This window comes from Pantoea phytostimulans (assembly GCF_046118715.1).
Lineage (GTDB): Bacteria > Pseudomonadota > Gammaproteobacteria > Enterobacterales > Enterobacteriaceae > Pantoea > Pantoea phytostimulans.
The window spans coordinates 2591887-2704784 of sequence record NZ_CP173698.1 but is presented as its reverse complement, the minus strand read 5'-3'; the positions used below and the strand labels follow the sequence as shown (position 1 = coordinate 2704784).

General features: G+C 50.7%; 122 protein-coding genes, 5 tRNA genes and 4 rRNA genes (2 of these 131 only partly in view). 96 read left to right on the top strand and 35 right to left on the bottom strand.

From position 1 onward, the window contains the following. Nucleotides 1-925, bottom strand: partial view of a LacI family DNA-binding transcriptional regulator gene (locus tag ACF2G4_RS12695; RefSeq protein WP_215845409.1) — the 5' portion only. Its footprint begins 56 nt before the window's first position; 925 of the gene's 981 nt are visible here — the first part of the coding sequence; its start codon is at nucleotides 923-925; its stop codon lies beyond the left edge, outside the window. A 267-nt stretch (nucleotides 926-1192) separates the two neighbouring features. On the opposite strand from ACF2G4_RS12695, the gene tauA reads away from it, so the two are divergent. Genes tauA through tauD form a run of 4 tightly spaced genes read left to right on the top strand, consistent with a single transcriptional unit; the run spans nucleotide 1193 to nucleotide 4622 of the window. After that, nucleotides 1193-2173: a taurine ABC transporter substrate-binding protein gene (gene tauA / locus ACF2G4_RS12690; RefSeq protein WP_243079837.1), complete on the top strand. Its 981-nt coding sequence runs from the start codon at nucleotides 1193-1195 to the stop codon at nucleotides 2171-2173. A 21-nt stretch (nucleotides 2174-2194) separates the two neighbouring features. After that, nucleotides 2195-2962, top strand: coding sequence for a taurine ABC transporter ATP-binding subunit (gene tauB / locus ACF2G4_RS12685; protein ID WP_215845410.1), 768 nt, complete (start codon nucleotides 2195-2197; stop codon nucleotides 2960-2962). Continuing rightward, a complete protein-coding gene (gene tauC, locus ACF2G4_RS12680) occupies nucleotides 2959-3786 on the top strand; it encodes a taurine ABC transporter permease TauC (RefSeq protein ID WP_409074909.1) in 828 nt (275 codons plus the stop codon). The genes tauB and tauC overlap by 4 nt, the downstream gene beginning before the upstream one ends. Next, a complete protein-coding gene (gene tauD / locus ACF2G4_RS12675) occupies nucleotides 3783-4622 on the top strand; it encodes a taurine dioxygenase (RefSeq protein WP_243079835.1) in 840 nt (279 codons plus the stop codon). Before tauC ends, tauD begins: the two co-directional genes overlap by 4 nt. 276 nt (nucleotides 4623-4898) lie before the next feature. Here the strand turns inward: tauD and ACF2G4_RS12670 are convergent, their stop codons facing one another. Then, nucleotides 4899-6806: an ABC transporter ATP-binding protein gene (locus ACF2G4_RS12670; RefSeq protein ID WP_409074908.1), complete on the bottom strand. Its 1908-nt coding sequence runs from the start codon at nucleotides 6804-6806 to the stop codon at nucleotides 4899-4901. 109 nt (nucleotides 6807-6915) lie between these two features. Between ACF2G4_RS12670 and kefG the strand changes: the two genes are divergently transcribed. From kefG to slyD, 4 genes are all read left to right on the top strand, one after another. After that, nucleotides 6916-7467 carry a glutathione-regulated potassium-efflux system ancillary protein KefG gene (kefG, locus tag ACF2G4_RS12665; protein WP_243079833.1) on the top strand — a complete coding sequence of 184 codons (552 nt, stop codon included), beginning with the start codon at nucleotides 6916-6918 and terminating at the stop codon, nucleotides 7465-7467. Continuing rightward, nucleotides 7467-9272: a glutathione-regulated potassium-efflux system protein KefB gene (kefB, locus tag ACF2G4_RS12660; protein ID WP_215845412.1), complete on the top strand. Its 1806-nt coding sequence runs from the start codon at nucleotides 7467-7469 to the stop codon at nucleotides 9270-9272. The genes kefG and kefB overlap by 1 nt, the downstream gene beginning before the upstream one ends. 23 nt (nucleotides 9273-9295) lie before the next feature. Then, entirely contained in the window at nucleotides 9296-9490 is a 195-nt protein-coding gene (locus ACF2G4_RS12655) for a YheV family putative zinc ribbon protein (RefSeq protein ID WP_006120567.1), read from the top strand. Nucleotides 9491-9686: 196 nt separating this feature from the next. Further along, nucleotides 9687-10241 carry a peptidylprolyl isomerase gene (gene slyD, locus ACF2G4_RS12650; RefSeq protein WP_054632984.1) on the top strand — a complete coding sequence of 185 codons (555 nt, stop codon included), beginning with the start codon at nucleotides 9687-9689 and terminating at the stop codon, nucleotides 10239-10241. An 88-nt stretch (nucleotides 10242-10329) separates the two neighbouring features. Here the strand turns inward: slyD and ACF2G4_RS12645 are convergent, their stop codons facing one another. After that, on the bottom strand, nucleotides 10330-10548 hold the full coding sequence (locus ACF2G4_RS12645) for a SlyX family protein (protein WP_215845413.1): 219 nt from the start codon (nucleotides 10546-10548) through the stop codon (nucleotides 10330-10332). 277 nt (nucleotides 10549-10825) lie between these two features. On the opposite strand from ACF2G4_RS12645, the gene fkpA reads away from it, so the two are divergent. The 42 genes from fkpA (at nucleotide 10826) to ACF2G4_RS12435 (ending at nucleotide 34403) form a co-directional block, all read left to right on the top strand. After that, nucleotides 10826-11656 (top strand): FKBP-type peptidyl-prolyl cis-trans isomerase, encoded by an 831-nt coding sequence (fkpA, locus tag ACF2G4_RS12640; RefSeq protein ID WP_215845414.1) that lies wholly within the window; start codon nucleotides 10826-10828, stop codon nucleotides 11654-11656. Nucleotides 11657-11820: 164 nt separating this feature from the next. After that, nucleotides 11821-12543: a transcriptional regulator gene (locus ACF2G4_RS12635; RefSeq protein WP_193405631.1), complete on the top strand. Its 723-nt coding sequence runs from the start codon at nucleotides 11821-11823 to the stop codon at nucleotides 12541-12543. Further along, complete coding sequence (gene tusD, locus ACF2G4_RS12630) at nucleotides 12543-12929, top strand: sulfurtransferase complex subunit TusD (RefSeq protein ID WP_215845415.1); 387 nt, start codon at nucleotides 12543-12545, stop codon at nucleotides 12927-12929. The genes ACF2G4_RS12635 and tusD overlap by 1 nt, the downstream gene beginning before the upstream one ends. A gap of 15 nt (nucleotides 12930-12944) precedes the next feature. After that, nucleotides 12945-13304: a sulfurtransferase complex subunit TusC gene (gene tusC / locus ACF2G4_RS12625; RefSeq protein WP_215845416.1), complete on the top strand. Its 360-nt coding sequence runs from the start codon at nucleotides 12945-12947 to the stop codon at nucleotides 13302-13304. A gap of 9 nt (nucleotides 13305-13313) precedes the next feature. Then, complete coding sequence (tusB, locus tag ACF2G4_RS12620; RefSeq protein WP_243079830.1) at nucleotides 13314-13601, top strand: sulfurtransferase complex subunit TusB; 288 nt, start codon at nucleotides 13314-13316, stop codon at nucleotides 13599-13601. Between the two features lie 124 nt (nucleotides 13602-13725). Further along, a complete protein-coding gene (gene rpsL, locus ACF2G4_RS12615) occupies nucleotides 13726-14100 on the top strand; it encodes a 30S ribosomal protein S12 (protein ID WP_003852912.1) in 375 nt (124 codons plus the stop codon). Nucleotides 14101-14196: 96 nt separating this feature from the next. Beyond that, the gene (gene rpsG / locus ACF2G4_RS12610; protein ID WP_243079829.1) at nucleotides 14197-14667 is read left to right on the top strand and encodes a 30S ribosomal protein S7; all 471 of its coding nucleotides are present in this window, start codon (nucleotides 14197-14199) and stop codon (nucleotides 14665-14667) included. A gap of 93 nt (nucleotides 14668-14760) precedes the next feature. Next, the gene (fusA, locus tag ACF2G4_RS12605) at nucleotides 14761-16875 is read left to right on the top strand and encodes an elongation factor G (protein WP_003852908.1); all 2115 of its coding nucleotides are present in this window, start codon (nucleotides 14761-14763) and stop codon (nucleotides 16873-16875) included. A 69-nt stretch (nucleotides 16876-16944) separates the two neighbouring features. Further along, nucleotides 16945-18129 (top strand): elongation factor Tu, encoded by a 1185-nt coding sequence (gene tuf, locus ACF2G4_RS12600; RefSeq protein WP_215845418.1) that lies wholly within the window; start codon nucleotides 16945-16947, stop codon nucleotides 18127-18129. A gap of 164 nt (nucleotides 18130-18293) precedes the next feature. After that, entirely contained in the window at nucleotides 18294-18488 is a 195-nt protein-coding gene (gene bfd / locus ACF2G4_RS12595) for a bacterioferritin-associated ferredoxin (RefSeq protein WP_215845419.1), read from the top strand. 106 nt (nucleotides 18489-18594) lie between these two features. Next, nucleotides 18595-19068 carry a bacterioferritin gene (gene bfr / locus ACF2G4_RS12590; protein ID WP_332625958.1) on the top strand — a complete coding sequence of 158 codons (474 nt, stop codon included), beginning with the start codon at nucleotides 18595-18597 and terminating at the stop codon, nucleotides 19066-19068. Between the two features lie 486 nt (nucleotides 19069-19554). Beyond that, nucleotides 19555-19866, top strand: a complete 312-nt coding sequence (gene rpsJ / locus ACF2G4_RS12585) for a 30S ribosomal protein S10 (protein WP_001181005.1) — start codon at nucleotides 19555-19557, stop codon at nucleotides 19864-19866. A 32-nt stretch (nucleotides 19867-19898) separates the two neighbouring features. Further along, nucleotides 19899-20528: a 50S ribosomal protein L3 gene (rplC, locus tag ACF2G4_RS12580; protein WP_243080098.1), complete on the top strand. Its 630-nt coding sequence runs from the start codon at nucleotides 19899-19901 to the stop codon at nucleotides 20526-20528. Between the two features lie 10 nt (nucleotides 20529-20538). Continuing rightward, complete coding sequence (rplD, locus tag ACF2G4_RS12575) at nucleotides 20539-21144, top strand: 50S ribosomal protein L4 (protein ID WP_243080099.1); 606 nt, start codon at nucleotides 20539-20541, stop codon at nucleotides 21142-21144. Beyond that, nucleotides 21141-21443: a 50S ribosomal protein L23 gene (gene rplW / locus ACF2G4_RS12570; RefSeq protein ID WP_215845421.1), complete on the top strand. Its 303-nt coding sequence runs from the start codon at nucleotides 21141-21143 to the stop codon at nucleotides 21441-21443. The genes rplD and rplW overlap by 4 nt, the downstream gene beginning before the upstream one ends. Nucleotides 21444-21460: 17 nt before the next feature. Continuing rightward, nucleotides 21461-22282: a 50S ribosomal protein L2 gene (rplB, locus tag ACF2G4_RS12565; RefSeq protein ID WP_215845422.1), complete on the top strand. Its 822-nt coding sequence runs from the start codon at nucleotides 21461-21463 to the stop codon at nucleotides 22280-22282. A gap of 16 nt (nucleotides 22283-22298) precedes the next feature. After that, a complete protein-coding gene (gene rpsS / locus ACF2G4_RS12560) occupies nucleotides 22299-22577 on the top strand; it encodes a 30S ribosomal protein S19 (RefSeq protein WP_001138115.1) in 279 nt (92 codons plus the stop codon). A gap of 13 nt (nucleotides 22578-22590) precedes the next feature. Continuing rightward, nucleotides 22591-22923 (top strand): 50S ribosomal protein L22, encoded by a 333-nt coding sequence (gene rplV / locus ACF2G4_RS12555; protein WP_046289651.1) that lies wholly within the window; start codon nucleotides 22591-22593, stop codon nucleotides 22921-22923. Nucleotides 22924-22940: 17 nt separating this feature from the next. Further along, on the top strand, nucleotides 22941-23639 hold the full coding sequence (gene rpsC, locus ACF2G4_RS12550) for a 30S ribosomal protein S3 (protein ID WP_215845423.1): 699 nt from the start codon (nucleotides 22941-22943) through the stop codon (nucleotides 23637-23639). Nucleotides 23640-23651: 12 nt separating this feature from the next. Further along, entirely contained in the window at nucleotides 23652-24062 is a 411-nt protein-coding gene (rplP, locus tag ACF2G4_RS12545; RefSeq protein WP_008927134.1) for a 50S ribosomal protein L16, read from the top strand. Next, the gene (gene rpmC / locus ACF2G4_RS12540; RefSeq protein WP_003850146.1) at nucleotides 24062-24253 is read left to right on the top strand and encodes a 50S ribosomal protein L29; all 192 of its coding nucleotides are present in this window, start codon (nucleotides 24062-24064) and stop codon (nucleotides 24251-24253) included. Before rplP ends, rpmC begins: the two co-directional genes overlap by 1 nt. Next, on the top strand, nucleotides 24253-24507 hold the full coding sequence (rpsQ, locus tag ACF2G4_RS12535; protein WP_067427355.1) for a 30S ribosomal protein S17: 255 nt from the start codon (nucleotides 24253-24255) through the stop codon (nucleotides 24505-24507). The genes rpmC and rpsQ overlap by 1 nt, the downstream gene beginning before the upstream one ends. Nucleotides 24508-24675: 168 nt before the next feature. Next, nucleotides 24676-25047 (top strand): 50S ribosomal protein L14, encoded by a 372-nt coding sequence (rplN, locus tag ACF2G4_RS12530; protein WP_006120590.1) that lies wholly within the window; start codon nucleotides 24676-24678, stop codon nucleotides 25045-25047. A 10-nt stretch (nucleotides 25048-25057) separates the two neighbouring features. Next, entirely contained in the window at nucleotides 25058-25372 is a 315-nt protein-coding gene (gene rplX / locus ACF2G4_RS12525) for a 50S ribosomal protein L24 (protein ID WP_243080100.1), read from the top strand. A gap of 14 nt (nucleotides 25373-25386) precedes the next feature. Beyond that, nucleotides 25387-25926, top strand: a complete 540-nt coding sequence (gene rplE, locus ACF2G4_RS12520; protein WP_003850155.1) for a 50S ribosomal protein L5 — start codon at nucleotides 25387-25389, stop codon at nucleotides 25924-25926. A 14-nt stretch (nucleotides 25927-25940) separates the two neighbouring features. Further along, nucleotides 25941-26246 carry a 30S ribosomal protein S14 gene (gene rpsN / locus ACF2G4_RS12515; protein WP_215845425.1) on the top strand — a complete coding sequence of 102 codons (306 nt, stop codon included), beginning with the start codon at nucleotides 25941-25943 and terminating at the stop codon, nucleotides 26244-26246. A gap of 32 nt (nucleotides 26247-26278) precedes the next feature. Further along, nucleotides 26279-26671, top strand: coding sequence for a 30S ribosomal protein S8 (gene rpsH / locus ACF2G4_RS12510; RefSeq protein WP_243080101.1), 393 nt, complete (start codon nucleotides 26279-26281; stop codon nucleotides 26669-26671). Nucleotides 26672-26683: 12 nt separating this feature from the next. Then, on the top strand, nucleotides 26684-27217 hold the full coding sequence (rplF, locus tag ACF2G4_RS12505) for a 50S ribosomal protein L6 (protein WP_215845426.1): 534 nt from the start codon (nucleotides 26684-26686) through the stop codon (nucleotides 27215-27217). Nucleotides 27218-27226: 9 nt separating this feature from the next. After that, on the top strand, nucleotides 27227-27580 hold the full coding sequence (gene rplR, locus ACF2G4_RS12500) for a 50S ribosomal protein L18 (RefSeq protein WP_003850163.1): 354 nt from the start codon (nucleotides 27227-27229) through the stop codon (nucleotides 27578-27580). Between the two features lie 14 nt (nucleotides 27581-27594). Continuing rightward, nucleotides 27595-28095, top strand: a complete 501-nt coding sequence (gene rpsE / locus ACF2G4_RS12495; RefSeq protein WP_243080102.1) for a 30S ribosomal protein S5 — start codon at nucleotides 27595-27597, stop codon at nucleotides 28093-28095. Between the two features lie 5 nt (nucleotides 28096-28100). Beyond that, nucleotides 28101-28280, top strand: a complete 180-nt coding sequence (gene rpmD, locus ACF2G4_RS12490) for a 50S ribosomal protein L30 (RefSeq protein WP_193405648.1) — start codon at nucleotides 28101-28103, stop codon at nucleotides 28278-28280. 3 nt (nucleotides 28281-28283) lie between these two features. Then, nucleotides 28284-28718, top strand: a complete 435-nt coding sequence (gene rplO / locus ACF2G4_RS12485) for a 50S ribosomal protein L15 (protein ID WP_215845427.1) — start codon at nucleotides 28284-28286, stop codon at nucleotides 28716-28718. 7 nt (nucleotides 28719-28725) lie between these two features. Beyond that, complete coding sequence (gene secY / locus ACF2G4_RS12480; RefSeq protein ID WP_003850175.1) at nucleotides 28726-30057, top strand: preprotein translocase subunit SecY; 1332 nt, start codon at nucleotides 28726-28728, stop codon at nucleotides 30055-30057. Between the two features lie 32 nt (nucleotides 30058-30089). Beyond that, nucleotides 30090-30206: a 50S ribosomal protein L36 gene (gene rpmJ / locus ACF2G4_RS12475; RefSeq protein ID WP_004160566.1), complete on the top strand. Its 117-nt coding sequence runs from the start codon at nucleotides 30090-30092 to the stop codon at nucleotides 30204-30206. A 146-nt stretch (nucleotides 30207-30352) separates the two neighbouring features. Beyond that, nucleotides 30353-30709, top strand: a complete 357-nt coding sequence (gene rpsM, locus ACF2G4_RS12470) for a 30S ribosomal protein S13 (protein ID WP_003850176.1) — start codon at nucleotides 30353-30355, stop codon at nucleotides 30707-30709. A gap of 16 nt (nucleotides 30710-30725) precedes the next feature. Continuing rightward, a complete protein-coding gene (gene rpsK / locus ACF2G4_RS12465; protein ID WP_004160563.1) occupies nucleotides 30726-31115 on the top strand; it encodes a 30S ribosomal protein S11 in 390 nt (129 codons plus the stop codon). Between the two features lie 34 nt (nucleotides 31116-31149). Continuing rightward, a complete protein-coding gene (gene rpsD, locus ACF2G4_RS12460) occupies nucleotides 31150-31770 on the top strand; it encodes a 30S ribosomal protein S4 (RefSeq protein ID WP_215845429.1) in 621 nt (206 codons plus the stop codon). Nucleotides 31771-31795: 25 nt separating this feature from the next. Then, nucleotides 31796-32785: a DNA-directed RNA polymerase subunit alpha gene (locus ACF2G4_RS12455; RefSeq protein ID WP_007891688.1), complete on the top strand. Its 990-nt coding sequence runs from the start codon at nucleotides 31796-31798 to the stop codon at nucleotides 32783-32785. 40 nt (nucleotides 32786-32825) lie between these two features. Beyond that, nucleotides 32826-33212 carry a 50S ribosomal protein L17 gene (rplQ, locus tag ACF2G4_RS12450; RefSeq protein ID WP_215845430.1) on the top strand — a complete coding sequence of 129 codons (387 nt, stop codon included), beginning with the start codon at nucleotides 32826-32828 and terminating at the stop codon, nucleotides 33210-33212. Nucleotides 33213-33309: 97 nt separating this feature from the next. Further along, nucleotides 33310-33678 (top strand): DUF1992 domain-containing protein, encoded by a 369-nt coding sequence (locus ACF2G4_RS12445; RefSeq protein WP_409074907.1) that lies wholly within the window; start codon nucleotides 33310-33312, stop codon nucleotides 33676-33678. Continuing rightward, nucleotides 33679-34098: a Zn(2+)-responsive transcriptional regulator gene (gene zntR / locus ACF2G4_RS12440; RefSeq protein WP_409074906.1), complete on the top strand. Its 420-nt coding sequence runs from the start codon at nucleotides 33679-33681 to the stop codon at nucleotides 34096-34098. A 50-nt stretch (nucleotides 34099-34148) separates the two neighbouring features. Continuing rightward, on the top strand, nucleotides 34149-34403 hold the full coding sequence (locus tag ACF2G4_RS12435; RefSeq protein ID WP_409074905.1) for an alternative ribosome-rescue factor A: 255 nt from the start codon (nucleotides 34149-34151) through the stop codon (nucleotides 34401-34403). Here ACF2G4_RS12435 and mscL read toward each other — a convergent pair. The 5 genes from mscL to def form a co-directional block, all read right to left on the bottom strand. After that, complete coding sequence (mscL, locus tag ACF2G4_RS12430) at nucleotides 34378-34788, bottom strand: large-conductance mechanosensitive channel protein MscL (protein WP_409074904.1); 411 nt, start codon at nucleotides 34786-34788, stop codon at nucleotides 34378-34380. The genes ACF2G4_RS12435 and mscL overlap by 26 nt on opposite strands. A gap of 116 nt (nucleotides 34789-34904) precedes the next feature. Continuing rightward, nucleotides 34905-36281, bottom strand: a complete 1377-nt coding sequence (gene trkA / locus ACF2G4_RS12425) for a Trk system potassium transporter TrkA (protein WP_409074903.1) — start codon at nucleotides 36279-36281, stop codon at nucleotides 34905-34907. Between the two features lie 18 nt (nucleotides 36282-36299). Continuing rightward, nucleotides 36300-37601, bottom strand: coding sequence for a 16S rRNA (cytosine(967)-C(5))-methyltransferase RsmB (gene rsmB, locus ACF2G4_RS12420; RefSeq protein WP_243080107.1), 1302 nt, complete (start codon nucleotides 37599-37601; stop codon nucleotides 36300-36302). A 48-nt stretch (nucleotides 37602-37649) separates the two neighbouring features. Continuing rightward, on the bottom strand, nucleotides 37650-38594 hold the full coding sequence (fmt, locus tag ACF2G4_RS12415; RefSeq protein WP_243080108.1) for a methionyl-tRNA formyltransferase: 945 nt from the start codon (nucleotides 38592-38594) through the stop codon (nucleotides 37650-37652). Between the two features lie 20 nt (nucleotides 38595-38614). Further along, on the bottom strand, nucleotides 38615-39127 hold the full coding sequence (def, locus tag ACF2G4_RS12410) for a peptide deformylase (RefSeq protein ID WP_215845435.1): 513 nt from the start codon (nucleotides 39125-39127) through the stop codon (nucleotides 38615-38617). 117 nt (nucleotides 39128-39244) lie between these two features. Between def and dprA the strand changes: the two genes are divergently transcribed. From dprA to ACF2G4_RS12380, 6 genes are read left to right on the top strand one after another with little or no spacing between them, the layout of a single operon-like run. Further along, entirely contained in the window at nucleotides 39245-40369 is a 1125-nt protein-coding gene (gene dprA / locus ACF2G4_RS12405; RefSeq protein WP_215845436.1) for a DNA-protecting protein DprA, read from the top strand. Next, nucleotides 40341-40814 (top strand): DUF494 family protein Smg, encoded by a 474-nt coding sequence (gene smg, locus ACF2G4_RS12400; protein WP_215845437.1) that lies wholly within the window; start codon nucleotides 40341-40343, stop codon nucleotides 40812-40814. The genes dprA and smg overlap by 29 nt, the downstream gene beginning before the upstream one ends. Before the next feature lie 26 nt (nucleotides 40815-40840). Then, on the top strand, nucleotides 40841-41386 hold the full coding sequence (locus ACF2G4_RS12395; protein WP_243080110.1) for a type I DNA topoisomerase: 546 nt from the start codon (nucleotides 40841-40843) through the stop codon (nucleotides 41384-41386). Between the two features lie 9 nt (nucleotides 41387-41395). Continuing rightward, nucleotides 41396-41968 carry an L-threonylcarbamoyladenylate synthase type 1 TsaC gene (gene tsaC, locus ACF2G4_RS12390; protein WP_215845438.1) on the top strand — a complete coding sequence of 191 codons (573 nt, stop codon included), beginning with the start codon at nucleotides 41396-41398 and terminating at the stop codon, nucleotides 41966-41968. Between the two features lie 3 nt (nucleotides 41969-41971). Next, the gene (gene aroE / locus ACF2G4_RS12385; RefSeq protein WP_409074902.1) at nucleotides 41972-42790 is read left to right on the top strand and encodes a shikimate dehydrogenase; all 819 of its coding nucleotides are present in this window, start codon (nucleotides 41972-41974) and stop codon (nucleotides 42788-42790) included. Further along, complete coding sequence (locus ACF2G4_RS12380) at nucleotides 42787-43041, top strand: DUF1488 domain-containing protein (RefSeq protein ID WP_215845440.1); 255 nt, start codon at nucleotides 42787-42789, stop codon at nucleotides 43039-43041. Before aroE ends, ACF2G4_RS12380 begins: the two co-directional genes overlap by 4 nt. Here ACF2G4_RS12380 and ACF2G4_RS12375 read toward each other — a convergent pair. Then, nucleotides 43011-43562 carry a gamma carbonic anhydrase family protein gene (locus ACF2G4_RS12375; RefSeq protein ID WP_409074901.1) on the bottom strand — a complete coding sequence of 184 codons (552 nt, stop codon included), beginning with the start codon at nucleotides 43560-43562 and terminating at the stop codon, nucleotides 43011-43013. The two genes, ACF2G4_RS12380 and ACF2G4_RS12375, sit on opposite strands and share 31 nt — an antisense overlap. Nucleotides 43563-44052: 490 nt before the next feature. Between ACF2G4_RS12375 and ACF2G4_RS12370 the strand changes: the two genes are divergently transcribed. From ACF2G4_RS12370 to rrf (ACF2G4_RS12345), 6 genes are all read left to right on the top strand, one after another. Next, nucleotides 44053-45594, top strand: a 16S ribosomal RNA gene (locus ACF2G4_RS12370). A gap of 91 nt (nucleotides 45595-45685) precedes the next feature. Further along, nucleotides 45686-45760: transfer RNA gene (locus ACF2G4_RS12365), tRNA-Glu, on the top strand. A 214-nt stretch (nucleotides 45761-45974) separates the two neighbouring features. Further along, nucleotides 45975-48881, top strand: a 23S ribosomal RNA gene (locus tag ACF2G4_RS12360). A 96-nt stretch (nucleotides 48882-48977) separates the two neighbouring features. Next, nucleotides 48978-49093, top strand: a 5S ribosomal RNA gene (rrf, locus tag ACF2G4_RS12355). A 14-nt stretch (nucleotides 49094-49107) separates the two neighbouring features. Beyond that, nucleotides 49108-49183 (top strand) — tRNA-Thr (locus ACF2G4_RS12350). A 35-nt stretch (nucleotides 49184-49218) separates the two neighbouring features. Further along, nucleotides 49219-49334, top strand: a 5S ribosomal RNA gene (gene rrf / locus ACF2G4_RS12345). The 16S, 23S and 5S rRNA genes sit together here with 2 tRNA genes alongside, the layout of an rRNA operon. A 227-nt stretch (nucleotides 49335-49561) precedes the next feature. On the opposite strand, the gene ACF2G4_RS12340 is transcribed toward rrf (ACF2G4_RS12345), so the two are convergent. The 15 genes from ACF2G4_RS12340 to msrP form a co-directional block, all read right to left on the bottom strand. Then, nucleotides 49562-50323, bottom strand: coding sequence for an amino acid ABC transporter ATP-binding protein (locus tag ACF2G4_RS12340; protein ID WP_279234001.1), 762 nt, complete (start codon nucleotides 50321-50323; stop codon nucleotides 49562-49564). A 10-nt stretch (nucleotides 50324-50333) separates the two neighbouring features. Then, nucleotides 50334-51434: an amino acid ABC transporter permease gene (locus ACF2G4_RS12335; RefSeq protein ID WP_215845442.1), complete on the bottom strand. Its 1101-nt coding sequence runs from the start codon at nucleotides 51432-51434 to the stop codon at nucleotides 50334-50336. A gap of 15 nt (nucleotides 51435-51449) precedes the next feature. After that, complete coding sequence (locus ACF2G4_RS12330; protein WP_215845443.1) at nucleotides 51450-52628, bottom strand: amino acid ABC transporter permease; 1179 nt, start codon at nucleotides 52626-52628, stop codon at nucleotides 51450-51452. Between the two features lie 69 nt (nucleotides 52629-52697). Further along, the gene (locus tag ACF2G4_RS12325; RefSeq protein ID WP_215845444.1) at nucleotides 52698-53723 is read right to left on the bottom strand and encodes an amino acid ABC transporter substrate-binding protein; all 1026 of its coding nucleotides are present in this window, start codon (nucleotides 53721-53723) and stop codon (nucleotides 52698-52700) included. Nucleotides 53724-54258: 535 nt separating this feature from the next. After that, complete coding sequence (gene fis, locus ACF2G4_RS12320; protein WP_003855228.1) at nucleotides 54259-54555, bottom strand: DNA-binding transcriptional regulator Fis; 297 nt, start codon at nucleotides 54553-54555, stop codon at nucleotides 54259-54261. 23 nt (nucleotides 54556-54578) lie between these two features. Further along, nucleotides 54579-55544, bottom strand: a complete 966-nt coding sequence (gene dusB, locus ACF2G4_RS12315) for a tRNA dihydrouridine synthase DusB (RefSeq protein ID WP_215848212.1) — start codon at nucleotides 55542-55544, stop codon at nucleotides 54579-54581. Nucleotides 55545-55871: 327 nt separating this feature from the next. Next, nucleotides 55872-56102 carry a carbonic anhydrase family protein gene (locus tag ACF2G4_RS12310; RefSeq protein ID WP_409074900.1) on the bottom strand — a complete coding sequence of 77 codons (231 nt, stop codon included), beginning with the start codon at nucleotides 56100-56102 and terminating at the stop codon, nucleotides 55872-55874. A 668-nt stretch (nucleotides 56103-56770) separates the two neighbouring features. Further along, the gene (gene prmA / locus ACF2G4_RS12305) at nucleotides 56771-57658 is read right to left on the bottom strand and encodes a 50S ribosomal protein L11 methyltransferase (RefSeq protein ID WP_243078828.1); all 888 of its coding nucleotides are present in this window, start codon (nucleotides 57656-57658) and stop codon (nucleotides 56771-56773) included. Nucleotides 57659-57674: 16 nt separating this feature from the next. Then, nucleotides 57675-59120: a sodium/pantothenate symporter gene (panF, locus tag ACF2G4_RS12300; protein WP_409074899.1), complete on the bottom strand. Its 1446-nt coding sequence runs from the start codon at nucleotides 59118-59120 to the stop codon at nucleotides 57675-57677. After that, on the bottom strand, nucleotides 59110-59352 hold the full coding sequence (locus ACF2G4_RS12295; RefSeq protein WP_243079094.1) for a YhdT family protein: 243 nt from the start codon (nucleotides 59350-59352) through the stop codon (nucleotides 59110-59112). Before ACF2G4_RS12295 ends, panF begins: the two co-directional genes overlap by 11 nt. Nucleotides 59353-59423: 71 nt before the next feature. Next, nucleotides 59424-60773, bottom strand: coding sequence for an acetyl-CoA carboxylase biotin carboxylase subunit (gene accC / locus ACF2G4_RS12290; protein WP_243078830.1), 1350 nt, complete (start codon nucleotides 60771-60773; stop codon nucleotides 59424-59426). An 11-nt stretch (nucleotides 60774-60784) separates the two neighbouring features. Then, on the bottom strand, nucleotides 60785-61246 hold the full coding sequence (gene accB, locus ACF2G4_RS12285) for an acetyl-CoA carboxylase biotin carboxyl carrier protein (protein ID WP_215845449.1): 462 nt from the start codon (nucleotides 61244-61246) through the stop codon (nucleotides 60785-60787). Nucleotides 61247-61271: 25 nt separating this feature from the next. Continuing rightward, nucleotides 61272-61724 (bottom strand): type II 3-dehydroquinate dehydratase, encoded by a 453-nt coding sequence (gene aroQ / locus ACF2G4_RS12280; protein ID WP_215845450.1) that lies wholly within the window; start codon nucleotides 61722-61724, stop codon nucleotides 61272-61274. Nucleotides 61725-61956: 232 nt separating this feature from the next. Further along, nucleotides 61957-62559 (bottom strand): protein-methionine-sulfoxide reductase heme-binding subunit MsrQ, encoded by a 603-nt coding sequence (gene msrQ, locus ACF2G4_RS12275; protein ID WP_215845451.1) that lies wholly within the window; start codon nucleotides 62557-62559, stop codon nucleotides 61957-61959. Further along, nucleotides 62560-63564, bottom strand: coding sequence for a protein-methionine-sulfoxide reductase catalytic subunit MsrP (gene msrP, locus ACF2G4_RS12270; protein ID WP_409074898.1), 1005 nt, complete (start codon nucleotides 63562-63564; stop codon nucleotides 62560-62562). It lies immediately after the preceding gene. On the opposite strand from msrP, the gene ACF2G4_RS12265 reads away from it, so the two are divergent. The 9 genes from ACF2G4_RS12265 to tldD all read left to right on the top strand — a co-directional run bounded on the left by ACF2G4_RS12265 (nucleotide 63563) and on the right by tldD (nucleotide 76369). After that, on the top strand, nucleotides 63563-63862 hold the full coding sequence (locus tag ACF2G4_RS12265) for a hypothetical protein (protein ID WP_409074897.1): 300 nt from the start codon (nucleotides 63563-63565) through the stop codon (nucleotides 63860-63862). The two genes, msrP and ACF2G4_RS12265, sit on opposite strands and share 2 nt — an antisense overlap. Continuing rightward, on the top strand, nucleotides 63853-65802 hold the full coding sequence (csrD, locus tag ACF2G4_RS12260; RefSeq protein WP_243078833.1) for an RNase E specificity factor CsrD: 1950 nt from the start codon (nucleotides 63853-63855) through the stop codon (nucleotides 65800-65802). The genes ACF2G4_RS12265 and csrD overlap by 10 nt, the downstream gene beginning before the upstream one ends. A 310-nt stretch (nucleotides 65803-66112) precedes the next feature. Continuing rightward, entirely contained in the window at nucleotides 66113-67156 is a 1044-nt protein-coding gene (gene mreB / locus ACF2G4_RS12255; RefSeq protein WP_003855260.1) for a rod shape-determining protein MreB, read from the top strand. Between the two features lie 148 nt (nucleotides 67157-67304). Then, nucleotides 67305-68327, top strand: a complete 1023-nt coding sequence (gene mreC, locus ACF2G4_RS12250; RefSeq protein WP_243078834.1) for a rod shape-determining protein MreC — start codon at nucleotides 67305-67307, stop codon at nucleotides 68325-68327. Beyond that, on the top strand, nucleotides 68324-68812 hold the full coding sequence (gene mreD, locus ACF2G4_RS12245; protein ID WP_215845453.1) for a rod shape-determining protein MreD: 489 nt from the start codon (nucleotides 68324-68326) through the stop codon (nucleotides 68810-68812). Before mreC ends, mreD begins: the two co-directional genes overlap by 4 nt. A gap of 8 nt (nucleotides 68813-68820) precedes the next feature. Then, on the top strand, nucleotides 68821-69408 hold the full coding sequence (locus ACF2G4_RS12240; protein WP_215845454.1) for a nucleoside triphosphate pyrophosphatase: 588 nt from the start codon (nucleotides 68821-68823) through the stop codon (nucleotides 69406-69408). After that, complete coding sequence (rng, locus tag ACF2G4_RS12235) at nucleotides 69405-70874, top strand: ribonuclease G (RefSeq protein ID WP_409074896.1); 1470 nt, start codon at nucleotides 69405-69407, stop codon at nucleotides 70872-70874. The genes ACF2G4_RS12240 and rng overlap by 4 nt, the downstream gene beginning before the upstream one ends. 154 nt (nucleotides 70875-71028) lie before the next feature. After that, on the top strand, nucleotides 71029-74859 hold the full coding sequence (yhdP, locus tag ACF2G4_RS12230; protein ID WP_409074895.1) for an AsmA2 domain-containing protein YhdP: 3831 nt from the start codon (nucleotides 71029-71031) through the stop codon (nucleotides 74857-74859). Between the two features lie 64 nt (nucleotides 74860-74923). Next, nucleotides 74924-76369: a metalloprotease TldD gene (tldD, locus tag ACF2G4_RS12225; RefSeq protein WP_215845456.1), complete on the top strand. Its 1446-nt coding sequence runs from the start codon at nucleotides 74924-74926 to the stop codon at nucleotides 76367-76369. Nucleotides 76370-76402: 33 nt separating this feature from the next. On the opposite strand, the gene aaeR is transcribed toward tldD, so the two are convergent. Next, a complete protein-coding gene (gene aaeR / locus ACF2G4_RS12220; RefSeq protein WP_409074894.1) occupies nucleotides 76403-77320 on the bottom strand; it encodes an HTH-type transcriptional activator AaeR in 918 nt (305 codons plus the stop codon). 245 nt (nucleotides 77321-77565) lie between these two features. On the opposite strand from aaeR, the gene aaeX reads away from it, so the two are divergent. From aaeX to ACF2G4_RS12195, 5 genes are all read left to right on the top strand, one after another. Further along, nucleotides 77566-77769, top strand: a complete 204-nt coding sequence (aaeX, locus tag ACF2G4_RS12215; protein WP_031375118.1) for a p-hydroxybenzoic acid efflux pump operon protein AaeX — start codon at nucleotides 77566-77568, stop codon at nucleotides 77767-77769. 7 nt (nucleotides 77770-77776) lie between these two features. Further along, on the top strand, nucleotides 77777-78709 hold the full coding sequence (aaeA, locus tag ACF2G4_RS12210) for a p-hydroxybenzoic acid efflux pump subunit AaeA (protein ID WP_215845458.1): 933 nt from the start codon (nucleotides 77777-77779) through the stop codon (nucleotides 78707-78709). Between the two features lie 5 nt (nucleotides 78710-78714). Continuing rightward, on the top strand, nucleotides 78715-80667 hold the full coding sequence (gene aaeB / locus ACF2G4_RS12205; protein WP_243078836.1) for a p-hydroxybenzoic acid efflux pump subunit AaeB: 1953 nt from the start codon (nucleotides 78715-78717) through the stop codon (nucleotides 80665-80667). 112 nt (nucleotides 80668-80779) lie between these two features. After that, nucleotides 80780-82234, top strand: a complete 1455-nt coding sequence (locus ACF2G4_RS12200; protein WP_409074893.1) for an NAD-dependent succinate-semialdehyde dehydrogenase — start codon at nucleotides 80780-80782, stop codon at nucleotides 82232-82234. A gap of 59 nt (nucleotides 82235-82293) precedes the next feature. Next, the gene (locus ACF2G4_RS12195; protein WP_215845460.1) at nucleotides 82294-82563 is read left to right on the top strand and encodes a hypothetical protein; all 270 of its coding nucleotides are present in this window, start codon (nucleotides 82294-82296) and stop codon (nucleotides 82561-82563) included. Nucleotides 82564-82622: 59 nt separating this feature from the next. On the opposite strand, the gene yhcN (ACF2G4_RS12190) is transcribed toward ACF2G4_RS12195, so the two are convergent. The 4 genes from yhcN (ACF2G4_RS12190) to argR form a co-directional block, all read right to left on the bottom strand. Continuing rightward, the gene (gene yhcN, locus ACF2G4_RS12190; protein WP_215845461.1) at nucleotides 82623-82886 is read right to left on the bottom strand and encodes a peroxide/acid stress response protein YhcN; all 264 of its coding nucleotides are present in this window, start codon (nucleotides 82884-82886) and stop codon (nucleotides 82623-82625) included. 97 nt (nucleotides 82887-82983) lie between these two features. Next, nucleotides 82984-83250, bottom strand: coding sequence for a YdgH/BhsA/McbA-like domain containing protein (locus ACF2G4_RS12185; protein WP_215845462.1), 267 nt, complete (start codon nucleotides 83248-83250; stop codon nucleotides 82984-82986). A gap of 92 nt (nucleotides 83251-83342) precedes the next feature. Further along, nucleotides 83343-83606, bottom strand: a complete 264-nt coding sequence (gene yhcN / locus ACF2G4_RS12180; protein WP_215845463.1) for a peroxide/acid stress response protein YhcN — start codon at nucleotides 83604-83606, stop codon at nucleotides 83343-83345. Nucleotides 83607-84092: 486 nt separating this feature from the next. After that, nucleotides 84093-84563: a transcriptional regulator ArgR gene (gene argR, locus ACF2G4_RS12175; protein WP_215845464.1), complete on the bottom strand. Its 471-nt coding sequence runs from the start codon at nucleotides 84561-84563 to the stop codon at nucleotides 84093-84095. Nucleotides 84564-84993: 430 nt separating this feature from the next. On the opposite strand from argR, the gene mdh reads away from it, so the two are divergent. Further along, on the top strand, nucleotides 84994-85932 hold the full coding sequence (gene mdh / locus ACF2G4_RS12170; RefSeq protein WP_215845465.1) for a malate dehydrogenase: 939 nt from the start codon (nucleotides 84994-84996) through the stop codon (nucleotides 85930-85932). Between the two features lie 79 nt (nucleotides 85933-86011). Here mdh and mscM read toward each other — a convergent pair whose 3' ends face one another. The 3 genes from mscM to rsgA all read right to left on the bottom strand — a co-directional run bounded on the left by mscM (nucleotide 86012) and on the right by rsgA (nucleotide 91394). Continuing rightward, the gene (mscM, locus tag ACF2G4_RS12165) at nucleotides 86012-89347 is read right to left on the bottom strand and encodes a miniconductance mechanosensitive channel MscM (RefSeq protein WP_215845466.1); all 3336 of its coding nucleotides are present in this window, start codon (nucleotides 89345-89347) and stop codon (nucleotides 86012-86014) included. A gap of 14 nt (nucleotides 89348-89361) precedes the next feature. After that, nucleotides 89362-90261, bottom strand: coding sequence for an archaetidylserine decarboxylase (gene asd, locus ACF2G4_RS12160; RefSeq protein ID WP_215845467.1), 900 nt, complete (start codon nucleotides 90259-90261; stop codon nucleotides 89362-89364). Between the two features lie 86 nt (nucleotides 90262-90347). Then, nucleotides 90348-91394, bottom strand: a complete 1047-nt coding sequence (gene rsgA / locus ACF2G4_RS12155) for a small ribosomal subunit biogenesis GTPase RsgA (protein ID WP_409074892.1) — start codon at nucleotides 91392-91394, stop codon at nucleotides 90348-90350. 103 nt (nucleotides 91395-91497) lie between these two features. On the opposite strand from rsgA, the gene orn reads away from it, so the two are divergent. The 4 genes from orn to ACF2G4_RS12135 all read left to right on the top strand — a co-directional run bounded on the left by orn (nucleotide 91498) and on the right by ACF2G4_RS12135 (nucleotide 92490). After that, entirely contained in the window at nucleotides 91498-92046 is a 549-nt protein-coding gene (gene orn, locus ACF2G4_RS12150) for an oligoribonuclease (protein WP_215845469.1), read from the top strand. A gap of 154 nt (nucleotides 92047-92200) precedes the next feature. Then, nucleotides 92201-92276: transfer RNA gene (locus ACF2G4_RS12145), tRNA-Gly, on the top strand. Nucleotides 92277-92306: 30 nt separating this feature from the next. Next, nucleotides 92307-92382: transfer RNA gene (locus ACF2G4_RS12140), tRNA-Gly, on the top strand. Nucleotides 92383-92414: 32 nt separating this feature from the next. Then, nucleotides 92415-92490, top strand: a tRNA-Gly gene (locus tag ACF2G4_RS12135). Between the two features lie 352 nt (nucleotides 92491-92842). Here the strand turns inward: ACF2G4_RS12135 and queG are convergent. After that, nucleotides 92843-93982, bottom strand: coding sequence for a tRNA epoxyqueuosine(34) reductase QueG (queG, locus tag ACF2G4_RS12130; RefSeq protein WP_409074891.1), 1140 nt, complete (start codon nucleotides 93980-93982; stop codon nucleotides 92843-92845). Here queG and nnr point away from each other — a divergent pair. From nnr to ACF2G4_RS12055, 15 genes are all read left to right on the top strand, one after another. Then, entirely contained in the window at nucleotides 93981-95495 is a 1515-nt protein-coding gene (gene nnr / locus ACF2G4_RS12125) for a bifunctional ADP-dependent NAD(P)H-hydrate dehydratase/NAD(P)H-hydrate epimerase (RefSeq protein WP_409074890.1), read from the top strand. The two genes, queG and nnr, sit on opposite strands and share 2 nt — an antisense overlap. Nucleotides 95496-95501: 6 nt before the next feature. Continuing rightward, entirely contained in the window at nucleotides 95502-95978 is a 477-nt protein-coding gene (gene tsaE, locus ACF2G4_RS12120) for a tRNA (adenosine(37)-N6)-threonylcarbamoyltransferase complex ATPase subunit type 1 TsaE (protein WP_215845471.1), read from the top strand. After that, entirely contained in the window at nucleotides 95975-97636 is a 1662-nt protein-coding gene (gene amiB, locus ACF2G4_RS12115; RefSeq protein ID WP_409074889.1) for an N-acetylmuramoyl-L-alanine amidase AmiB, read from the top strand. The genes tsaE and amiB overlap by 4 nt, the downstream gene beginning before the upstream one ends. 49 nt (nucleotides 97637-97685) lie before the next feature. Then, on the top strand, nucleotides 97686-99521 hold the full coding sequence (gene mutL / locus ACF2G4_RS12110; protein WP_409074888.1) for a DNA mismatch repair endonuclease MutL: 1836 nt from the start codon (nucleotides 97686-97688) through the stop codon (nucleotides 99519-99521). Continuing rightward, on the top strand, nucleotides 99514-100464 hold the full coding sequence (gene miaA, locus ACF2G4_RS12105) for a tRNA (adenosine(37)-N6)-dimethylallyltransferase MiaA (protein ID WP_332625842.1): 951 nt from the start codon (nucleotides 99514-99516) through the stop codon (nucleotides 100462-100464). The genes mutL and miaA overlap by 8 nt, the downstream gene beginning before the upstream one ends. Nucleotides 100465-100567: 103 nt before the next feature. Further along, nucleotides 100568-100879 (top strand): RNA chaperone Hfq, encoded by a 312-nt coding sequence (hfq, locus tag ACF2G4_RS12100; protein WP_215845473.1) that lies wholly within the window; start codon nucleotides 100568-100570, stop codon nucleotides 100877-100879. A gap of 77 nt (nucleotides 100880-100956) precedes the next feature. Further along, nucleotides 100957-102237 (top strand): ribosome rescue GTPase HflX, encoded by a 1281-nt coding sequence (hflX, locus tag ACF2G4_RS12095; protein WP_215845474.1) that lies wholly within the window; start codon nucleotides 100957-100959, stop codon nucleotides 102235-102237. A 171-nt stretch (nucleotides 102238-102408) separates the two neighbouring features. Then, nucleotides 102409-103644 (top strand): FtsH protease activity modulator HflK, encoded by a 1236-nt coding sequence (gene hflK / locus ACF2G4_RS12090; protein ID WP_215845475.1) that lies wholly within the window; start codon nucleotides 102409-102411, stop codon nucleotides 103642-103644. A 3-nt stretch (nucleotides 103645-103647) separates the two neighbouring features. Continuing rightward, entirely contained in the window at nucleotides 103648-104652 is a 1005-nt protein-coding gene (gene hflC / locus ACF2G4_RS12085) for a protease modulator HflC (RefSeq protein WP_215845476.1), read from the top strand. A 57-nt stretch (nucleotides 104653-104709) separates the two neighbouring features. Next, the gene (locus tag ACF2G4_RS12080; protein ID WP_243078843.1) at nucleotides 104710-104910 is read left to right on the top strand and encodes a DUF2065 family protein; all 201 of its coding nucleotides are present in this window, start codon (nucleotides 104710-104712) and stop codon (nucleotides 104908-104910) included. A gap of 166 nt (nucleotides 104911-105076) precedes the next feature. Beyond that, the gene (locus tag ACF2G4_RS12075; protein WP_409074887.1) at nucleotides 105077-106375 is read left to right on the top strand and encodes an adenylosuccinate synthase; all 1299 of its coding nucleotides are present in this window, start codon (nucleotides 105077-105079) and stop codon (nucleotides 106373-106375) included. Nucleotides 106376-106599: 224 nt separating this feature from the next. Beyond that, nucleotides 106600-107043, top strand: a complete 444-nt coding sequence (nsrR, locus tag ACF2G4_RS12070; protein ID WP_215845479.1) for a nitric oxide-sensing transcriptional repressor NsrR — start codon at nucleotides 106600-106602, stop codon at nucleotides 107041-107043. Nucleotides 107044-107059: 16 nt separating this feature from the next. Beyond that, on the top strand, nucleotides 107060-109516 hold the full coding sequence (gene rnr / locus ACF2G4_RS12065) for a ribonuclease R (protein WP_409074886.1): 2457 nt from the start codon (nucleotides 107060-107062) through the stop codon (nucleotides 109514-109516). A 75-nt stretch (nucleotides 109517-109591) separates the two neighbouring features. Beyond that, the gene (rlmB, locus tag ACF2G4_RS12060; RefSeq protein ID WP_215845480.1) at nucleotides 109592-110326 is read left to right on the top strand and encodes a 23S rRNA (guanosine(2251)-2'-O)-methyltransferase RlmB; all 735 of its coding nucleotides are present in this window, start codon (nucleotides 109592-109594) and stop codon (nucleotides 110324-110326) included. A gap of 98 nt (nucleotides 110327-110424) precedes the next feature. After that, the gene (locus ACF2G4_RS12055) at nucleotides 110425-112053 is read left to right on the top strand and encodes an isovaleryl-CoA dehydrogenase (protein WP_409074885.1); all 1629 of its coding nucleotides are present in this window, start codon (nucleotides 110425-110427) and stop codon (nucleotides 112051-112053) included. Here ACF2G4_RS12055 and bsmA read toward each other — a convergent pair. After that, nucleotides 112030-112353: a biofilm peroxide resistance protein BsmA gene (gene bsmA, locus ACF2G4_RS12050; protein WP_215845482.1), complete on the bottom strand. Its 324-nt coding sequence runs from the start codon at nucleotides 112351-112353 to the stop codon at nucleotides 112030-112032. The two genes, ACF2G4_RS12055 and bsmA, sit on opposite strands and share 24 nt — an antisense overlap. 57 nt (nucleotides 112354-112410) lie before the next feature. Beyond that, nucleotides 112411-112898, bottom strand: the final stretch of a protein-coding gene (locus ACF2G4_RS12045) for a methyl-accepting chemotaxis protein (RefSeq protein ID WP_215845483.1). Its footprint extends 1444 nt past the window's final position; the window shows 488 of its 1932 coding nt (coding positions 1445-1932); its start codon lies beyond the right edge, outside the window — the gene reads right to left on this strand; it ends in the stop codon at nucleotides 112411-112413.

Here is a 112898-nt window from a genome sequence, read left to right as displayed (position 1 = left end):
CACGTGGATGGCGAATTTTTTCCAGCAGCAGCTGCACGCTGCGCGCGCCGAGCTGATACATCGGCTGTTCGATAGTGGTCAACGGCGGATTCAGGCTGCTGGTAAAAGGAATACCGTCAAAGCCCACAACGGCTAAATCTTCGGGTATCCGAAACCCGGCTTCCAGCGCGGTATGAATCACGCCAACCGCTAATACGTCAGAAACGGCAAACACCGCATCCGGTGGTTCCGGCTTCGTCATCAGTTCGCGTAACGCTTTGCTACCCGCTTCGCAGGAGATATTTTCGGCATAGGCCACGCCCATCCAATCCAAACCCAGTTCTTCAATCGCCTGGCGATACCCTTTTTCACGATGATGTGAGTAGAGATAGCGCATATCGCCGTTTACCAGCCCGATGCGTTTACGTCCTTTGCCTGCCAGATAATGCACGGTGTCACGTGCGGCACCAAGATGATCGATGGTGACAGAAGAAGCCTGAATCAGCGGATCGAATTCCGAACACTGCACCCAAGGCGCATTGCCGATGATGGTGTTGAGATCTTGTAAACCTGCCGCCGCATCCATAGTAATCACGCCATCCACTACTTTCCCGGTCAGCAAGGCCAGATAGGCCGCTTCGCGCTGCAGCTGTGAAGCCGAATGACAGAGCAAAATATGATAACCGTGGATTTCAGCCTCAGCTTCAATCCCCTGAACTACCCGTGAACAGAAGGGATTAGTGATGTCAGAAATTAACACCATTAACATATGGCTTTGTGACGTACGCAGTTGGCGCGCTAACAAATTTGGCTGATAAGCGCTGGCGGAAATAGCTGATAAGACCTTTTGGCGGGTAGCCGGTTTAACGCCGGGATGTTGGTTCAGAACCCTTGAAACGGTGGCTTTGGATACGCCAGCCAACTGAGCAACTTTCTCTATCGACATCGAACACAAAGCCCTTCATTCGCCAGCAAAAAAGAGGATATACCAATATCACAACCCGAATGTGAGCGCATAACCTATTTCCGCCTTTACGCTTTCTTAACGTTATCAACTGCAGTCTTGACTGCTTTTCTAATTGCATCCAGTGCATGAGTTTTGCGGATTTTGATCTAAGAACTTATTTCTATTAGGGATAATTTTTAATTCCTTCATGAAATTAAACGTCTCAGTGAAACTGCCTGCATCATAAAAACATCGGGGTGCAGCATCATGGTAGTAAAAGGACGATTGTCAATTTTAGCGGCGGCATTGGCGCTGCTGACTTTCCAGGCGGCAGCGGTAAACGTCACAGTGGCGTACCAGACTTCAGCGGAACCAGCCAAAGTTGCGCAGGCGGACAATACGTTTGCGAAAGAGAGCGGCGCAACGGTTGACTGGCGCAAATTCGACAGTGGTGCAGGCGTGTTGCGTGCACTCGCTTCGGGTGACGTACAAATCGGTAATATCGGTTCTAGCCCGCTAGCAGTTGCGGCGACGCAGCAGTTACCCATAGAAGCATTCCTGCTGGCCTCTCAGCTTGGAAATTCAGAAGCGTTCGTGGTGAAAAAAAGCATTACCAGCCCGAAAGACCTGATCGGTAAACGCATCGCTGTTCCTTTCATTTCAACGACGCATTACAGCTTGTTGGCCGCACTTAAGCATTGGGGCATCAAGCCTTCGCAGGTTCAGCTTGTTAACCTTCAACCGCCCGCCATTATTGCCGCCTGGCAGCGTGGTGATATTGATGGCGCTTACGTCTGGGCTCCCGCCGTTAACCAGCTGGAGAAAGAGGGCAAGGTGCTGACAGATTCTTCACAAGTGGGCAGCTGGGGCGCGCCAACCCTCGACGTTTGGGTGGTACGCAAAGACTTCGCCGAACAGCATCCCGATATCGTAACGGCTTTCGCCCGTAGTGCATTGGCAGCACAGAAACCTTACATCGATAACCCCGATGAATGGCTGAAACAGCCAGACAACCTGAGCAAGCTGTCTCGTCTGAGCGGCGTGCCGGAAGCGCAAGTTGCGGGATTGGTGAAAGGCAACACTTACCTCACAGCACAGCAGCAGGTTGAGCAGTTAGGCAAGCCGGTTAACAAGGCGATTGTCGATACCGCGCAGTTCCTGAAAGAGCAGGGCCGCGTGCCGCAGGCGGAGAGTGACTACAGCAGCTTCGTCACCACGCGTTTTGTTGCGCCGTTAGCTAAACCCTAAGTCACCTTGTAAGGAGTCACTATGCTACGCATCGCGCATCTTAATGCTCGTTACGCCGGACAACCCGCCTTGCAGGACATCAATCTGCAAGTGGATAAAAGCGAACTGCTGGTAGTGCTGGGCCCATCGGGTTGCGGCAAAACCACGCTGCTCAACCTGATTGCCGGTTTTCTTCCGGTTGAATCTGGCAGCATCACGTTGGAAGGCAAGACGATCAATGGCCCGGGCGCGGAGCGTGGCGTGGTATTCCAAAATGAAGGATTGCTGCCCTGGCGCAATGTTCTCGACAACGTTGCGTTTGGCTTACAGCTAGCCGGCATGGCGCGTCAGGAACGCGAAACTATTGCGCGCCGGTTGATCAAAAAAGTGGGACTGGAAGGCGCGGAAAAACGCCAGATTTGGCAGCTTTCCGGCGGACAGCGCCAGCGTGTAGGGATTGCGCGAGCCTTAGCTGCCGATCCACAACTGTTATTGCTGGACGAACCGTTTGGGGCACTTGACGCCTTTACCCGCGAACAGATGCAAACGTTGCTACTGACGCTGTGGCGCGACAGCGGCAAACAGATTCTGTTGATTACCCACGATATCGAAGAAGCCATTTTTCTCGCCAGCGAATTGATTCTGCTTTCACCGGGGCCGGGCCGCATTGTTGAGCGACTGCATCTTGATTTTGGACAGCGCTTTGCCAGCGGTGAAGCGTGCCGCAGTATCAAATCTGATCCAGCGTTCATTGCTCAACGCGAATATGTGCTGAGCCGCGTCTTTGCCCAGCGAGAGGCTTTTGTATGAGCGCCTTAATCAACGACAAAACCAGCGTGGCACGACGCCGCCTGCATTGGCCGCTCTCCATGCAACTCAGCCTGAGCTTGCTGAGTTTACTGACGCTGTTGCTGGTGTGGTGGGGCGTCACGGCGCTTGGCCTGATTGCGCCGCTGTTCTTGCCTTCACCGCAGCAGGTGCTGAGCAAGCTGTTCCTGATTGCCAGCGCCCAAGGATTTATGGACGCCACGCTGTGGCAGCATCTGGCCGCGAGCCTGACGCGCATGGTCATTGCTTTGCTGGCGGCGGCGGCAATCGGTATCCCGGTTGGCATTGCGATGGGGCTGAGTCCTGCAGTGCGTGGGTTACTCGATCCGCTAATAGAGCTTTATCGTCCGGTACCGCCGCTGGCGTATTTGCCGCTGATGGTGATCTGGTTTGGCATCGGCGAAACCTCGAAAATTTTGCTGATTTACCTGGCGATATTCGCGCCGGTTGCCCTGTCAACGCTGGCTGGCGTACGTAATGCGCAGCAGGTGCGTATTCGTGCCGCGCAAGCGCTCGGTGCCAGCCGTTGGCAAATCTTGCGCTGGGTTATTTTGCCTGGTGCGTTGCCAGAAATTCTTACCGGTCTGCGTATTGGCTTGGGTGTGGGCTGGTCAACGCTGGTGGCTGCTGAATTGATCGCTGCAACGCGTGGACTTGGTTTTATGGTGCAGTCAGCCGGAGAATTCCTCGCTACCGATGTGGTGCTGGCCGGAATTGCCGTGATTGCCGTGATTGCTTTTAGCTTAGAACTCGGGCTGCGTGCATTGCAGCGCCGCCTGACGCCCTGGAATGGAGAACAACAATGAACGAACGTCTGAATATCACTGCACTGGGCCCGAACATTGGTGCGCAGGTTGCTAACCTTGATTTAGCGCGTCCCTTAAGCGATGCGCAGTTTGAGCAGCTTTATCATGGCTTGCTGCGCCATCAGGTGCTTTTTTTACGCGATCAGGTGATTACCCCGGAGCAGCAGCGGGCACTGGCAATACGATTCGGCGATTTACATATTCATCCGGTTTATCCGCATGCTGAAGGCGTGGAAGAGATTATCGTGCTGGATACGCATCAGGATAATCCACCAGACAACGATAACTGGCATACCGACGTCACGTTTATCGATACGCCACCCGCGATTGCGATTTTAGCGTCAAAGGTGTTGCCGGAGTCTGGCGGCGATACGTTGTGGACCAGCGGCATTGCCGCCTATGAAGCGCTTTCTACGCCGCTTAAAACATTGCTGGCGGAATTGCATGCCGAACACGATTTCAAAAAATCGTTTCAGGAATTTAAATACCGCAAGAGTGAAGAAGAGCATCAGCGCTGGCAGCAAGCGGTGGCGAAGCATCCGCCGGTACAACACCCGGTGATTCGTACCCATCCGGTCAGCGGTAAAAAAGCGTTGTTCGTTAATGAAGGCTTTACTACGCGGATTGTTGATTTGAGTGAGAAAGAGAGCGAGGCGCTGTTAGGCTTTTTGTTTGCCCATGCGACTAAACCTGAGTTTCAGGTGCGCTGGCGCTGGCAGCCGAACGATGTCGCTATTTGGGATAATCGCGTAACACAGCATTATGCCAATGCGGATTATTATCCGGCGCGGCGGGTGATGCATCGGGCGACAGTGTTAGGCGATAAACCGGTTTGATTTTGCGGGCTGGATTCGAAGTTTGTGCCTCAGACAGTGCTGGCTGTCCCTCACCTCGGTCCTCTGCGCGCTGTCCCCCATCCCGGCCTTCCCCCGCTAAGCGGGGGAAGGAGACGCTGCCACATGCTGGTAAAGTGCTGCCGCATGCTGACACCGAATTCGCATGTTGCAGCATCTTCCTCCCCCATGTATGGGGGAGGACTGAGGCGGGGGACAAACGACCTCGCACTTGAGAGGATTGAGGTGGGGGACAAACGACCTCGCACGCAAAGCGTCTTAAATTGACGCCATCATCTGCTCTAACTTCTCTTGCGCATCAAGCCACGCCATTTCGACCTCTTCCAGCGCCGATTTACTCTCTGCCTGCTGCTGCAGCGCGGCGGTTAAATCGGCTTTGCGGCTTTGATCGTAAATAGCGCTGTCGGAAAGCTGCGCTTCAGCGTCAGCCAACTGGCTTTGCCATTTGCTCATCTGCTTTTCCAGCTTCTCGATCTCTTTACGCAGCGGCTGAGTTTGGCTACGCAATTCGGCATCACGGCGCTTTTGATCTTTACGCGACTGCGCGCTGTTGACGTTATCCTGCTTGGGCGCGCTATCTTGTTGCGCCTGCTGCTTCTGCAAATCACTCAACCATTGCTGGTAATCTTCCAGATCGCCCGGGAAAACATCAACTTTACCGTCATGAACTAAATAGAGATCGTCGGTGGTGGCGCGGAGCAGGTGACGATCGTGCGACACCACCACCAGCGCGCCTTCAAAGTCGATCAATGCTTCAGTCAGCGCTTGACGCATGTCTAAATCAAGGTGGTTGGTCGGTTCATCAAGCAACAGCAGGTTAGGGCGCTGCCAGACAATCAGTGCCAACACCAGACGCGCTTTTTCACCGCCAGAAAAGCGTTCAGTAATTTCACTGACTTTATCGCCCTGGAAACCAAAGCCGCCTAAATAATCACGCAACTGCTGTTCCAATACCTTGGGCGCAATGCGGGCGAGATGTTGCAATGGTGATTCATCGGCGCGCAAAAATTCCAACTGATGCTGAGCGAAGTAGCCCAGTTTGATGCCTTTTGCTAAACCAATCTGACCTTGAAGCGCATCCAGTTCGCCTGCCAATAGCTTAATCAGCGTTGATTTACCCGCGCCATTACGGCCCAGTAAACCGATGCGCGAACCCGGCACCAGGTTCAGTTTGATGGCGTCAAGAATGATGCGATCACCATAGCCGGCGGTGACTTTCTCCATTTTGAGTAATGGATTTGGCAAGCTTTCCGGTGGACGGAAACTGAAGGTGAACGGGTTATCCACGTGTGCAGGCGCAATCATCTCCATGCGTTCCAGCATTTTGATGCGGCTTTGCGCCTGTTTAGCTTTAGATGCTTTGGCGCGGAAGCGATCAATGTAGCTGTGTAAATGCGCCACCTTTTCTTGCTGGCTTTCATACAGCGACTGCTGCTGTGCCAGTTTGGCGACGCGCTGACGCTCAAACGACGTGTAATTGCCGGTATATTCAAACAGCGATTGCTGTTCAATATGGATGATCTTGTCCACAACGGGATCGAGGAAATCACGGTCATGGGAAATCAGGATCAGCGTGCCTTCATAGCTTTTAAGCCAGCGCTCCAGCCAAATCACCGCGTCAAGATCGAGGTGGTTTGTTGGTTCATCCAGCAGCAGCAAATCGGAGCGGCAAATCAGCGCTTGTGCCAGGTTGAGGCGCATACGCCAGCCACCGGAGAAGTCGCTTACCGGACGTTGCAATTGTTCCTGACTAAAGCCCAAACCGTGCAGCAGACTTGAGGCGCGAGCCGGTATGCTCCACGCCTGAACCGCATCCAGTTTGCCGTGCAAAAGCGCAATGGCGTTGCCATCGTTGCGTGCATTCGCGTCAGCTAATTCAGATTCAAGCTGGCGGAATTCGCGATCGCCATCAATAACGTAGTCAAGAGCCGGTTTGCTCAAGGCAGGTGTTTCCTGATTAACCCAAGCCAATGCCCAGTTACCAGGAAAGGTCATGCTGCCGGCATCGCTGGTGATCTCACCTTTTAGCAGCGACAGCAGTGTGGATTTACCACAGCCGTTTTTCCCCACTAATCCGACTTTCTGGCCAGGATTGATGGTGGCGGTGGCATTGTCGAGCAAGACGCGGATGCCGCGGCGTATTTGTAAGGCTGAAAAGACAATCATAAGCGCCGTATCGTCAGAATATGTTAATTTACAGGCAACATAATAAGATTTTGCTGGTCGTGCATGGTAGCGGAAAAGCGCACCAATGACGACGATTTGGAGGGTAACGATGTCGCAGCCACCGAAGATTTTGCTGCTTTACGCCCACCCGGAATCACAGGATTCGGTTGCTAATCGGATTTTGCTGCAACCGGCTCAGGCAATGGAACATGTCACGGTTCGCGATCTCTACGCGATCTATCCGGACTTTTTTATTGATATTCACCGCGAGCAAGAACTCTTGCGTGAACATCAGGTCATTGTTTTTCAACACCCACTTTATACTTATAGCTGTCCATCGCTGCTGAAAGAGTGGCTGGATCGCGTATTGTCGCGCGGGTTTGCCAATGGTATCGATGGCAATGCGCTGGAAGGGAAATATTGGCGCAGCGTGGTGACGACCGGGGAACCTGAAGGCGCTTTTCAAAGCCAGGGCCTGAATCGCTATCGCATGAATGACATCATGCTGCCGTTTGAGCTGACCGCGCAGATGTGCAGTATGCACTGGATGCCACCGATGATTATCTATTGGGCGCGCCGCCAGAATCCCGAGTTGATGAAAAATTATGCCCGCGCCTATGGCGATTGGCTGGCAGCACCGCTGTCGAATGGAGGGTTGTAATGGGAGGACAAACGCTGCTGACCGCAGGAGTGATTTATCTGGTTGCGGCGGTGCTGATTGTACCCGTGGCGGCTCGCCTCGGTATTGGTGCAGTTTTGGGGTATTTGGTGGCGGGCATCGCTATCGGCCCGTGGGGATTAGGATTTATTAGCGACGTCGAAGAAATTCTGCATTTCTCCGAACTTGGCGTTGTTTTCCTGATGTTTATCATTGGGCTGGAACTGAACCCTTCAAAGCTTTGGTCACTTCGTCGATCAATCTTTGGCGTAGGTGCCGCTCAGGTTATCTTCTCAGCCGCGATTCTTGGCACGCTGCTCTGGTTGAGTCATTTTGACTGGCAAGCTGCAGTGATTGGCGGGATTGGTTTAGCCATGTCCTCCACCGCAATGGCATTGCAGTTGATGCGTGACAAAGGCATGAACCGCAGCGAGTCAGGGCAGCTGGGCTTTTCTGTGCTGCTATTTCAGGACATCGCGGTTATTCCAGCGCTGGCATTGATTCCTCTTTTAGCCGGAACCGACAGCGGACACATCGACTGGCTAAAACTTGGCATGAAAGTGCTGGCGTTTGCGGGCATGTTGATTGGTGGCCGCTATTTGCTGCGCCCGATATTCCGTTACATCGCCGCTTCGGGCGTGCGTGAGGTGTTTACTGCCGCGTCGCTGCTGTTGGTGCTGGGATCGGCGCTGTTTATGGACGCGCTGGGTTTGTCTATGGCGCTTGGCACATTCATCGCCGGGATTCTGCTGGCGGAAAGCGAATATCGTCATGAGCTGGAAGTGGCTATTGATCCCTTCAAGGGCTTGCTGCTGGGCTTGTTCTTTATTTCCGTGGGCATGGCGTTAAACCTTGGCGTGCTTTATACCCATATCTTTACCATCTTACTCGGCGTGCTGATTCTGGTAGTGGTTAAAACGCTGGTGCTGTATGTGTTGGGCAGAATGTTCGGCTTGCGCAGTTCAGAGCGTCAGCAGTTTGCCGGTGTGTTAAGTCAAGGCGGTGAATTCGCCTTCGTGCTCTTTTCCGCCGCTTCATCGGCAAAATTGTTCTCTGGCGATCAGCTGCCGTTGCTGCTGGTGACAGTAACCTTATCAATGATGACCACGCCGCTGCTGATGAAAGGAATTGATCGGCTACTGGCGCGCCGTTTCAACGAAACGGATGAGAATGCAGAGAAGCATTTTGTTGAAGACGACCAGCCGCAGGTGATTGTGGTCGGTTTTGGACGTTTTGGTCAGGTTATCGGACGCTTGTTGATGGCTAATAACAAGCGGATTACCGTTTTGGAACGTGACATCAGCGCGGTCAGCCTGATGCGCAAATATGGTTACAAGGTTTATTACGGTGATGCAACTGAGCTGGAGTTGCTGCGTGCAGCAGGTGCAGCCAGCGCCCAATCCATTGTGATTACCTGTAATGAACCCGAAGACACTATGACTATTGTTCATCTTTGCCAACAGCATTTTCCGCAGTTGCAGATTTTGGCGCGCGCGCGTGGACGTGTTGAAGCTCACGAACTGCTACTGTCGGGCGTGACACAATTCTCACGTGAGACATTCTCCAGTGCGCTGGAGCTGGGCCGTAAGGCATTAATGTCGTTAGGCATGCATCCACATCAGGCACAGCGCGCGCAGCTGCACTTCCGTCGTTTGGATATGCGCATGTTACGTGAGCTTATGCCTAACCATGCGGACAGCGCGCAGGTTTCTCGTGTTCGTGAGGCGCGTCGTGAACTGGAAGATATCTTCCGCCGTGAGATGCAACAGGAGAAGCGTCAGCTGGATGGTTGGGATGATGACGAGTAAAAAGACAACACAGGCAGGACACAATGCGTAAACGATTTATTGCTGGTGCGGTCTGTCCGCACTGTCAGGAAAAAGACACGCTAGCGATGTGGCGTGAAAATAATGTTGATGTGGTTGAGTGTGTAAAATGCGGCCATCAGATGCGTGAGGCTGATAAGCAGGCTCGCGATCAGGTTCGCAGCAATGAACAAGTTATTGGAATTTTCCATCCTGAGTAGCGGAATGGCGCAGCTTTTTTTAAGCTTGAACTTACAGCGGGATTGAATTCCGTTACAATTGGCGCCATTAACGCTGAGGTCGCGAGAGAAAGTAAAACCCTCTCGTACCCAGCCCCGAACCTTTCTGGTTGGTGTTATTGCACGCAAAAATAGACCAATGAGACGGGATCTCAGCTCTCAACGGTTAGGAGATATCATGAAAGTAGCAAAAGACCTGGTGGTAAGCCTGGCCTATCAGGTACGTACAGAAGACGGCGTGTTGGTTGACGAGTCACCGGTGAGTGCACCGTTGGACTATCTGCACGGTCATGGTTCCCTGATTTCTGGTCTGGAAAACGCATTGGAAAATCACGTAGCAGGCGATAAGTTTGACGTGCATATTCCCGCTAACGATGCGTATGGTCAGTACGATGACAACCTGGTTCAGCGTGTACCAAAAGATGTATTTATGGGCGTTGACGAACTGCAGGTTGGCATGCGCTTCCTGGCAGAAACCGATCAAGGTCCCGTTCCGGTTGAAATCACCGAAGTGGAAGACGATCACGTCGTGGTCGACGGTAACCACATGCTGGCGGGTCAGAACCTGAACTTCAATGTTGAAGTGGTAGCGATTCGTGAAGCAACGCCGGAAGAATTGGCTCATGGCCACGTTCACGGTGCTGATGGTCATCACCACGACCATGATCACGACCATGACCATGACCACGGTAAAGGTGGTTGCGGTACGGGCGGTTGTGGCTGCAGCCACTAAGTAAAGCGTGATAAAAAGGCCACCTTCGGGTGGCCTTTCTTTTGGTATCGTAAGGGCTTGTCTCGTGACTGCGCGGGCCGCGCCAGACTTAATAATGAGGTGGCGGTGTTTCTTCCGATTGCGAAGCAATCATTGATGGCGCGCTGGCTTTCAGTTTATCCAGTAATATGCGCATCTGTTCGCGCATTTTTACCATTTCCAATTCGTGTTGCACCACGGTGGTGTTCAGTTGATCAATGGTCATTTCCTGAAAGGCCAGTTTGCTTTCCAGCGTTTCGAGACGTTGTTCCCACTCTGATTGTTGCATGACCCCTCCTCATAATATGGGTGATGTGATTGGCTAAGGGCGTGATTCTACGGCCTGACGGCACAGAATTACCCGATTTTTTACCATTCTCTGGCGTTACGCTTGAAAAAGCACATTACGGCATCATCTCTGATGAAACTTCCTGTCGCAAAAAAGGTCGGAGGTTAACCGGGTAATTACGTTGTGGGAGTGTTCGCCACTGCCACGTACAGTTATAGTGTGGGCCCTCAAGTCTGCAATGATTCCCGAGGTTAGAGGCTTCGGTTTTGGAGAAAGGATGAAATCACTGTTAAAAGTCACATTGTTAGCTACCACCATGGCCGTCGCGCTGAATGCTCCGCTGGCAATGGCTGCAGAAACTGCCGCTGCACCAGCAGCAGCAGCGACGTCTGCACCTCAGGCTCCAAAAAATGCGGCCTTCAAAAATGAAGATCAGCAATCCGCTTACGCGCTGGGCGCCTCGTTGGGTCGCTACATGGACAACTCCCTGAAGGAGCAGGAAAAACTGGGCATCAAACTGGATAAAGATCAGCTGATTTCTGGTGTTCAGGATGCGTTTGGTGGCAAAAGCAAACTGTCCGATGAAGAAATTGAGCAGACTCTGCAAGCATTCGAAGGCCGCGTGAAAGGCGCAGCCCAAGCGAAGATGGAAAAAGACGCAAAAGAAAATGCCGACAAAGGCGACGCTTATGCGACCAAATTTGCTAAAGAAAGCGGTGTGAAGAAGACTGAAAGTGGTCTGCTGTATAAAGTCGAGAAAGAAGGTACCGGTGACGCACCGAAAGACAGCGACACTGTGGTTGTGAACTACAAAGGTACATTGACTGACGGTACTGAGTTCGACAACTCGTATACACGTGGCGAGCCGCTGTCATTCCGTTTAGACGGCGTGATTCCTGGCTGGACCGAAGGTCTGAAGCACGTGAAAAAAGGTGGCAAGATCAAACTGGTTATCCCACCGCAGTTGGCTTACGGTAAAAACGGCGTTCCGGGTATTCCGGCAAACTCCACGCTGGTATTTGATGTAGAACTGCTCGACATCAAACCTGCACCTAAAGCAGATGAAAAAGCGCAGGCTCCTGCGGCTGACGCGAAAAAATCGCAGTAATCTGTTCACCGCCGCCTTCGGGCGGCGGTTTCATTTCCGCATCACCACAAACCTCTGGCATAAGCGGGCGACATTTGCCAGACTAGCGCCTGCATAACTATCCCAATATTGAGTCTGCCCTGCAGCGCTGTGACAGGCTCCAGCCACTTAGGGTGATGTCTTCAATGTCTAATCCATTCAATCCCGGCGAACTAAGCGACTTCGATCTTCTGGAGCAGCGTCCGTTCGAACAAAGCGATTACGATATCTTAAAGTCGTACGAGGCCGTTGTTGATGGTCTGGCGATGTTAATTGGCTCGCATTGCGAAATTGTCCTGCATTCTCTGGAAGACCTGAAATGTTCCGCCGTGCGCATCGCAAATGGTGAGCACACGGGACGTAAAGTGGGATCGCCGATTACCGATCTGGCGCTGCGCATGCTGCACGATATGCATGGCGCAGACAGCAACGTTTCCCGTGCCTATTTCACACGCGCCAAGAGTGGCGTGCTAATGAAATCGGTGACTATTGCCATTCGCAATCGCCAGCAACGTGTCATTGGTTTGCTGTGTATCAACATGAATCTGGATGTGCCGTTCTCGCAAATCATGTCGACGTTTATGCCACCCGAAATGCAGCAGGTTGATTCGAATGTTAACTTTGCCAGCTCAGTGGACGATTTGGTAATGCAAACGCTGGAGTTCACTATTGAAGAAGTGAGCGCCGATCGTAACGTTTCAAACAATGCTAAGAATCGCCAGATAGTGTTGAATCTGTACGAGAAAGGTATTTTTGACATTAAAGATGCCATCAACCAAGTCGCCGATCGCCTTAATATCTCAAAGCATACGGTTTACCTTTATATTCGCCAGTTCAAGAATGGCGATTTTCAGGGACAGGATCGTTGATGCGCTACACCTTGTTGGTGACAGGTCCTGCCTATGGTACGCAGCAAGCCAGCAGTGCGCTGCTGTTTGCCCGGGCGTTATTAGCGGCAGGGCATCACCTGGAAAGCGTCTTCTTTTATCGCGAAGGTGTGTTGAACGCTAATCAGCTCACTGCACCGGCAAATGATGAATATGATCTGGTGCGGGCCTGGCAGAAGCTAAGTAATGAAGAGGGCGTGGCATTGAACATTTGTGTGGCGGCGGCATTGCGACGCGGTGTAGCCGATGCGCAAGAGGCGGAGCGTTTACAGCTTTCAGGAAATAATCTGCAGCCCGGTTTTGAGTTAAGTGGTTTGGGTGCGCTGGCAGAAGCTGCATTGAGCTGCGACCGTCTGGTGCAATTTTAACAAGGTGCTTCTTTAATGAATCGCGTGGCTTTTGTTTTTACTCGCGGCCCACATGGTAGCAGTGCAGGGCGAGAAGGTTTAGATGCGGCATTGGCCACCGCTGCGCTCAGCGATCAGGTCGGCCTGTTTTTTATAGGTGATGGCGTGCTGCAATTAATGATGAACCAGCAACCTGATGCGATTCTTAGTCGTCACTATGCTGCAACGTTCGGCGTGCTAGCACTCTATGATATTGAACACTGCTATCTTTGCCTGGATTCCCTCAAGACGCGGGGACTGGCTGCTGAGCAATCGCGCATATTGGATGTAGAACTCGTTGCCGCTGCTGCGCTGCGTCAAAAGCTGGCACAGTATGATCGCATTCTGACTTTTTAAGAGAGACTCATGCTGCACACCTTGATGCATTCTCCTGCTTATAGCGATCTTGATACCTTACTTTTGCTCCTTAACGCTGAAGATGATGTCTTGCTCATGCAGGATGGCGTTTTCGCTGCATTGAATGGAAGTCGGGCGCTGGCACGGCTGTTAAGCACACCAGCAACCTTGTGGGTATTGGAAGAAGACCTGATGGCGCGCGGCCTGGCTGAACAAACTTCAACCAAAATACAGCCAGTGAACTATAATGGTTTCGTCGCGCTGACAGAAAAGCATTCACAACAAATGACCTGGTAATGAGGTAAAACCTGGTTATTTCTTGACACCCCTTTGACTCAGCCCTAAAATTCTGCCTCCTCGTAATTCTACGAGGCGATTTATTACGTGTTTACGAAGCAAAAGCAAATCCAGGAGCTATTTAATGGCAACAGTTAACCAGCTGGTTCGCAAACCACGCGTCCGCAAAGTTGCAAAGAGCAACGTGCCGGCGCTGGAAGCTTGCCCGCAAAAACGTGGCGTTTGTACTCGTGTGTACACCACCACTCCTAAGAAACCAAACTCCGCACTGCGTAAAGTTTGCCGTGTGCGTTTGACCAACGGTTTTGAAGTTACCTCCTACATTGGTGGTGAAGGTCATAACCTGCAGGAACACTCCGTGATCCTGATCCGTGGCGGTCGTGTAAAAGACCTGCCAGGTGTGCGTTACCACACCGTTCGTGGCGCGCTTGACTGCTCAGGTGTTAAAGACCGTAAGCAGGCTCGCTCCAAGTACGGCGTGAAGAAGCCAAAGGCTTAATGGTTCTCCGTTAAGTAAGGCCAAACGTTTTAAATTAAATGTCAAAATAAACTCATAGAGTTTTGGACAATCCTGAATTAACAACGGAGTATTTCCATGCCACGTCGTCGCGTCATTGGTCAGCGTAAAATTCTGCCAGATCCTAAGTTCGGATCAGAGCTGCTGGCCAAATTTGTAAATATCCTGATGGTAGATGGTAAAAAATCTACTGCAGAAACAATCGTTTATACCGCTCTTGAGACCCTGGCTCAACGTTCTGGTAAAAACTCCCTGGAAGCTTTTGAAGTAGCCCTCGAAAACGTGCGTCCGACTGTCGAAGTTAAGTCACGTCGCGTTGGTGGTTCTACTTACCAAGTACCAGTAGAAGTCCGTCCGGTTCGTCGTAATGCTCTGGCAATGCGTTGGATCGTAGATGCTGCTCGTAAACGCGGTGATAAATCTATGGCTCTCCGCCTGGCGAACGAACTTTCTGATGCTGCAGAGAACAAAGGTACTGCAGTTAAGAAACGTGAAGACGTTCACCGCATGGCAGAAGCCAACAAGGCGTTCGCTCACTACCGCTGGTAATAGCCACGTAGTTGTTGTTAAACCAGCGGGCGCTCAAAAAGCTAACCCGCTGGGTTCAACTTACTTTGAACGTCCGAGAATCAGAGGAATCAAATGGCTCGTAAAACACCCATTGCTCGCTACCGTAATATCGGTATCAGTGCGCACATCGACGCCGGTAAGACTACCACTACCGAACGCGTTCTGTTCTACACCGGTGTAAACCACAAAATCGGTGAAGTACATGACGGCGCAGCAACCATGGACTGGATGGAGCAGGAACAGGAACGTGGTATTACCATCACTTCCGCTGCGACCACCTGTTACTGGTCTGGTATGGCCAAGCAGTTTGAACCACACCACATCAACATCATCGACACCCCAGGACACGTTGACTTCACCATCGAAGTTGAACGTTCTATGCGTGTGCTTGATGGCGCGGTAATGGTTTACTGTGCAGTTGGTGGCGTTCAGCCACAGTCTGAGACCGTATGGCGTCAGGCTAACAAATATAAAGTTCCACGCATTGCGTTCGTTAACAAAATGGACCGCATGGGTGCTAACTTCCTGAAAGTTGTTAAGCAGATGGAAGTTCGTCTGGGCGCAACTCCAGTTCCTCTGCAGCTGGCTATCGGCGCAGAAGAGAAATTCACCGGTGTTGTTGACCTGGTGAAAATGAAAGCAATCAACTGGAACGACGCAGACCAGGGTGTAACCTTCGACTACGAAGATATTCCAGCTGATATGCAGGAACTGGCTGAAGAATGGCATGCGAAGCTGGTTGAAGCCGCTGCTGAAGGCTCTGATGAGCTGATGGAGAAATTCTTCGGTGGTGAAGAACTGACTGAAGAAGAGATCAAAACATCTCTGCGTAAGCGTGTTCTGAACAACGAAATTATCCTGGTAACCTGTGGTTCTGCATTTAAGAACAAAGGTGTTCAGGCGATGCTGGATGCAGTTGTTGAATATCTGCCAGCACCGACTGACGTTACCGCGATCAACGGTATGCTGGACGACGGTAAAGACACGCCGGCTGTTCGTCACTCTGATGACAACGAGCCGTTTGCTGCACTGGCGTTCAAAATCGCTACCGACCCGTTCGTGGGTAACTTAACCTTCTTCCGCGTTTACTCTGGTGTTGTTAACACGGGTGACACCGTCTTCAACCCGGTTAAGTCAAACCGTGAGCGTCTGGGCCGTATCGTTCAGATGCACGCTAACAAGCGTGAAGAGATTAAAGAAGTTCGTGCGGGTGATATCGCAGCTGCGATCGGCCTGAAAGATGTGACCACTGGTGACACCCTGTGTGACCCAGATAACGTCATCATCCTTGAGCGCATGGAGTTCCCGGAGCCGGTAATCTCTATCGCCGTTGAGCCAAAAACCAAAGCTGACCAGGAAAAAATGGGTCTGGCTCTGGGCCGTCTGGCAAAAGAAGACCCATCATTCCGCGTATGGACTGATGAAGAATCTAACCAGACCATCATCGCCGGTATGGGTGAATTGCACCTCGACATCATCGTTGACCGTATGAAGCGTGAGTTCAACGTTGAAGCAAACGTGGGTAAACCACAGGTTGCTTACCGTGAAGCGATTCGCAACAAAGTTACCGATGTTGAAGGTAAACACGCCAAGCAGTCTGGTGGTCGTGGTCAGTATGGTCATGTTGTTATCGACATGTACCCACTGGAGCCAGGTTCGAACCCGAAAGGCTACGAATTTGTCAACGACATCAAAGGTGGTGTGATTCCTGGTGAATACATCCCTGCGGTTGACAAAGGTATCCAGGAGCAGCTGAAATCAGGCCCTCTGGCTGGTTACCCGGTTGTGGATCTGGGCGTGCGTCTGCACTTCGGTTCTTACCACGATGTCGACTCCTCAGAGCTGGCGTTTAAACTGGCCGCGTCTATTGCCTTCAAACAAGGCTTTAAACAAGCGACACCTGTTCTGCTTGAACCTATCATGAAGGTTGAAGTTGAAACGCCAGAAGAGAACACGGGTGATGTCATCGGTGACCTTAGCCGTCGTCGTGGTATGCTCAAAGGGCAGGAATCTAACGCTACTGGCGTTCAGATTCACGCTGAAGTTCCGTTGTCTGAGATGTTCGGATACGCAACTCAGCTGCGTTCTCTGACCAAAGGTCGTGCTTCTTACTCCATGGAGTTCTTGAAGTATGACGATGCGCCGAACAACGTAGCGCAGGCCGTTATTGAAGCTCGTAGCAAATAAGGCTACGGTTTAAATTTGAACTGATGCCTTCATCCAAATGATGAAGGCATAACGTAAGGAATTATCGCCATGGCGAAAGAGCAATTTCAGCGTAACAAACTGCACGTAAACGTGGGCACCATCGGTCACGTCGACCACGGTAAAACCACCCTGACTGCAGCAATCACTACCGTTCTGTCTAAAACTTACGGCGGCCAGGCTCGCGCGTTTGATCAGATCGATAACGCGCCAGAAGAGAAGGCTCGTGGTATCACCATCAACACTTCTCACGTTGAGTATGAAACCCCGACTCGTCACTACGCACACGTTGACTGCCCAGGCCACGCCGACTATGTGAAAAACATGATCACCGGTGCTGCGCAGATGGACGGCGCGATCCTGGTTGTTGCTGCGACTGACGGCCCAATGCCTCAGACCCGTGAGCACATCCTGCTGGGTCGTCAGGTTGGCGTTCCTTACATCATCGTGTTCCTGAACAAGTGCGACATGGTTGATGATGAAGAGCTGCTGGAACTGGTTGAGATGGAAGTCCGTGATCTGCTGACTCAGTATGATTTCCCAGGCGACGATACTCCAATCGTTCGTGGTTCTGCTCTGAAAGCGCTGCAAGGCGAAGCTGAGTGGGAAGAGAAAATCATCGAACTGGCTGGATTCCTGGATACCTACATCCCAGAGCCAGAGCGTGCAATTGACAAGCCGTTCCTGCTGCCAATCGAAGACGTATTCTCAATCTCTGGCCGTGGTACTGTTGTTACCGGTCGTGTTGAGCGCGGCATCGTTAAAGTCGGCGACGAAGTTGAAATCGTTGGTATCAAAGATACCGTGAAATCAACCTGTACCGGCGTTGAAATGTTCCGCAAACTGCTGGATCAGGGTCAGGCTGGCGAAAACTGTGGTGTTCTGCTGCGCGGTATCAAGCGTGAAGACATCCAGCGTGGACAGGTTCTGGCTAAGCCAGGCTCAATCAAGCCACACACCCAGTTCGAATCAGAAGTTTATATTCTGTCGAAAGACGAAGGCGGCCGTCATACTCCGTTCTTCAAAGGCTACCGTCCACAGTTCTACTTCCGTACAACTGACGTGACTGGCTCAGTAGAGCTGCCAGAAGGCGTTGAGATGGTAATGCCGGGCGACAACATCAAAATGGTTGTTACCCTGATTCACCCAATCGCAATGGACGACGGTCTGCGCTTCGCAATCCGTGAAGGCGGCCGTACCGTTGGTGCGGGCGTTGTTGCTAAAGTTATCGCTTAATTGTGATTGCTTAAGTGGCTGTGTATTGCAGCCACTATGCAGAAAGAGCACTTCGGTGCTCTTTTTTTTTGCTCTTTTTCTAATTACCCCACAAAGCCTGGGTTTGAAATAAAAACTATTCGCATTTACACTACGTATAGAAAATGTACCAGAGTGAAGAGTAAATGTACGTCTGCCTGTGCAATGCCATCAGCGATAAAACTATCCGTGAAGCGGTTCGCCGCTACCAGCCAAAATCTATCCAGCAACTGCGCCAAATTGTCCCCGTGGGGAAGCAATGCGGGAAATGCATTCGTGCCACACGTGAAATAATGGACGAAGAGATGCAGCTTGTACCGCTGTACAAAGAAGCTATTTAAATTGCTGTTTTAAATTCCTGCTAAATACCCACAATATTTGTCGCGTTTTTTTGACTTCTTTTTATACGCATCTACGCTCAAGATAACTGGAAGCGGAGGAAGCAAAATGAAGGGCGACGTCAAAATCATAAGTCATCTCAATAAATTGCTGGGAAATGAATTGGTTGCTATCAATCAGTATTTTCTTCATGCGCGTATGTTTAAAAATTGGGGCCTGATACGCCTCAATGATGTCGAATATCATGAATCAATAGATGAGATGAAGCATGCGGACAAGTACATTGAGCGAATTTTGTTCCTTGAAGGTATACCCAACTTACAAGATCTAGGCAGACTTCGAATTGGCGAAGATGTTCCTGAGATGTTGAGCTCAGATTTGGCTCTTGAGCTTGAGGGAGCGAAGGATTTGCGTGAAGCCATTACCTACGCAGATAAAATTCATGATTACGTTAGCCGCGATATGATGATTGAAATTTTAGCTGAAGAAGAACATCACATTGACTGGCTAGAGACGGAACTCGATCTGATACAAAAATTGGGTATTCAAAATTACCTACTGGCACAAATAAAAGACGAATGAATCTGACTCAAACCAACACTACGCCAAGCCCGCGAATCATTGAAGATACGAAATCGCGGGCTTGTTAAGTGGTTAATCTTTTTAGCCTGCCAAAAAATCCCTCATTAAAATCTCTACATATTTTCGCTGCAGCACGCAGCTGCCTCAGAACAGGTATAGAGAAATTCACCTTAAGCTACCCATCAAATCACCCCTTCTTATGTTACCAGCCATGCAAAGGGGAGGAGTGAGCGGATAATATTTTCGTGAGAATGGGGGTTATAACAAGAACGCGGGTTGCTTCCTGAACAGATTTACGTATAATGCGCGGGCCTGCCGACATTGGTAGGCGCGATTCGAGCAGAATCGTAGACGGCAGAATTTTGGGCCGTCTGACAATACTCCCAATTGGGGAGTTATATGCTGAACGATTACACTCTCCCATCAATCGTAATGGGTTCGAGTAGTAATTTTTTTCGTCTATAAAAAGTTTGGAGCTCTGGTCTCATGCAGAACCAAAGAATCCGTATCCGTCTTAAAGCGTTTGATCATCGTCTGATCGATCAATCAACCGCGGAAATCGTTGAGACCGCCAAGCGCACTGGTGCGCAGGTTCGTGGTCCGATCCCGCTGCCAACCCGCAAAGAGCGTTTTACCGTTCTGATCTCTCCGCACGTTAACAAAGATGCGCGTGATCAGTACGAAATTCGCACTCACAAGCGTCTGGTAGACATCGTTGAGCCAACTGAAAAAACCGTTGATGCTCTGATGCGTCTGGATCTGGCTGCCGGTGTTGACGTGCAGATCAGCCTGGGTTAATCAGGTCATCGAGCGATTGAGAGGTTGAAACAATGATTGGTTTAGTCGGTAAAAAAGTGGGCATGACCCGCATCTTCACTGAAGATGGCGTATCTATCCCCGTCACCGTAATCGAAGTTGAAGCGAACCGCGTTACTCAGGTTAAAGCCCTGCAGAACGATGGTTACCAGGCAATTCAGGTTACCACCGGTGCTAAAAAAGCAAACCGTGTGAACAAACCTGAAGCTGGTCATTTTGCTAAAGCTGGCGTAGAAGCTGGCCGTGGCCTGTGGGAATTCCGCACCGCTGAAGGTGAAGAGTTTTCTGTAGGTCAGAGCATCAGCGTTGAGATTTTCGCTGAAGTTAAAAAAGTTGACGTAACTGGCACCTCTAAAGGTAAAGGTTTCGCTGGTACCGTTAAGCGCTGGAACTTCCGTACCCAGGACGCTACTCACGGTAACTCCTTGTCACACCGCGTTCCGGGTTCAATCGGTCAGAACCAGACTCCGGGCAAAGTGTTCAAAGGCAAGAAGATGGCAGGTCAGCTGGGTAACGAGCGCGTAACCGTTCAGAGCCTGGATGTAGTACGTGTTGACGCTGAGCGCAACCTGCTGCTGGTTAAAGGTGCAGTTCCCGGTGCGACCGGTAGCGACCTGATTGTTAAACCAGCTGTGAAGGCGTAAGGGGATAGCAATGGAATTAGTATTGAAAGACGCGCAGAGCGCGCTGACTGTTTCCGAAACTACCTTCGGTCGTGATTTTAACGAAGCGCTGGTTCACCAGGTTGTTGTTGCTTACGCATCAGGCGCCCGCCAGGGTACTCGCGCGCAGAAAACTCGCGCAGAAGTAACCGGTTCAGGCAAAAAGCCTTGGCGTCAGAAAGGCACCGGCCGTGCTCGTGCAGGTTCTGTTAAGAGCCCAATCTGGCGTTCAGGTGGTGTGACTTTCGCTGCGAAGCCGCAGGATCACAGTCAAAAAGTTAATAAAAAGATGTACCGCGGCGCGCTGAAAAGCATCCTGTCCGAACTGGTACGTCAAGATCGTCTGATCGTTGTCGAATCATTTGCTGTAGAAGCACCGAAAACCAAGCTGCTGGTACAGAAACTGAAAGACATGGCGCTGGAAGACGTGTTGATCATCACCGGTGAACTGGATGAGAATCTGTTCCTGGCTGCGCGTAACCTGTACAAGGTTGACGTGCGTGATGCAGCAGGTATCGATCCAGTTAGCCTGATCGCCTTCGACAAAGTCGTTATGACTGCTGATGCAGTTAAGCAAGTTGAGGAGATGCTGGCATGATCCGTGAAGAACGTCTGCTGAAAGTACTGCGCGCGCCGCATGTATCTGAAAAAGCATCTAGCGCGATGGAAAAAACCAATACCATCGTACTCAAAGTAGCTAAAGACGCGACTAAAGCAGAGATTTTTGCTGCTGTTGAGAAACTGTTCGAAGTAGAAGTTAAAGACGTAAACACCTTAGTTGTTAAAGGTAAAGTTAAGCGTCACGGACAGCGTATCGGTCGTCGTAGCGACTGGAAAAAAGCTTACGTCACCCTGAAGGAAGGCCAGAATCTGGACTTCGTCGGCGGCGCTGAGTAAGTCGGAGGAGAAAGACAATGGCAGTTGTTAAATGTAAACCGACATCTCCGGGTCGTCGTCACGTTGTTAAAGTGGTGAACCCAGAGCTGCACAAGGGCAAGCCGTTTGCCCCGTTGCTGGAAAAAAACAGCAAATCCGGTGGCCGCAACAACAACGGTCGTATCACTACCCGTCACATCGGTGGTGGTCATAAGCAGGCATACCGTCTGGTTGACTTCAAACGCAACAAAGATGGTATCCCGGCAGTTGTTGAACGTCTTGAGTACGATCCGAACCGCTCTGCGAACATCGCACTGGTTCTGTACAAAGACGGCGAGCGCCGTTATATCCTGGCCCCTAAAGGCCTGAAAGCTGGCGACCAGATTCAATCTGGCGTTGATGCTGCGATCAAAGCAGGTAATACCCTGCCGATGCGTAACATCCCAGTAGGTTCTACCGTTCATAACGTAGAAATGAAACCAGGCAAAGGCGGTCAGATTGCTCGCTCTGCTGGTGCTTACGTGCAGATCGTTGCGCGTGAAGGTTCCTACGTGACCCTGCGTCTGCGTTCAGGTGAAATGCGTAAAGTCGAATCTGACTGCCGCGCAACTCTGGGCGAAGTCGGTAACGCTGAGCATATGCTGCGCGTTCTGGGTAAAGCCGGTGCAACCCGTTGGCGTGGTATTCGTCCGACCGTTCGTGGTACCGCGATGAACCCAGTTGATCACCCGCACGGTGGTGGTGAAGGTCGTAACTTTGGTAAGCACCCGGTAACTCCGTGGGGCGTTCAGACCAAAGGTAAGAAGACCCGTAGCAACAAGCGTACCGATAAATTTATCGTACGTCGCCGTAGCAAATAATATTAGAGGATAAGCCATGCCACGTTCTCTCAAGAAAGGTCCTTTTATTGACCTGCACTTGCTGAAGAAGGTAGAGAAAGCGGTGGAAAGCGGTGACAAGAAGCCTTTGCGCACTTGGTCCCGTCGTTCAACGATCTTTCCTAACATGATCGGTTTGACCATCGCTGTCCATAATGGTCGTCAGCACGTTCCTGTCTTTGTTTCCGACGAAATGGTTGGTCACAAATTGGGTGAATTCGCGCCGACACGTACTTATCGCGGTCACGCGGCTGATAAAAAAGCCAAGAAGAAATAAGTAGGAGGAAGAGATGGAAACTATTGCTCAACATCGCCATGCTCGTTCTTCTGCTCAGAAGGTACGCCTGGTGGCTGACCTGATTCGCGGTAAGAAAGTGTCGCAGGCTCTGGATATTTTGACCTACACCAATAAGAAAGCTGCTGTATTGGTCAAAAAAGTCTTGGAATCTGCCATTGCTAACGCTGAACACAACGATGGCGCTGATATCGACGATCTGAAAATCACGAAAATTTTCGTTGATGAAGGTCCGACCATGAAACGCATTATGCCGCGTGCCAAAGGTCGTGCAGATCGCATCCTGAAGCGCACCAGCCACATCACTGTGGTTGTGTCCGATCGCTGAGACTCTGGAGACTAGCAATGGGTCAGAAAGTACATCCTAATGGTATTCGCCTGGGTATTGTAAAACCATGGAACTCTACTTGGTTTGCGAACACCAAAGAATTCGCTGACAACCTGGACAGCGATTTTAAAGTACGTCAGTTCCTGACTAAAGAACTGGCTAAAGCGTCTGTATCTCGTATCGTTATCGAGCGTCCAGCGAAGAGCATCCGTGTGACTATTCACACTGCTCGTCCGGGCATCGTTATCGGTAAGAAAGGTGAAGACGTTGAAAAACTGCGCACGGTCGTCGCGAAACTCGCTGGCGTTCCTGCACAGATCAACATCGCCGAAGTCCGTAAACCGGAACTGGACGCGAAACTGGTAGCTGACAGCATCACTTCACAGCTGGAGCGTCGTGTGATGTTCCGTCGTGCGATGAAGCGTGCTGTTCAGAACGCCATGCGTCTGGGCGCGAAAGGTATTAAAGTTGAAGTTAGCGGCCGTCTGGGCGGCGCCGAGATCGCACGTACCGAATGGTACCGTGAAGGTCGCGTGCCGTTGCACACTCTGCGTGCTGACATCGACTACAACACCTCAGAAGCGCACACCACTTATGGTGTAATCGGCGTTAAGGTATGGATCTTCAAAGGTGAGATCCTGGGTGGTATGGCTGCTGTTGAACAACCGGAACCGGCTGCTCAACCTAAAAAGCAGCAGCGTAAAGGCCGTAAGTAAGGAGAGTCGCTGATGTTACAACCAAAGCGTACGAAATTCCGTAAAGTGCACAAAGGCCGTAACCGCGGTCTGGCTGCCGGTACGGATGTCAGCTTCGGTACTTTCGGTCTGAAAGCTGTTGGCCGTGGTCGTCTGACTGCTCGTCAGATCGAAGCAGCACGTCGTGCTATGACCCGTGCAGTTAAGCGTCAAGGTAAGATTTGGATCCGTGTATTCCCGGACAAACCGATCACCGAGAAGCCGCTGGAAGTGCGTATGGGTAAAGGTAAGGGTAACGTTGAGTATTGGGTTGCCCTGATCCAGCCTGGTAAAGTCCTGTATGAAATGGACGGCGTACCAGAAGAGCTGGCCCGTGAAGCATTCAAGCTGGCAGCAGCAAAACTGCCTATCAAAACCACCTTTGTAACTAAGACGGTGATGTAATGAAAGCAACTGAGCTGCGTGAAAAAAGCGTTGAAGAGCTGAACACTGAGCTGCTTAATCTGCTGCGTGAGCAATTTAACCTGCGCATGCAGGCAGCATCTGGCCAGCTGCAGCAGACCCATCTGCTGAAGCAAGTTCGCCGTGATGTTGCACGCGTTAAGACTTTACTGACTGAGAAGGCGGGTTCGTAATGACCGATAAAATCCGTACTCTGCAAGGTCGTGTGATCAGTGACAAAATGCAGAAATCTGCAGTTGTCGCTATCGAACGTTTCGTGAAGCACCCAATTTACGGTAAATTCATTAAGCGTACGACCAAGCTGCACATCCATGACGAGAACAACGAATGTGGTATCGGTGACGTGGTTGAAATCCGCGAATGCCGTCCACTGTCTAAGACTAAGTCTTGGACGCTGGTTCGCGTTGTAGAGAAAGCGATTCTGTAATAGAATTCGCCCTCTTTAAAAATCTGATGAACGGCTCGCAAGAGCCGTTCATTTTTTCTACCCATCTGCGAGAACCGGTGTTATAATGCCGCGCCCTCAATTATGGGGCTTTCTAACGACCTGAGGTCTAGGTCCCGAAGTAGTAGTTGACATTAGCGGAGCACTAAAATGATCCAAGAACAGACTATGCTGAACGTCGCCGACAACTCCGGTGCACGTCGCGTAATGTGTATCAAGGTTCTGGGTGGCTCGCACCGTCGCTACGCAGGCGTCGGCGATATCATCAAAGTTACCATCAAGGAAGCAATTCCGCGTGGTAAGGTGAAAAAAGGTGATGTCCTGAAGGCGGTAGTGGTGCGCACCAGGAAGGGTGTTCGTCGCCCGGACGGTTCTGTCATTCGCTTCGATGGTAATGCATGCGTTATTTTAAACAATAACAGTGAGCAGCCTATCGGTACGCGTATTTTTGGGCCGGTAACTCGTGAACTTCGTACTGAAAAGTTCATGAAAATTATCTCTCTGGCACCAGAAGTACTCTAAGGAGCGAACAATGGCAGCTAAAATCCGTCGTAACGACGAAGTTATCGTGTTAACCGGTAAAGATAAAGGTAAGCGCGGTAAAGTTAAGAATGTCCTGTCTTCTGGCAAGGTCATTATTGAAGGTATCAACCTGGTGAAGAAACATCAGAAGCCGGTTCCGGCTCTGAACCAACCAGGTGGCATCGTTGAAAAGGAAGCTGCAGTGCAGGTTTCTAACGTTGCACTGTTCAATACGGCAACTGGCAAGGCAGACCGTGTAGGCTTTAGATTCGAAGACGGCAAAAAAGTCCGTTTCTTTAAATCTAATAGCGAAACTATCAAGTAATTTGGAGTAGTACGATGGCGAAACTGCATGATTACTACAAAGACGAAGTAGTCCAGAAACTCATGACAGAGTTTGGCTACAATTCTGTCATGCAAGTCCCTCGGGTCGAGAAGATCACCCTGAACATGGGTGTAGGTGAAGCGATCGCTGACAAGAAACTGCTGGATAACGCAGCAGCTGACTTGGCAGCAATCTCCGGCCAAAAGCCGTTAGTCACCAAAGCACGCAAATCAGTTGCAGGCTTCAAAATCCGTCAGGGCTATCCGATCGGCTGTAAAGTAACTCTGCGTGGCGAACGCATGTGGGAGTTCTTTGAGCGTCTGGTCACCATTGCTGTTCCACGTATCCGTGACTTCCGTGGCCTGTCCGCTAAGTCATTCGATGGTCGTGGCAACTACAGCATGGGTGTACGTGAGCAGATCATCTTCCCAGAAATCGACTACGACAAAGTCGATCGCGTTCGTGGTTTGGATATCACCATTACCACTACTGCGAAATCTGATGATGAAGGCCGTGCTCTGCTGGCTGCCTTTGACTTCCCGTTCCGTAAGTAAGGTAGGGTTACTTAATGGCTAAGCAATCTATGAAAGCACGCGAAGTTAAGCGTGCGAATTTAGCAGACAAATTCTTCGCAAAACGCGCTGAACTGAAAGCGATCATTTCTGATGTGAACGCTTCCGACGAAGATCGTTGGGATGCTGTTCTGAAGCTGCAGAGTCTGCCGCGTGATTCCAGCCCTTCACGTCAGCGTAACCGCTGCCGTCAAACAGGTCGTCCGCACGGTTTCCTGCGGAAGTTTGGGTTGAGCCGTATCAAGGTCCGTGAAGCCGCAATGCGCGGTGAAATCCCGGGTCTTAAAAAGGCTAGCTGGTAATTGTCACCAATTGAATCACGGGAGTAACACAGATGAGCATGCAAGATCCGATCGCGGATATGCTGACCCGTATCCGTAACGGTCAGGCCGCAAACAAAGTTGCGGTCATCATGCCCTCTTCCAAGCTGAAATTGGCAATTGCCAACGTGCTGAAAGAAGAAGGCTATATTGAAGATTTTAAAATCGAAGGCGACATCAAGCAGGAACTGGAACTTACTCTTAAGTATTTCCAGGGAAAAGCTGTTGTAGAAAGCATTCAGCGAGTAAGCCGTCCTGGTCTGCGCATCTATAAGAAAAAAGATGAGCTGCCAAAGGTAATGGCTGGTATGGGCATCGCTGTAGTTTCTACATCTAAAGGTGTCATGACTGATCGTGCAGCGCGCCAAGCTGGTCTTGGTGGCGAAATTATCTGCTACGTAGCGTAATCGGAGGATACTATGTCTCGTGTTGCTAAAGCACCTGTCGTTGTTCCTGCCGGCGTAGAGGTAAAACTCAACGGTCAGGTAATTTCGATTAAAGGTAAAAACGGCGAGCTGACTCGTACTATCAATGATGCTGTTGAAGTTAAGCATGCTGACAACGCTCTTACTTTCGCTCCACGCGAAGGTTTCGTTGATGGCTGGGCGCAAGCGGGTACTTCTCGCGCGCTGCTTAACGGAATGGTTATCGGTGTTACCGAAGGCTTCACTAAGAAGCTGCAGCTGGTTGGTGTAGGTTATCGTGCTGCCATTAAAGGCAACGTAGTTAACCTGTCTCTGGGTTTTTCTCATCCAGTAGATCACCAGCTGCCCGCGGGTATCACTGCAGAGTGTCCGACTCAGACTGAAATCGTACTGAAAGGTGCAGATAAACAGTTGATCGGCCAGGTTGCAGCTGACTTGCGCGCCTACCGTCGTCCTGAGCCTTATAAAGGCAAGGGTGTCCGTTACGCCGACGAAGTCGTGCGTACCAAAGAGGCTAAGAAGAAGTAAGGTAACACTATGGATAAGAAATCTGCTCGTATCCGTCGTGCGACCCGTGCACGTCGCAAGCTCAAAGAGCTGGGTGCTACTCGCCTGGTGGTACATCGTACCCCGCGTCACATTTACGCACAGGTAATCGCCCCGAACGGTTCCGAAGTTCTGGTCGCTGCTTCTACTGTAGAAAAAGCTATCACTGAACAACTGAAGTATACCGGTAATAAAGAAGCCGCAGCTGCTGTAGGTAAAGCTATTGCAGAACGCGCAATCGAAAAAGGCATCACTGGTGTTTCTTTCGACCGTTCCGGTTTCCAATATCATGGTCGCGTCCAGGCACTGGCAGATGCTGCTCGTGAAGCTGGCCTTCAGTTCTAAGGTAGAGGTCTAAGATGGCACACATCGAGAAACAAGCTGGCGAACTGCAGGAAAAACTGATCGCGGTAAACCGTGTTTCTAAAACTGTAAAAGGTGGTCGTATTTTTTCCTTCACCGCACTGACTGTAGTGGGTGATGGTAACGGCCGCGTTGGTTTTGGTTACGGTAAAGCGCGTGAAGTTCCAGCAGCGATCCAGAAAGCGATGGAGAAAGCCCGTCGCAATATGATTAACGTCGCGCTGACCAACGGCACTCTGCAGCACCCTGTTAAAGGTGCTCACACGGGTTCCCGCGTGTTCATGCAGCCGGCTTCTCAAGGTACCGGTATCATCGCCGGTGGTGCAATGCGCGCCGTCCTGGAAGTCGCTGGAGTACATAACGTTCTGGCTAAAGCATATGGTTCCACCAACCCGATTAACGTGGTTCGTGCAACGATTGATGGCCTGGGCAATATGAATTCTCCGGAAATGGTCGCTGCCAAGCGTGGTAAATCCGTTGAAGAAATTCTGGGGTAATCACGATGGCTAACACTATTAAAATCACTCAAACCCGCAGTGCAATTGGCCGTTTGCCTAAGCATAAAGCCACACTGGTTGGCCTGGGTCTGCGTCGTATTGGCCACACCGTTGAGCGTGAAGATACGCCTGCTGTACGCGGTATGGTTAACGCGGTTTCCTATATGGTTAAAGTGGAGGAGTAAGAGATGCGTTTAAATACTCTGTCTCCGGCCGACGGGTCTAAGCACGCACCTAAGCGTTTAGGTCGTGGTATTGGTTCTGGCCTCGGTAAAACCGGTGGTCGTGGTCACAAAGGTCAGAACTCACGTTCTGGCGGTGGCGTACGTCGCGGTTTTGAAGGCGGTCAGATGCCTCTGTACCGTCGTCTGCCGAAATTCGGCTTCACCTCTCGCAAATCAATGATCACCACAGAGATTCGTCTGTCTGATCTGGCGAAAGTTGAAGGCGGTATCGTAGACCTGAACACGCTGAAAGCGGCCAACATTGTCGGTGTGCAGATTGAATTCGTAAAAGTAATTCTGTCTGGTGAAGTTTCTACACCGGTAACGATTCGCGGTTTACGTGTCACTAAAGGTGCGCGTGCTGCAATCGAAGCTGCTGGCGGTAAAATTGAGGAATAAGTAGCAGATGGCTAAACAACCGGGATTAGATTTTCAAAGCGCCAAAGGCGGCTTTGGTGAACTGAAACGCAGACTTTTGTTTGTTATCGGTGCACTGATTGTCTTCCGTATTGGCTCTTTTATTCCAATCCCCGGTATTGATGCCACTGTACTTGCCAAACTGCTTGAACAACAGCGTGGCACCATCATTGAAATGTTTAACATGTTCTCTGGTGGTGCTCTTAGCCGTGCTTCTATTTTCGCACTGGGTATCATGCCGTATATTTCGGCATCGATAATCATCCAGTTATTGACGGTGGTTCATCCAGCGTTAGCGGAAATTAAGAAGGAAGGGGAGGCTGGCCGTCGTAAGATTAGTCAGTACACTCGTTACGGTACGTTGGTATTAGCCATATTTCAGTCGATTGGTATTGCTACCGGTTTGCCGAATATGCCTGGAATGCAGGGCCTGGTGATGAATCCGGGCTTTGCCTTCTATTTTACCGCTGTTGTGAGTCTGGTCTCAGGAACGATGTTCTTGATGTGGCTAGGCGAACAGATTACTGAACGGGGTATCGGTAACGGTATTTCGATCATTATCTTCGCAGGTATTGTTGCGGGTTTACCGCCGGCCATTGGCCATACCATCGAGCAAGCGCGGCAAGGTGACCTGCACTTCCTTCTGTTGCTGTTGGTTGCAGTTCTTGTATTTGCAGTGACCTTCTTTGTTATTTTCGTTGAGCGTGGTCAACGCCGCATTGTGGTGAACTATGCAAAACGTCAACAAGGTCGTCGTGTATACGCTGCACAGAGCACACATTTACCGTTGAAAGTGAATATGGCGGGCGTAATCCCAGCTATTTTTGCTTCCAGCATTATTCTGTTCCCGGCAACGATTGCATCGTGGTTTGGGGGCGGGACCGGTTGGAACTGGCTGACAACTATTTCGCTGTATTTGCAACCAGGACAGCCGCTTTATGTGCTACTCTATGCGACTGCAATCATCTTCTTCTGTTTCTTCTACACGGCGTTGGTTTTCAACCCACGTGAAACAGCAGATAACCTGAAGAAGTCTGGTGCATTCGTACCGGGAATTCGTCCGGGAGAGCAAACGGCGAAGTACATCGATAAAGTAATGACACGTTTGACCTTAATTGGCGCTCTGTATATTACTTTTATCTGCCTTATCCCGGAGTTCATGCGTGATGCGATGAAGGTCCCCTTCTACTTTGGCGGTACGTCACTGCTCATCGTAGTGGTCGTCATCATGGACTTTATGGCTCAAGTGCAAACTTTAATGATGTCAAGTCAGTACGAGTCTGCACTGAAGAAAGCTAACCTGAAGGGCTATGGCCGTTAATTCAGGTGGTTGAGAAGTTACGGAGAGTAAAAATGAAAGTTCGTGCTTCCGTCAAGAAATTATGTCGTAACTGCAAAATCATTCGTCGCGACGGTGTCGTTCGTGTGATCTGCAGTGCCGAGCCAAAGCATAAACAGCGCCAAGGCTGATATTGTCACATATTTTTCTTGCAAAGTCGGGTTGAGCTGGCTAGATTAGCCAGCCAATCTTTTGTATGTCAGTACGTTGCCATTTGAGTATCCTGAAAACGGGCTTTTCAGCATGGGACGTGCTTATTTAATAATAGGAGTGCATAGTGGCCCGTATAGCAGGCATTAACATTCCTGATCAAAAACATACCGTTATCGCATTAACTTCGATCTTCGGTATCGGTAAGACTCGTTCAAAAGCCATCTGCGCTTCAACGGGTATTGCTGAAAATGTTAAGATCAGTGAGCTGTCTGAAGAACAAATTGATCAGCTGCGTGATGCAGTTGCTAAATTCGTTGTAGAAGGTGATCTGCGCCGTGAAATCACCCTGAGCATCAAGCGTCTTATGGACCTTGGTTGCTATCGTGGTTTGCGCCATCGTCGTGGTCTGCCGGTTCGCGGTCAGCGTACTAAGACCAACGCACGTACCCGTAAGGGTCCGCGTAAACCGATCAAGAAATAATCGGGGTGAGTAAATAATGGCAAAGGCACCAGTTCGTGCACGCAAGCGTGTAAGAAAACAAGTCTCAGATGGCGTGGCTCATGTCCATGCTTCTTTTAACAACACCATCGTTACTATTACTGATCGTCAGGGTAACGCATTGGGTTGGGCAACCGCCGGTGGTTCCGGTTTCCGCGGTTCACGTAAATCTACTCCGTTTGCTGCTCAGGTCGCTGCAGAGCGCTGTGCAGAAGCGGTAAAAGATTACGGTATTAAGAACCTGGAAGTTATGGTTAAGGGTCCGGGTCCGGGTCGCGAATCAACTATTCGTGCTCTGAACGCCGCTGGTTTCCGCATCACTAATATTACTGATGTGACTCCTATCCCTCATAACGGTTGTCGTCCGCCGAAAAAACGTCGCGTATAACGCCCTCGTTTTTTAGGATAGTTGGAGAAAGAAAATGGCAAGATATTTGGGTCCTAAGCTCAAGCTGAGCCGTCGTGAGGGCACTGACTTATTCCTTAAGTCTGGCGTTCGCGCGATTGACACCAAGTGTAAAATTGAACAAGCCCCTGGCCAGCATGGTGCGCGTAAACCGCGTCTGTCTGACTACGGCGGTCAGTTACGTGAAAAGCAAAAAGTTCGTCGTATCTACGGTGTTCTTGAGCGTCAGTTCCGTAACTACTATAAAGAAGCAGCACGTCTGAAAGGCAACACCGGTGAAAACCTGTTGGCTCTGCTGGAAGGCCGTCTGGACAACGTAGTTTATCGTATGGGCTTTGGTGCAACGCGTGCAGAATCACGTCAGTTGGTAAGCCACAAGTCTATTTTGGTAAATGGCCGCGTTGTTAACATCGCTTCTTATCAGGTATCTCCGAATGATGTTGTTAGCATCCGTGAGAAAGCCAAAAAGCAATCTCGCGTGAAGGCCGCTCTGGAGCTGGCTGAGCAGCGTGAAAAGCCAACCTGGCTGGAAGTTGATGCGACTAAGATGGAAGGTGTGTTCAAGCGTATTCCTGAGCGTACTGATCTGTCTGCGGACATTAACGAACACCTGATCGTCGAGCTTTACTCCAAGTAAAGCTTAGTACCAAAGAGAGGACACAATGCAGGGTTCTGTGACAGAGTTTCTAAAACCGCGCCTGGTAGATATCGAGCAAGTGAGTTCGACGCACGCCAAGGTGACCCTTGAGCCGTTAGAGCGTGGCTTTGGCCATACTCTTGGTAACGCACTGCGCCGTATTCTGCTTTCTTCCATGCCGGGTTGCGCGGTGACCGAGGTTGAAATTGATGGTGTACTGCATGAGTACAGCACCAAAGAGGGCGTACAGGAAGATATCCTGGAAATCCTGCTCAACCTGAAAGGGCTGGCGGTAAGAGTTCAGGGGAAAGATGAAGTTATCTTAACGCTGAATAAATCTGGCATTGGCCCTGTGACTGCAGCCGACATCACCCATGATGGTGATGTCGAAATCGTCAAGCCTCAGCATGTAATCTGTCATCTGACCGATGAGAACGCATCTATTAGCATGCGTATCAAAGTTCAGCGTGGACGTGGTTATGTGCCGGCTTCTGCCCGAATTCATTCGGAAGAAGATGAGCGCCCAATCGGCCGTCTGTTGGTTGACGCATGCTATAGCCCTGTAGACCGTATCGCCTACAATGTTGAAGCAGCGCGTGTAGAACAACGTACTGATTTGGATAAGCTGGTCATCGAAATGGAAACTAACGGCACAATCGATCCTGAAGAGGCGATTCGTCGTGCAGCTACCATTCTGGCTGAACAACTTGAAGCTTTTGTTGACTTACGTGATGTACGTCAGCCAGAAGTTAAAGAAGAGAAACCGGAATTCGATCCGATCTTGCTGCGCCCAGTTGATGATTTGGAATTGACTGTCCGCTCTGCTAACTGCCTTAAGGCAGAAGCTATCCACTACATCGGTGATCTGGTACAGCGTACTGAGGTTGAGCTGCTTAAAACGCCTAACCTGGGTAAAAAATCTCTTACCGAGATTAAAGATGTGCTCGCCTCACGTGGTCTTTCTTTGGGCATGCGCCTCGAGAATTGGCCGCCGGCAAGCATTGCTGATGAATAACCGGATCACAGGTTAAGGTTTCACTGAGAAGGATAAGGTCATGCGCCATCGTAAGAGTGGTCGTCAACTGAACCGCAACAGCAGCCATCGTCAGGCTATGTTTCGCAACATGGCTGGCTCTTTGGTTCGTCATGAGATCATCAAGACGACTCTGCCGAAAGCCAAAGAGTTGCGCCGCGTAGTTGAGCCGCTGATTACTCTTGCCAAGACCGACAACGTAGCTAATCGTCGTCTGGCATTCGCCCGTACTCGTGATAACGAGATCGTGGCAAAACTGTTTAATGAACTGGGCCCGCGTTTCGCGAGCCGTGCCGGTGGTTACACTCGTATTCTGAAGTGTGGCTTCCGCGCTGGTGACAACGCTCCGATGGCATACATCGAGCTGGTTGATCGTCCAGAAGCTCAAGCAGAAGCTGTTGCAGAGTAATCTGTAGCAACGTAAAGAACCCGCTTCGGCGGGTTTTTTATTGCCTATCGTTAAGCAAATTAACTATTCTGATCATCATGCGATTTTGGAGGCACTTATGTGGTTACTCGATCAACTTGTTGAGCAGCATATAAAAGCAGCACAGGATAAAGGTGAACTTAGTCATCTTCCCGGGGAGGGTAAACCTCTCAAGCTCGATGATGATAGTCACGTACCTTCAGAACTCCGAGCGGGCTATCGGCTGCTTAAAAATTCAGGCTTTTTACCGCCAGAACTTGAAATACGCCGTCAGGCTATAGAAATCAACGATCTTCTCCAGCAACTCGATCCTGAAGATCCTCAATATTCAAATCATTGTAAGCACCTAATGTTGCTAGAATTTAAACTTCATCAAGCGGGAATGAATACAGACTTTCTTCATAGCGAATATAGGAAATCCATTCGCCAACGCTTGGGGGAAAATTAAATGTACCGTATTGGTCAGCTTGCAAAGCTAGCGGATGTTACGCCAGATACGATTCGCTTTTACGAGAAGCAACATATGATGGATCATGAGGTTCGAACGGAGGGTGGTTTTAGACTTTATAGCAGTAGCGATCTTCAACGTTTAAAATTTATTCGCTATGGCCGCCAGTTAGGTTTTAGCCTCGAATCAATCAGAGAGTTGCTTTCTATTCGAGTCGAACCTGCTAAACACACCTGCCAGGAATCAAAAGCCATAGTTGAAAAAAGGCTTAATGAAGTTAATAAAATGATGGCTGAGTTAAAAGTAATGCAGCAATCGCTCCTTCATTTATCAGAAGCATGTTGCGGTGATAGTCATACAAGTGTTGCCTGCTCAATTCTGGAAGCGTTAGAACGTGGTCCAGTGTTGAATGAAAGTTAGGCTGTGTTAGATTGCGAGATACAAAACAGGAATACGTTACAGGAGAATATATGAGTGGTTATAAACATACCAAAGGGATAATTAGAGACAATGCTATTGAAGCATTGCTTCACGATCCGCTGTACCGTCAGCGTATTGTGAAACAGCGTAAAGGGAAAGGCAGCTTTAAGCGCAAAGAAAAATCGAATAAGGAAAATATTTGGGAGGGCAGTGATAAATCCAAAATTTATCACTGCCCTTCTTTAAACTATAAAAAAGCCGCCTCGTTGGCGGCCTATTTTAGATTTTTGTATTTTGCTGTTTAAGCAAATCACGAATCTCAGTGAGCAGAACCTCTTCATTACTCGGTTTTGCAGCTGGTTTTTCAACTTCTCTTTTCTTGTGCAGTTTGTTCATCAATTTAATAGCCATAAAAATCGCGAAGGCAACAATAATGAAATCAAAAACTGTCTGAATGAAAATACCATACTGCATTATTACTGCCGGCGTCTCTCCTTCTGCAGGTTTGAGCACCCAGCTAAATGATTTAAAATCAACGCCACCAATCAGCAATCCTAGGGGTGGCATAATTATGTTTGCGACTAAAGATGAAACGATTTTGCCGAATGCTGCACCGATGATCACACCTACCGCGAGATCAACCACGTTTCCACGCATTGCAAAATCACGAAACTCTTTGAATAAACTCATTCTTCTCTCCTTGCCCTGGCCAATGACCTAAAGTCTAACAAAGCTTCCTGTATTTGCCATCATCGATGCGCAATTAGCAGAATTATCTTGAGTTAGTATTTTAACGTTCATTTCTACTATAAAAAGAAAGGGCTAGGCTGGAATAGCCGTTCAACATCAGGAACAAACTTTTTATCTGTCAAAAACATGATGACATGATCGCCTTGTTCTATACGCAGATTGTCATTAGCAATCATGACATCATCGCCACGTACTAGGGCACCAATAATAGTACCAGGTGGCAGTTTAATATCATCAATTGGACGCCCAACGACACGTGATGTTGTTTCATCACCGTGGGCTATGGCTTCTATTGCCTCGGCAATACCACGGCGTAAAGATGAAACGCCTACGATATCAGCTTTACGCACATGACCCAGCAGGGCTGATATAGTTGCTTGCTGTGGTGATATCGCAATATCAATAACGCTTCCCTGCACTAAATCAACATAAGCACGACGTTGTATCAACACCATGACTTTCTTCGCGCCCATCTTTTTCGCGAGCATCGCAGACATGATATTAGCTTCATCGTCATTGGTAACAGCGATAAACAAATCAACTTGTTCAACATGTTCTTCTGCCAGTAACTCTTGGTCAGAAGCATCACCATAAAACACGATCGTATCCTCAAGACGCTCTGCCAGTTCTGCAGCGCGTTGTGGATTGCGCTCTATTAATTTGACGCTGTAATTTTTCTCAAGTCTTTGGGCTAAACCAAAACCAATGTTTCCACCACCAACAAGCATGATGCGTTTATAAGGCTTTTCGAGCCGCTGCATTTCGCTCATAACAGCACGAATATTTTGACTGGCCGCTATAAAAAACACTTCATCGCCCGCTTCTACAATGGTTGAACCTTGCGGACGGATAGGGCGATCCTGACGAAAAATGGCGGCGACACGCGTATCAATGTGCGGCATATGTTCGCGTAGGATAGAAAGTGGATTCCCGACTAAAGGCCCACCATAGTAAGCTTTTACTACGGCAAGACTCACTTTCCCTTCAGCAAAATTAACGACTTGCAATGCGCCAGGATACTGAATTAATCGATAAATATTATCGATCACTAATTGCTCTGGAGAGATAAGGTGGTCAATGGGCACGGCTTCTGGAATAAATAATTTATCCGCATCACGCAAATAATCAGCAGCACGGATACGAGCAATACGGTTAGGCGTATTGAAAAGTGAATAGGCGATTTGGCAGGCAACCATATTGGTCTCGTCAGAGTTAGTGACAGCAACCAACATGTCAGCATCCTCCGCGCCGGCTTCGCGCAAAATACGCGGATGAGAACCATGGCCCTGAACAACACGCAGATCAAACTTATCTTGTAACTGACGTAAACGCGTTGAATCGGTATCAACTACCGTTATGTCGTTATTTTCGCCGACCAGGTTCTCTGCCAGTGTGCCACCTACCTGACCGGCACCAAGAATAATGATTTTCATCGATTAAGAATGCTCATTTCAATTTACCTCAGGTTTCTTCACAAGCTTAGCGTAGAAGAAACCATCGCCACCATCGACAGTTGGAAATACTTGCAAGCCTGTTTCAGGCGCACCAAAAAGTGAGCACGCGACAGCATCATTATGGCGTTCCAGAAATGCGCTTATCTGCAGCTGATTTTCATCCGGGAGTATGGAACATGTCGCATACAGTAACGTTCCGCCGGGTTTGAGCTGGGACCAAATAGCTTCAATGATCTCAGATTGAAGTTTGGCTAGTTCGGCAATATCGCGTTCGCGGCGCAGCCACTTAATATCTGGATGTCGACGAATGACACCAGTCGCTGAACAAGGCGCATCAAGTAAAATGCGATCAAACAGTTCATCGCCACACCAATCTTGGGGAGAGCGACCATCGCCTTGCTTCACTTCAGCCTTCATCCCTAGCCGTTGTAAATTTTCATGCACGCGCACCAGACGCTGTGCATCAATATCCACTGCAAGCACCCGAGCTTCAGGTGCGATTTCTAAAATATGAGTGGTTTTTCCACCCGGTGCTGCACAGAGATCGAGAATGTATTCACCATTTTTAGGCTCAAGCAATAAAGCGCAGCGTTGAGCTGAAACATCTTGAACTGTTACCCAGCCTTGATCGAACCCTGGCAGTTGGGTCACAGACGTAGGGGATTCGAGTCGCAAAGCCTCAGGCACTTCAGCATCTATAAAGGCTGTTTTTTGAGTTTCAGCTAATAAAGCAAGCCAGCTATCACGAGAATGATGTTGCTGGTTTACGCGTAGCCACATTGGCGGACGAACGTTGTTTGCTTCAACAATTTGTTGCCATTGTGTAGGCCAGGCAATTTGCAAACGCTTCAGTAGCCATCCAGGATGGAGGTAGCGCTGTGGACCCTCTTTTATACTGGCAAGCAATGCATCCTGCTGTCGCTGAAACTGGCGAAGCACGCCATTTAATAAGCCTTTCAAGCTACCGCGTTTTAAAACTTCTGCACCCGCAACAGTTTCTGCCAAAACAGCGTGAGCAGGTATGCGTGTGTAGAGTAATTGATACAATCCAACCATGATCAAATAATGTAAAACGCGTTGTTTACCCGTCAGGGGGCGTTCCATTAATTTACCAATCAAGGCTTCAAGCTGTGGCAAAGTGCGTAGTACACCGAAGCAAATTTCTTGCACTAGTGCGCTGTCTTTATCGGACAGTTTTTTTTGTGCCTGAGGCAATACGGTATTGAGTGATTCACCTTTGTCGACAACACGTTCGATAAGCTGGGCTGAAAGGCTACGTAGATTGGTATTTTTGTTCATAGGTTTTTGTCATCAAACAAAAAGCCCGGTGATTACCGGGCTAAAGGGTCAGGCCAGAATAGTTCCAGGTTCAAACCATTCACGGCGCGAGTTGAGAAGATCTTGTGCAGACATTGGCTTTTTCCCAGCAGGTTGAAGCTGGAGCAAATTGAGCACGCCCTCTGCTGTTGCTATTTGTATACCTTGTTTATCAGCCTGGATGATTTCACCGGGTTGCTTATCAGCATGCGGAAGCACGCTTGCTTGCCAGACTTTAATTGGCTGATCATCAATGTTGAAAAAACTCATTGGCCATGGGTTGAAAGCGCGAATGCAGCGCTCAAGCTGCATCGCGGGGAGCTGCCAGTTAAGACGCGCCTCTTCTTTACTCAATTTCTCTGCATAATTGGCTAATGCTTCATCCTGCTTTTCTGGATGCGCACGGCCATCAGCAAGCTGCGACAGCGTATCCAGTAATCCTTGCGGCCCAAGCTGTGCAAGTTTGTTATAAAGCGTTGCACTGGTATCTTCAGCGGTGACAGGGCAGGCAAGCTTATACAGCATATCGCCGGTATCCAGGCCGACATCCATCTGCATGATAGTGACACCCGTTTCGTTATCTCCAGCCCACAGCGCACGCTGAATGGGTGCTGCACCACGCCAGCGAGGGAGTAGCGAGCCGTGCACGTTAATGCATCCTAATCGTGGCATATCAAGAACCGCTTTTGGCAGGATCAAACCATAGGCAACGACAACCATAATATCTGCCTGAAGATTGGCAACCAACTGCTGACTCTCTTCAGGGCGTAATGATTTAGGTTGGAAGACTGGAATGTCGTTTGACTGAGCCAAAACCTTTACCGGACTAGGCGTCAATTTATTACCGCGGCCTGCAGGGCGATCGGGCTGTGTAAATACAGCCACTACCTGATGCTCAGAAGCGAGCAGCGCGTCAAGATGACGCGCTGCAAAGTCAGGTGTGCCAGCGAAGATTATTTTTAATGGGGCAGACACATTTATCCCTTCTAAAGAGCTTAAGATTCTCGCGTGTTTTGACGCGCCAGCTTCTCTAATTTCATTTTGATTCGCTGACGCTTCAACGGCGACAGATAATCAATAAAAAGTTTGCCGTCCAGGTGATCAATTTCATGCTGGATACAGATTGCCAACAAATCACCGGTTTCCAGCTCAAAGCTATTACCATCGCGATCGAGCGCACGAATTTTTACACGCTCAGCACGCGGTACGAAAGCGCGTTGATCGGGTATAGAGAGACAACCTTCTTCAATTCCCGTTTCGCCACTTTTTTCCAGCAACTCGGGATTAATCAGCACCAAGCGTTCTTCACGGCTTTCAGAAACATCAATCACTATGATGCGTTGATGAATATCGACTTGCGTAGCGGCCAGCCCAATGCCTTCTTCGGCGTACATCGTTTCAAACATATCATCCACGATACGCTGAATATCTGCGTTAACTTCTTTAACTGGCGCGGCGATTTTGCGCAGACGCTCGTCAGGGAAATGTAATACCTGCAAAACTGACATAAATTTCCAGATCTGTATTCGGTTAAGTAAAGATTACTACCTCATATTGTAGACTTTTTGGGGCATGATTGACAGCATTCCACCGCAGGAAGCCTCAGCGAAAATGGATGCTAAAAAATGGAAAAGATGGCGTTATGTCTACAATTAGCCGCTGTTAGCGGAATGGTTGGTAAGCGTTGGCTTGAAGCCGCAAACCTGCTTTTAAGCGGGGGTGATGTCGCTAAACATTTGTCTCAGCTTAAATTTGATGAGCGCCAACGACAACAATTCAATAGTTTCCAGCAGGCTAATTTCAAAGAGCTACAGGCATGGCTCGCCAGTCATCGCAAACACCATTTCCTTACGGCGCTTGATGACCATTACCCCGCTTTGCTTACTGAGACTGATCGCTTCCCGCCGCTTATTTATATCAAGGGCGATCCTGCAGCTCTAAATACACCGCAGTTGGCTGTGGTCGGGAGCCGTAATTGCTCACATTATGGACGACACTGGTGCGAATGGTTTACTCAACAATTGGCGTTAAGTGGTTTGACTATAACGAGTGGGTTAGCCCGTGGCATTGATGGCGTTGCACATCATGCTGCACTTAATGTCGAAGGCAAAACGGTGGCAGTATTGGGTAGCGGTTTGAAGCACCTCTATCCGAAATCTCATTTCGCACTCGCTGAAGAAATCGTAGAAAAAGGTGGGGCGATTATCTCAGAATTCCCGCTAAATGCACCACCTAACGCCACCCATTTCCCTCGACGTAATCGTATTATCAGTGGCCTGAGCCAAGGTGTGTTAGTGGTTGAAGCCTCACTCAAGAGCGGTTCACTTGTTACCGCACGTTATGCCCTTGAGCAAAATCGTAACGTCTATGCTTTGCCCGGGTCATTGGGTAATCCCAGCAGCGAAGGTACAAATTGGCTAATCCAACAAGGCGCAATGTTAGTGGCGCACCCCAATAATATTCTCGAAGATTTGGGCAGTGCGCTTAACTGGTTACCTGTTACAAAATCAGATGAAATATATTGTGATGACAATGTTCATGCTCCATTGCCATTTGCCGATGTGTTGGCTAACGTAGGTGATGAGGTTACACCTGTTGACGTTGTCGCTGAACGTGCCGGCCAACCTGTGCCAGTTATCTCAGCTCAGTTGCTGGAACTGGAGTTAGCAGGATGGATCGCAGCTGTACCCGGCGGCTATGTCCGATTGAGGAGGGCATGCCATGTTCGACGTACTCATGTACTTGTTTGAGACATATATCCACAACGAAGCAGAAATGGGTGTTGATCAGGACAGATTGACAGATGACTTGACGGATGCCGGTTTTCATCGTGAAGATATTTATAATGCGTTGAACTGGTTAGAGAAGTTGGCGGACTATCAAGAAGGGCTGGTTGCGCCAATTTTACTGACAAATGATCCGCTCTCCATGCGTATCTATACAGATGAAGAGAGCAAACGTTTAGATGCTGAAAGCCGTGGTTTCCTGTTATTTTTGGAACAAATTCAAGTTTTGAATTTGGAAACACGTGAAATGGTCATTGAACGTGTCATGGCGCTTGATACTCCAGACTTCGATCTTGAGGACCTTAAGTGGGTAATATTAATGGTTTTATTTAATATACCTGGATGTGAAAACGCTTATCAGCAGATGGAAGAACTGCTATTCGACGTCAATGAAGGTATGCTGCATTAAATTCCTTTTCATACATCTCTATCGTTATGAGTAAAACTGCACTCTTCGCTGTGCGAAAACAGGATCCCTGCCCCGCTTGCGGGGCAGAACTTGTTATTCGTTCTGGCAAACATGGACCTTTTCTTGGCTGCGCAAATTATCCTGCTTGCGATTATATCCGCCCACTGAAAAATCAGGCTGATGGCCATATCGTTAAAGTGTTGGAGGGGCATGCTTGCCCGGATTGTGGAGCCGATAAAGTGCTGCGCCAAGGGCGCTACGGTATGTTTATCGGTTGCAGCCATTATCCCGAATGCGCTTATACGGAAACCATCGACAAACCAGATGAGACTACGATTGATTGTCCTCAGTGTCAGAAAGGCAAGCTTGTACAGCGCCGATCGCGCTTCGGCAAAACGTTTCATGCCTGCGATCGTTATCCGGCCTGTCAATTTGCAGTAAATCTCACCCCAATTGCAGGCGTGTGTCCATATTGCCAGTTTCCTTTATTAGTTGAGAAAAAAACTGCGCAGGGCGTAAAGCTGTTCTGTGCCAGTAAAAGTTGCGGCAAAGCTATCGCTCAAGAGAATTAAGAGTTCAACATGCATAACCAAGATCTTTCTACTTCGTTAAATGATTGCGTAGGTCACCTTAAACGTCACGCCGTAATCGCCTATCCTACTGAAGCTGTTTTTGGGCTGGGGTGCGATCCGGATAATGAAAGTGCAGTAATGGCGTTATTAGCTCTTAAACAAAGACCCGTCGAAAAAGGGTTGATCCTGATTGCTTCTGAATATGCGCAATTAGAACCCTATGTGTCCGATCGAGAGCTTTCAGTCATCCAGCGAGAGCGGATGTTTGCCTGCTGGCCTGGACCAGTAACATTTGTTGTGCCGGCTCCGCCGCATACTCCCCGTTGGTTAACGGGAAAATTTGATTCATTGGCGATACGAGTCAGTGATCATCCTGATGTACAAGCATTATGCCGCGCATTTGGTAAACCTTTAGTTTCAACCAGCGCTAATCTTTCGGGGCAACCGCCTTGCCGCACAATAGAAGAAGTAAAATTGCAGTTTGGTAATGACTTTCCTGTCCTCCCGGGATTAACCGGTGGGAGGCAAAATCCTTCCGAAATTCGCGACGTCATCACCGGTGATCTCATACGACAGGGATAATTTATGAATAACTATGCTGTTTTTGGTAACCCTGTTAGCCACAGTAAGTCACCATTCATTCACCAAGCCTTTGCCCAACAGACGGGAATAGAACATCGCTACGGCCGTATTTGTGCTCCGCTAGATGGATTTCCGCAGGAAATCGCTGAGTTCTTTGCTCAAGAAGGCGTAGGGGCAAATGTCACCCTGCCTTTTAAGCAGCAGGCGTGGAAATTGGCAGACGAGCTTAGCGAGCGGGCAGCCCTTTCCGGCGCAGTGAATACATTAAAGAAGCGCAAAGATGGCACTATCCTCGGCGACAATACTGATGGTATTGGTTTATTGAGCGATCTCGAACGTCTCTCGATGATTAAGCCGGGAGACAGAGTTCTTCTGGTCGGGGCAGGCGGCGCTGCACGTGGCGTAATTCTACCCTTACTTTCTTTGGGCATTGCATTAACCGTGACTAATCGTACGCGCTCGCGAGCAGATGAATTAGCAAATCTCTTTAAACACAGCGGTGCAATCAATACTTGTAGCTTTGATGAATTAGAAGGCAAAGCGTTCGAACTCATCATTAATGCTACGTCTAGTGGCGTTGATGGGCAAACTCCACCCTTACCTGTTTCGTTAGTGCATCCCAACTTACGCTGCTATGACATGTTTTATCAGTCTGGGCAAACGCCGTTCTTATATTGGTGCCAACAGTTTGGTGCACTTCATTTAGCTGACGGTCTGGGCATGCTGGTGGGACAAGCGGCACACGCCTTTCATTTATGGCATGGCGTTATGCCTGATACCGCGGCAGTAATTGAATCTTTGAAAAGAGAGCTAGAGCTATGAATCAGGCGATTCAATTTCCCGATCGAGAGCATCTCGATCCGAATTTAAACGCTATTTGTTTTCCTGTATTAGTTAATGGCATGGGGCTGACCTGTGCCATCCATACAGAGGCGTTACATCAACGGTTTGGCGACGAGGAAGCGATGACGCTTTTTAGCAACCACCGCTGGGATCTGGAAGAAGAAGCCGAACGCTGTATTCGTCGAGATGAAGTTGATGTTCAGGGTTGGGTTTGGCTTTCTGTCAAATAGTCATCTTTCCATCCGACATAATTATTAGCCGAATAGAGCAGCCCTTCAATTTCCTTTTCGTTAAGCGGTCGAATCTGTTTTACCGGACTTCCTAAATATAGATAACCGCTTTCGAGACGTTTACCTGGAGGCACCAAGCTTCCTGCACCAATCATCACATCATCTTCTACAACGACCGCATCCAACAAAATAGACCCCATCCCAACCAAAACACGATTACCTATAGTGCAGCCGTGTAGCATTGCTTTATGCCCAACCGTGACATCTTCACCAATTATTAGAGGGTAACCTTCGGGATTTGATGCTGATTTATGAGTGACGTGCAGAACGCTGCCGTCCTGTATGTTAGTACGGGCACCAATACGCACTTGATTCACATCTCCACGAATAGCAACCAAGGGCCAAATACTAACATCATCCAACATGATGACATCCCCAACGACAACGCTAGTCGGATCTATCATTACGCGTTGGCCCAGCTGTGGATAAAGGCGTTTGTAAGGACGTAAGGCTGATGACATAAAAGCTCTCCTTTACTTAGTTTCTTTGCAGCCTGGTGTGATTTTGAGCGTCAGGCAAGGGGATTCTGCCTGAGATCGATGACGATCTCATCAATATGAATGTTTTCTCGCCACTTAGAAAAAAGATCCAGAAAAAGGCTTGTGCTAAGAAATTGGATCCCTATAATGCGCCTCCACTGACACGGCAAACCGGCAACGGGATGGCGGTTCAGGAGACACAGGAAACTGGGTCGCCGGAGAAAAGCTTCTGAAAAAGAGGTTGACTCTGAGGAGGGAAAGCGTATTATACGCCCCTCGCGACAGACCGGCCAGGCCGCTGTTCGCACTGCTCTTTAACAATTTATCAGACAATCTGTGTGGGCACTCGCAGGATGGATATCAGCGTCTCCGGACGTAAAAAATATCAAGCCTCACGAGTGAACACATAATGAAATTCATTATGACGTTTTACAGATGAGCACCGCTTAACTTGTTTAAGCAAATCAAACTTAAATTGAAGAGTTTGATCATGGCTCAGATTGAACGCTGGCGGCAGGCCTAACACATGCAAGTCGGACGGTAGCACAGGAGAGCTTGCTCTCTGGGTGACGAGTGGCGGACGGGTGAGTAATGTCTGGGAAACTGCCCGATGGAGGGGGATAACTACTGGAAACGGTAGCTAATACCGCATAACGTCGCAAGACCAAAGTGGGGGACCTTCGGGCCTCACACCATCGGATGTGCCCAGATGGGATTAGCTAGTAGGCGGGGTAATGGCCCACCTAGGCGACGATCCCTAGCTGGTCTGAGAGGATGACCAGCCACACTGGAACTGAGACACGGTCCAGACTCCTACGGGAGGCAGCAGTGGGGAATATTGCACAATGGGCGCAAGCCTGATGCAGCCATGCCGCGTGTATGAAGAAGGCCTTCGGGTTGTAAAGTACTTTCAGCGGGGAGGAAGGCGATGCGGTTAATAACCGCGTCGATTGACGTTACCCGCAGAAGAAGCACCGGCTAACTCCGTGCCAGCAGCCGCGGTAATACGGAGGGTGCAAGCGTTAATCGGAATTACTGGGCGTAAAGCGCACGCAGGCGGTCTGTTAAGTCAGATGTGAAATCCCCGGGCTCAACCCGGGAACTGCATTTGAAACTGGCAGGCTTGAGTCTCGTAGAGGGGGGTAGAATTCCAGGTGTAGCGGTGAAATGCGTAGAGATCTGGAGGAATACCGGTGGCGAAGGCGGCCCCCTGGACGAAGACTGACGCTCAGGTGCGAAAGCGTGGGGAGCAAACAGGATTAGATACCCTGGTAGTCCACGCCGTAAACGATGTCGACTTGGAGGTTGTGCCCTTGAGGCGTGGCTTCCGGAGCTAACGCGTTAAGTCGACCGCCTGGGGAGTACGGCCGCAAGGTTAAAACTCAAATGAATTGACGGGGGCCCGCACAAGCGGTGGAGCATGTGGTTTAATTCGATGCAACGCGAAGAACCTTACCTACTCTTGACATCCAGAGAACTTAGCAGAGATGCTTTGGTGCCTTCGGGAACTCTGAGACAGGTGCTGCATGGCTGTCGTCAGCTCGTGTTGTGAAATGTTGGGTTAAGTCCCGCAACGAGCGCAACCCTTATCCTTTGTTGCCAGCGATTCGGTCGGGAACTCAAAGGAGACTGCCGGTGATAAACCGGAGGAAGGTGGGGATGACGTCAAGTCATCATGGCCCTTACGAGTAGGGCTACACACGTGCTACAATGGCGCATACAAAGAGAAGCGACCTCGCGAGAGCAAGCGGACCTCACAAAGTGCGTCGTAGTCCGGATCGGAGTCTGCAACTCGACTCCGTGAAGTCGGAATCGCTAGTAATCGTGGATCAGAATGCCACGGTGAATACGTTCCCGGGCCTTGTACACACCGCCCGTCACACCATGGGAGTGGGTTGCAAAAGAAGTAGGTAGCTTAACCTTCGGGAGGGCGCTTACCACTTTGTGATTCATGACTGGGGTGAAGTCGTAACAAGGTAACCGTAGGGGAACCTGCGGTTGGATCACCTCCTTACCTGAAGATACCTTCCCGCGAAGTGCTCACACAGATTGTCTGATAGAAAAGTAATGAGCAAGACGGCTGCGAAGTCGTGACACACCTTTGTGTCCCCTTCGTCTAGCGGTTAGGACACTGCCCTTTCACGGCGGTAACAGGGGTTCGAATCCCCTAGGGGACGCCACTTGCTTGGTGACAGGTGAAAGGTGTCTCCACAAAATATCTCAAAGCCGGCTTTTCAGCCGTGTTTGAGATATTGCTCTTTAACAATCCGGAACAAGCTGAAAATTGAAACGACGCGCGCCGCATCCCTCCGTAATAAGGGGTGCACAGGCGACGCGTTCGAGTCTCTCAAATGCTTACAGCACGCAGCGTTGCAAAACGCCTGTGGGTTGTGAGGTTAAGCGACTAAGCGTACACGGTGGATGCCCTGGCAGTCAGAGGCGATGAAGGACGTGCTAATCTGCGTAAAGCGACGGTAAGGTGATATGAACCGCTACAGCCGTCGATGTCCGAATGGGGAAACCCGGTGCACTCAGTGCATCATCGCAACATGAATACATAGTGTTGCGAGGCGAACCTGGGGAACTGAAACATCTAAGTACCCAGAGGAAAAGAAATCAACCGAGATTCCCCCAGTAGCGGCGAGCGAACGGGGAGCAGCCCAGAGCCTGAATCAGCTTGTGCATTAGTGGAACGGTCTGGAAAGTCCGACGGTACAGGGTGATAGTCCCGTACACAAAAGTGCACAAGCTGTGAGCTCGATGAGTAAGGCGGGACACGTGGTATCCTGTCTGAATATGGGGGGACCATCCTCCAAGGCTAAATACTCCTGACTGACCGATAGTGAACCAGTACCGTGAGGGAAAGGCGAAAAGAACCCCGGCGAGGGGAGTGAAACAGAACCTGAAACCGTGTACGTACAAGCAGTGGGAGCCTCTTTTATGGGGTGACTGCGTACCTTTTGTATAATGGGTCAGCGACTTATATTCTGTAGCAAGGTTAACCGTATAGGGGAGCCGCAGGGAAACCGAGTCTTAACTGGGCGTTAAGTTGCAGGGTATAGACCCGAAACCCGGTGATCTAGCCATGGGCAGGTTGAAGGTTGGGTAACACTAACTGGAGGACCGAACCGACTAATGTTGAAAAATTAGCGGATGACTTGTGGCTGGGGGTGAAAGGCCAATCAAACCGGGAGATAGCTGGTTCTCCCCGAAAGCTATTTAGGTAGCGCCTCGTGAACTCATCTCCGGGGGTAGAGCACTGTTTCGGCTAGGGGGCCATCCCGGCTTACCAACCCGATGCAAACTACGAATACCGGAGAATGTTATCACGGGAGACACACGGCGGGTGCTAACGTCCGTCGTGAAGAGGGAAACAACCCAGACCGCCAGCTAAGGTCCCAAAGTCATGGTTAAGTGGGAAACGATGTGGGAAGGCACAGACAGCCAGGATGTTGGCTTAGAAGCAGCCATCATTTAAAGAAAGCGTAATAGCTCACTGGTCGAGTCGGCCTGCGCGGAAGATGTAACGGGGCTAAACCATGCACCGAAGCTGCGGCAGCGGCGCGCAAGCGCCGTTGGGTAGGGGAGCGTTCTGTAAGCCGTCGAAGGTGGACTGTGAGGTCTGCTGGAGGTATCAGAAGTGCGAATGCTGACATAAGTAACGATAAAGCGGGTGAAAAGCCCGCTCGCCGGAAGACCAAGGGTTCCTGTTCAACGTTAATCGGAGCAGGGTGAGTCGACCCCTAAGGCGAGGCCGAAAGGCGTAGTCGATGGGAAACAGGTTAATATTCCTGTACTTGGTGTTACTGCGAAGGGGGGACGGAGAAGGTTAGGTTAGCCGGGCGACGGTTGTCCCGGTTTAAGCGTGTAGGCTGGCAGTCCAGGTAAATCCGGACGGCCTCAAGGCTGAGGCGTGACGACGAGGCACTACGGTGCTGAAGTAACTGATACCCTGCTTCCAGGAAAAGCCTCTAAGCATCAGGTAACACAAAATCGTACCCCAAACCGACACAGGTGGTCAGGTAGAGAATACCAAGGCGCTTGAGAGAACTCGGGTGAAGGAACTAGGCAAAATGGTGCCGTAACTTCGGGAGAAGGCACGCTGGCGCGTAGGTGAAGGGACTTGCTCCCGGAGCTGAAGCCAGTCGAAGATACCAGCTGGCTGCAACTGTTTATTAAAAACACAGCACTGTGCAAACACGAAAGTGGACGTATACGGTGTGACGCCTGCCCGGTGCCGGAAGGTTAATTGATGGGGTTATCCGCAAGGAGAAGCTCTTGATCGAAGCCCCGGTAAACGGCGGCCGTAACTATAACGGTCCTAAGGTAGCGAAATTCCTTGTCGGGTAAGTTCCGACCTGCACGAATGGCGTAATGATGGCCAGGCTGTCTCCACCCGAGACTCAGTGAAATTGAACTCGCTGTGAAGATGCAGTGTACCCGCGGCAAGACGGAAAGACCCCGTGAACCTTTACTACAGCTTGACACTGAACCTTGAGCCTTGATGTGTAGGATAGGTGGGAGGCTTTGAAGCGCGGACGCCAGTCCGCGTGGAGCCAACCTTGAAATACCACCCTTTAATGCTTGATGTTCTAACGTAGGCCCGTAATCCGGGCTGCGGACAGTGTCTGGTGGGTAGTTTGACTGGGGCGGTCTCCTCCTAAAGAGTAACGGAGGAGCACGAAGGTCAGCTAATCACGGTCGGACATCGTGAGGTTAGTGCAATGGCATAAGCTGGCTTGACTGCGAGAGTGACGGCTCGAGCAGGTGCGAAAGCAGGTCATAGTGATCCGGTGGTTCTGAATGGAAGGGCCATCGCTCAACGGATAAAAGGTACTCCGGGGATAACAGGCTGATACCGCCCAAGAGTTCATATCGACGGCGGTGTTTGGCACCTCGATGTCGGCTCATCACATCCTGGGGCTGAAGTAGGTCCCAAGGGTACGGCTGTTCGCCGTTTAAAGTGGTACGCGAGCTGGGTTTAGAACGTCGTGAGACAGTTCGGTCCCTATCTGCCGTGGGCGCTGGAAAACTGAGGGGGGTTGCTCCTAGTACGAGAGGACCGGAGTGAACGCACCGCTGGTGTTCGGGTTGTCACGCCAGTGGCACTGCCCGGTAGCTAAGTGCGGAAAAGATAAGTGCTGAAAGCATCTAAGCACGAAACTTGCCCCGAGATGAGTTTTCCCTGACCCCTTGAGGGTCCTGAAGGGACGTTGAAGACTACGACGTTGATAGGCCGGGTGTGTAAGCGCAGCGATGCGTTGAGCTAACCGGTACTAATGACCCGTGAGGCTTAACCTTACAACGCCAGAGGCGTTTTGGTTGAGAGACAGAGATTTTCAGCTTGTTCAGCGGATAACCCTGCGCGGCAGAAGCGGCGCGGGACAACAGAATTTGCCTGGCGGCTGTAGCGCGGTGGTCCCACCTGACCCCATGCCGAACTCAGAAGTGAAACGCCGTAGCGCCGATGGTAGTGTGGGGTCTCCCCATGCGAGAGTAGGGAACTGCCAGGCATCAAATTTAGTGTGCTGATATGGCTCAGTTGGTAGAGCGCACCCTTGGTAAGGGTGAGGTCCCCAGTTCGACTCTGGGTATCAGCACCAGTAGTATAAGCATGAGTTCGATTTTAAAGAATTTGCCTGGCGGCTGTAGCGCGGTGGTCCCACCTGACCCCATGCCGAACTCAGAAGTGAAACGCCGTAGCGCCGATGGTAGTGTGGGGTCTCCCCATGCGAGAGTAGGGAACTGCCAGGCATCAAATAAGAAAAAGCCCTTTGCATTTGCAAAGGGCTTTTTTCGTTTTGTACGTTAATAAAAAGAACATTTTTAATCCTTTCCTGTCCTTGCGTCTATAAATCCTACGGTAAAATAACGTCTATTTAATCAATGGGATGGAAAGGCTGACGTGATCGAGACACCGCAAAAATACACATAAAAAACCCGGCGCGTGGCCGGGTGTGAACGGCATAATTGTCATCCTGTTAATGGATAACCTGCGACAGGAAAGCGCGCGTGCGTTCCGATTTAGGGTTCGCAAAGAACTCCTGAGGTGGAGCAACCTCAACGATTTCACCACGATCCATAAAGATCACTCGATCAGCCACGGTACGAGCAAACCCCATCTCATGCGTGACGCATAGCATTGTCATACCATCTTCAGCCAAACCGATCATGGTATCGAGAACCTCTTTTACCATTTCGGGATCGAGTGCTGAGGTAGGTTCATCAAAAAGCATAATTTTCGGTTTCATACACAGAGAGCGAGCAATGGCTACACGCTGTTGCTGGCCACCTGAAAGCTGACCCGGAAATTTGTGGGCATGCTCAGCAATACGGACTCGCTCCAAATAATGCATAGCCAGCTCGTCAGCTTCCTTCTTTGGCATTTTACGTACCCATGAAGGAGCCAACGTACAGTTCTGCAAAACTGTCAGATGGGGAAATAAATTGAAGTGCTGAAATACCATACCTACTTCTGTTCGAACTTTCTCAATATTGCGGACATCATCGTTGAGATGGATGCCATCTACCACAATTCGACCTTGCTGATGTTCTTCCAAATGATTGATACAACGAATAGTCGTCGACTTACCTGAACCGGAAGGGCCGCACAATACAATGCGCTCACGCGGTTTTACATGAAGATTAATATCTTTGAGAACATGAAATTGTCCGTACCATTTATTCACATTTTCGAGCGTAATCATCATAGCATTGGCAGATGGAGTGATAATTTGTGTCATTTAAAAAACCTCAGTGCGATTTACGCCCGGTGTGAAAGCGCTTTTCCAGATACTGGCTATAACGCGACATGCTGAAACAAAAAATCCAATAAACAAGTGCGGCAAATACGTAGCCTTCAGTGGACATACCTAGCCATGCTGGATCGACAGTTGCCTGCTGAACGCTGCTGAAGAGATCGAAAAGGCCAATAATGATTACCAGGCTGGTGTCTTTAAATAGCGCAATAATAGTATTCACCAGGCCGGGAATAGTTAGCTTCAATGCTTGAGGTAATATAACCAGCATCTGAGTCTTCCAGTATCCTAACGCCAGCGACTCCGCAGCTTCATATTGGCCTTTCGGCAGCGCTTGTAATCCGCCTCTTACCACTTCTGCGACATAAGCCGATTGGAAAAGTATGACGCCAACCAATGCGCGCACTAACTTATCGATAGTGGTGCCCTCGGCCATGAACAGCGGCAACATCACCGAAGACATAAACAGCACAGTAATTAGCGGAACACCACGCCAGAATTCAATAAATATGACTGAAAGCGAGCGTACAACTGGCATGTGTGAACGGCGTCCTAGCGCTAACAAAATACCCAATGGCAATGCACCGGCGATCCCAACAGCAGCGATAATTAACGTTAGCGTTAAACCACCCCATTGACGCGTTTCCACGCGCTCAAGACCAAAATATCCACCATACAACATGAACCAGACGATAATGGGATAAGTAACCGCCCAAGCAGCGATATAGCGCCCTCTGTATGGCAAATTCTTGATGAACATCGGAACAATTGAAAGCAGGCCAATAATCAGCGTCAGGTTAATACGCCAGCGCTGCTCATGGGGGTAAAGCCCATACATAAACTGACCAAAGCGCGAATGGATAAATACCCAACATGCGCCTTCTTTCGTGCAGTCAGCACGGGTTGTACCAAACCAGTTAGCCTGAAAGATTAACCAATTTAATGCCGGTGGAATCACACTCCACATCACCCAGATGCAAAAGAGGGTAAGCAGGGAGTTCACCCAACCTGAAAACAGATTCTTACGTGCCCAACTCCAGGCGCGACTTATTGGCGTGGTAGGTACGGGCGGTGTTTCATGTGTAGTAACAGACATAGTTATCCCGTTCTCTTAACGCTCAACCAGCGCAATTTTGCGGTTGTAGAGGTTCATCAATAATGAAATCAACAAGCTGATAATCAGGTAAACGCCCATAGTTATCGCAATGGTCTCGATCGCCTGGCCAGTTTGGTTGAGCACGGTCCCGGCAAACAACGACACCATATCGGGATAACCGATAGCTGCGGCCAGAGAGGAGTTTTTCACTATGTTGAGGTATTGGCTGGTCAGCGGTGGAATGATGACGCGCATCGCCTGTGGAATAATGACCTGACGTAACGTGACTGGATGCGGTAAGCCCAGCGAACGCGCAGCCTCATGCTGTCCATACGGTACTGACTGAATACCAGAGCGTATAACTTCAGCGATAAATGACGATGTATAAATCGACAATGCCAGCGTTAACGCGGCCAGTTCAGGAATCATCACGAAGCCACCGCGGAAGTTAAATCCACGCAGTTGTGGTAAATCCCAATGGGTAGCGGCCCCAAATCCCAAATGTGCAATGAATGGAAAAATGACTAGCATAGCGATCGCTACGGGCCAGGTACGACGCAATTGGCCGGTTTTGCGCTGATGCGTCCGATTAAAACGAAACATCCCATAGCTAGCGGCAACGGCTAGCAGCAATGCGATAACAAAAGGCCAGGTTCCAGCTGCGTACGTAGGCCAGGGAACGTATAAACCTCGATTACTAACAAAAGCCATATCAAATGCACTTAACGCCTGGCGCGGTCCCGGCAAATTACGCAACACGGCAAAATACCAAAAGAAAATTTGCAGCAGTGGCGGAATATTACGGAAGGTCTCGATATAGATATTAGAGATTTTACGCAGCAGCCAGTTTTCAGACAGGCGAGCAAGGCCAATAAAAAAACCTAAAAAAGAGGCAAACACGATGCAAAGGGCGGAGACCAACAGAGTGTTAGTTAAACCAACCAAAAAGACACGCGCATAGGTATCTGCTTCTGTATAAGCAATAAGGTGTTGGACGATACCGAAGCCAGCATTACGTTCCAGAAAACCAAAACCGGATGTTATCCCGCGATTAGACAGGTTGATCACTGTGTTGTGGATGAGATACCCCACCACCGCAATGACCGCTACTATCGCGATTGTTTGGTAAAGCCAGGCGCGAACTTTGGGATTACCGAATGAAAAATCCCTTTTCACGATTGGGCGTTGCGACATGTTGAAACCTCAATGACAAAAGCTTTGGTGGGGCACCGAAGAATACGGTGCCCGATTGGCGAGGTGTAATTAACGTACCGGTGGCGCGTATTGAATACCGCCGTTGTTCCAAAGCGCATTCTGACCACGTGCGATTTTCAGCGCACTGTCTTTACCAACGTTACGGTCAAAACTTTCCTGATAGTTACCAACCTGCTTGATGATGTTGTAAGCCCATTTGTTATCAAGCTTCAAATCCTTGCCAAAGTCGCCTTCAGCACCCAGCAAGTGCGCCATATCCGGCGTGGTAGGTTTGGCCGTCATCTGATCAACGTTTTTAGAAGTGATGCCCATCTCTTCAGCATTTAGCATTGCGTAAAGCGACCATTTCACGATGGTGAACCAGTCATCATCACCACGGCGTACCACCGGTCCCAACGGCTCTTTTGAAATGACTTCAGGAAGCACGATGAATTCGTCTGGTTTACCCAGCTTAATGCGCAATGCATAGAGCTGAGACTGATCAGAAGCCAGCGTATCGCAGCGGCCGCTGTCGAGCGCTTTAGCTGATTCGTCAGAACGATCAAAGGTGACAGGTGTGTACTGCATTTTATTGGCTTTAAAGAAGTCCGCCACGTTCAGCTCGGTATCGGTGCCTGCCTGAATACATACGGTAGCGCCATCCAGCTCTTTAGCGCTTTTGAGACCCGCTTTCTGATGTGTCAGGAAGCCGATGCCATCATAATAATTCACACCAGCAAACAAAAAGCCCATGCCGCCATCACGCGCGGAGGTCCAGGTCGTATTACGTGAAAGGATATCCACTTCACCTGATTGCAGCGCTGTGAAGCGCTCTTTAGCCGTCAGCGGGGTATATTTAACTTTAGTGGAATCCCCAAAGACTGCCGCCGCCGCTGCACGGCAGACGTCGACATCAATTCCCGTGAATTTGCCGTTGGAATCAGCGTAGGAAAAGCCCGGCAGGCCGTCACTGATACCGCACTGAACAAACCCTTTCTTTTTAATCGCATCCAATGTGGTTCCTGCATGCGCTTGCTGAGCAACGGCAAAGAGAGAAGCAGCAGCGACCAAAGTGGAGAGCATCATCTTTTTCATAAAGCATCCTGTGTGGCGGAATCGTGTTGTTATGTATTGCGCACTTTTTTGTGCGTTTTTTCCTGTCTGCGGCAGTCAGCCATTCACGACTTTGCAAAGCTGATGCCAGGTTTGCAGAATCATGAATTCCTTAGAAAGATCTGTTAATACTCCGAAGCACTTAGAAAGTTCCGCTAATATCGCGCACCAAAAGGAAGCATAGCGAGCCGACTCGATCACATTTAGTGCAATTAGTTTCACTATATGGAAGCAGTGTGAGAAGAGCCTCAGGATAAAATGTACAGACAGGACTTGTTGCTAATAAGGTCGGGAGGGATCACAAAAGCTCATAGACCGCGCAATAAGCGGCAACATAGGGGAAGAAACAGAAAGGGGAGACAAGCAAGGCGATGAGAAAATATTACGTTTGCGATTGCAACACTCGTAACCATTAGGCGCTTGATCGTTTCACGCGTTTTTATTTGGCTTTGTTGCATAAAGCACAAATAAAAACGCCAACCCGAAGGTTGGCGTGATTAGCAGGTTGAACTAAAAATCAGTTCATACCGTATTTTTTCAATTTCTTACGCAGCGTACCGCGGTTGATACCCATCATCAAGGCAGCGCGAGTCTGGTTGCCACGGGTATACTGCATCACCATGTCCAACAGAGGCTGCTCGACTTCAGCCAAAACCAGCTCATACAGGTCACTAACGTCTTGACCATTCAGTTGAGCAAAATAGTTCTTCAGTGCTTGTTTTACCGAATCACGTAACGGCTTTTGCGTTACCTGATCTTGTGAGTTAACGGTAGAAACAGTCAGTACGTCAGAATTTACGCGTTGTTCGAACATAGTTCTTTCAGCTCTTTATTTCGTTACGCAAGATTTTCGAAGTATGCCTCCAACGCCTCCAGCTGTTCGCTGGCATCCTCAATGGCGTTGAATGTGCGCCGAAACTGGTCATTCGGGGCATGCTCCTGGAGATACCAAGAGACGTGCTTTCGCGCTATACGGTATCCCTTGCCTGAACCGTAAAAGTCGTGCAGCTCACGTATATGCGAAACAAGCAAGCGCTTCACCTCTGCCAAGGGCAGCGGAGCAAGCAGCTCCCCAGTGTCCAGATAATGCTGGATTTCCCGGAAGATCCACGGTCTTCCCTGAGCAGCACGTCCTATCATCAGAGCATCGGCTCCGGTGTAGTCGAGCACCGCTCGGGCTTTATGCGGGTCAGTTATGTCTCCATTCGCGATAATCGGAATAGAGACACTCTGCTTAACTGTCCGAATGCTGTCGTATTCAGCTTCCCCGTTGAACAGGCAGGCACGAGTGCGGCCATGTATCGTCAGGGCTTGAATGCCACAGCGTTCAGCCAATTGGGCAATCGCGACACAGTTCCTGTTTTCAGGATCCCAACCAGTACGAATTTTAAGCGTTACCGGCACATCCACTGCATTAACCACCGCGGAGAGGATAGATTCCACTGTCTCGGGGTATTGCAGTAAGGCCGAACCCGCCATTTTACGGTTAACTTTCTTTGCAGGGCAGCCCATATTAATGTCAATGACCTGTGCACCGGCATTAACGTTAACACGTGCAGCTTGGGCCATTTCGCTGGGATCGCAACCGGCAATTTGTACGGCACGAATGCCTGGCTCATCGCTGTGCACCATACGTAACCGAGATTTGTCACTCGCCCAAACTTCAGGGTTTGATGACAGCATCTCAGAAACCGCCATGCCTGCACCCATCTCATGACAGAGCGTCCTGAAAGGCCTGTCGGTAATACCGGCCATAGGCGCTGCAATCAATCGATTTCTCAGCTGAAGGTTTCCAATACGCATGAAGTCGGGATGCCATACTGTGTCTGCAAGGCGGCGTATATTACGCATTTTTTCAGGAAGATGAAAGGCCAAACTTTGAACAATAAGCATGGAAAGATCAAGCGAATCGGGATGTTGTAAGCTTACATTAACTTTTATTATTTAAATTCAAACAGTTACTGATTTATGATGGAATTGTGAACAAACGTTTTTCCGATAAAGTTCAACAAAATGCCAGATATTAAACGTCACTTAGCGTGATTAACGATACATGTGGCGGAAGAAAAGGGTTTAGAAGAGGGTTCGGTCATGTCGCATGTCAGGATGCAGTCAGGCGACGTCAACGCTTTACTCAACTATAAGGCGACCGTCCAGTGGCTGAACCAGACGGTTATTGCCGTGATCGCCTAATAAGCGGACAAAGGGCGGTAATTGCGCAGGCGAAGCGCTTACTGAATTTTTCATTACGATCCAGCGTACGCCTTCTGAACAAGGAAATGTGGTCAGTGAGCCATTGAAGCGATAGTAATATTTATTATCTGGAATCAGTTCAGCGAGACTCAATGGTTTATTAAGCATTTTCTCTTGATTCACTTTAGAAGGAACATGCTTTTAAACCGCCTCAACAGCAGATTTTGCTTGACCTGCTTCGAACATGACACCGATAACGGGCAATTGACCTTGCTCGCTTGCATGAAAAAAATGCACTTCTAACGGGAGAGATTTACTCTGGATGCGCTTTTCACTTGCCGCATGGAAATGGAATGGGCGTAATGTAAAAGTCTCTCTATCTCATTTAATTGTGCCGCCACCTTTAATACAAACCTGAATAGTATGACCATTATTAACAATGTTTTTTTGGCATAATAGTCCAAATTTAGAGGATTCAGCGTGCCGTTAACCACGCTGATAATATCAACAGGCAACTGATTTACCGTGGTTTTACAGGTTCAATAAGCAGCACCTAAATCACCCTAATGCTCAGGGGAGTGAATATTATGGGCATAGGATAACGGTGCCAGAACCAATAATAGCGCAGCTATGCTCAATTTAAATTTCATATTTTAATCGAATAAAAAACTGAGATTGCGGTGCCGGTTGATGGCCCTATAAATAGTGATGGCGCTGTACCTGTGCGGGGAGTTTAATGGAGAAATTGTAAGGAAACGCCCTGGAATTTATTACCAAGGCGTTTTGAAAAGGGTCTTATTATCACTGCTAACTGACTTGATAATGAGCCTAAATTATTAAGCGTTGCGTTTTACGCCGGTAATTCGACACCACTCTTCTTTAACGGCAACCGGATCCAAATCGAACTGCTCTATATAAGCTTCACACACACCTTCAGCTTGGCTTTCCAAAACACCCGATAAGCCCAAATGGCCTCCTTGTTTTGGCAGCACACTGATCAGCGGCGCTAATTCACGCAGCGGACCCGCAAGGATATTCGCGACCACAACGTCAGCTTGAAGATTCTCTGGCTGTTGATGCGGCAGATAAAGAGAAAGTCGTTCAGAAACGCCATTACGCTCCGCATTATCGCGGCTGGCTTGAATCGCTTGCGGATCGATATCAACACCAATCGCCTGCGCTGCACCTAATTTCAAGGCAGCGATCGCCAGGATCCCTGAACCACAACCGAAATCGATCACAGTTTTACCGGTTAGATCCAATCCATCCAGCCAAGCCAGGCATAGCGCGGTTGTTGGGTGTGTTCCGGTGCCAAAAGCCAAACCGGGGTCAAGCATCACATTGACTGCGTTGGGATCCGGCACATCGCGCCAGCTTGGGCAAATCCACAAACGCTCGCCAAAACGCATTGGGTGGAAGTTCTCCATCCATTCACGTTCCCAGTCTTTATCTTCAATCTGTTCGATTTTGTGGCGGAAATCAGCTGCTAATACCGGATGTTGTGACAGCTCAGCGACGACCGCTTTCATATCCGTTTCTGCGTCAAACAAACCAATCACGTCGGTATCGCCCCACAGGCGCGTTTCGCCCGGTAACGGTTCGTAGACGGGTGTGTCATTGGTGTCCTGAAAAGTCACTGACACCGCGCCTGTTTCTATTAACGCATCGCTCAGCGTCTCCGCATGTTCACCTGCGCTATTAATTTTAATTTGAATCCACGGCATAATGTCTCTCTTAAATTCAGTGTTGTGGCGCATCAACCGGTTGCGGGACACGTCCAAATAGATTGCCGACTAAAAATGCCAGCAGACTTAAAAGCAGGGCAGGTACGATGGGATGAAATCCCCCTATTTGCCAGTTCAGGCTCGCCAGAAAAGCGTAGCAGCCGCCGCCTACCACCATACCGCTGATCGCGCCTGCGGCGTTGGCGCGCTCCCAATACAGACCCAGAACCAGAGGCCACAAGAACACCGCTTCCAGGCCACCAAAGGCCAGCAGATTGAGCCAGATGATCATATCGGGCGGATTCCAGGCGGCGACCAGCAGCAGAATACCGAGCACAAAAGTGATGGTGCCAGACAAGGCGCGCAGTCGCGCTTCATTTTCCATTTGGTGCGGCGCAACACGCAAATAAAGATCTTTTACCAGCGTTGCTGAAGCCTGCAGCAGTTGCGCATTAATCGTCGACATGATAGCCGCCATGGGCGCTGCCAGAAAAATTCCAGCGGCTAACGGTGGAAGCACAGTAATCATCAATGTTGGAATCACGCTATCGGGTACCGTGAGATTGGGCAAAACGGCCCGCCCGAAGGCACCCGCCAGATGCATGCCAAGCATCAAGATCACCACTACGATGGTGCCAAGAATAATCGCACGATGTACTGCTTTGCTGTCTTTATAGGAGATACAGCGTACCGCGGTGTGCGGCAGGCCAATAACGCCAAAGCAGACCAGCACGGTAAACGACGTGAGAAAGGTGGGGTTAATAATATCGCCCGGCCCTTCTGGCGACAGCAGTTTAGGATCGATGGCATGAAGTTTTTCCACCGCTGCGTGTAAGCCACCCGCCTGATGAATAACAGCAAACAGCAGCAGAAAAGTACCAATCAGCATCACTACGCCTTGCATAGCGTCGTTGAGTACACTGGCGCGAAAACCACCAAAAGCGGTATAGAGCGCAACGGTGCCGCCAAAAATGAGCAATCCAGTGTCATAAGGAATGCCGGCCGCTGTTTCGAGCAGGCGTGCACCACCAATAAACTGGACTGTCATCGCCCCAATAAAAGCAATAAGAAGGCTCAGGCTGGCTAACCAAATAAGCAGTGTGCTGCCATAACGCGCATAGAGCATGTCATTCAGGGTTACTGCGTTGTATCGTCGCGCCAGGATAGCGAATTTTTTGCCTAATACGCCTAACGAAAGCCATACCGCTGGAACTTGCACCATCGCCAGCAGCACCCAGCCTAAACCATATTTATAGGCTGCGCCGGGGCCACCGATAAATGAGCTGGCACTGATATACGTAGTCGTAATGGTCATCGCCAAGACAAAGCCGCCCATCGAGCGGTTACCGAGGAAATATTCAGTAAGGAAATTTCCTTGGCGCTGTTTACGCGCGGCAAACACTGACAGAGCGGCGATCCCCACCAGGTAGGCTAATAAAGGAAGGACAATTTCAGTTTCCATTTTCATCCTCCAGCGACATATTGCGGAATATCAGCCGCACCATCAACCAGCATAAAAAAATGAACAGCAGCGGCGCAAAAACGCAGGAAAGTTCGAACCAGCGAGGCAAGCCAATAATGCCGATTTGATTACCGCCCAGCCAGGCAGATAAGCCCCAAACGACTAGCCAGGCCAGCGTCAAATATAGCGACCAGCGCGCTTCTTTATGTGCCTGTAAAAAGCGAGGATCCATCATTCACCCCAATCCCAGCGGCAAAAGAAAAAGGCCGGATTAACCGGCCTCTCATTGTCTCAGCGTTGCGTTTATTTATCGTGCAGGCCGAGTTTTTTCTCCAGATAGTGGATGTTGGTACCACCGTGCTGGAAGTTTTCGTCGGACATGATCTTCATCTGCAGCTCGACGTTAGTCTTGATGCCGTCAATGATCAGTTCCGCCAGCGCGTTTTTCATGCGCGCAATGGCCACGTCACGGGTTTCACCGTAAGTGATCAGTTTACCGATCATAGAATCGTAGTACGGCGGCACACTATAGCCAGCGTAGATGTGCGATTCCCAACGTACGCCAAAACCGCCCGGCGCGTGGAAGCGGGTAATTTTACCCGGACTCGGCAGGAAGGTATTGGGATCTTCGGCGTTGATTCGGCACTCAACTGCGTGACCGCGAATCTCTACGTCAGATTGCTTGATCGACAGCGGTTGACCGGCAGCGATACGCAGCTGCTCTTTGATCAGATCGACGCCAGTGATCATCTCGGTAACCGGATGCTCAACCTGAATACGGGTATTCATTTCAATGAAGTAGAATTCACCGTTTTCATACAGGAACTCGAAAGTACCTGCGCCACGATAGCCAATTTCGATACAGGCTTTAGAGCAGCGTTCGCCGATGAAGCTGCGCATTTCAGGCGTGATGCCCGGCGCTGGCGCTTCTTCTACGACTTTCTGGTGACGGCGCTGCATAGAGCAGTCGCGCTCGCCGAGATAGATGGCGTTGCCCTGACCATCGGCCAGTACCTGAATCTCGATGTGGCGCGGATTCTCCAGAAACTTCTCCATATAAACCATGTCATTGTTGAAAGCCGCTTTGGCTTCCGCTTTTGTCATGTTAATGGATTCTTCCAGATCTTTGTCACTGCGCACGACGCGCATGCCGCGACCGCCGCCGCCGCCGGAGGCTTTGATGATCACCGGATAGCCGATGCGCTTCGCGAAGGCACGGTTCTTTTCCATGTCGTCGGTCAGCGAACCGTCAGAGCCTGGTACGGTTGGCACGCCTGCTTTCTTCATCGCGTTGATAGCGGAGACTTTGTCTCCCATCAGGCGGATAGTGTCCGCTTTCGGGCCTATGAAGATAAAGCCTGAGCGTTCAACCTGCTCGGCAAAATCGGCGTTCTCAGAGAGGAAGCCGTAGCCGGGATGGATCGCCACGGCGCCGGTGATTTCCGCTGCGGAGATCAGGGCCGGGATGTTCAGGTAACTTTTGACCGACTGAGCCGGGCCGATACAGACGGTTTCGTCCGCCAGCAGCACGTGCTTGAGGTCACGATCCGCGCTAGAGTGCACCGCTACGGTCTTGATGCCCAGTTCTTTACAGGCACGCAGAATACGCAGCGCGATCTCACCACGGTTAGCAATTACAATTTTATCCAGCATGGTTCGCCTCGTTATTCGATGACGACCAGCGGCTCGTCGAATTCAACCGGTTGACCGCTTTCCACCAGGATCGCTTTCACTACACCAGACTTATCGGCTTCGATCTGGTTCATCATTTTCATGGCTTCAACGATGCACAGCGTATCGCCGGCATTCACTTTCTGACCCACTTCGATGAAGGCTTTGGCATCTGGGCTCGGGGTGCGGTAGAAAGTACCGACCATAGGAGAACGCACGATGTGGCCGCTGATTTCCGCTGGCGCGGCTTCCGCCACGGTAGCAACCGGTGCAATAGCGTTAGCCAGGGCAGGTTGCGGAGCAGGAACAGCATAAGCCTGCTGCATCATCGGATAACCAACATTTGCAGGTGCACGACTGATGCGAACGGACTCTTCGCCCTCGGAGATTTCCAGCTCGGAGATGCCAGACTCTTCAACCAGTTCGATCAGTTTTTTAATTTTACGAATATCCATGAGTGGGGTTCCGTACTCAGTTTGATTAATTTGTTTGAGACAGGCGTTTTACTGCCGTTTGTAAAGCCCATGCGTAGCCGTCAGCGCCAAGTCCACAAATCACGCCAGCAGAAACATCAGAAAGATAGGAATGATGACGGAAGGGCTCGCGAGCATGCACGTTTGAGAGATGCACTTCGATGAACGGAATATCTACCGCCAACAGTGCATCACGCAGTGCTACGCTGGTATGCGTAAACGCGGCAGGATTAATAATGATGTAATCCACATTGCCTTTGGCCTCATGAATGCGATCAATAAGCTGGAATTCAGCATTGGATTGCAAGTGGCTTAACGTCACATTCAATTGGTTTGCTTGCTGCGTCAGATCGGTGACAATCTGATTTAGCGTGGTGTGACCGTATTTCTCAGGCTCGCGCGTTCCCAGCAAATTAAGGTTGGGACCGTTTAAGAGCAGAATGTGTAATTTATGCGCCATCTTGCTGCCATCTCCCGCAATCATTGAGGCATCGCGTAAAATACCTTGCCTCTCTTCGTTTGTCACCCGTCAGGGTAAAAAAGAAGACATGGCTTGCAATAAAGCCGGGCATTATATCCGTTTCGTAGCATTTCGCAGCAAAATACTGGTCTTATCTGCGAAGATGATTGGACGTGGCCCAAGGGCCACATCTTTTATCAGAGAGTAGAGGTAGAAAACAACGCAGGAAGGGTTAAAAAGGCCACCATTTAATGAATTTTTTGTAACGCCACGCTAATAGCAGTGCAGCAATACCGGCATAAATCAACGGTTGCGGCGACACAGTTTTCACTGACCAGATGTAGTGAATAGGTGCCAGTATGGCCACGATATAGATGCAGTTATGCAAAGTTTGCCAGCGTTTGCCGAGCTTGCGCTGCATACGTTGAAATGAAGTGACAGTGAGTGCCAGCAGTATCAACCAACAAATAATTCCCAGCGTAAGATAAGGACGGGAAATTAATTCGCTCCCCAACAAACGGAGATTATCAACGCCAAGTTCCAGCAGGTAGTAGCTCAGTAAGTGAAGGCAAGCCCACACAAAGGTCCAGACGCCAAGCAGGCGGCGTGTGCGGATCAACAGCGGCTGTTTAGCGTAGCGAGTCAAGGGTGAGACCAACAGCGTTGCCAGCAGCAATTTAAGCGCCATACGGCCAGTAAAATGTTGGATATCCTTGGCTGGGTCAGCGCTCAATCCTCCCTGGCTGGCTGCCAGGAAAAGATAAACCAGCGGTAAAAATGCCACTAAATGCAGCACCACCTTTAGCCAGGTAATCTGCTTAATAGAAAGGCGCACTCAATAATTCTCCCGCAGATCGAGTCCACGATAGAGCGAGGCGACTTGATCCGCATAACCATTAAACAGCAGTGTTGGCTGACGCTCGACTTTCAAGGATCCGCCGGGACCAATAAAACGCTCGGTGGCCTGCGACCAGCGTGGATGATTTACATGCGGGTTCACATTGGCATAAAAGCCATATTCGTTGTTGGCGATCTGGTTCCAGGTTGTCGGTGGCTGCTCACGCGTTAACGTAATTTTGACGATCGATTTAATCCCTTTGAATCCATATTTCCACGGCACGGTCAGGCGAATTGGCGCACCGTTTTGAGGGGGCAACGCCTTGCCATAGACGCCAGTACTGAGAAGGGTCAGCGGATGCATGGCTTCATCTAAGCGTAATCCTTCAACATAGGGATAGTTCAGCCCGCCGCCAATAAACCGATCTTTTTGGCCCGGCATCTGGTCTGGTGCATAAAGTGTTTGAAAAGCGACAAAACGCGCATTGCTGGTGGGCTCCGCAAGACTAATGAGTTTGTTTAACTCAAAACCAACCCATGGAACGACCATCGACCAGGCTTCGACACAGCGCATGCGATAGATACGCTGCTCCATAGCAAAGCGTTTAAAAATCTCATCCATGTCTAACGTAATGGGTTTAGCCACTTCACCGTCTATCGTCAGTTTCCAGGGATCGGTTTTCAGTGTGCCAGCGTTAGCGGCAGGATCGGCCTTATCCAGACCAAATTCATAGAAATTGTTATAACCCGACACTTTATCTTCTGGCGTTAATGTCAGATTATTTTGATATTGCTCTGGTTTACTGAAATCCAGAGGGCGGCCAGCCGGTGCTGCAGGACGATCGTTGCCTTTAAACCAACTGAGGATATCTGCATTCGCCATACTGGGTACGCTCATGGCCGCAGCACTCAAACCTAAAGTTTTCAAGACCTGACGGCGCTGCATATTAAAAATACTTTCAGGGGTAACGTCGTTTTCAGTCAGGCTTTTGGTTGTTTTCATGCTCTATTCTCCAGACTCGATTTTGTCTTCCAGCATGGCTAAAAACCCTGATGCTGGCGAATTTCGCCGCGAAAATGTGAAATTTCCTGGCAAGCCTTGCCAATCAGAATACACCGAAAAGTTTCGCGATAAAGTTCAGCGGTCATCTGCCGGCGGTATACTGATCGCTCACACATTGCAACGCTGCCGCCTGACGCAAATTATGCTATTTTGCTCGCGTTTTCATCGGCTCGGCGATGCCATACAGGAACGTGATCTGGTTATCACCGCAGTAATACAGGCACAGGGATGCGATTAACCACCAAACTATCCGCGTTTATTACATTTCTCAGCGTACTGGCGATGTTACTTATGCTGGTAGGCTGTGCTTTCAGCGTTTTTTGGCTGAGCCATCAGCGGGTTGAAAACAGAGTACAAGTGCTGGCGACCGAAGTGGATAAATCACTTTTTAACCAAACACCCGATCAACTCAACGGTTGGCTATCTCGCTTGATGCCGGTCATGAATGCCGAGCAACTCACCTTGCACAGCGGTAGTCACACGCTGCTCACACTCTCTCGCCACGAACATCAAATGATTGAAGATCAACCCAATCGTTTTATTCAATTTGATGTGCCATTAATGCACCAAACAGGCGTGAGTTTACGTGTCCTGATGCTCGATCCGGCGAAAACCTGGCTGCGTTCTATTACCGCGGCTTATACGCTTGGTGCCTTACTCTCCGTTGTGCTGGTGATGAGTCTACTGTTGTTCATTATGCATCGCTGGTTAACCCGACAATGGCGAGGCATGGAACATTTAGAAGTACGTGCAGATGCAATTATTGAAGGTGAGCGCCAGATAATGCGCAACAGCCATATCGACGAGTGGCCACCCAAAGCCAGTCGTGCGCTGGACGTGCTGCTGACAGATTTACAGGAAGCGGGTGAGCAGCGGCTTCGCATCGATACCCTGATTCGCACATTTGCCGCTCAGGATGGCCGCACAGGTTTGAATAATCGTCTGTTTTTCGATAACCAGCTGGCTACGCTGCTTGAAGATCAGGAGGCTGTCGGCACGCACGGGGTGGTTATGATGGTGCGCCTGCCCGATTTCGATATCCTGAATGAAACACTGGGTCCCTCCTTAGTCGAAGAATATCTTTTCGATCTGGTCAACATGTTGTCGACTTTTGTGTTGCGCTATCCAGGCGCGCTGCTGGCCCGTTATTTCCGCAGTGATTTTGCCGTATTACTGCCGCATCGCAGCTTAAAAGAGGCGAATGGCATTGCCGATAAATTGATTAATGCCGTCGATTCGCTGCCACCCATGCGCATGGTGAATCGTGACGATCTAATACATATCGGTATCAGCGCCTGGCATAGCGGACAAAGCGTGCCGCAGGTAATGGAAAATGTCGAAATGGCGACACGGCGGGCAACGCTACTTGGCGGGAATAACTGGTCGAATGGCGAAGGCAATCCTCTAGATGCCGGGCGGGGTAGCGTGCGCTGGCGCACTTTATTGGAAAATACGCTGAGCCGCGGTGGGCCGCGCTTATATCAAAAACCTGCAGTGAACAGAGAAGGCAAAGTGCAGCACCGGACAATGCTGACGCGCATCTTTGATGGCGATAAAGAGGTGCAAGCGGCAGAGTATATGCCGCTGGTACAGCAGCTCGGCATGGCAGAGGTTTGGGACCGCCAATTAGTGACGCGAATCGCGGCTTTATCAGAATGGTGGCCGGAAGAAACGCTGGTCATGCCCGTGAATATAGACTCTTTGTTACAGCGTTCTTTTGTGCTCTGGCTGCAGAATATGCTGCTGCAATGTCCAAAAGGACAAAGAAAACGATTTTTATTTGAACTTGCTGAGGCAGATGTCTGTCAACACATCAACCGTTTAACGCCAGTTTTTCGTGCGTTAAAAGCTTTTGGTTGCCGTATTGCGGTAAGCCAGGCTGGATTGACGGTGGTAAGCAGCGCCTATATCAAGCAATTACCGGTGGAATTGATCAAGCTTGATCCCGGCTTAGTTCGCAACATTGAGCACCGAACTGAAAACCAGCTTTTTGTGCAGAATTTGATGGAAGTGTGTAAATCGACGCAGACCCAAGTTTTTGCCACAGGCGTACGAACGCGCGCCGAATGGCAAACGCTGGTGGGCTTAGGTGTAGCAGGGGGACAAGGCGACCTATTTGCGCCATCTCAACCGGTAAACAGTAACGTTAAAAAGTATTCTCAACGTTATCGTATTTAGCCCATTGCGCCGCTTTATAGGCTTTACACTCGCTTTTTTGCCAATGAACCTAACGCAGAGTCCAGAATATCTGGCCGGAAATGTTAAAGTTTATGTCGAAGCTCTTCTGAAACATTGCAGCTAAAAGCGGCTAACAGGGCGTCATTTCGCCATTCCGCTGGTGCAGAAGCCTCGTACAGATAACTTAAACGCAATTTGGCGTGTTTTTTCACCGAAGCAGAACGTTTTTGCGCCTTGTGGCAGCTTCGTGTGGTTGGTAAAGTAAGCGGATTTTATTTTCCGCCCCCAGCTTGCAGGATTATCCCTTAGTATGTTTAAAAAATTTCGTGGCATGTTTTCCAATGACTTGTCCATTGACCTGGGTACCGCGAATACCCTGATTTATGTGAAAGGACAAGGCATCGTGCTGAACGAGCCCTCCGTGGTTGCTATCCGCCAGGATCGAGCCGGTTCACCGAAAAGTGTTGCGGCCGTCGGTCATGACGCAAAACAGATGCTTGGCCGTACGCCAGGTAATATTGCTGCTATTCGCCCGATGAAAGACGGCGTAATCGCTGATTTTTTCGTCACCGAAAAAATGCTGCAACACTTCATTAAACAAGTTCATAGCAACAGCTTTATGCGTCCCAGCCCACGCGTGCTGGTCTGCGTGCCGGTGGGGGCGACGCAGGTAGAACGTCGTGCCATCCGCGAATCTGCTCAAGGTGCTGGTGCGCGTGAAGTGTTCCTGATTGAAGAGCCAATGGCTGCGGCAATCGGTGCTGGCCTGCCTGTCTCTGAAGCAACCGGTTCAATGGTGGTTGATATCGGTGGCGGTACGACAGAAGTGGCTGTGATCTCCCTGAACGGTGTGGTTTATTCCTCTTCCGTGCGCATCGGTGGTGACCGCTTCGATGAAGCTATTATTAATTATGTGCGTCGTAACTACGGTTCATTGATTGGTGAAGCGACCGCAGAACGTATCAAGCATGAGATCGGTTCAGCTTATCCGGGCGATGAAGTGCGTGAAATTGAAGTGCGTGGTCGTAACCTTGCTGAAGGTGTACCGCGCGGCTTTACGCTGAACTCCAATGAAATTCTTGAAGCGTTGCAAGAGCCACTGACCGGTATCGTTAGTGCGGTAATGGTTGCGTTGGAACAATGTCCGCCAGAACTGGCGTCTGATATTTCCGAACGCGGCATGGTATTGACCGGCGGTGGTGCGTTGCTGCGTAATTTGGATCGTCTGCTGATGGAAGAAACCGGTATTCCGGTGGTTGTCGCAGAAGATCCATTAACTTGCGTAGCACGCGGCGGCGGTAAAGCACTGGAAATGATCGACATGCATGGCGGCGATCTGTTCAGCGAAGAATAATCGCCTCAACCGGCTGAGACCGTGAATTATCATGCGCAGGGAATAGCGTGTAAACCGGCGCGGCACGCGTCGGTTAGATACGTCCAGCCCAAGGGAGTACGGTCATTACCGTGCTTCCTTACCTGTTGTCGAGGAACACGCAGATTATATGAAGCCGATTTTTAGCAGGGGGCCTTCCCTGCAGTTGCGTCTTTTTTTGGCGGTGATTGTGGCAATAGCTATCATTATTGCCGACAGCCGTGTGAGTTCATTCAATCAAATACGCAACTATCTGGATACGTCGGTCAGTCCGTTTTACTTTCTGGCTAACGGGCCACGCCAGCTTTTAGACGGCGTGTCAGAAACGCTGGCATCGCGTCAGCAGCTTGAGCTGGAAAACAAAGCCTTACGTCGCGAACTCTTCCTGAAAAATAGTGACCTGTTAATGCTGGGGCAATATAAGCAGGAAAACGCACGTCTGCGTGAACTGTTGGGTTCACCGCTACGTCAGGATGAGCAAAAAATGGTGACGCAGGTGATCTCCACCGGCACCGATCCTTATACCGATCAAGTGGTCATCGACAAAGGCAGTGTTAACGGTGTTTATGAAGGTCAGCCCGTTATCAGTGATAAAGGCGTAGTAGGGCAAGTGATTGCCGTAGGGCAAGTCTCCAGCCGCGTGTTGCTGATTTGTGATGCCTCGCATGCGTTACCTATCCAGGTGTTGCGTAACGATATTCGTGTTATTGCGGCCGGCAATGGCTGCACCGAAGATCTGCAACTTGAGCATCTGCCAGGTAATACTGATATCCGTGTAGGTGATGTGTTAGTCACATCAGGATTAGGCGGGCGCTTCCCGGAAGGTTATCCGGTTGGTGTGGTCTCTTCCGTGAAAGTGGATACGCAACGTGCTTACACCGTGATTCAGGCGCGTCCAGCCGCAGGTTTGCAGCGTCTGCGCTATTTGCTGCTGCTGTGGGGAGCCGATCGCAATGGGGATATGCCTATGGCGCCGGCAGATGTCCATCGTGTTGCTAACGAACGATTGATGCAGATGATGCCGCAAGTTTTACCGCCTGCGGGAGAAATGGGTCCACCCGCACCTGCGGTGCAGATGGGACCTCCAGCACCAACGCGTAACGAAGGCAACACACAAGGTACGCCAGCCCGCTCACGCGGAGGTCAGCCTTGAGTCGATATCGCAGCCAGGGACGTTGGGTCATCTGGCTGTCTTTTCTGGTTGCTCTCATCTTACAAATCATGCCATGGCCGGACCAACTCTATATGTTCCGGCCTTCATGGCTTTTGTTAATTCTCATCTATTGGGTTTTAGCGCTACCGCATCGGGTAAACGTAGGTAGTGGATTTTTGATGGGCGCAATCATGGATTTGATTGCCGGTTCGACGCTCGGTGTACGCGCGTTAGCGCTGAGCATCATCGCCTACCTTGTAGCCTTTAAATTCCAGCTTTTCCGTAACTTAGCGTTGTGGCAGCAGGCGTTAATGGTTATGGTGCTGTCGCTGGCGATGGATGTAATTGTATTCTGGGCGGAATTCTTAGTGATCAACGTCTCATTTCGACCCGAGATTTTCTGGAGCAGTGTCGTCGACGGTATTCTCTGGCCTTGGCTATTCTTATTAATGAGAAAGATTCGTCGTCAGTTCGCTGTTCAATAAGGAAATTTATGGTATCCCTTTATTTGGCTTCCGGTTCACCGCGTCGGCGTGAGCTGTTGACTCAGCTTGGCCTCACATTTGAACGTCTCATTACCGATGTAGAAGAGCAGCGTCAGCCGAATGAAGCGGCTGATGCCTATGTTCGCCGTCTGGCGAATGACAAAGCTCGCGCGGGCGTTATGTTGGCTGAGCATGATTTACCCGTGCTGGGCGCGGACACGATCGTGGTGTTAAACGGCGAAGTGCTCGAAAAACCGCGCAACGCAGAACATGCGGCAGAAATGCTGGGCAAACTTTCAGGGCAAACGCATCAAGTGATGACCGCCGTCGCGCTGGTTGATCGTCAGCAAGCGCTGGATTGTCTGGTTACAACTGATGTCACGTTTCGAAACTTAACCGCATCAGATATTCGCGAGTACATTACGACCGGCGAGCCAATGGATAAAGCCGGGGCATACGGCATTCAGGGCATAGGTGGAAACTTTGTCCGCAAAATCAATGGAAGCTATCACGCGGTTGTCGGATTACCTTTGGTTGAGACAGGAGAGTTATTCAGCCATTTTCAGTCACTGCGTGCCTTAAGGGGACAACAATGACGGCTGAACTGCTGGTAAACGTCACGCCATCCGAAACGCGCGTCGCTTATATTGACGGCGGCATTCTGCAAGAAATCCATATCGAGCGCGAAGCGCGCCGCGGTATCGTTGGTAATATCTATAAAGGACGCGTTAGTCGCGTACTGCCTGGCATGCAGGCCGCTTTTGTTGATATTGGATTGGAAAAAGCCGCCTTCTTACATGCTTCCGATATCATGCCGCACACCGAATGCGTAGCCGGCGATGAGAAAAAGAATTTTATCGTACGCGATATTGCTGAACTGGTACGTCCTGGCCAGGATCTGATGGTGCAAGTGGTGAAAGATCCACTGGGCACCAAAGGTGCCCGTCTGACTACCGATATTACACTGCCGTCGCGTTATCTGGTGTTCATGCCTGGTGCGTCGCATGTAGGTGTCTCACAACGCATTGCAAGCGAAAGCGAGCGCGAACGGCTGAAAGCCGTAGTGGCTGATTATTGTGACGATCTCGGTGGCTTCATTATTCGTACTGCTGCAGAAGGCATCGGCAACGAAGAGCTGGCGCAAGACGCCGCCTTTTTAAAACGTTTGTGGACCAAAGTCAGCGAGCGTAAAAAGCGCAACCAAACACGCTGCCTGCTTTACGGTGAGCTGGCGCTGGCGCAGCGTATTTTGCGCGATTTCACGGATGCAGCGTTGGATCGCATTCGTGTTGATTCACGTCTGACCTGCGATTTGCTGTTGGAATTTACCAGCGAATATATTCCAGAAATGGCCCGTAAGTTGGAGCTCTACAACGGCAAACAGCCAATCTTCGATCTGTTTGACGTAGAGAATGAGATTCAGCGTTCACTGGATCGCAAGGTCGAGTTGAAGTCTGGCGGTTATCTGATCATCGATCAAACCGAAGCGATGACCACCATTGACATTAATACCGGCGCCTTTGTCGGCCATCGTAATCTCGACGAAACCATTTTTAATACCAATGTAGAGGCAACGCAGGCTATTGCTCGTCAGCTGCGGCTGCGTAATCTCGGCGGCATCATTATCATCGACTTTATTGATATGAGTAATGAAGATCATCGCCGACGCGTTCTACATTCGCTGGAAAGTGCGCTAAATAAAGATCGGGTGAAGACCGGCATCAGCGGTTTCTCCGCGTTGGGGCTGGTGGAGATGACGCGTAAGCGCACGCGCGAAAGCATTGAACACGTACTCTGTGAAGATTGCCCGGTGTGCAAAGGGCGCGGCACCTTGAAAACCGTCGAAACCGTCTGCTACGAAGTCATGCGTGAGATAGTCCGCGTTCACCATGCTTACGACGCCGATCGTTTCCTGGTCTATGTCTCGCCAACCGTCGGTGAAGCTTTAAAAACCGATGAGTCACATGCATTGGCCGAGGTGGAAATTTTCGTCGGGAAACAGGTTAAGGTGCATGTCGAAGCGCTTTACACCCAAGAGCAGTTTGATGTTGTGATGATGTAGCGTCTTGCTAACGCTGGCCTGACCAAGTTGGTCGGGCTAAAAAAGCGCCCATGTTTGGGTTAAAATGCACATTCATACCGCTTATTTTTGTCTGATGACGGTTGGGTATGAGAATGAATCCTCCGTCATTCGCGGAAGGCAAGGAGAAGTGTGAGTGAGGCAGTTGCCGAGGATCTTGTTACTGCTGGTCGCGACAGTCATCGTGATTGTCGCGCTGCTTGTCAGTGGGCTGCGTCTGGCGATGCCGCATCTCGACAGCTATCGCAGTAACATTTTGCAGTTTGCTTCCAATGCCAGCGGCATGCCGATAAAGGCGAGCAAGCTGCAGGGCAAATGGGAGAACTTCGGCCCAACGCTGGAAATCCACGACCTCAACGTAGACATGAAGGACAGCGACAAGCTGGCCATTGCCCGGGTTAATCTGGCGCTGGATGTGTGGCAATCTTTGCTGCATTGGCGCTGGCAGTTCCGCGATCTGACCTTCTGGCAGCTGCATCTCGACAGCAACCGCCCGCTGCTGGCGAGTGATGAACAGAAAAATAGCTTCAAGCCAGCCCAAATCAACGAACTCTTTTTGCGCCAGTTTGATCACTTCGATCTGCGCGACAGCTCAATACGCTTTCTCACCCCTTCAGGCCAACACGCCGAACTGGCGATCCCTAAGCTCACCTGGGTAAACGAAAAAACGCGTCACCGCGCCGAAGGTGAAGTCAGTCTTTCCAGTTTTACCGGCCAACATGGCGTGGTGCAGGTGCGCCTCAATCTCAACGATAGCGAAGGTTTACTTAACGACGGGCGCATCTGGATGCAGGCGGACGACGTAGATGTACGGCCATGGTTAGGACGCTGGATGCGCGATAACACGCGTCTCGACAGCGCGCGCTTTAGCCTTGCGGCATGGGTTAATTTGCGTGAAGGCGAAATCTATGCAGGTGATTTATTGTTGCGCAAAGGCGGCGCGCGCTGGCAGGGCGAAGGGGGGCCGCATCAGCTGCAGGTTGATGGTCTGACTGCACATCTTTCACGTTATCAAAATGGCTGGGCGGTGAATGTGCCGCAAACCAAACTCAGCACCGATGGTATAGCCTGGCCTGCGGGACATTTCGCGTTGCTGTGGCGACCTGAAGACAAACAATTGCTGGGAGCGAATCAGCAGGCTGAAGTGCGCGTCCGTGCGACGCAGTTAAATTTAGAGCACATTGCGCCGCTGGTGCCGCTTTTTGCGCCGTTATCGCCAGCCTTGTTCGATAACTGGCGCGCCGTGCGACCGCAAGGCATCATTGAAGGACTGGCACTGGATATCCCGTTACAGCAGCCAGAAAATACCCGCATGCAGGTAAAATGGCGCGATTTTAGCTGGCAACACTGGAAGCTGTTGCCAGGGATCAGCAAGCTGAACGGTGAAGCACGCGGCAGCCTGGTGAATGGTCAAGTGAAAGTGGATATGGGCCGTGCCAATGTGCCGTATGGCGACATGTTCCAGGCTCCGCTGGAAATTGATCACATCAGGGGGTCAATGAGCTGGCTACGTGATGATCATGGATTGACCCTGGATGGCAAAGATCTCGACGTGCAGGCACGTTCGCTCTGGGCGCGTGGCGGGTTCCGTTATCAACAGAACAGTGGCAGCGAGCCACGCCTGGATATTCTTGCTGGCATTAACCTGACCAATGCCGGAGATGCATGGCGCTATTTCCCGGTTCCGCTGATGGGGCATAACTTAACCCATTATCTCAGCGGTGCGATTAAAGGCGGCAAGGTGGACAATGCCACGCTGCTGTTTGCCGGTAATCCCAAACTGTTCCCGTTCAAACATAACGATGGCATGTTCCAGGTTTGGGTGCCGCTGCGTCAGGCAACGTATGCTTTCCAGCCTAAATGGCCAGCTATCAATAATCTCGACATCGATCTCAACTTCATCAATGACGGTTTGTGGATGAATGCGCCAGCCGCAAAGCTGGGCGACGTTAATGTTCGCAATATCAGCGCTATTATTCCTGATTATCTCAAAGAGAAGCTGATTATTGATGGCGACGTAAGCGGCGAGGGCAGCCAAATTGCTGACTACTTCCAGCAAACGCCGTTGAAAAGCTCTTTGGGCGCGGCATTAGAGCAGTTACAGATTGGCGGCAATACACGCGGCCACCTTAATCTGGATATCCCGCTGAATGGCAAACTGGTGCATGCCAGCGGTAACGTGGTAATGAATAATAACTCGCTACATATCAAGCCGCTCAACACGACATTGACCAACCTGACGGGCCGATTCCGTTACAACAACGGTAATTTAGACAGTGAGGAAATGCAGGCGAACTGGTTTGGTCAGCCGCTGGGCGTCACTTTCAGCACCAAAGAAAATCCAGACGATTTTGGTGTTAACGTCAAACTGTTGGGCGACTGGCAGCCGGGCAAAATCACGCAAATTCCACAGCAATTTCGTAGCCAGCTCGGCGGCCATTTGCCATGGCAAGGCAATGTTGATATTACGCTGCCGCATAAAGGCGGCGCACGTTATGAGATTGGGATTAAAGGCGAAGCGAAAGAAGTAAGTAGTCGCTTACCTGCGCCGCTGGATAAAAAAGGCGGCGAAGCGATGCCGATCACTATCAAAGCCAGCGGTGATCTGAAGCGTTTTGAACTCAGTGGCAGCATTGATGAGCGCCATCGCTTTAACAGCCGGTGGTTGCTGGAACCGCAGTTGCGCGTTGATCGCGGCATCTGGCTGAATGATGCGAAACGTACACCCGCGCTGCCTGAAAACACCGGCATGGTGTTGAACTTACCGGCGCTGGATGGCGAAGCCTGGACGGCGTTGATGGCCGGTAGCAGCGACGGTAATGGCGGCACTAAAACGACGCAAAGTGCGCGACAAGTTGGCGGTGCGACTATTCCTGGCAACATCATTCTACGTAGCCCAGCGGTCAAGCTGGCGGGACAGCAGTGGCACGATATTGATGCGACGCTGGCAGAAAATGCCAACGGTAATACGCAGGTTTCAGTAAAAGGTAAAGAAATCCAAGGGCAACTGGCCATATCACCTTCTGCGCCATGGCAGATTGCACTCGATTACCTTTATTACAATCCACAGTGGGGTGATAGTCAGGCGAAAAGCGCGTCACCGTTGTCGCAGCAATCCAGCCAAATTAATTTCAGTGGCTGGCCGGCGTTACAACTTCGCTGCAGCGAGTGCTGGTTAATGGGGCAAAAATATGGCCGCATGCAGGCCACGTTGCAACCTAAAGGTGATACGTTAGCGCTTACTAACGGTTCAGTGGACACGGGTAGCTCAAAACTCAACATTCAGGGTGAATGGGTAAACCGACCTAACGACCAGCGCACTTCACTAAAAGGCACCCTGAAAGGCCAAAACATCAATAATGCGACCAACTGGTTTGGGATGAACACGCCGCTGCGCGACGCACCGTTTAACATCGATTACGATCTGCACTGGCGTTCAGCGCCGTGGCAGCCTTCAGAGAAAACGCTGAGCGGCACGTTAAAAACGCATTTCGGCAAAGGCCAAATCGCTGATGTGAATACCGGTACCGCCGGTCAAATTCTGCGGCTGTTCAGCTTTGACGCGCTGCTACGCAAGCTCCGCTTTGATTTCAATGACACCTTCAATCAGGGATTCTATTTCGATTCAATTAATGGCACCGCATGGATTGAAAATGGCGTGATGAGAACGGATAACCTGCTGGTGGACGGGCTTGAAGCGGACATTGCCATGCAAGGCAAGATGGATTTAGTGCAGCGTCGCATTGATATGGAAGCGGTGGTTGCGCCGGAAATTTCCGCCTCGGTCGGCGTTGCGGCGGCATTTGTCGTGAATCCGGTGGTGGGTGCCGCGGTATTTGCCGCCAGTAAGGTATTGGGACCACTATGGAACAAAATATCGCTGCTGCGTTATCACATCAGCGGACCGCTGGATAAACCGGAAATCAATGAAGTGCTGCGCAAACCGCGTGAAAACGGCACCAAGTGAATTTGACGCCGTACCGGAATTGCCGCAGGCTATGATTATCCGAGCACATAATGAGTGAGAAACGATGACTCTGAACCTGGTAAGTGAGCAGTTGCTAACTGCTAACAGCATTAATCAGCAGGACCTTTTTTCCCTGTTAGGGCAGCTTTCAGAACGTCGTCTGGATTATGCCGATCTCTATTTTCAGTCCAGTTTCCACGAATCCTGGGTGCTGGAAGACAAAATCATTAAAGATGGCTCCTACCATATTGATCAAGGTGTTGGCGTGCGCGCGGTTAGCGGTGAGAAAACCGGTTTCGCCTATGCTGACCAAATCACTTTGAATGCGCTGCGTCTGTCGTCTGAAGCAGCACGCAGTATCGTGCGTGAGCAAGGTGATGGCAAAGCGCATACGCTGTCAGCGGTGATAAACCGCTCGCTCTATGCACCGACTAATCCGTTGGATAGTCTGACGCGTGAAGACAAAATTGCACTGCTGCACCGTGTTGACCAGGTTGCGCGTGCTGCCGATGCGCGCGTGCAGGAAGTCAGCGCCAGCCTGAGTGGTGTTTACGAGCAAGTGCTGGTGGCCGCAACCGACGGTACGCTGGCGGCGGATGTCCGTCCGCTGGTTCGTCTTTCTATCAGTGTTCAGGTGGAAGACAACGGCAAGCGCGAGCGTGGCTCAAGCGGTGGCGGTGGTCGCACAGGTTATGAATTTTTCCTCGCCGATGAAAACGGTGACGTACGTGCTGATGCCTGGGCGCGTGAAGCGGTACGCATGGCGTTAGTTAATCTTTCTGCCGTCGCCGCACCTGCTGGCACCTTGCCGGTGGTGTTGGGCGCAGGCTGGCCGGGCGTGCTGTTACACGAAGCTGTTGGACATGGTCTGGAAGGTGATTTCAACCGCCGCGGTACGTCTGTGTTCAGCGGTAAAATGGGGCAACTGGTCGCCTCCGATCTCTGTACCGTGGTTGATGACGGCACGATTGATGGCCTGCGCGGTTCGCTGGCAATTGACGATGAAGGTGTGCCTGGCCAATACAATGTGCTGATCGAAAACGGCGTGCTGAAAGGTTACATGCAGGACAAGCTCAATGCGCGCTTAATGGGTGTGAAGCCAACCGGCAATGGTCGACGTGAATCCTATGCGCATCTGCCTATGCCGCGTATGACAAACACCTACATGCTGGCGGGTAAATCTACCCCGCAAGAGATCATTGAAAGCGTTGAGTACGGCTTGTATGCGCCAAACTTCGGTGGTGGTCAGGTCGATATCACGTCCGGGAAATTTGTGTTCTCAACGTCGGAAGCCTATCTGATTGAAAAGGGTAAAGTGACTAAACCGGTGAAAGGCGCGACGCTGATCGGTTCTGGCATTGAAGCTATGCAGCAGATTTCCATGGTCGGTAATGATCTGGCACTGGATAAAGGTGTTGGCGTTTGCGGTAAAGAAGGCCAAAGCCTGCCTGTTGGCGTAGGTCAGCCCACGTTGAAACTCGACAAGCTCACCATCGGCGGCACCGCCTGATGTGTTAAAAACAACCCGCCACCCGGCGGGTTGTTAGCTTTTACGGTGCTGCTGATACTGCTCGGCGACCTGTTCAAAATACTCTGTCAGATAATCGATACAGACCTGTACCTTAAGCGGCAGTTTATCTTTTTCGGTATATAACGCATAAACCGGACGCGGATCGGATTGATACCGCGGAAATAAAATATCGATCTCGCCTGCTTTAATCTCTTCAATCACCCACATCATTGGCACGTAAGCGATGCCATTGCCCGCTTTTAACCAGCGAATCAACGTCAGTGAATCATTAGTGACGAAACGTCCCTGCGGTGATAACCGCGTAACCAAACCTTCTGGGGCGATTAACTCGAAATTGTTGTCAGGCCGCACGCTGTATTCCAGCCAGGCAAAGTTATCGATATCGCTGGGTTTTTCCGGCGTTCCCTGCTGCGCCAGATAACTTTTTGCTGCACAGACCACCATTGGCATAGCGCCAAGGCGGCGGGAGAACAGGCTGGAATCTTTCAATGCACCGACACGAATCACTAAGTCCAGCCCATCCGCTATTAAGTCTGGCGCGGGAATACCGGTGACCAAATTAACGCTAAGCCCGGGATATTCACGCAGCATATCGCTGGTCATGCCGGCGAGAACGTTCTGCGCCATGGTGGATGAACTGCCGATGCGCAGTACACCAATGGGCGTATTATTGAAGGCATAAAGCTGCTCATGAACCTGCATCGCTTCTGCCAGCATACGGCGACAGCCTTGATAATAAATTTTTCCTGCTTCAGTCAGTCCAATACTGCGCGTGCTGCGATTAAGAAGTTTAACCTGCAGCTCATCTTCCAGTTTCGCAACAATTTGACTGATAGACGAAACGCTAAGATGAAGTTGACGTGCAGCGGCGGTAAAAGAACCCATTTCAACCACTTTGGCGAAAATGGACATGCCTTTTAGTCGTTCCATTGTTTACTCTGGCTAAAAAGTGATTTAGATCACATTCGGTAGAAAACGTATAGTCAAGCGCGTTACTATATGCGCGCCGGGGTATTACCCGGTGATTCTTCATTGCCTGATATCACCCGATGATACGCTATTATTAAGCCATCCGTGGTTCGGATGTGGTGTTCAGCTGTTTGTTATCTTCGATAACATTAATGGGTTCAATTAGGCAACGGATTATCCCGGCAAGGTCGAACTAAGGATTTCTGATGAGTGTGCTTCCGGTATTTGTCATGTTTGGGCTCTCTTTTCCGCCCGTTTTCATTGAACTGATTATTTCACTGATGCTGTTCTGGTTGGTGAAGCGTGTGCTGACGCCCAGCGGTATTTACGATCTTGTCTGGCATCCGGCACTTTTTAATACAGCACTTTACTGCTGTGTGTTTTACCTTGTATCCCGTCTATTTGTCTGAGGTTTAAGTGAAAACGCTCATAAGAAAAATCGCGCGTTACGCGATTACCATTCTGTTAGTCATCATCGCAGTCATCATCATTTTTCGCGCTTGGGTGTTTTACACCGAATCGCCGTGGACGCGTGATGCCAAATTCTCAGCCGATATCGTAGCGATCTCACCCGATGTCACTGGTTTGATCACAGATGTCCCGATTCACGACAACCAGTTAGTGAAGAAGGGTGACACGCTGTTTGTGGTGGATCGCCCGCGCTATCAAAAGGCGTTGGATCAATCCCAGGCGGATGTTGAGTATTATCAGGCGTTGGTCAGCGAAAAACGCCGTGAAGCTGGACGACGTAATCAGCTGGGCACTTCTGCGATGTCGCGTGAAGCGATTGATCAAGCCAACAACGATCTGCAAACCAGCGAGCATCAGTTAGCGAAATCCATTGCTACGCGCGATCTGGCGAAAATTGATCTCGACCGCACCACGATCAAGGCACCGTCTGACGGTTGGGTAACCAACCTTAACGTTTTTGAAGGTGAATACATCACGCGCGGCTCAGTCGCGGTGGCGCTGGTGCAGCAACATTCGTTCTATGTGCTGGCATATCTTGAAGAAACCAAGCTGCACGGCGTTCAGCAAGGTTTCCGCGCAGAAGTCACACCTTTAGGCAGTAACGTGGTGTTACGCGGCACGGTAGACAGCGTTGCCGCGGGTGTGACAAACAGCAGCAGTTCGGTAGATACCAAAGGTATGGCAACCGTGGATTCAAATCTTGAATGGGTACGTTTGGCACAACGTGTGCCGGTACGTATTCGTCTCGATCAGCAGCCCGGTAATCGTTTCCCGGCGGGCACCACCGCAACAGTGGTTATCACCGGAAAAGAGGATCGCCAACATACCAATGCCTCGCCGATGAGCAAGCTGTTCAATCGCCTGCGTGAGTTCGGTTAAGGGTTATGATTGAGTTTCTGCGTTTCCCGGTAAAGCTCAGTTTCGCGCTGGTCGCAGCGTTGATGATCGGCTTTCACCTCAATCTTGAAACGCCACGCTGGGCGGTGATGACCGCAGGGATTGTCGCTGGCGGCACCGCCTTTGCTGCAGGTGGCGATCCCTATTCTGGCGCGCTGCGCTATCGCGGCATCCTCCGTATTATCGGTACTTTCATTGGTTGTATCGCTGCGCTAACCATCATGATTGCGACCGTGCGTGCGCCGGTGGTGATGCTACTACTGTGCTGCATCTGGGCCGGTTTATGCGTTTGGCTCTCCTCGCTGATTAAAGTTGAAAATTCTTATGCGCTGGGATTAGCCGGGTATACCGCGTTGATTATCGTGGTTACTGCGGATGCCAGCGGCGGCCTGACGTTAGCACCGCAATATGCCGTAGAGCGTTGCAGCGAAATCGTTTTAGGGATCTTGTGTGCGATCCTCGCCGACATGATCTTCTCACCGCGATCGATTAAAAAAGTGATCGATCAGGAAGTTGATTCACTGCTGGTGGCGCACTACAAATTGCTGCAACTCTGCGTTGCACATGGTGATAAAGAAGAAGTGGATAAAGCGTGGGCCGCCTTGGTGCGTCGTACCACTGCACTTAACAGCATGCGCAGCCAGCTGATGATGGAATCTTCGCGCTGGCAGAACGCTAATCGCCGCCTGCAAATGCTGAATACCTTATCGCTGACGCTGATTACCCAAGCGGCGGAAACGTTTTTGATACAAAACGCCCGACCAGATTACATCGCGCCGCAGTATCGTTTGCTGATTGAAAAAGAGGTTGAAAGCGTCGAAGACGTGCACCAGCGTATGAAGATTATGCGTCGGGTGCTGGGCGTCAGCAGTAAAACCTCGCCGCTCACGCTGGCGAGCTGGGTCGGCGCAGCCACAGAATATTTGCTGTTGATCAACGGCATCAGAAGTAATAGTCGTATCACCGCGCTGGAAGAGGAGATTTTACAGCGTGAGGTAGTGATTCAGGCACGATCAGCAGAAACGCATCATGCAATGATCAACGGTATCCGTACCTTTGTAGCAACGGCGCTGGGCTCGTTGTTTTGGCTCTATACCGGATGGACTTCTGGTAGCGGCTGCATGGTGATGCTGGCAGTCATTACCGCGCTGGCGATGCGTATGCCAAATCCGTTGATGATGGCCAAAGACTTTCTGTATGGCATGACGGTGGCGGTGCCATTGGGTGCACTCTACTTTATGTATGTGTTGCCGGGCACCCAGCAAAGCGCGCTCCTGTTGTGTATTGCCATTGGATTGCTGGGTTTCATCGGCGGTATCTTTGTTCAGCGACGCCAGTTGGGTACGCTGGGTGCGCTGATCGGCACCATCAACGTGCTGGTGCTGGATAATCCGATGCAGTTCGAGTTCAACGTTTTCCTCGATAACGTGCTGGGCCAGGTCATTGGTTGTTTTGTGGCGATGATGGTAATTCTGCTGATTCGCGATAAATCAAAAGAGCGCACCGGCCGCAAATTATTGAACCGCTTCATGTATGCAGCCGTATCAGCGATGACCACCAATCAGGCACGACGTCGTGAAAACCACCTGCCTGCGCTCTATCAGCAACTCTTTCTACTGTTGAATCTGTTTCCTGGCGATATAGATAAGTACCGCATCGCGCTCACGTTGATTATCGGTCATCAGCGTCTACGTAATGCCGAAGTGCCGGTTAATGCTGACTTATCGGCCTATCATCGCCAGCTTCGCTATACCGCTGATCGAGTGATCTCTGCCAGCAGCGATGACAAGCGGCGTTATTACTTTGAGCGTTTGCTGCAAGAACTGGATGTTTATCAAGAAAAATTGCAGCAGTACGAAGCGCCAGCTAGCGTCACTGAGCCGGTAAAACGGCTGGCGCTGATGTTAAGTAAATACCAGAATACGCTCATCCAAATCTGAAACTGGCCGCTGCGTACCGCAGCGGCCTGCGCAATACCATTCCTTCATAAAACCTGTCGCTTTTGCCAACTATACTTTCTTAACGGAAAGTGAAACTGACAGGAGCGAATCAATGAGTACTTCACTACAAGACAGCGAACTGTTTCAGACCGGCTACCTGGCTGATGGCAAATGGCATCACGCTGCCGCCACCTTTGACGTGACCAATCCCGCTACAGGCGAGGTAATAGCGCAGGTCGCAAAAGCAGGGAAAAGCGAAACCGAACAGGCGATTGCTGCGGCTGAACGCGCCTTTCCTGCCTGGCGAGCGCAAACGGCTAAAGCCCGCGCAGACATTCTTAATCGCTGGTATCAGCTGATGATTGAGAACAAACACTGGCTTGGTCAGCTAATGACGGCTGAACAAGGTAAGCCTGTAAAAGAAGCCGAAGGCGAAGTGGAATATGCCGCCAGCTTTATTCAGTGGTTTGCTGAGCAGGCCAAGCGTGCAAATGGTGAAATTATTCCTCCGGCCAAAGCGGGATCGCGCATTCTTGCTACACGTGAACCGATTGGTGTGGTGGCCGCTATCACGCCATGGAATTTCCCCATGGCAATGCTGACGCGCAAGCTAGGCCCCGCACTGGCAGCGGGCTGTACCGGTATTATTAAACCCGCAAATAACACGCCGTTGAGTGCGTTTGCCTTGCTGGCGTTGGCAAAAAAAGCGGGCGTGCCGGATGGCGTATTGAATGCTGTCGCTGGCGACACACATGCTATCAGCGACGCGATCATGGCCAGCAAAGTGGTGCGCAAGATCTCTTTCACCGGCTCCACGGAAGTCGGCAAGCTGCTGATGCGTAACGCCGCCGAAACCATGAAAAAAGTGTCGATGGAGCTGGGCGGCAACGCGCCTTACATCGTGTTTGATGATGCAGATATTGATGCAGCGGTACAAGGCGCGATAGCCAATAAGTTCCGCAATGCCGGGCAGGTCTGCGTCAGCGTCAATCGCTTTTATATCCATAATGCCGTTTACGACCGCTTTGTTAACCAACTCGCCGACGAAGTGAAAAAACTCAAAGTAGGCAATGGCATGGAAGAGGGTGTGATTGTTGGACCGTTGATTGAGTCTTCAGCGGTAGAGAAAGTAGAACAGCATGTTAAAGACGCGGTAGCGAAAGGCGGCAAAGTACTGGTGGGAGGAGAACGTCACGCATTGGGTGGCAATTTCTGGCAACCCACGGTCATTACTGAGGCGCATGAAGGGATGAAACTGGCACAGGAAGAGACGTTTGGTCCTGTGGCAGCATGCTTCCGCTTTGATGATGAAGATGACGTTATTCGCCGCGCTAATGACACAGAGTTTGGCCTGGCTGCCTACTTCTATACGCAGAATTTGCAGCGCGTTTTCCGCGTTTCAGCCGCGCTGGAAAGCGGCATGATTGGTATTAATGAATGCGCGGTATCAACTGAACTGGCGCCGTTTGGCGGCGTTAAAGAGTCTGGATTGGGGCGCGAAGGATCGGTGCTTGGCATGGAAGAATATCTGGAAATCAAAGCGCTGCATCTGGGCGGTCTGAACTAGTTTCATCACTACGGACGACGAAAGCGGTCGTCCGTAGTGGGAGGATGGGAGCTGTCCGCATGAAAAACGAGTGTTTTGACTTTAATGAGATCGTTGATCAGGCCCATTTCTTTCGCCAGTTCAGCGAGCGTTTTGCTTTGGAAGATCGGCGTATCTGCGATTTGGATGGATTATGGGAGGTTGTTACGGGTGAAATACTGCCTATGCCGCTACACATCGAATTTGTGAACTTAGGCAAGGGACAGAAAAGACGCTACGGCGCGCTAATTTTATTATTTGATGAAGCAGAAGAAGAGCTGGAAGGTCAACTCCATTTCAATGTCAAATAACAACGAAAAAGGGCCCCGACGAGCGGGGCCAAAGGGTTCGTCAAGAAACTGACGAGGAATTATTTATAGAGCTCAGCGGTGAGGTGATAATTGTCACCGGTACGTGCTTCAATCACTTTATAAGCGCTGGCACCTTGCTCATCGGCTTTCTGAGAAAGCTGCGCACGATAATCCATTGGTGCGCCAGCCGTACCACTAATGGTGATGGTTCCCGCAGGCTGCATATTTTGTGCTTGCTGTTCAGTCACTAGCTGGGCAGCAGATGCGCCAAAAGCGATAACTGAAAGCAGGCTAACTGTAGCGATGGTTGCTTTGATTTTCATAATTCGTCTCCTCATTACAATCAACAACCTGCGGAATTCAAAGATGAAGCGGGTCGTCGATATGTGTCAGGTGTCGTTTAAACACCGGTTCGGTTAATTATTTATACAGCTCAGCTGTCACGTGATAGGTGTTGTCTTGATTGTTCTCGATAACACGATAGTGGCTGGCACCTTGCGCATCGGCTTTCTCAGAAAGCACTTCACGGATATTCGTCTGATCACCATCACGACCACTTACGGTAATGGTTTGATTCATAGGCTGTAGAGTCTGCGCCTGTTGATTTGAAACCAAGCTGGCAGCGCTAGCGCCAAATGACAGAACAGAAGCCAGACTTAATACGGCAAGGGTTAATTTGGTTTTCATGATTCACTCTCCTGAAATTTGAGGTGGCAACCCGAAGTGCATATGCGCGCTTCAAAAAGGCCGCCCGTTATCTGTTGTCTTATCGCCTGAACTTAGTTGTAAAGTTCAGCCGTCGCGTGGTAGTTGCCGTTGTTGTAAGCCTCAATCACACGATAGGCTTTTGCGCCTTGCTGATCGGCTTTATCACTCAGCTTCTGGTTGATATCCATTGGCGAGCCAGCGACACCGCTAACACTTATGGTGCCAACGGACTGCAAATTTTGCGCTTGCGAAGTATTGATAGAATCAGCTGCAACAGCACCAAATGACAGGGCAGATAGAATACTCAGGGTGGCGATAGTGGTTTTAACGTTCATATATATTTCCTCGTCGTCTGTTTTTATCTTTTTGTTTGTGTGATTCGCATCACGAAAACAAGTATAGAACTAATAACGGAAGAAATTAATACTCTGCTAATAATGTTTTTTTGCGATTCTTTATCCTTATGACATATTTTAATAACCTTAAGTTATAAAAAGTGGTTATAAAATGAGCTTGGGTGGTTAATTTCACGTTAAAACAGTGACATGCATCACTTTGTCTTTTTGTGCGAAAAGTAATGGTCGATATGGCTACAGGTTGATTTAGATCTGGGTAATGACGCTAAGTCTGTGATGTAAAGCAGTGTAAAATAGCGCAAAAGGTTAAGTTGGCGCAAAGGTTTAACCATTTTCGCGCAGCGCTAAATATGAAGCAATTTAATTTCAATGTACTGAATTTTAAGAAAAAAATTGAGTTTCTTGTGTAACAGAGAGAAAAGAACGCGTAACCGGCAGGTTAACTGCCGGCAGCCAAAGCGGGGTTTATAGCTCTTGTTCGAATAAAACCAGAATAGCGTCGTGCAGTTGTTTAACTGTGAAGGCGCGGGCAGGGGTGATAAAGATGGTGTCATCACCTGCAATAGTGCCAAGAATACCTTCTGATTTTCCTAAGGAGTCCAGCAAGCGTGCAATCAACTGAGCCGCGCCGGGACTGGTATGAATCACCACCAGCGCATCGTTGTAATCGATATCCAGCACCAAATTTTTCAGTGGACTGGTGGTGGTGGGCACGCCTAATTCTGCAGGTAAACAGTAAACCATCTCCATTTTGGCGTTGCGAGTACGCACTGCGCCAAACTTGGTGAGCATACGAGAAACCTTTGACTGGTTAATATTCTCGAAGCCTTCATCCTGCAGCGCCTGAACAATCTCGCCTTGGGAACTGAACTTTTCTTCTTTTAATAAGGCTTTAAAGGCCTTAATCAGATCGTCTTGTTTGGATGGGTTTCGCATAGGTTACCAATAAAAAAGGGGAATAACCGGGATTCAGCCCACGGCAGAGCGATGATTATGCATTTAAATGAATTTTTATTCAATTGGTTAGCAAGTGAGCTATCTGAAGCGGCCAGCGGGCGTGGATAATAGCAAAGATTTTTGTTCAGACCAAAACCGCGCTTTATGACGCATCAGGGCAAAGGTTGCAAAGTTGTTATACTATTGGAGATGTAGCAACAGATAACGAACACAGCCGTTCTCTGTCTGCAGACGGCGAAGTTGTCGGTCATTCAGGTAATGAGATGATAAGTAATTATTGAATCCGGAGATTAAGCGCGTTAGCACGTAGAATGAGCGCGGATAATCGTCATCGCCTGAGCTGTTGATTAAGGTCTGACTCAGATGGAATTTCGGCTCTTCTCTGCCCCACCTTAATAAGGAGTCACGAATGAAAGTTGCCGTCCTCGGTGCTGCAGGTGGCATTGGCCAAGCGCTCGCACTCTTACTCAAAACGCAGCTTCCTGCGGGTTCAGAACTCACCCTTTATGATATCGCCGCGGTTACGCCTGGCGTCGCTGTCGATCTCAGCCATATTCCTACTGCGGTAAAAATTCAAGGTTTCAGTGGAGAAGATGCCACGCCAGCCCTGACAGGCGCTGACGTAGTATTAATTTCTGCAGGTGTTGCACGTAAGCCTGGCATGGATCGCGCTGACCTGTTTAACGTCAACGCGGGCATTGTCCGTAACCTGATTGATCAGGTTGCTCAAACTGCACCTAAAGCGTTAATTGGCGTCATCACTAATCCCGTCAACACTACGGTAGCCATTGCCGCTGAAGTGCTTAAAAAACATGGCGTGTATGATAAAAACCGCCTGTTTGGTGTCACTACGCTCGATATCATTCGCGCCAATACTTTTGTTGCTGAACTAAAAGGCAAATCACCGGGCGATATTGAAGTTCCGGTCATCGGTGGGCATTCGGGCGTGACTATTCTGCCGCTGCTGTCACAGGTTAAAGGCGTCAGCTTTAGCGATCAGGAAGTCAGGGACTTAACCAAACGCATTCAGAATGCAGGTACTGAAGTGGTAGAAGCCAAAGCGGGTGGTGGTTCAGCAACGTTATCCATGGGACAAGCGGCAGCGCGCCTTGGCTTGTCACTGGTACGCGCCTTACAAGGCGAAGAGAACGTGGTGGAATGTGCCTATGTCGAAGGCGATGGGGAATATGCGCGCTTTTTCTCACAACCGCTGCTGCTGGGGAAAAATGGCGTCGCTGAACGCAAGCCATTGGGTAACTTAAGCAGTTTTGAGCAGCAGGCACTGGATGGCATGTTAGAAACCCTGAAGAAAGATATCGCGCAGGGTGAAGAGTTTGTGAAGCAGTAAGCGTAAGTGTGAGATAAACAGGAAAACGCCCGGCTTAACCGGGCGTTTTTGTTTGCTCTTTGTCCCTACAAACCTTTTTCTACAAACCACCTGATTTGAAATTACGTGACGCGGGCGCGCCATTGGTCGCTGGCGCTTTCTTGCCCAACGTTTCCATTCGCATCTGGAATGGAGGGAAGGGCATTTCAATGCCGTGCTGGTCAAAGCCTTGCAGGATGAGCTGATGCAATTCATGGCGCAGCGGCATGCGATGCCCCATCTCAGCGGCATGAACACGCAATTCAAACAGTTGAATGCCCTGCTGTAAATCAACCAGGAATGCTTCTGGTGGTGGAGTATCCAGAACATAACTGCAGCGCTCGGCGGCCTGTTTCAAAATGGTCGTAACCTCTTCACTGCTCACTTTCGCAGGCGCTGGAATGGTTAACACCACACGTGTTACTGAATCTGACAAGGACCAGTTAACAAACTGCTCGGTAATGAACGCTTTGTTAGGCACGATAATCTCTTTGCGGTCCCAATCGGTAATGGTGGTCGCACGGGTATTGATTCGGGTAATGCTGCCGGTGAGATCGCGAATTGTCACGGTATCACCGATGCGAATAGGTTTTTCAAACAGAATAATCAGGCCAGAAATAAAGTTGGCGAAAATCTCCTGCAAACCAAAGCCCAATCCAACACCGAGTGCGGCGACCAGCCACTGCAGTTTCGACCACTCAATACCAATCAATGAGAAACCCAGCAGGCCACCAATTAACAGCAACACATATTTGGTTAGCGTGGTAATGGCGTAACCGGTGCCAGGCGTAAGATCAAGGTGTTGTAGCAGAGCCAACTCCAACAGTGCGGGCATATTACGTACCAGCTGCGTGGTGATAATAAACACCAGGATCGCAATCAATACTGAGCCAAGCGTGATCGGTTGAATGCTCTCGACGCCTTGTATAGAAGTGTTCACATCCCACAGACGGATATTCTCAAGGAAGCCGAAGGCCGAATGAATTTCTGACCACAGGACAATCACCGAAACCAAAGCAATCAAGGTGAGAATAGAACGCACCAGCCGCAACGATTGCGCACTAATGGCATCAAGATCAATGACCGGTTCTTCTATCTCAATCGCATCCACATTTTGCGCGCCTTGCTCTTTCTCTTCTTCGCTGCGTGCGCGGTTTGCCAATATATCGGCACGGCGTGCGCGGGCACGATCAAAGCCGAGGCGACGGCGCTGAATCAACATCCAGCGACGAATAATGTGGTAAATGATCAACAACAAGAACCAGATCGCTACCGAGGTTTCCAGACGTGCCAACAGCGCCTGCGCGGTCGCCAGATAACCAATCGCCGAGGCGAGGGCGGCGAGCAGGGGGATCGCAATCATCAAATTCCACAACACGCGGTTAATGATGTTTTCGCCGTTGCCTTCTTTATCCAGATGTAACGGAATACCGGCGCGTTTCAGGCTAACGGTAACCAGGCTGATTGCACCACAGATCAGGATAAAACAGAGGCGGCCTAGCGAGGAGGAGAACTGGCGATCCTCGAGGTTGCTAAAGGCGATCAGCAACATAATCAGCGGCACAATCAGGCCGATACTCAGCGAGTAATAACGCATTGCGCGCGCCACGCGGCTCTGGGGCCAGCGGAAGTGCACAATGAACAAACCGTTTTTACGTGCAAACGCAGCGCTGATCATAAACGCCCACAGCAGCGGCAGCGTGGCGGTAATGCCATCGCCAATCGCAACTGCGATCGGATAAGGCCAGGCATTTTGCAAACCATATCCCAGTGCGCCCCATAATACCGGCAGCGGTAACGCCACCAGAATCGACCAAAACACGGTGCGAATCGTCAGGCGAAAACGATCCTGCGTTACCTTGCCGACTTTGCTGGCAGAGCGATCAAGGAAGCCGTTGAAATGACGGCGTGAACTAATACTGAAACCCACCAATAAAACCGCGCCGATAATAGGCAGCACCGTGGCACGGCTGGTAAACATCATCGCCAGCGCTTTGCCGAGCTGGCCTAAGGTGTCGAGCGACAGCAGACGCGACAGATCCTTAGCCAGCTCCAGCGGATAACTCAAACTAATGGGGCTGACGTCGGCAGTCCAGAAAAGGTAGCGATGTGTCGCGTCTTTGACTTCTGTTAACGCATCCTGAAGCTGCGTGTTAGCGACCTTCAGCTTGGTGATTTCAAGGATCAAGGTATCGCAGCCGGAGATCAGCGAATTCAGCAGTTCGCGCTGGGTTTTCAGCTGCGCATCAAGAATACGTTTTTGATCATTGGTGAAAGGCTGTCCATCGGCCTGATGCGCTTTACGCAACGCATCCTGACGTTCCAGCAAATCTTCATAATAGAGGCGCTGCACCCGCAGCTGCGCCATCTCGTTATCAATCTGTTGGGACTTCGGCATCTCCGGTAAGCGGGCAACCTGAGCACGTAACGCTTCGCCCAATAAGCTCGATGCACCCAGCCATTGCGACTGCTCGCGTAACGTGGTGAGCGCCTGACGCACCTGAATAATTTGATTGGTAGCCAGTCGCTGTTGCGAAGCCACCAAATCCATACGCTGCGCCTGCTGATTCAGCGCACCGGAAAGATCGCGGTTAACCCGGAACTGATCGCTGATTGATGGCGGGAGATCGCCACTGTTTTCCGCCAACTGCTCTGTCCGCGCTAACGCCAGTTCAGCTTCGCGCTGGCGCTGGTCGTTGAGCTGATTACGCAGTAACTGAAGATAGTTATCTAACTGCGCGGCTTTGCGTTGATGCGCATCCGCGCGCATGCGTGCCAGCTCCTGGCGATTATTGGCTGACAACTGTGCCAGCTCTATCTCATCAACGCGCGCTTTGTTCGCGGCATTTTCTGCCTGACGTGCGGCCAATTGCGTCTGTGATTGCGGCGTGGTGCCGCCGTTGCCTGCGCTTTGCAAACGACGCTCACTTTCAGTCATGGCGCGACGCGCTTCTGTCTGATCCTGCGGCAGTTGAGAGAGGGAGTCACTGATTTCACGCGCGCGATCTTGTTCCTGCTGAGCCTGCCGTCCCTCTTCCAGCAACTGGCTGCTGACCTGCAGGATCTCTTGATCCAATTCAGCGCTGCTCATCGTCGTTCGAAGGGTTTTAGGACTGTCGTTTAGCGAGGCAATTTGCTGGCGTATTTCACGGGAAAGGCGCGGGAAGTCATCAATAACTTGCTGATACTGCCGGGCCCGTTCCAGTGATTCATCACGTTCAGAAAGGGAATTTAGCGCAGCTTCAAGCGACTGAATCTGTTCCGCCTGTGCCGGAGAGCTTTTAGCGGCTTTCGCCTCTTCCAGCTGCTGTTTTAAAGAACTGGCTTCCGGAACGCTGGCCGCCAAGGCTGAGGTGCTGAGCCACAGGCTCAGCAGCAAGAAGAGGATCGAACGCAAAGGGAACACTCAATTTAGTCGACGATAACGTCAGAAACGTGGGGCGCCATCGGTAGCGTCATCGCCAGCGGTTGGCCCAAACGTGTTTTACTTTCAGCTTCCAGGCTTTCTGCCAGTTTTATGCGGCCTGGTGCGAACAAGTTAATGACCGTCGAGCCCAGCTTGAAGCGGCCCATTTCCTGACCTTTCAATAACACCACTGCGCCTTCATCATCAGCCGCAGGATAGTGCCAACGTTTAATCACACCTTCACGCGGCGGCGTAATGGTACCTGCCCACACGGTTTCAATGCTGCCGACAATGGTGGCACCCACCAGGATCTGCACCATTGGGCCAATATCCGTCTCGAAATAGCAGATGACGCGCTCGTTGCGAGCAAAAAGATTGGTAATGTTGCGCGCGGTAAGCGGGTTTACTGAATAGAGATCGCCAGGCACGTAAATCATTTCGCGCAGGATGCCATTGCACGGCATATGTACACGGTGATAATCACGCGGTGCCAGATAAGTCGTTACAAACTCGCCATCGCGGAACTTCGCCGCCATCTGCTCATTACCGGCCAGCAGTGCTTCGAGGGTGTAATGATGGCCTTTAGCCTGAAAAATCTGATTGCCATCAATATGGCCAAGCTGGCTAATTGCGCCATCGGCGGGCAGGGCGATCAGGTTTGCATCAAGGTCAATCGGGCGCGCGTCATCTTTCAACGGGCGAACAAAGAAATCGTTGAAAGTGCGATAGCTAGCGGTATCAGATTTGCGCGCTTCCGCCATGTCAACTTTGTAGAACCAGACGAAGATGTCGATGACCAGTTTGGTCAACCAACCACCGCGGCGACTGGCGCCCCAACCGGCAAGTTCAGTCAGCCATTTTTTCGGGAGAACATGATTCAAGCCGAGTTTTAAACGATCAAACACCTTAGCCTCCTGGCTATTTATCGTGACGTTAAGAAAAATGGGGGCGGATTGTAGCAGCGCCCCGGTCAGATGGCGAATACCGGCCGTTATTCTTCGCTGGCGAAGTTTTTACGCGTCTTTACCTGCGCCATGCTTTCCAAAATGCGGTGATAGTTCTCGAAACGGGAAATGTTAATTTTACCTGCTTCTACCGCTTCGCGGATAGCGCAACCCGGATCGGTGTCATGCTTGCAATCACGGAATTTGCAATCGCCAAGAAACTCACGGAATTCGACAAACCCACGGGTGATTTGTTCCGGCTCAAGATGCCATAAACCAAACTCGCGCACGCCCGGTGAATCGATCACATCGCCGCCATTGGGAAAGTGATACATACGTGAAGCGGTGGTGGTGTGCTGGCCGAGGCCGGAGGCATCTGAAACATCTTTGGTCAGAATGGCCGTTTGCTCTCCGCGATCAAGGCCGAGCAGCGCATTCAGCAGGCTGGATTTACCCACACCCGATTGGCCGGCAAAAATGCTGACGCGATCGTTCAGCGCTTCCTGCAGTTCATCAAGGCCGTTTTTTGCCCGACTGGACACCATCAACACGCGGTAGCCAATCTGGCGATAGATATCCATCTGCTCATCAACAAAGGCGCGTGCCTTTTCGTCCAGCAGGTCGGTTTTGTTCAGCACCAACAGCGGCTCAATATCCAGCGTTTCACTGGCGACCAGATAACGATCGATAATGTTAAGCGACAGCTCTGGCAGAATCGCCGAAACAATAATGATTTGATCGATATTGGCAGCGATGGGTTTTACGCCATCGTAAAAATCGGGACGGGTCAATACGCTGGTGCGTTCATGCACCGCTTCGACGATCCCTTTGCCACCGCTGTGGGCAGGACGCCATAAAACGCGATCGCCGGTCACTAATGAACGGATGGTGCGGCGAATGTTACAACGATGGGCGATGCCCGCACTGTCTTCGACGTCGGCATGCATCCCGAAACGGCTGACCACCACGCCATCAGCAGCTTCACCAAACAGATTGTCGTCAGCTTCCGGGCGATCTTTCCGCTGATTAAGACGACGATCGTGGTTAGCACTTACGCGACGTTGTTGACCTTTCGACAGTTTATTTTTGCTCACTAACCCTCACACGGCTTTCGCCTGGTTTCGCCCCGCTGGGCAAAACGTCTATGATACACCCTAATCACAGTTAATGACGACTACAGCAACGGCAGGTAACAGCATGGCTACTGGAAATGAAAACAATCTGATCTGGATTGATCTTGAGATGACCGGCCTCGATCCGGAACGCGATCGTATTATTGAAATCGCGACCATCGTGACCGATGCCGATTTGAATATCCTGGCAGAAGGCCCAGTGATGGCGGTGCGTCAGTCTGATGCGCAACTGGCGCTGATGGATGAGTGGAACGTGCGTACCCATACCAACAGCGGTTTGGTTGAGCGCGTAAAAGCCAGCGAATTTGACGATCGGTCGGCAGAGTTGGCGACCATTGAGTTTTTGAAAAAATGGGTGCCAGCCAATACTTCGCCTATTTGTGGTAACAGCATTGGGCAGGATCGTCGCTTCCTGTTCAAATACATGCCGGAACTGGAAGCCTACTTCCATTACCGCTATCTGGATGTCAGCACCCTGAAAGAGTTAGCGCGTCGCTGGAAGCCGGGTATTTTGCCAGGCTTCAAAAAAACCGGAACGCATCAGGCGCTGGATGATATTCGTGAATCCATTGCCGAGCTGGTTTATTACCGCGAGCACTTTTTGCAGCTTTAAGCGTCAGGCGGTGCGCAGGAAATCGCCAGTTTGTTGATTTAATCAGCAAACGCATCGAAAGCGGAAAATTTTGCTTTCAGGCACTTGCAGCAGCAACGATTTCTCGTATAATGCGCACCCCGTACCGGTGAAGAATTTATTAACGGTACAAGGCGCGGGAATAGCTCAGTTGGTAGAGCACGACCTTGCCAAGGTCGGGGTCGCGAGTTCGAGTCTCGTTTCCCGCTCCAAATTTTTTTAGCAGTAGCAGTATCCTCTTTGCGGGAATAGCTCAGTTGGTAGAGCACGACCTTGCCAAGGTCGGGGTCGCGAGTTCGAGTCTCGTTTCCCGCTCCAAAATGTGTTTAGCAGTTGCAGTACCCTTCTATGCGGGAATAGCTCAGTTGGTAGAGCACGACCTTGCCAAGGTCGGGGTCGCGAGTTCGAGTCTCGTTTCCCGCTCCAAATTTTTTTTGATGACATAAAATCAGCCAGTTATATAACACGTTGATTGTTATTGCTGTCGACGCTTTTCTAAAGGTTATCCACAGCGCTACACGCCGTCATCTATGCCATTCACAGCGATCTACAAAACTCTTTTAAACAGAGTTATCCACAGCTTTGATTAGCAAGCCAAGCGATAGCCCAATTCTTAAATAAACACAATTTCAGTGTAACCTATTGAATAATAAGTTAATGAAAATATTTCAATTTGTTATTTAAGCGACTTGATAATGTTATGTCGTTTGAATGACAACAGCTTTTTATTTTTATTCACAAGGTGTGGAAAAACTTTTTTGACTAGCATGTTGCTCAATCATGCATCACGCGGTAATCCTTTCTCCACTGCACGAACCAGCCGTTTTTGTTGAGCCGGCTGCACTTCAATAGCCAGCTGCTCACGTTTCTGCTGCTGCTGTAGTAATGCCCATTCAATATGCTCATCTAACAAAGCCTGTTCTCCCAGACGCTGTTGTAACGCTGCTACCACTTCCGTTGACCAGGGTGCATTGCCTAACGCGACAGCAATATTACGCAGCCAGCGGGAATGCCCAATCCGGCGAATGGCAGAACCTTCGGTAATACGCAGAAATTTTGCTTCATCCCAGCCAAAAAGATCGATCAACTCAGGCGCATGCAGCGCTGCTCGCGGTGAAAAATCGGGTTCATCACTTAATTGCCCGTAGCGATTCCATGGGCAGATCAGCTGGCAATCGTCACAGCCATAAATTCTGTTGCCCATTAACGGACGGAACTCTTCCGGGATCGCCCCTTCCAACTCAATGGTGAGATAGGAAATACAGCGGCGTGCATCCACTACGTAGGGTTCGACAATCGCATTGGTTGGGCAAATGGTCATGCAGGCTACGCAGCGTCCGCAGTTTTCTTCCTGTGGCGCATCAATCGGCAACGGCAGATCAATTAATAATTCACCAAGGAAAAACCATGAGCCCGCTTCCCGGTTGAGAATCAGTGAATGTTTGCCGGTCCAGCCCAAGCCCGCTTTGGCGGCGAGCGGGCGTTCAAGCAGCGGCGCAGAATCAACAAACGGGCGGAAGTTAAGCTCGCCGCAGTTAGCCTGGATCATTTCTCCGAGCTTTTTCAGTCGATTGCGCAATACTTTGTGGTAATCACGTCCCAAAGCATAACGACTGACGTAGCCCAGTTGGGGATTTTTTAGCGTACTGGCAAAGGCGGCTTTTGCCGGAAGATAATTCATGCGGACACTGATGACGCGCAGTGTACCGGGCAACAGCTCGTGCGGCCGGGCACGCATCATACCGTGGCGCGCCATCCAATCCATTTCGCCATGATATTGCTTATCTAGCCACTCTTGCAGACGCGGCTCTTCCGCGCTGAGATCGGTATCAGTAATGCCGACCTGCTGAAAGCCGAGATCTAATCCCCACTGTTTAATGTGTTGAGCGAGTTGATGAAGATCGAGAGGGTATGACATGAGTAACCAGGATTCGAAGAAAAACAGGGGCAGTTTACCATATTCTGTCTGGCCTGCGCAGGCACTGGCGCAGCTAGAGCATGAAGGCGCCGATACGCTCGGGATTACCTTATATGAACTGATGCTGCGCGCCGGTCAGGCTGCCTATGAGCACAGTCAAACCCATTGGCCTGAGGCGCAGAGCTGGTTAATTTTGTGCGGTCACGGTAACAATGGTGGTGATGGTTATGTGGTGGCGCGGCTGGCACAGGCGGCGGGAAAACAGGTTACGCTGTTGGCCTGTGAAGGGAAAAAGCCGCTTCCTGAAGAAGCACAATCCGCGCGTGACGCCTGGCTTGAGGCGGGGGGCGAAATCCATGCAGCCGATGCGAGCTGGCCCGAAAAAGTTGATCTCATTATTGATGCGCTATTGGGCACCGGAATCAATCGGGCACCAGCGGAACCTTATGCCACTTTGATTCAGCAGGTGAACAGGCATGCTGCGCCGGTTTTATCAATAGATATGCCTTCCGGTCTGTCTGCCGCCACCGGCAGTGCGTCTGGCGATGTCGTTGATGCAACCCATACGTTGAGCTTTATTGCGCTGAAACCGGGTCAAATTACCGGTAAAGCCCGCGATTACATTGGCGAGCTGAATTATGCAGATTTAGGCTTGAGCGCCTATTTATCCGGTGAAACAGCACCTATGGCACGTTTTGACGCCTGCTTTTTGTCACACTGGTTGAAACCACGTAAACCTACCTCACATAAAGGCAATCAGGGACGTTTGCTGGTCGTGGGCGGCGATGCAGGAACCGCAGGCGCTATTCGCATGACTTCAGAAGCCGCACTGCGTACCGGCAGTGGTTTAGTGCGAGTACTCACTCACAAAGATAATATCGCGCCGATTCTGACTGCACGGCCAGAAATCATGGTAGATGAATTAACCGATGAACGGTTGAGCGAGGCGCTGAAATGGGCAGATGTGATTGCCATTGGCCCAGGTTTAGGACAGCGTGATTGGGGTAAGAAGGCACTGAAAAGCGTCGCTGAAAGCGAAAAGCCGATGCTTTGGGATGCTGATGCTCTTAACCTGCTGGCAATCAGTGCGGAGAAACGTCAGAATCGCATCATTACGCCACATCCAGGTGAAGCGGCTCGCCTGCTGGGAATAAAGACCAGCGAAATTGAGAGTGACCGCTTACATGCCGCGCAAGCTTTAGCAAATCGCTATGGTGGTGTTGTGGTATTAAAAGGCGCGGGAACGATTATCGCCAGCGAAGCGGGTGAAATGGCTTTTGCTGATGTAGGGAACGCAGGGATGGCTTCAGGCGGAATGGGCGATGTGCTGAGCGGTATCATCGCCTCGCTGATGGGGCAGAAATTGGCGCTGTTCGATGCGGCTTGTGCGGGTTGTGTGGCGCATGGCGCTGCAGCCGATGCGGTGGCAGCGAAACGCGGCACCCGCGGCATGTTAGCGACAGACTTATTCGATCTGCTGTGGCAGTTTGTTAATCCAGAGATGAATCAATAATAAAGCATGAAAACCTGTGTTATTTCTCTGCCTGACGAAGCGGCAACGCTGGAATTGGGTGCACAACTCGCTCGCGCATGTCACCGCGCGGCGGTTATCTATTTGTATGGCGATCTCGGGGCGGGTAAAACCACCTTTAGCCGTGGTTTTCTGCAAGCGTTAGGCCATCAAGGCAATGTAAAAAGTCCAACCTATACACTGGTTGAGCCTTACATCTTGGGCGATCGTTCACTTTACCATTTCGACCTTTATCGTCTTGCCGATCCCGAGGAGCTTGAGTTCATGGGAATTCGTGATTATTTCACGGGAGACGCAATTTGCCTGGTGGAATGGCCGCAGCAGGGTGCAGGCGTTTTGCCGCCGCCCGATTTGGCACTGACGCTGCGCTACGTTGACACTGCACGTGAAGCTGAGCTGGTGGCGCAATCGCCACTGGGTCAAACATGGATTGATGAGATTGAGCAAGGCAGGAATCAAGCATGATGTCACGGATGAAAATCGCGCTGGTAACACTGTTGTTACTGGTTGCCACACCGCTGTTTGCCGCGAATCTTTCTGATATTAAAGTGGCGAATGGCGACAGTCAGGCAACGGTGACACTCAGCTTTGCCGGCCAACCGGTTTACGGTTTCTTCCCGCTGCGTAATCCCGATCGCGTGGTGTTGGATATTCGTCAAAGCGGCGTTATTCAAGGTTTACCGCTGAATTTCAGTGGCGAAAACATCGTTAAACGCATTCGCACCAGCACGCCGAAAGATAAGCAAAGCGTTCGGTTGGTGCTTGAGCTAACGCAGCCAGGCAAAACGCGTGCAGTGACGCAGCGCAATGGCAACAATTACAACGTGGTGTTCACCATCAACGGTACGCGCCCTGCAACGCGAAGCACACCTTCCCGCACGCTAACACCTTCTCGCGTTCCGACGCAAAGCACCTCAACCAGTAATCCTTTCGATGCGAGTCCGGTGACCGCCGTAACCAGTACTGCAAGCACGGTTCGGCCTGGCTCCGCATCCAGTCTTAACGATACGGTAATTGTGGCGATTGATGCCGGGCATGGCGGTCAGGATCCCGGCGCGATGGGGCAGAATGGCTTAAAAGAGAAGAATGTCACCATTGCGATTGCTCGCAAGCTGAAAGTGTTATTGAACACTGACCCAATGTTCAAAGGTGTGCTGACACGTGACGGTGACTATTTTATCTCGGTCATGGGACGCTCTGATGTTGCGCGTAAGGCCAATGCCAACGTGCTGGTTTCGATTCACGCCGATGCGGCACCAAGCCATGCGGCGACCGGTGCGTCAGTTTGGGTATTGTCGAATCGGCGTGCTAACAGCGAAATGGCAAACTGGCTAGAACAGAAAGAGAAGCAATCTGAACTGCTCGGCGGCGCGGGTGATTTGCTGGCAAATAGTCAGGCCGATCCTTATCTCAGCCAGGCGGTGCTTGATCTGCAATTTGGTCATTCGCAGCGCGTGGGATATGACATTGCGGTAAAAGTATTGCAACAGATGCGGGGTGTCGCAACACTTCACAAGCGTCTACCTGAGCATGCCAGCCTTGGCGTGCTGCGTTCGCCGGATATTCCCTCACTGTTAGTGGAAACCGGTTTTATCAGTAATACCTCGGAGGAGCGACTGCTTGGCAGTAGCGCACACCAGGAAAAAATTGCGCAGTCGATCTATAAAGGTCTGCGCACTTATTTCCTGGCGCACCCGCTACAATCGGTCCCAAAGGAGGAAAACCGCCCAGTCGGCTCGCAGCCGACGATTAGTGTTGCCAGTAATCCGGCCACGGGCGTAACGCAGTACACGGGCATGACCCAGCGTCATACGGTGACACGCGGCGAAACGCTTTCCGGGATTGCGGAAAAATATGGCGTTAGCATGGCGACATTGCGTGAGATGAATACCCTGAAGCGTGATGTAGTTTGGGTTGGCCAACGTTTAAAAGTGCCCGCCAGCGCCGCAGCCAGCCGCACGACGGCCGCACAAAAACCGGTACGTCATAAAGTCGTTCGAGGTGATTCGTTAACGGGCATTGCTGCGCATTACGGTGTTAGCCCGAAAGCGATTATGCAGGCGAATAATTTGAAATCGACCAATGTGATGCTAGGTCAAAATCTGAAGATTCCAACGTCCTGATTGTTTGCCCGGCCACTGCGCCGGGCTACCCGCTAAAAGGATATCCATCATGCCGATTCAAATTTTACCGCCGCAGCTGGCTAATCAAATTGCCGCAGGCGAAGTGGTTGAGCGTCCCGCATCGGTTGTAAAAGAGCTGGTGGAAAACAGCCTCGACGCGGGTGCGACACGCATTGATGTGGATATTGAAAAGGGGGGTGCCAAGCTGATCCGCATCCGCGATAACGGCTGCGGCATTAACAAGGCAGAACTGGCGATGGCGCTGGCGCGTCATGCCACCAGTAAAATCGCCTCCCTTGACGATCTTGAAGCCATTATGAGCCTGGGCTTTCGTGGCGAAGCGCTGGCGAGTATCAGTTCCGTTTCGCGTCTGACATTGACTTCACGTACTGCTGAGCAAAATGAAGCCTGGCAGGCCTATGCAGAAGGGCGCGATATGGCGGTCACAGTCAAACCGGCGGCACATCCTTGCGGCACCACGCTTGAGGTGCTCGACCTGTTCTACAACACACCTGCACGCCGCAAGTTTATGCGTACCGAAAAAACCGAATTTACGCATATTGATGAAGTTGTCCGTCGCATTGCGCTGGCGCGTTTTGACGTGGCTATTTCACTTAGCCACAACGGCAAATTGATGCGCCAATATCGTGCTGTCACTGATGAAGGGCAGCGCGAACGCCGTCTGGGCGCGATTTGCGGCACCACCTTTATGCAACATGCGATGCGTATTGACTGGCAACATGATGATCTCTCTTTACGCGGATGGGTCGCCGATCCCACCGGTTCACGTCAGGTTAGCGAGCTGCAATATTGTTATGTTAATGGCCGCATGATGCGTGACAAGTTGATCAATCATGCCATTCGCCAGGCTTTTCAAACGCAGCTGCAGGACGACCAACAACCCGCTTATGTGCTTTATCTGGAGATCGACCCACATCAGGTCGATGTGAACGTTCATCCGGCAAAACATGAAGTGCGTTTTCATCAGTCGCGACTGGTGCATGATTTTATTTATCAGGGCGTAATCAGCGCTTTACAGGCGAGCGCCGCGCCAACGTTGCCTACATTGCAAGCTGAAGAACCGGCTCCGCGCTGGCAGCCCGAAAACCGCCAGGCGGCGGGGGGCAACCATTTTGCCCAGCCCGCGCCGCGCCGCAGTGAAAATGTCTCAGCTCCAGCTCCAGCTCAGGTTCCCGCGTGGCAAACGAAAGAGAACAGTTACAGTAAGCGTGAAGGCTCGGTGTATCAGCAATTGCTGAAAACGCCGCAGGTTAGCGCGCCAGAAACCACGCTTCGTCCAGCCGTAAAAGAAGCTCCGCTGGCAGCGCATGCACAAAGTTTTGGTCGCGTATTAACGGTAATACAGGGCCAATATGCGCTGCTGGAACAAAATGAAACCCTGATGCTTATGGCGCTACCGGTTGCATCTCGCTGGTTGAAACAGGCCCAGCTTCAGCCTGGCGAAGCGGGATTGAAACCGCAACCGTTGTTGATTCCGGTCCGGCTGAAAATTGCACAGGTTGAGCGCAAGGCGGCGCAAGAAAATGCCAGCTTACTCAATCAGATGGCAATTGATTTGCAGCCACAAGGCGACCATGTGACCTTACGCGCAGTGCCTTTACCGTTACGAACACAAAATTTACAAATCTTGATTCCTGAGCTGTTAGGCTATTTGGCCCGACAGCAAGAGAATTCTGCCGCGCAGCTGGCTCAATGGCTGGCACGACGCGAAGATGCAGAGTCTCAAAACTGGAATCACTCGCAGGCGATTACATTGTTGGCTGAGCTGGAACGGCTTTGCCCACAGCTATTAAAATCGCCGCCTTCAGGCTTATTACAAGCCCTTGAAACTGAGAGCGCGATCAACGCGTTGAAGCATGAGTGAACTAAACCAGGCTGGCCGGCCCAAGGCTATTTTTTTGATGGGACCCACCGCTTCGGGCAAAACCGCCTTAGCGATTGAGCTGCGCAAGCAGTTGCCTGTGGAACTTATCAGCGTGGATTCTGCCTTAATCTATCGTCAGATGGATATTGGCACGGCGAAACCGTCGGCTGAAGAGTTAGCGTTGGCACCCCATCGTTTGTTAGACATACGCGATCCCGCAGAGGCCTATTCGGCTGCGGAATTTCGTCGCGATGCTTTAGCAGAAATGGCGGATATTGTCCGAAGCGGACGTATTCCGTTGCTTGTTGGTGGAACTATGCTCTACTTCAAGGCGTTACTTGAAGGATTGTCGCCGCTGCCCTCGGCCGATCCGGAGGTTCGTCAGCGTATAGAGCAAATGGCGCGTGATGATGGATGGGAAGCCTTACACCGCCAACTGTGTGAAATCGATCCGGTTGCCGGCAGTCGTATTCATCCGAATGATCCGCAGAGACTTTCGCGAGCACTGGAAGTTTTTTTTATTTCGGGTAAAACTTTAACGGAACTGACAAAAACGTCCGGCGAAGCGTTACCCTACGACGTGTACCAGTTTGCCATCGCCCCCGCGAGCCGCGAGCTGATACACCAGCGCATCGCTTTACGTTTCGAACAGATGTTAGCGTCAGGATTTGAAGCGGAGTCTCGGGCCCTGTTTGCACGAGGTGATTTGCATACGGACATGCCTTCCATTCGTTGTGTGGGATATCGTCAGATGTGGTCTTACTTATCTGGCGAAATTGATTACAACGAGATGGTTTATCGGGGAATTTGCGCGACCCGGCAGCTCGCTAAGCGCCAAATGACATGGCTACGTGGTTGGGAAAACGTTCACTGGTTAGACAGCGACGAACCCCAATTAGCCCGCGAAACGGTGTTACAGGTTCTTAGTGCGAAGCATGGGTGATTGTGTACAATTGGCTGGTTATCGTGCGCAAATTTTTACGCAGTTTTTTCAGAACTCTAGGTTCTAAAAGCAACAAACAACAAGCATATAAGGAAAAGATAGAATGGCTAAGGGGCAATCATTACAAGACCCGTTTTTGAACGCATTGCGTCGTGAACGTGTTCCGGTTTCGATTTATTTGGTTAACGGTATTAAGCTGCAAGGTCAGATTGAGTCATTTGATCAGTTTGTGATTCTGTTGAAGAACACGGTCAGTCAGATGGTGTACAAGCATGCCATTTCTACCGTAGTGCCTTCACGTCCGGTTTCTCACCATAGCAATAATACCGGCGGCAGCACGAATAATTACCATCATAGCGGCAGCACGCCATCAGCGCAGCCGCAGCCACAACAAGACGGTGATAGCGCAGAATAAGGCGCCGCCGTTCAGCCAGGACTGGAGAACGTTAATCGTTTTCCGTCCTGGTCTTTTATTTTTAGCGAGGTTATAGCTTGTTTGACCGTTATGATGCCGGTGAGCAGGCCGTACTGGTACACATCTGGTTCTCCCAAGACAAAGAGGTAGAAGATCTACAGGAATTTGAAACCCTGGTTTCTTCTGCTGGCGTCGAAGCGCTGCAAGTCATTACCGGCAGTCGTAAAGCGCCACACCCGAAGTATTTTGTCGGTGAAGGAAAGGCCGTTGAAATTGCCGATGCGGTAAAATCAAGTGGAGCATCGGTCGTATTATTCGATCATGCCTTAACGCCCGCTCAGGAAAGAAACCTGGAGCGGTTATGCGAATGCCGTGTGATTGATCGCACAGGCTTAATCCTTGATATCTTTGCCCAGCGCGCCCGCACCCACGAAGGTAAATTGCAGGTCGAGTTGGCTCAGCTACGTCATCTTGCTACGCGTCTTGTGCGTGGTTGGACGCACCTTGAACGCCAAAAAGGCGGTATTGGCCTGCGTGGCCCGGGTGAAACGCAGCTAGAGACTGACCGCCGTTTATTACGTGGCCGCATAAGCCAGATTCTTTCCCGACTTGAGCGTGTTGAAAAACAGCGCGAGCAGGGACGTCAGGCGCGCGCTAAAGCCGATGTACCCACCGTTTCTCTGGTAGGCTACACCAACGCCGGAAAATCCACTCTGTTTAACGCCATTACCTCTGCCAATGTGTACGCTGCGGATCAACTCTTTGCGACCCTTGATCCTACTTTACGTCGCTTGAATGTGGCTGATGTTGGCGAGGTGGTATTAGCGGATACTGTTGGGTTTATTCGCCATCTCCCGCATGACCTTGTCGCTGCGTTTAAAGCTACACTGCAAGAAACGCGTCAGGCAGCATTGCTGCTTCACGTCATTGACGGTGCAGACGTGCGACTGAATGAGAATATCGAAGCCGTAGATACGGTTCTTGAAGAGATTGAAGCGGACGAAATACCGAAGCTTCTGATCATGAATAAAATCGATATGCTCGATAATTTTGAACCGCGTATTGATCGCAACGAAGAAAACCTGCCAATTCGTGTCTGGCTTTCAGCCCAGACTGGCGTGGGCATTCCTTTGTTGTGGCAAGCGTTGTCAGAGCGCCTGTCGGGTGAAATTGCCCAATATGATTTGCGTCTGCCACCAGATGCGGGGCGCTTGCGCAGCCGTTTCTATCAGTTGCAGGCGATTGAAAAAGAGTGGAATGAAGAAGACGGCAGTGTCGGTTTACAGATCAGGATGCCAATTGTTGACTGGCGTCGTTTATGTAAACAAGAGCCGTCATTAACCAGTTACATTGTTTGACATGTTGCCCAATCGAACTTACCCAATAGATTTCAGGTTGTAGCAAGGCAGTCATTGAGCGAATCCCATAAAGCATACTGCGGTAAGTCATTGGGGTAAGCGAGAGCAGCTAACGTCGCGCCAGCATGAAAGATGAAGGTAAGCCGCAAATACAATAAATGGAGTAGAGACATGGCGTGGAATCAGCCCGGAAATAACGGACAGGACCGCGACCCGTGGGGAAGCAGCAATAATCAAGGCGGCAACTCTGGGGGAAATAAAGGAGGTCGAGATAAAGGGCCACCTGATCTGGATGATATCTTCCGTAAGCTGAGCAAGAAGCTCGGTGGACTGGGCGGTGGCAAACAGAGTGACAACGGTCAGCGCGGCTCCGGCAGCGGTGGAAAAATTGTTGGCATTGTAGCTGTTGCTGCTGTGGTCATCTGGGCCGCCAGCGGATTCTACACCATCAAAGAAGCGGAACGCGGCGTGGTTACACGCTTCGGTAAATTCAGCCATCTGGTTGAGCCGGGCCTTAACTGGAAGCCGACATTTATCGATCAGGTCCGCGCGGTTAACGTTGAAGCGGTACGTGAACTGGCGGCTTCTGGCGTGATGTTAACGTCTGATGAGAACGTGGTGCGCGTAGAAATGAACGTGCAGTACCGCGTGACCGATCCAGAGCGCTATCTCTATGCAGTGACCAGCGCCGATGACAGCCTGCGTCAGGCAACTGACAGTGCGCTGCGTGGCGTTATTGGTCGTTCAACCATGGACCGCATTCTGACTGAAGGCCGTACCGTGGTGCGTAGCGATACCCAACGTGAAATCGATGAAACCATTCGTCCATACAACATGGGTATTGCGGTGCTTGACGTCAACTTCCAGGCAGCACGTCCGCCGGAAGAGGTGAAGTCAGCGTTTGATGATGCAATTGCAGCGCGTGAAAACCGCGAGCAATACGTACGTGAAGCGGAAGCTTACGCCAACGAAGTTCAGCCGCGAGCCAATGGCCAGGCGCAACGTCTGCTTGAAGAAGCACGTGCTTATAAAGAGCGTACTGTTCTGGAAGCACAAGGTGAAGTAGCGCGTTTTGCCAAGATTCTGCCGGAGTATAAAGCCGCGCCAGAGATCACCAAAGAGCGTCTGTATATCGAAACCATGGAACGCGTGTTGAGTCACACTCGTAAGGTGCTGGTTAATGATCGTGGTAATAGCCTGATGGTGCTGCCGCTTGATCAACTGATGCGTGGCATGGATTCTTCCGGTCAGAGTGGTAAAAAAGGCACGAGTTCATCAACGCTGCCACCCCTTTCAGACCGTAATACCAGCCGCAGTGAAAGTTCGTCATACAGTCCAGACAGCGTCCTGGATCAGCGTCGAGTGAATGCTCAGCGCAACGATACCCAGCGCGAAGGGAGAGAGTAATCGATGCGTAAGCCCATAATCTTTTTACTTATTGTTGTGCTGGTGGCGCTTTACGCATCGCTGTTTGTTGTGCAAGAAGGCCAGCGGGGCATTGTGCTGCGTTTCGGTAAAGTGTTGCGCGATGATGAAAACAAACCACAGGTGTTTTCACCGGGTCTGCATTTCAAGATTCCGTTTATCGAAACGGTTAAATCGTTGGATGCACGTATTCAGACCATGGATAACCAAGCCGATCGCTTTGTAACCAAAGAGAAAAAAGACCTGATCGTTGACTCTTATATCAAATGGCGCATCAGTGATTTTAGCCGTTATTACCTGGCAACCGGCGGCGGTGACGTTTCACAGGCTGAAGTGCTGCTGAAACGTAAGTTCAGTGACCGTTTGCGTTCTGAAATGGGTCGTCTGGATGTGAAAGACATCGTGACGGATTCGCGTGGCCGCTTAACCACTGACGTGCGTGATGCACTGAATACCGGTAGCGCGGGCAACGACGACGAAATTGCGACACCCGCCGCTGATGATGCGATTGCTAACGCGGCAGCGCGCGTTGAGCGTGAAACCAACAGCAGTGAACCTGCGCCAAACCCGAACAGCATGGCGGCGTTAGGTATTCAGGTTGTTGATGTGCGTATTAAGCAAATTAACTTGCCGACCGAAGTGTCTGACGCCATCTTTAACCGTATGCGTGCAGAACGTGAAGCGGTAGCGCGTAGTCAGCGTTCACAAGGTCAGGAAGAGGCGGAGAAATTGCGCGCTCAGGCCGATTATCAGGTAACACGTACCATCGCAGAAGCACAGCGTGAAGCGTTGATTACCCGCGGTGATGGTGATGCTGAAACGGCGAAGTTATTTGCAAATGCGTTTAGTCAGGACCCGGATTTCTATGCTTTCATCCGCAGCCTGCGCGCTTATGAAAATAGCTTCAACGAAAATCAGGACATCATGGTGTTGAGTCCAGACAGCGATTTCTTCCGATATATGAAAGCGCCCTCTAACGCAACGCGATAAGAACTGATATAACCTACGGGCCGACACTTTTGTCGGCCTTTTTTTTGGATTACAGGAATGAACACGAGTATCTGGATGGCATTAGCGTTGGTATTGGTGCTGGAAGGCTTAGGACCGATGTTTATGCCACGTGCCTGGCGGCGGTTAATTCAAACCATGACGCAACTGCCTGATCGCCTGCTGCATCGTTTTGGCGGCGGCTTAGTGGTCGCGGGTGTAGTGATTTATTGCATGTTAAGCATGCACGGCAATATCTGATGCGCGATCGCTCACAGCCTAAATTGTGGTTTTAAGGCGCGTTTCCCCCCACATGTTGTAGTGATCAAAACTCAGGCAAAAAAGCGCGCAATCGTATGCTAAAAGTGCTGAAAGCGACCCGATCAGATGGTAGAATCCATTTTTAAGCAATCGGTGATTTTGAGAAATGGGTAAGAACGTCGTCGTACTGGGCACCCAATGGGGTGACGAAGGTAAAGGTAAGATTGTAGACCTTCTGACTGAACGCGCGAATTACGTTGTGCGTTATCAAGGCGGCCACAATGCGGGCCACACACTTGTCATCAACGGTGAAAAAACCGTTCTCCACTTGATCCCTTCTGGCATTCTGCGCGAAAACGTTACCAGTATTATTGGTAATGGCGTGGTTCTCTCTCCTGAAGCATTGATGAAAGAGATGAAAGGCCTGGAAGCGCGTGGGATTCCGGTACGCGAACGTCTGCTGATTTCTGAAGCTTGTCCGCTGATTCTGCAATATCACGTTGCGATGGACATGGCGCGCGAAAAAGCGCGTGGTGCCAAAGCGATCGGCACCACCGGCCGTGGTATTGGCCCGGCTTATGAAGATAAAGTGGCTCGCCGTGCTCTGCGTGTTAGCGATCTCTTCAACAAAGAAACTTTCGCAGCCAAACTGAAAGAAGTGGTCGATTACTACAACTTCCAGCTGGTGCATTACTACAAAGAAGAAGCTGTCGATTTCGACAAAGTGCTGAGTGATGTGATGGCGGTTGCCGACATCCTGACCAGCATGGTTGTTGATGTGTCTGAACTATTGGACGGCGCGCGTAAGCGTGGCGACCTGATCATGTTCGAAGGCGCGCAAGGTACGTTGTTGGACATCGATCACGGTACTTATCCGTATGTAACCTCATCAAACACCACCGCAGGCGGCGTTGCTACCGGTTCAGGCATTGGTCCTCGTTACGTTGATTATGTGCTGGGCATCGTTAAAGCCTACTCTACTCGCGTAGGTGCAGGCCCGTTCCCAACGGAACTGTTTGATGAAACGGGTGAGTTCCTGTGTAAGCAAGGCAACGAATTTGGTGCTACCACGGGTCGCCGTCGTCGTACTGGTTGGCTGGACGCTGTTGCTGTTCGTCGTGCCGTTCAGATCAACTCTTTATCAGGTTTCTGCATGACCAAGCTGGACGTGTTGGATGGCCTGAAAGAAGTGAAAATCTGCGTAGCGTATCGCATGCCAGATGGCAGTGAAACAACCACCACACCGCTGGCGGCAGAAAACTGGGAAGGCATTGAGCCGATTTACGAATCAATGCCAGGCTGGAGCGAAACGACTTTTGGTGTGAAAACACTGGAAGGCTTGCCACAAGCTGCCCGTAACTACATCAAACGCGTAGAAGAGATCACTGGCGTGCCGGTTGATATCATCTCTACTGGCCCTGATCGTAGTGAAACGATGATTCTGCGCGATCCGTTCGACGCATAATCACATTGAGGCCGGACAATCTCCGGCCTTTGTTTTTCCGCGCTTTGACGCCCCTGAATATCCCTTCGCTTATCAAATCACCCTCTGGCTTAAAAAAACGCACAGCTGCCCAGACTCTGGTTTATCATCTTACTTAATTAAAAAGCGAACCGGTTAACAATTGAAATTAATCGCAAGGCGAACACACGAATCAATGCCACTTTTGATGATTCACCGAGGTTAATGTGCAGCTGACAAGTTTTACTGATTATGGTCTGCGGGCCTTGATATATATGGCTACCTTGCCGGAAGGCAAGTTGACTAACATTACCGAAGTAACCAATACCTATGGCGTATCGCGTAATCATATGGTCAAAATCATCAATCAATTAAGCCGTGCTGGGTTTGTGGCAGCTACGCGCGGTAAAAATGGCGGCATTCGTTTAGGCATGAAAGCCAATCAAATCGTCATTGGTGAAGTCGTTCGTAAGATGGAACCGCTACAATTAGTAGATTGCAGCGCGTGTGCCATTACGCCAGCTTGCCGTTTAAGGAATGCACTCCATGCTGCGGTGCAGGTATTCTTACGGGAACTGGATAGCTATACCCTGGCGGATCTCGTTGAAGGAAATACACCTTTATATGAAATTATATTGTCCGAACCGCCGGTGGCAATGAAAATTAAATGACATCGGAGGAACCGTTATGTCAAAAGATCCTTATCAGGATAGAGAAGCTGAAAAATACGAAAACCCAATTCCAAGCCGGGAATTTATCCTGGCGCTGTTAGAAAAACGCGAAAAGCCAGCCAGCCGCGATGAGCTGGCGCAAGAAATGAATTTGCAAGAAGAAGAACACCTTGAAGCATTACGTCGCCGCTTACGTGCAATGGAGCGCGACGGCCAGCTGGTGTTCACTCGCCGTCAATGTTACGCCTTACCTGAACGTCTCGATCTGCTGCGCGGCAAAGTTATCGGCCACCGTGATGGCTACGGTTTCCTGCGCGCAGAAGGGCAGAAAGACGATCTCTACCTCTCTGCAGAACAGATGAAGTTCTGCATGCACGGCGATGTCATTCTCGCTCAGCCTTTGGGCGCGGATCGCAAAGGCCGTCGTGAGGCGCGCGTTGTGCGTGTGCAAGAGCCGCGTAACAATCAAATCGTGGGCCGCTACTTCACTGATGCGGGAGCCGGATTTGTGGTGCCTGACGACAGCCGCCTGAGTTTCGATATTCTCATTCCACCAGAAGAAACCCTGAACGCCCGCATGGGTTCGGTGGTGGTGGTCGAACTGGTACAACGTCCAACACGCCGCACGAAAGCCATTGGTAAAATCGCTGAAATTCTTGGCGATGATATGGGCACTAGCCTTGCCGTCGATATGGCATTACGTACCCATGAGATTCCACACACCTGGCCGCCAGAAGTAGAGAAACAGGTAAGCAAGCTAAGTGAAGTGGTGCCAGAAGAGGCCAAAGTTGGGCGTGTTGATTTGCGACAGCTGCCGCTGGTCACTATTGACGGTGAAGATGCGCGAGACTTTGATGATGCCGTTTACTGTGAGAAAAAGCGTGGCGGTGGGTGGCGTTTGTGGGTTGCGATTGCGGATGTCAGCTATTACGTACGTCCAGGCACGCCGCTTGACGATGAAGCCCATCAGCGTGGCACTTCAGTTTACTTCCCGTCTCAAGTCGTTCCTATGCTGCCGGAAGTGCTTTCCAACGGATTATGTTCGCTGAACCCACAGGTCGATCGCCTGTGTATGGTGTGCGAAATGACCGTCTCATCCAAAGGCAAGCTGACAGGCTTTAAGCATTACGAAGCGGTGATGAATTCGCATGCGCGTCTGACTTACACCAAAGTGTGGAATATTCTGCAAGGCAATGCGGAACTGCGCGAGCAATATGCGCCGCGAGTCAAAGAGCTTGAAGAGCTGCATAATATGTATCAGGCGCTGGAAGCGGCGCGCGAAGAGCGTGGTGGTATATCGTTTGAAACGGAAGAAGCCAAGTTTATCTTCAACGCTGAACGTCGTATCGAACGTGTAGAGCGCACTTCGCGTAATGATGCGCACAAACTCATTGAAGAGTGCATGATTTTGGCGAACATTGCCTCGGCACGCTTTGTTGAAAAAAATGAAGAGCCGGCGCTGTTCCGCGATCATGATCGTCCTACCGATGAAAGTATTGAAAGCTTCCGCACCGTATTAAACGAGCTGGGGCTGACCTTGCCGGGCGGGACTAAGCCGCAACCCATCGATTACGCAGCGCTGCTCACGCAAGTTGCCGATCGTCCTGATGCGGAAATGCTGCAAACCATGCTGCTGCGCTCAATGAAGCAGGCCGTTTACGATCCAGAAAACCGTGGTCACTTCGGTCTGGCGTTGACCTCTTACGCGCACTTTACTTCACCGATTCGCCGTTACCCAGACCTGCTCTTGCACCGCGCAATCAAATATCTGCTGGCAAAAGAGCAGGGCGAAGTGAAAGGCATTACTACCGAAACTGGCGGTTATCACTACGAGATGCAGCAAATGCTGCAGTTGGGCCAGCACTGCTCCTTAACTGAACGCCGTGCTGATGAAGCCACCCGCGACGTTGCTGATTGGCTGAAGTGTGACTTCATGCAGGATCAGGTCGGCAATGTCTTCAATGGCGTCATTTCTAGCGTCACCGGTTTTGGCTTCTTCGTTCGCCTCAACGATCTGTTCATTGATGGTCTGGTACACGTATCAACGCTCGACAATGACTATTATCGTTTCGACCCGATTGGTCAGCGTTTGATTGGCGAATCAGGCGGGCGTACTTATCGTCTGGGTGATGCCGTAGAAGTCCGAGTTGAAGCGGTGCACATGGATGAGCGTAAAATCGACTTTGCCCTGATTTCCAGCTCTCGCAAGCCACGCGGCGAAGGTAAAACGGCTCGTGAGCGCGATAAACGTGAAGGCAAAGCACCGCCGAAGCGTCGTCGTGAAATCAGTAAGAAGGCTAACTTCGAGCCAGATTCCGCGTTCCGCGGTGAGAAGAAAAAGCCCGCTGGTGAAAAGAAAAAGCCTGCTGCTGCAAGCACCGAGAAAAAAAGTAAAAAAGTCTCGGAGAAAACCCGTAAAATCGCCGCCGCCACTAAGGCCAAGCGCGCCGCGAAGAAGGCAAATCCTGTCTGATGCGCATCTCCGCCCTTGCTCCGAAGAGCAAGGGCGGTTCGTAATCCATTCATTCTCCCAATACTGAGCAGATCGATGAGCGAAATAATTTTTGGTATCCATGCCGTGCAGGCGCTGCTGGAAAACGATCCACAACGTTTCCAGGAAGTCTTTATCCTCAAAGGCCGCGACGATCGTCGTCTGCAACCGTTGGTAACCGCGCTGGAAGCTCAAGGTATCGTGATTCAACTGGCTAACCGTCAATGGCTCGATAGCCAGGTTGAAGGTGGCGTGCATCAGGGTATTGTCGCGCGCGTGAAGCCGGGCCGCCAGTATCAGGAAGGCGATCTGCCGGATCTGCTGCAAAGCCTGGAAAAACCATTTTTACTGGTGCTGGATGGCGTCACCGATCCGCACAATTTGGGTGCTTGCCTGCGTAGCGCCGATGCTGCGGGTGTGCATGCGGTCATCGTTCCAAAAGATCGCTCCGCGACACTCAACGCAACAGCGAAAAAAGTGGCCAGCGGCGCAGCCGAAAACGTGCCGTTAATTCGCGTGACTAACCTGGCGCGTACTTTGCGCTTGCTGCAGGAATACAACATTTGGGTAGTGGGTACCGCCGGCGAAGCCGATCACACTGTGTATCAGAGCAAAATGACCGGTCCAATGGCCTTGGTCATGGGCGCGGAAGGTGAAGGTATGCGTCGCCTCACGCGAGAGCATTGCGATGAGCTGATCAGCATTCCAATGGCGGGCAGCGTTTCCTCGCTGAACGTGTCAGTCGCAACCGGCGTCTGTTTGTTTGAAGCGGTGCGTCAACGCGCGCTGTAATCGCTGATGGCGTGATCGCCACCGCAAAAAAGTTTCTGTACCAGGCATAACTGCGCATCACTCCCATAATTAGGGAGTGAAATCCGTGAGGAGCCGTTATGACCTGGACAACCCACACCGTATTCAATCAGCCGCAACCTCTTAGCAACAGTAATCTCTTTCTGTCCGATACGCCGTTATGTGAAGCGCTACTGCGTGAAGGCGGTGAATGGGATCGCGATTGGCTCGCCTCGGTTGGTATGCAGCTTGGCAGCGCCGAATCACTGGAGCTGGGCCGTTTAGCCAACGCTGAGCCACCCGAACTGCTGCGTTACGATGCGCGTGGCGCGCGTCTTGATGAAGTGCGCTTCCATCCAGCCTGGCATTTACTGATGCAGGGCGTTTGCGCCAGCCGTCTGCATAATCTTACCTGGCAGCCCAATGTGCTTGAACGCGCCAGCGTGGCGCGTGCGGCGCGCTTTATTCTCCATGCGCAAGTGGAAGCCGGCACGCTTTGTCCGGTGACCATGACGCACGCTGCCATTCCTTTGCTACAACGGACGCTTCCCGCCGCGTTTGAAGGTTGGCTCGATCCCCTGTTGAACGATCGTTACGACACGCATGCACAACCTGGCGAACAGAAGCGTGGGTTGTTGATTGGCATGGGCATGACGGAAAAACAGGGCGGCAGCGACGTCATGACCAATACCACTCGCGCAGAGCCTTTGGAGCAGCGCGGGCCTGGCGAAGCCTATCGTATCGTCGGCCACAAATGGTTCTTTTCCGTGCCTCAAAGCGATGCGCATCTGATTCTGGCGCAAACCCAGCAAGGGTTAAGCTGTTTTTTTCTGCCGCGTCTGCTTCCTGACGGCGAGCGCAACGCGATCGTTATTGAACGACTCAAAGACAAACTCGGTAATCGCTCGAATGCCAGCGCAGAAGTTGAGTTTAAAGATGCCATTGGCTGGCTATTGGGCGAAGAAGGCGAAGGCGTGCGGATGATCCTGAAAATGGGCAGCATGACGCGTTTCGATTGTGCTCTTGGCAGCCACGGTCAAATGCGGCGCGCTTTTTCTGTGGCGCTCTATCATGCACATCAGCGTCAGGTGCAGGGAAAAAATTTGGTGGACCAGCCTTTGATGCGACAGATGCTGGCGACGCAAGCGCTGCAGCTAGAAGGGCAAACCGCATTTTTATTACGTCTGGCTCGCGCCTGGTCGCAGCCAGCCCAACCGCATGAAGTCAGTTTTGCTCGCTTGTTCACGCCAGCAGCGAAATATGGCATCTGCAAAGCGGGAATGCCGTTTGTCGCCGACGCGATGGAAGTATTAGGCGGCATCGGCTATTGCGAAGCGAGTGAACTGCCGCGCCTGTATCGTGACATGCCGGTTAACAGCATTTGGGAAGGATCCGGGAATGTGATGTGCCTGGATGTGCTGCGGGTGCTCACCCGGCAATCTGGCATCATCGACATGTTGAATCAGGAATTTGATGCGGTAAAAGGCAGTAATCGCCATTTTGATGCGCGCTGGCGTCAACTCAAGCTGCGGCTGCATAAAGCGCAGGAAGTGCAGGCGCATGAATTCACGCATCAGCTGCTACAACTGGCAACGGCGGCGCAACTGCTGAAATATGCTGAGCCGCCGATTGCTGATGCATGGTGTCGCCAATGGCTCGATTTGCGCGGATCGCGTCCGTTAGAAAACGCGCTTACCGATCGTTTATTACTGCGCGCGAGCGGCAGTTGAAGCGCCGTATAACGTTGCCGTGGCGTACCATAAGCCTGGCATTACCGTTTCATCAACCATCACAATCTGATAGTAAATCGCACCCGCTTGATTTGCTCGCGCATCGATTTCACGCTCAGCGTCATCTGGCGAACCGCGCACGCTAACGCTAATCGTGCCCAGCTTCGGCAAGCCGTGAGTTTGCGATCGTGAAATTTCTTGTGCATGGCTGGTCGGCGCAGGCGGCGCTTCCGGCGTATCTTTAAAAACTGAACAGCCGCTGAGCAGTAAGGCAAAAAACAACAGGAAAGCGTAACGCATGGCAAATCCTCCTGAGGGACGATGTATTAAGTGTATGTCACACCGTCCCGCAGGCAATTACGATTTGAGGTTAAAAACGCTGACCAACTGCGTCAGATGATGCCCTTTCTGACTCAGGTTCTGTGCAGTGGTTTCTGCCTGCGCCACTAAATCGCTGTTCTGATGCGTCGCCTGGCTGATCTGATTCATGGCCAGATTCACCTGACCAATGCCCGCTGCCTGCTGCTGCGCGGCAACGTTGATTTCACCCATCAATGCCTGAACCTGCTCAATGTGCGTCACAATGTTAGTCATCGCTTCGCGTGTTTGCTCAGACAAGGTATGGCCTTCAGCAACGTTACTGATGGAAGTCGCAATCAGGCCATCAATTTCTTTGGCGGCCTGTGCCGAACGCTGCGCCAGCGCACGCACCTCAGCCGCGACAACAGCAAAGCCGCGGCCATGCTCACCGGCACGCGCGGCTTCAACAGCGGCATTGAGCGCCAGAATATTGGTCTGGAAAGCGATCGATTCAATCACGTGAGTAATGTCGGCAATGCTTTGTG

Coding starts and splice junctions, on each gene's coding strand:
- tauA (WP_243079837.1), top strand. CDS start 1,193: ATGGTAGTAAAAGGACGATTGTCAATTTTAGCGGCGGCATTGGCGCTG.
- tauB (WP_215845410.1), top strand. CDS start 2,195: ATGCTACGCATCGCGCATCTTAATGCTCGTTACGCCGGACAACCCGCC.
- tauC (WP_409074909.1), top strand. CDS start 2,959: ATGAGCGCCTTAATCAACGACAAAACCAGCGTGGCACGACGCCGCCTG.
- tauD (WP_243079835.1), top strand. CDS start 3,783: ATGAACGAACGTCTGAATATCACTGCACTGGGCCCGAACATTGGTGCG.
- ACF2G4_RS12670 (WP_409074908.1), bottom strand. CDS start 6,806: ATGATTGTCTTTTCAGCCTTACAAATACGCCGCGGCATCCGCGTCTTG.
- kefG (WP_243079833.1), top strand. CDS start 6,916: ATGTCGCAGCCACCGAAGATTTTGCTGCTTTACGCCCACCCGGAATCA.
- kefB (WP_215845412.1), top strand. CDS start 7,467: ATGGGAGGACAAACGCTGCTGACCGCAGGAGTGATTTATCTGGTTGCG.
- ACF2G4_RS12655 (WP_006120567.1), top strand. CDS start 9,296: ATGCGTAAACGATTTATTGCTGGTGCGGTCTGTCCGCACTGTCAGGAA.
- slyD (WP_054632984.1), top strand. CDS start 9,687: ATGAAAGTAGCAAAAGACCTGGTGGTAAGCCTGGCCTATCAGGTACGT.
- ACF2G4_RS12645 (WP_215845413.1), bottom strand. CDS start 10,548: ATGCAACAATCAGAGTGGGAACAACGTCTCGAAACGCTGGAAAGCAAA.
- fkpA (WP_215845414.1), top strand. CDS start 10,826: ATGAAATCACTGTTAAAAGTCACATTGTTAGCTACCACCATGGCCGTC.
- ACF2G4_RS12635 (WP_193405631.1), top strand. CDS start 11,821: ATGTCTAATCCATTCAATCCCGGCGAACTAAGCGACTTCGATCTTCTG.
- tusD (WP_215845415.1), top strand. CDS start 12,543: ATGCGCTACACCTTGTTGGTGACAGGTCCTGCCTATGGTACGCAGCAA.
- tusC (WP_215845416.1), top strand. CDS start 12,945: ATGAATCGCGTGGCTTTTGTTTTTACTCGCGGCCCACATGGTAGCAGT.
- tusB (WP_243079830.1), top strand. CDS start 13,314: ATGCTGCACACCTTGATGCATTCTCCTGCTTATAGCGATCTTGATACC.
- rpsL (WP_003852912.1), top strand. CDS start 13,726: ATGGCAACAGTTAACCAGCTGGTTCGCAAACCACGCGTCCGCAAAGTT.
- rpsG (WP_243079829.1), top strand. CDS start 14,197: ATGCCACGTCGTCGCGTCATTGGTCAGCGTAAAATTCTGCCAGATCCT.
- fusA (WP_003852908.1), top strand. CDS start 14,761: ATGGCTCGTAAAACACCCATTGCTCGCTACCGTAATATCGGTATCAGT.
- tuf (WP_215845418.1), top strand. CDS start 16,945: ATGGCGAAAGAGCAATTTCAGCGTAACAAACTGCACGTAAACGTGGGC.
- bfd (WP_215845419.1), top strand. CDS start 18,294: ATGTACGTCTGCCTGTGCAATGCCATCAGCGATAAAACTATCCGTGAA.
- bfr (WP_332625958.1), top strand. CDS start 18,595: ATGAAGGGCGACGTCAAAATCATAAGTCATCTCAATAAATTGCTGGGA.
- rpsJ (WP_001181005.1), top strand. CDS start 19,555: ATGCAGAACCAAAGAATCCGTATCCGTCTTAAAGCGTTTGATCATCGT.
- rplC (WP_243080098.1), top strand. CDS start 19,899: ATGATTGGTTTAGTCGGTAAAAAAGTGGGCATGACCCGCATCTTCACT.
- rplD (WP_243080099.1), top strand. CDS start 20,539: ATGGAATTAGTATTGAAAGACGCGCAGAGCGCGCTGACTGTTTCCGAA.
- rplW (WP_215845421.1), top strand. CDS start 21,141: ATGATCCGTGAAGAACGTCTGCTGAAAGTACTGCGCGCGCCGCATGTA.
- rplB (WP_215845422.1), top strand. CDS start 21,461: ATGGCAGTTGTTAAATGTAAACCGACATCTCCGGGTCGTCGTCACGTT.
- rpsS (WP_001138115.1), top strand. CDS start 22,299: ATGCCACGTTCTCTCAAGAAAGGTCCTTTTATTGACCTGCACTTGCTG.
- rplV (WP_046289651.1), top strand. CDS start 22,591: ATGGAAACTATTGCTCAACATCGCCATGCTCGTTCTTCTGCTCAGAAG.
- rpsC (WP_215845423.1), top strand. CDS start 22,941: ATGGGTCAGAAAGTACATCCTAATGGTATTCGCCTGGGTATTGTAAAA.
- rplP (WP_008927134.1), top strand. CDS start 23,652: ATGTTACAACCAAAGCGTACGAAATTCCGTAAAGTGCACAAAGGCCGT.
- rpmC (WP_003850146.1), top strand. CDS start 24,062: ATGAAAGCAACTGAGCTGCGTGAAAAAAGCGTTGAAGAGCTGAACACT.
- rpsQ (WP_067427355.1), top strand. CDS start 24,253: ATGACCGATAAAATCCGTACTCTGCAAGGTCGTGTGATCAGTGACAAA.
- rplN (WP_006120590.1), top strand. CDS start 24,676: ATGATCCAAGAACAGACTATGCTGAACGTCGCCGACAACTCCGGTGCA.
- rplX (WP_243080100.1), top strand. CDS start 25,058: ATGGCAGCTAAAATCCGTCGTAACGACGAAGTTATCGTGTTAACCGGT.
- rplE (WP_003850155.1), top strand. CDS start 25,387: ATGGCGAAACTGCATGATTACTACAAAGACGAAGTAGTCCAGAAACTC.
- rpsN (WP_215845425.1), top strand. CDS start 25,941: ATGGCTAAGCAATCTATGAAAGCACGCGAAGTTAAGCGTGCGAATTTA.
- rpsH (WP_243080101.1), top strand. CDS start 26,279: ATGAGCATGCAAGATCCGATCGCGGATATGCTGACCCGTATCCGTAAC.
- rplF (WP_215845426.1), top strand. CDS start 26,684: ATGTCTCGTGTTGCTAAAGCACCTGTCGTTGTTCCTGCCGGCGTAGAG.
- rplR (WP_003850163.1), top strand. CDS start 27,227: ATGGATAAGAAATCTGCTCGTATCCGTCGTGCGACCCGTGCACGTCGC.
- rpsE (WP_243080102.1), top strand. CDS start 27,595: ATGGCACACATCGAGAAACAAGCTGGCGAACTGCAGGAAAAACTGATC.
- rpmD (WP_193405648.1), top strand. CDS start 28,101: ATGGCTAACACTATTAAAATCACTCAAACCCGCAGTGCAATTGGCCGT.
- rplO (WP_215845427.1), top strand. CDS start 28,284: ATGCGTTTAAATACTCTGTCTCCGGCCGACGGGTCTAAGCACGCACCT.
- secY (WP_003850175.1), top strand. CDS start 28,726: ATGGCTAAACAACCGGGATTAGATTTTCAAAGCGCCAAAGGCGGCTTT.
- rpmJ (WP_004160566.1), top strand. CDS start 30,090: ATGAAAGTTCGTGCTTCCGTCAAGAAATTATGTCGTAACTGCAAAATC.
- rpsK (WP_004160563.1), top strand. CDS start 30,726: ATGGCAAAGGCACCAGTTCGTGCACGCAAGCGTGTAAGAAAACAAGTC.
- rpsD (WP_215845429.1), top strand. CDS start 31,150: ATGGCAAGATATTTGGGTCCTAAGCTCAAGCTGAGCCGTCGTGAGGGC.
- ACF2G4_RS12455 (WP_007891688.1), top strand. CDS start 31,796: ATGCAGGGTTCTGTGACAGAGTTTCTAAAACCGCGCCTGGTAGATATC.
- rplQ (WP_215845430.1), top strand. CDS start 32,826: ATGCGCCATCGTAAGAGTGGTCGTCAACTGAACCGCAACAGCAGCCAT.
- ACF2G4_RS12445 (WP_409074907.1), top strand. CDS start 33,310: ATGTGGTTACTCGATCAACTTGTTGAGCAGCATATAAAAGCAGCACAG.
- zntR (WP_409074906.1), top strand. CDS start 33,679: ATGTACCGTATTGGTCAGCTTGCAAAGCTAGCGGATGTTACGCCAGAT.
- ACF2G4_RS12435 (WP_409074905.1), top strand. CDS start 34,149: ATGAGTGGTTATAAACATACCAAAGGGATAATTAGAGACAATGCTATT.
- mscL (WP_409074904.1), bottom strand. CDS start 34,788: ATGAGTTTATTCAAAGAGTTTCGTGATTTTGCAATGCGTGGAAACGTG.
- trkA (WP_409074903.1), bottom strand. CDS start 36,281: ATGAAAATCATTATTCTTGGTGCCGGTCAGGTAGGTGGCACACTGGCA.
- rsmB (WP_243080107.1), bottom strand. CDS start 37,601: ATGAACAAAAATACCAATCTACGTAGCCTTTCAGCCCAGCTTATCGAA.
- def (WP_215845435.1), bottom strand. CDS start 39,127: ATGTCAGTTTTGCAGGTATTACATTTCCCTGACGAGCGTCTGCGCAAA.
- dprA (WP_215845436.1), top strand. CDS start 39,245: ATGGAAAAGATGGCGTTATGTCTACAATTAGCCGCTGTTAGCGGAATG.
- smg (WP_215845437.1), top strand. CDS start 40,341: ATGTTCGACGTACTCATGTACTTGTTTGAGACATATATCCACAACGAA.
- ACF2G4_RS12395 (WP_243080110.1), top strand. CDS start 40,841: ATGAGTAAAACTGCACTCTTCGCTGTGCGAAAACAGGATCCCTGCCCC.
- tsaC (WP_215845438.1), top strand. CDS start 41,396: ATGCATAACCAAGATCTTTCTACTTCGTTAAATGATTGCGTAGGTCAC.
- aroE (WP_409074902.1), top strand. CDS start 41,972: ATGAATAACTATGCTGTTTTTGGTAACCCTGTTAGCCACAGTAAGTCA.
- ACF2G4_RS12380 (WP_215845440.1), top strand. CDS start 42,787: ATGAATCAGGCGATTCAATTTCCCGATCGAGAGCATCTCGATCCGAAT.
- ACF2G4_RS12375 (WP_409074901.1), bottom strand. CDS start 43,562: ATGTCATCAGCCTTACGTCCTTACAAACGCCTTTATCCACAGCTGGGC.
- ACF2G4_RS12340 (WP_279234001.1), bottom strand. CDS start 50,323: ATGACACAAATTATCACTCCATCTGCCAATGCTATGATGATTACGCTC.
- ACF2G4_RS12335 (WP_215845442.1), bottom strand. CDS start 51,434: ATGTCTGTTACTACACATGAAACACCGCCCGTACCTACCACGCCAATA.
- ACF2G4_RS12330 (WP_215845443.1), bottom strand. CDS start 52,628: ATGTCGCAACGCCCAATCGTGAAAAGGGATTTTTCATTCGGTAATCCC.
- ACF2G4_RS12325 (WP_215845444.1), bottom strand. CDS start 53,723: ATGAAAAAGATGATGCTCTCCACTTTGGTCGCTGCTGCTTCTCTCTTT.
- fis (WP_003855228.1), bottom strand. CDS start 54,555: ATGTTCGAACAACGCGTAAATTCTGACGTACTGACTGTTTCTACCGTT.
- dusB (WP_215848212.1), bottom strand. CDS start 55,544: ATGCGTATTGGAAACCTTCAGCTGAGAAATCGATTGATTGCAGCGCCT.
- ACF2G4_RS12310 (WP_409074900.1), bottom strand. CDS start 56,102: ATGCTTAATAAACCATTGAGTCTCGCTGAACTGATTCCAGATAATAAA.
- prmA (WP_243078828.1), bottom strand. CDS start 57,658: ATGCCGTGGATTCAAATTAAAATTAATAGCGCAGGTGAACATGCGGAG.
- panF (WP_409074899.1), bottom strand. CDS start 59,120: ATGGAAACTGAAATTGTCCTTCCTTTATTAGCCTACCTGGTGGGGATC.
- ACF2G4_RS12295 (WP_243079094.1), bottom strand. CDS start 59,352: ATGGATCCTCGCTTTTTACAGGCACATAAAGAAGCGCGCTGGTCGCTA.
- accC (WP_243078830.1), bottom strand. CDS start 60,773: ATGCTGGATAAAATTGTAATTGCTAACCGTGGTGAGATCGCGCTGCGT.
- accB (WP_215845449.1), bottom strand. CDS start 61,246: ATGGATATTCGTAAAATTAAAAAACTGATCGAACTGGTTGAAGAGTCT.
- aroQ (WP_215845450.1), bottom strand. CDS start 61,724: ATGGCGCATAAATTACACATTCTGCTCTTAAACGGTCCCAACCTTAAT.
- ACF2G4_RS12265 (WP_409074897.1), top strand. CDS start 63,563: ATGCTCTATTCTCCAGACTCGATTTTGTCTTCCAGCATGGCTAAAAAC.
- msrP (WP_409074898.1), bottom strand. CDS start 63,564: ATGAAAACAACCAAAAGCCTGACTGAAAACGACGTTACCCCTGAAAGT.
- csrD (WP_243078833.1), top strand. CDS start 63,853: ATGCGATTAACCACCAAACTATCCGCGTTTATTACATTTCTCAGCGTA.
- mreB (WP_003855260.1), top strand. CDS start 66,113: ATGTTTAAAAAATTTCGTGGCATGTTTTCCAATGACTTGTCCATTGAC.
- mreC (WP_243078834.1), top strand. CDS start 67,305: ATGAAGCCGATTTTTAGCAGGGGGCCTTCCCTGCAGTTGCGTCTTTTT.
- ACF2G4_RS12240 (WP_215845454.1), top strand. CDS start 68,821: ATGGTATCCCTTTATTTGGCTTCCGGTTCACCGCGTCGGCGTGAGCTG.
- rng (WP_409074896.1), top strand. CDS start 69,405: ATGACGGCTGAACTGCTGGTAAACGTCACGCCATCCGAAACGCGCGTC.
- tldD (WP_215845456.1), top strand. CDS start 74,924: ATGACTCTGAACCTGGTAAGTGAGCAGTTGCTAACTGCTAACAGCATT.
- aaeR (WP_409074894.1), bottom strand. CDS start 77,320: ATGGAACGACTAAAAGGCATGTCCATTTTCGCCAAAGTGGTTGAAATG.
- aaeX (WP_031375118.1), top strand. CDS start 77,566: ATGAGTGTGCTTCCGGTATTTGTCATGTTTGGGCTCTCTTTTCCGCCC.
- aaeB (WP_243078836.1), top strand. CDS start 78,715: ATGATTGAGTTTCTGCGTTTCCCGGTAAAGCTCAGTTTCGCGCTGGTC.
- ACF2G4_RS12200 (WP_409074893.1), top strand. CDS start 80,780: ATGAGTACTTCACTACAAGACAGCGAACTGTTTCAGACCGGCTACCTG.
- ACF2G4_RS12195 (WP_215845460.1), top strand. CDS start 82,294: ATGAAAAACGAGTGTTTTGACTTTAATGAGATCGTTGATCAGGCCCAT.
- yhcN (WP_215845461.1), bottom strand. CDS start 82,886: ATGAAAATCAAAGCAACCATCGCTACAGTTAGCCTGCTTTCAGTTATC.
- ACF2G4_RS12185 (WP_215845462.1), bottom strand. CDS start 83,250: ATGAAAACCAAATTAACCCTTGCCGTATTAAGTCTGGCTTCTGTTCTG.
- yhcN (WP_215845463.1), bottom strand. CDS start 83,606: ATGAACGTTAAAACCACTATCGCCACCCTGAGTATTCTATCTGCCCTG.
- argR (WP_215845464.1), bottom strand. CDS start 84,563: ATGCGAAACCCATCCAAACAAGACGATCTGATTAAGGCCTTTAAAGCC.
- mdh (WP_215845465.1), top strand. CDS start 84,994: ATGAAAGTTGCCGTCCTCGGTGCTGCAGGTGGCATTGGCCAAGCGCTC.
- orn (WP_215845469.1), top strand. CDS start 91,498: ATGGCTACTGGAAATGAAAACAATCTGATCTGGATTGATCTTGAGATG.
- nnr (WP_409074890.1), top strand. CDS start 93,981: ATGAGTAACCAGGATTCGAAGAAAAACAGGGGCAGTTTACCATATTCT.
- queG (WP_409074891.1), bottom strand. CDS start 93,982: ATGTCATACCCTCTCGATCTTCATCAACTCGCTCAACACATTAAACAG.
- tsaE (WP_215845471.1), top strand. CDS start 95,502: ATGAAAACCTGTGTTATTTCTCTGCCTGACGAAGCGGCAACGCTGGAA.
- amiB (WP_409074889.1), top strand. CDS start 95,975: ATGATGTCACGGATGAAAATCGCGCTGGTAACACTGTTGTTACTGGTT.
- mutL (WP_409074888.1), top strand. CDS start 97,686: ATGCCGATTCAAATTTTACCGCCGCAGCTGGCTAATCAAATTGCCGCA.
- miaA (WP_332625842.1), top strand. CDS start 99,514: ATGAGTGAACTAAACCAGGCTGGCCGGCCCAAGGCTATTTTTTTGATG.
- hfq (WP_215845473.1), top strand. CDS start 100,568: ATGGCTAAGGGGCAATCATTACAAGACCCGTTTTTGAACGCATTGCGT.
- hflK (WP_215845475.1), top strand. CDS start 102,409: ATGGCGTGGAATCAGCCCGGAAATAACGGACAGGACCGCGACCCGTGG.
- hflC (WP_215845476.1), top strand. CDS start 103,648: ATGCGTAAGCCCATAATCTTTTTACTTATTGTTGTGCTGGTGGCGCTT.
- ACF2G4_RS12080 (WP_243078843.1), top strand. CDS start 104,710: ATGAACACGAGTATCTGGATGGCATTAGCGTTGGTATTGGTGCTGGAA.
- ACF2G4_RS12075 (WP_409074887.1), top strand. CDS start 105,077: ATGGGTAAGAACGTCGTCGTACTGGGCACCCAATGGGGTGACGAAGGT.
- rnr (WP_409074886.1), top strand. CDS start 107,060: ATGTCAAAAGATCCTTATCAGGATAGAGAAGCTGAAAAATACGAAAAC.
- rlmB (WP_215845480.1), top strand. CDS start 109,592: ATGAGCGAAATAATTTTTGGTATCCATGCCGTGCAGGCGCTGCTGGAA.
- ACF2G4_RS12055 (WP_409074885.1), top strand. CDS start 110,425: ATGACCTGGACAACCCACACCGTATTCAATCAGCCGCAACCTCTTAGC.
- bsmA (WP_215845482.1), bottom strand. CDS start 112,353: ATGCGTTACGCTTTCCTGTTGTTTTTTGCCTTACTGCTCAGCGGCTGT.